Source organism: Halobacillus sp. GSS1 (assembly GCF_017307035.1).
Classification (GTDB): Bacteria; Bacillota; Bacilli; order Bacillales; family Halobacillaceae; genus Halobacillus; species Halobacillus litoralis.
Genome location: NZ_JAFLHE010000011.1, coordinates 1 through 97,422 on the forward strand (window position 1 = coordinate 1; position 97,422 = coordinate 97,422).

Consider the following 97,422-nt stretch of genomic DNA (forward strand, 5'->3'; position numbering starts at 1 on the left):
TATCTTCAATAAAAAAAGAGTGGGGTCTGTTTGATCCCACTCTTTTTTCTAATCTAAGGGTGTATAGTCTACGTTTTTCGTATAGTTATTTCCAGCATTCCATAGAAGGAATTCGTTAATTCCGTTTTCATTTAGAGCACGAATTTGAGCTTCGACTTCTGCTTTTCCATATTGCTTCGTCGGCCCGGAGTAAAGCCATGGTGCTTCAAAATCCTGCAGCCACGGACGGGAGGTCGGCGAATTTTCCAGCGCTCCCAGTACCTCGTTCTCGACTTTAGCATATTCGCTAATTAGACGGTAAGGTTCAGTATCCGGCTTGGAGATTCCAAAATACGGTCCCCAGTGACTCGGGTAAATCATAGAAGATATAACATCAACATTTGATGAGATTTTTGAGAAGTTCTGTCCGATGTTCGGTGCTTCTGTGATGGTTGCTGCATAACCAAAAATATCTACGGAGACATCCACGCCATAGTACTCCAATTCTTTGCTGGCATATTCGACAAAGTCTGTAACGGCCTGGACACGTTTTTGGACATTGTCCATATCCATATCTCCGTACTTCCCTTGGCCGTACTCGAGAACATCGTCTCGGCTTCCAAATCCTTCTGGGAAGCGGACATAGTCGTACTGGATTTCTTCAAAACCCATCTCTGCTGCTATTTTAGCAAGTTCTACGTTGTATTTCCAGACTTCCTCCATGAATGGATTGACGAAGGATTCACCTTTACCATTCTTCCAAACTTGGCCGTTTTTTGTGAAAGATAAATCCGGTCGTTTTTCAGCGAGTAAGCTGTCCTTAAATACAACAACACGAGCAATAGGATAAATTCCTTTTTCCTCGAGTTCTTCTAACATGGCTCGAGGATCGTCAATAAAACCCTCGGCAACATCCGCATAAGGGGAACCCTCTTCAGGCTCGAATGTAATGTTTCCGTTATCCTCTTTAATATCTATAACCATGGCGTTCAGTTCTGTATCTTCAACAAGCTTAGTAAGCTCCGACATCTTCGCTCCACCGGCGGAAGGCCCCGTTACAAAAATACCTCTGACGGCATCTGGGTATTCGAAAGTCAGTCCGGAGTTATATGTGAACCTTGCTGCTGGACTTGGAACGGTCAATTCCTTCAAACCTAATTGTTTTTTCGTAAGCATCGCAACCTCTTTTGTTTCTCCATCTTCCGCATTTACGTTATGTAATGACCCCATCATTCCAAAAAAGAGAATCCCTGCGAAGATTATCATCCATAGTTGTCTTTTCCCCATGTGCATCCTACTCCTATCCTAATTTCTTCTAATCTAATTATAAAAGAGGAAGTCCAAATATAATAGAGCTAACTGACATTTTTTCATAATTTTTCCCTATATCAAGACCATTTCCCTAAACATAGAAAAAAAGGCTCTGTCACTTGGACAGAGCCTTTACACCTATTATTCTCCTGTTCCATGCTCACGTTGGTACTGCTCGAATTCTTTAGTAGTACAAAGAACATAGTGACCAGGACGTACTTCACGGAACTCGGGTTCTTCACTCGTATCATGTTTCGTAGGATCATAAGTGAAACGCTCACGAGAACGTTCATAATCCGGATCAGGTAATGGAATGGCAGATAGTAGAGACTGGGTATAAGGATGAATCGGGTGCTTGTACAATTCATCTGCATCCGCAAGCTCAACCATTTTACCAAAGTACATAACGCCGATTCGATCACTGATATATTTGACCATCGACAAGTCGTGGGCGATGAACAAATAGGTTAATCCTTTTTCGTCTTGAAGCTTTTTCAAGAGGTTAACCACTTGCGCCTGGATGGAAACATCAAGAGCGGAAATCGGCTCATCTGCGATGATAAAGCTTGGATCTACAGCTAGGGCACGTGCGATCCCAATACGTTGACGCTGACCACCACTGAACTCGTGCGGATAACGGTTGGCATGTTCTTTATTCAATCCGACCGTTTCCAACAACTCGTGGACTTTCGCTTTACGAGCTTTGGCATCTTTCGCAAGCCCATGGATGTCCATTCCTTCTGCAATAATATCTTCAACTTTCATACGAGGATTCAAGGATGCATAAGGATCCTGGAAAATCATTTGCATTTCACGGTTGAATTTTTTCAAATCTTCACGAGATTTTTTCCCGTGTACGTTTTCACCGTCGAAAATGACTTCTCCATCTGTCGCATCGTATAAACGAATGATTGTACGTCCGGTTGTAGATTTACCACAACCAGATTCGCCAACCAGCCCGAATGTTTCTCCTTTGTAGATGCTGAAATTCAAACCGTCCACGGCTTTTACTACACTATGACGACCTGTTTTGAAATGTTGTTTTAAATTTTTTATTTCGACTAGTTTTTCTTGACTCATACTCGTTCACCTTCCGAACTGCTGGATGAATTCGCCATACCTTCCATACGCTTTTTCACCGCTGCTGGTGGTTCAACCTTGGGTGCATGCTCATGAAGCAACCATGTAGCTGCGTAGTGTGATTCACTGACTTTGAACATTGGAGGTTCTTGTTCAAAATCAACCTTCATCGCATATTGGTTACGCGCAGCAAACGCATCTCCTTTTGGTGGATCCAGTAAATCTGGTGGTGTACCAGGAATAGCGAAGAGCTCTTCATCTTCACTATCAAGAGAAGGCATAGAACCTAATAGCCCCCATGTATACGGGTGTTGAGGATTGTAGAAAATATCATCTACTGTACCAATTTCGACAATCTTCCCTGCATACATAACCGCTACTCGATCGGCTACATTAGCTACAACACCAAGGTCGTGCGTGATGAAAATCGTCGCAGAATCTGTTTTCTTTTGAATGTCCTTCATAAGCTCCAGAATTTGAGCTTGAATGGTTACATCCAGGGCAGTTGTAGGCTCATCAGCAATCAAAAGTTTCGGGTTACATGCCAGTGCAATGGCAACAACCACACGTTGTCTCATCCCACCCGAGAATTGGTGCGGGTATTGTTTCATACGATTCTCGGCATCTGGGATACCTACAAGCTCGAGTAATTCCATGACACGCTTACGTGCCTGTGGCTTGCTCATTTTCTGGTGTTTAATCAGACCTTCCATGATCTGATTTCCGACTTTCATCGTTGGGTTCAAAGAAGTCATTGGATCTTGGAAGATCATCGACATCTCTTTACCACGAATCTTTTGCATTTGTTTTTCGGTCATTTTTGCAAGGTCACGACCTTCAAAGATGATTTCTCCTTCTTTGATCCGACCCGGCGGCTTTGGAATTAAGTGCATGAGAGCTTTGGTTGTAACAGATTTACCCGAACCAGACTCTCCTACAATCGCTAAGGTTTCACCTTTTTTTACATCAAAATTAACGCCACGTACTGCTTTGACTTCACCACCGTAGGTGTCAAAGGAGACGTGCAGGTTTTTAACATCTAGTAGTTTTTCCATTTCGTACACCTACCTCCTATTCGCGCATCTTCGGATCGAATGCATCACGAAGACCATCAGCTAAGACGTTAAAGGCAATCATGATAAGGGAAATTATAATTGCCGGGAACAATAGAATGTGTGGATAAATTTGCAAGGATTGGAATCCAGCATTAATCAACGTACCAAGAGAAGCCATAGGCGTTGGAAGACCAAGTCCGATAAAGCTTAAGAAGGCTTCAAAGAAAATCGCTGAAGGAATAGAGAACATCGTGTTGATGATAATCAATCCCAACGTATTCGGAATTAAATGCTTTTGTAATATACGTCCATCTTTCGCACCTAACGTTCTAGAAGCAAGAACAAACTCTTGGTTTTTTAATTTCAAGATTTGACCACGGACAATCCGTGCCATTGATATCCATCCCGATATAGCGAGGGCTATGGTAATTGACATAATCCCGGGCTCTAATATCAGAATCATTAGAATGATAAGAACCAAGTTTGGAATACCTACTAGGATTTCAATGAAACGTTGCATATAGTTATCTACACGTCCGCCATAATATGCGGAAATACCGCCATAAGCAACACCAATGACCATATCAATAGCTGCGGCTAAGAATGCGATATAGAGGGATACACGTGTTCCCATCCATGTACGGGTCCATTGGTCACGGCCTAAACCGTCTGTACCAAACCAGAAGTTTTCGTCCATATCTTTTGCACCATAGACATCGTAAGTGGCTCTAACTTCTGCCGGCTCACCATTGGATCCATCGTTCAATACTTCCGTCGTGATAAACTCTTCCTGATTGTTAAAGCGCATTAAAGCTTTCTGTTCTGCATCTTCTAATGTGCCGGCGGATTGGACATCAGAAAGTGTCCCATCCAAGCCAAGCCAACCAAGGCCTTCCACTTTAGGGGGCATTTTCGCACGAGAAAGGTCTTGTTCATACTGTCCATAATCGTTCATATATGGACCAAAGGCAGCCAATAAAGCCAAAACCACTAATACAGCCAGACCAATCATCGCACCTACGTTTTTACGAAGACGAATAAAGGAATCCTGCCAGAAGGAAAGGCTCGGCCGCGAAATCTTTTCACTTTCCGTTTCAGTTGTTTCTACGGGCACAAATAAATCTTTTGATGGTTTGTGATTATCCATTAATGATTACTCTCCTTCCGCCAGTCGAATTCTAGGGTCAATGACTCCATAAAGCAAGTCGATGACCAGGATGATAAAAATGAATAGGAAAGCAAGTAAAAGGGTGGTTCCCATAATGATTGGGTAATCATTCATATTAATCGCCTTAACGAACTGCTCACCAATTCCAGGTACGGCAAAAATGTTTTCAATAACAAGAGTACCAGTCATCAAGCCTATAGCCAGCGGTCCCAACACTGTAATTAATGGAATTAAAGCGTTTCTCAAACCGTGCTTAAATACTACACCAACTTTATTCACACCCTTGGCACGGGCGGTCACGATATAATCTGACCCCATAACCTCAAGCATTTCGGTTCTCATAAAACGGGCAGCAATTGCAATTGGGAAGATGGCCAACGAAACGGTTGGTAATACTGTATATTCCCAGCCTTCCCACAGGGCAACTGGCAGCCAGCCAAACTTAACGCCGATATAAAATTGTAGCAAACCAGCAAATACAAACGATGGAACCGACTGACCTAATACCGCTAGGAATGTCGATGTATAATCCATAATGCCATTATGATAAATGGCGGATACTAAACCTAATAACATCCCAATAATTGTTCCAATAATCATCGCTTGGAATCCAAGCTGCATCGATGGACCAATACGTTCCATAATGATTCCAGTAACTTCACGGTTATCAAACTGGAAGGAAATACCCAAGTCACCTTGAGCTAAGTTGACCATATAGTTGAAATACTGCACTGGAACTGGATCATTCAATCCGTATTTCTCTAACACTACTGCCTGCTGTTCATCTGATAATTTATCTGCAGCACTTAGGGGAGTACCTGGTAAAAACTTCATCAGAAAGAACGTTAAGGTAGCAATCAAAAACATCGTTATAACCATATAAATTAAACGTTGGGTAATATAACGAGCCATTTCAACACCTCCGAATGTGTGTACCTACAAACTTTCTCTTCTTGTTGTAATTGACAGAAATTTTTCTATAATCTGAATAATTTGATGGCAGGGAAAAAGAGAGCATACGCCAACACGTTGGACATATACTCTCTCCCCCTGTAAAGCAAGCCTATATGTGGTTGGAAATTCTTATTTCAATTATTTACCTTCGATATAAGCATACTTGTAAGTGTAGTCAGGTCCCATTGGCTGAGCAATTACACCTTTAACATAAGGCTTCCAAAGCTGAGCAGATGCACGCTGATAAAGCGGAGCAAGAACTGCATCGTCTTGGATTAGCATTTTTTCAGCTTCTAGGAAAGTTTCAAAACGTTCAACAGGCTCTTGAGCAAGCTCATTGTTCGCTTTTTCAATTAGACCATCGTACTCTTCAGAAGAATAACCAGTCTTATTGTTTCCACCATCTGTTACAAACATGTTCAAGAATGTGTTCGGGTCGATATAGTCAGGACCCCAACCAGAGTTCTGGATATCATACTCCATGTTTTCATCACGCTGAAGACGCTCTTTAAATGGTACAGACTGAACTTTAACAGTCAAACCTTCAAGCTGCTCAAGCTGGTCCTTGATGTAAGCATCCAAGTTTTGAGCTACTTCACTGTCGCCACCTAGATATCCAAGTTCAATGGAATCTTGACCAAGCTCTTCTTTAGCTTTAGACCAAAGTTCTTGAGCCTGCTCTACATTTGTTTCAATTAGATCACCGTTAATTTCACGGAAATCCTCATCAGTTTCAGGGTGTTTTGTAAAGTTCTGTGGAACGTGACCAACAGAAGGAAGGGATCCGTTGTTCAAGATAACATCAACCATGGATTGACGGTCGATGACCATTTGAATCGCTTTACGAGCATTAACGTTACCCAATACTTCGTTTTCCTGGTTCATCTTCAAGTAGAACAATACAGGCTCTTCTTCAATTTGGAACTCATCAGAAGTACGGTATTGGTCTACAAATTCTGCAGAAAGACCAGTACGGTCAATTTCACCAGTGTCATAAAGGTTTACAGCCGTAGATGTTTCTTTAACAACTTTAACGTTGATTGTTTCAAGTTTTACATTTTCTGCATCCCAGTAATCCTGGTTCTTTTCAAGCGTCCAGCCTTCACCGTGGTTCCACTCAGTTAGAACGAATGGACCGTTGGAAAGTAGCGCGTCCGCTTCAAGCGCGTAATCTTCACCTTTTTCTTCAACAAATGCTTTGTTCAATGGTAGGAATGTACCGAAAGCAGTTAAAGATTCAAAGTAAGGAACTGGCTTTTCAAGCTCTACAACAAGTGTGTAGTCGCCATCAGCCTTAACACCAAGCTCTTCGACTGGTACTTCACCGTCAACGACAGCTTGGGCATTCTTAATCACGCCACCCATCATGTAAGGGCCGTACTCAGAACCTGTATCAGGATTTACAGCACGTTGCCAAGCGTAAACGAAATCGTTCGCTGTGACAGGATCGCCGTTTGACCAAACAGCGTCTTCACGAAGGTTGAACGTCCATGTAAGACCGTCTTCACTTACTTCGTGGTCTTTAGCAATTCCTGGTTCTGGCTGTGCGTTCTCACCAAGACGATAAAGACCGTCTGTAGTAGAACCTAGCCATTGGAAAGCTACTGCGTCAGTTGCAAGAGATGCGTCCATTGTTGGAATCTCAGCACTATCTACAATGTTAAGTACTTGTTCTCCTGAAGCTTCTCCCTCTTCACCGGAAGTGTCTTCAGTTTCTGTTGTTTCCCCGGAGTCAGCATCGTCTGTGGAATTTGACGTATCGTCTGATCCACCAGAACAAGCTGCGAGGAACATGCTAAGTACTAGTGCAAGTACTAGCAATAACCAATTTGTCTTTTTCATGATTGAAAATGACCTCCCCTAAAAATTTTCTAAAAATTTGTCGTGGCGTTTTGTCCACATATCGAATTATACAAGTTTTCTAACTATTTTGCATTACCTTTTTTTTTGAAAACTCTCAGGATTCCCACCATTATTACGTTTCAGTAACACAAAATGAGACTAAATACCTAGTTTATTTTACAATATTATAGGCATAAACTTATTATTTATAAGCTCATATGCATAAAAAAAGATATGGGATTTTGAAACATTGTTATTTATTACGGTTATCCGTTAAAGCGTTTGTATAGACCATGCAATATTTTACCAAAGTTGAATTTTCTGTTTATTTAATGTATTAACAATTCCTTCATACTTCTTAAACATGCTATAATATAGGTCGAGTTTGTATGAAAGGTGGAAATGATGTGATCATCATAAAAAATAAATGGTTGATGTTCGGGTTAAATTTGGCGATCGTAACGATCCTGTTTATCATACTGGCTCCTGCCTACGATTTGTTTCATTATATTAACCAGCTCTTCTATATCGCTTACTTCTATATCTTCATTGGTATTATCATGTGGGTCGTACGGGGGGGATTCTTTGACGGGATCACATACGGATTCAGACGATTCACTAACCGGATGTCCAAACAAAGAGATTATTTAGACGATTGGGAGGAAAAGCCACTGCCCTCTCAAACCGTGCACCAATCGTTACCCAAGTTTTTCTTATTCCAGGGGACATTGTTAAGCATAAGTTTGCTGGCTTTACTTTTCCTTTACTATTCAGGATAAGTGCTTGCATAGATTGAAGGATTCCGATATAATACTGACTTACAAATATCGCACGAAATGCAATGAAGAAGGATAAGTACGTAGGGTGGATCCTCTACAGAGAGACTGTGGTCGGTGAAAACAGTTGAGGACACCATATGGAATTGGGCCTTTGGAGCTTCAATAGACGTAAATCGGCGTTAACGATTCAAGTTGACTTCTATATTTTTAGAAGTAATTAGGGTGGCACCGCGGATCATTCGTCCCTTCCATAATGGAAGAGATGGATGGTTTTTTTTGTTCAAAAATAAACGTTGAGGTGATGATGATGACAAAAACGATTTTCTCAGGCATTCAACCAAGTGGTACGTTAACACTTGGAAACTACATTGGAGCCATGAAACACTTTACAGATTTGCAGGATGATAACCAATGCTATTTTTGTATTGTCGACGAGCACGCCATTACAGTTCCACAGGATCGGTTGAAATTGAGAGATAACATCCGTTCTCTGGCCGCTCTATACTTAGCCTCAGGAATTGATCCTGAAAAAGCGACCCTTTTCATTCAATCAGAAGTTCCTGCGCACACTCAGCTGGGTTGGATGTTACAATGCGTCAGCTACATTGGTGAGCTCGAGCGAATGACGCAGTTCAAAGATAAATCATCAGGCGGAAAGGAAGCAGTATCTTCCGGACTCCTTACCTATCCTCCATTGATGGCAGCAGACATTCTCCTATATAAGACAGATGTCGTCCCAGTCGGTGATGACCAGAAACAACATTTGGAACTTACAAGAAACTTAGCGCAGCGATTCAACAATAAGTTCAATGACATTTTCACCGTTCCTGAAGTAAGCATTCCCAAAGAAGGTGCCCGCATCATGTCCCTTCAAGAGCCAACGAAGAAAATGAGCAAATCTGATGAAAATCAAAAAGCGTTCATTTCTATGTTGGATGACGAAAAGAAAATTATGAAGAAGATCAAGAGTGCCGTTACTGATTCTGATGGAATCGTGAAATACGATAAAGAAAGCAAACCTGGTGTTTCCAATCTGTTGACCATTGAGTCTGCTTGCAGCGGTGCGAGTATTGAAGAGTTGGAGCAGAAGTATGAAGGAAAAGGATATGGCGATTTCAAAGTAGGGGTCGCAGAGGCGGTCATTGCCGTTCTCAAACCTATCCAGGAACGGTATGAAACATTGATCCATTCCGAAGAATTGGATGAGATCCTAGATGCAGGGGCAGATAAAGCATCCTATGAAGCCAACAAAATGATCCGTAAAGCGAAGAAAGCCATGGGGCTTGGCCGCGTGAAGAAGAAATAACAGACAAAAAGCCAGAATTGAGTTTATCCCTCAATTCTGGCTTTTCATATGTTGAGAGACCCCTTCATTCTCTCCTTGCCATATCGTTTCAAAGAAGGGCTGCCCTTTCACCATCTTTTTGCACAGTTCCTCGTGAGACGTTGACCAGCCATTACAAGTTCCTTCATATAAACGATCCCATGCTTCATCATTTGAGAATTGCTTGATGGTCGGATACTGTGCAGGATTCCATTCCGTCAACCAGTAACGTATTTCCTCAGGGTGGTCAGATTGTTTCAACTGATCCAGCGCCATCATTAAAAGCTGTTTTAATTGTCTCTCTCTCCGCGTCAAGCCAGACATTTTCCTTGGATCTAATGATAAAATATGATGTTCTTTTAATACTCTTTCTTCTATTAAATAGTGCTCGGGTTCTTTTCCTTGAACCATTTCAAATACAAGACGCTCTTGTCGAGGTATTAAACGGCTCTTTTTAACAGGAAGCGTATATCCAATCGTATCAAATACCATTACATCTTTGCCGTTCGTTACGACTGCTGCATATTCAACCGTGTGACGTTCTTGATTCTTCTTCATATACGTTTTGCGGTGGATATCCTGGAGCAGAGATGCTGGTAGATCTTGCAAATCATTTTCAATAAAATTGAAAAGTTCATCACTGATTAAAATCAAAGGAATTTGATCGATCAGTTCAATACCATCCTCTTTGCGCCATTCATGAAAACGACAGACGTTATACCCATTCTCTTCACCTTCAAACCAGTTCACCCACAGATCATGCATGTATAACATTTCGGACCCTCACTTTCACTCGGTGATCTCTTTTGGTTACATTATGACCAATGCTGGCTTTTTTATTCTTTGAATCCATATTTTAGAAAATTAATCTTCCATAAGAATCAAGGCTGTCGTAATGAATATCAAACCGACAGGAAAAAGATAGCATTCCACACGTGTATGAATCAGTAAAAAGAATTCCATCCAACTCAACCCGGCAGGAACGAGATTCAAATACGTGATTGTTACCGTTCCGCCTGCGACAGCAAAACCGAAACCAGTTAAGAGCAGCATCCAGTACCACATAGCTTCATCCCCTCCGGCTCGTCCTCCTATTGCTATCTTATGAAAGCAAATGCTTTGTCATGCGGTGAATTCCTCTTTAAATCCTAGTCTTTACTTCATTGGAAAGAACAGGTACATTTAATAACAGACAGACTTTAATAAACAAGCTTTTTTATGGGTTGAGTTTGAAAGGATGATGACGGTGTCCAAGTCGAGATCCTTGCGGAAACGCAGCAGGAGAAGGCGAAAACGCAAGCTTTTTATTGGTATGTACGCACTTATCTTTTTACTAGTCATCAGTTATTCCGGGTACGAGTACTTGGCAGGTAAGCATCAGGCGATGAGTCAACAGGCTTCCGCTGCTGAAAGTATTGATCAGGTGGAGACGGTCGAAAGTGTGTACAAAGAAGAATTTAACGGAAAAGACAATGGAGACGGGAAAATGACCGTTCTTCTATTAGGGGTTGATCAGAGAGGCTCAGAGATTTCAAGAACGGACACGATCATGGTTGCAGAATATGACCCCGCTGAAAAAGAGGCGAAGGTCGCTTCTTTGATGAGAGACCTTTACGTAGATATCCCCGGACACGGTTACAACAAACTGAATGCCGCCTTCGCTCTAGGCGGACCGGAACTTCTTCGCGAAACTATTGAAGTGAATTTAGGGATTGAAACGGAATACTACTCAATTGTAGACTTTCAAGGGTTTACACAAATTGTGGATACTCTATCACCGGATGGAATGAAAGTGGATGTAGAGAAGAACATGCAGTACCGCTCCGGGGATGGTACGACAGACATCCAAATAGAAGAAGGGCCACAGACCCTGGACGGGAAAGAACTTCTTGGTTATGTGAGGTATCGAAGCGATGCCCGAGGAGATTTTGCCAGAGTAGAGAGACAACAGAAGGTTATACAGTTGATGAAAGAAGAACTTCTCTCCTTCCAAGGCGTTCTGAAAGCTCCGCGTTTGATTGGAAACCTCCAACCATATATTGATACGAACCTCGGTGGTAGTAAAATGGTCCAAGTCGGTAAAGATCTTTTGCTGAACCCTGTGGAGTCAATGGATATGATCAGCATCCCTACAACCGATAACGTATGGGATGAACGTAAGCCTTATCCAATCGGCCTGGTGCTTAACCACGATGAGGAATCTACGAAACAAACACTGCAGCAATTTTTTGAACAAAAATAAAGAAAACCCGATGTCTGGGTGGCAGACATCGGGCTTTTTTTATTCTTCGAACTTTTGGAAAATCAGACTAGCATTGTGACCGCCAAATCCGAGCGAGTTACTCATCACAGTATTAACCTCTTGTTTACGTGCCTCATTCGGAACGTAATCAAGGTCGCACTCCGGATCTGGAGTATCGTAGTTAATCGTCGGAGGCAGTACTCCGTCGTTGATTGCTTTTAATGAAATGACCGCTTCAACCGCTCCTGCAGCACCCAAAAGGTGCCCAGTCATGGATTTCGTTGAAGAAATCGCAAATTTATTCGCATGCTCTTGGAATACGGTCTTCGCAGCATGAGTTTCGAATTTATCATTCAGCTCTGTAGACGTTCCGTGAGCGTTCAAGTAATCGATGTCTTCCGGTTTCATACCCGCATCATCAATCGCTTGTCTCATCGCACGAGCCGCTCCGTCTCCTTCAGGTGCCGGTGAAGTGATATGATAAGCATCTCCTGTAGAACCATAGCCTTTCAACTCGCCATAGATTTTCGCTCCACGTTTTTTCGCAGATTCTAGTGTTTCCATAATGAGAATGCCTGCTCCTTCTCCCATAACGAAACCATCACGGTTTTTATCAAAGGGACGGCTGGCTGTTTGTGGATCTTCATTGAGAGATAATGCACGTGCAGCGGCGAATCCTGCAAATGACATTTTATTCATAGGTGCTTCAGTTCCACCCGCAATCATAATGTCAGCATCTCCGCGTTGTATCACTTTAAATGCGTCACCAATTGAGTTGGCACCAGAAGAACAGGCTGTCACTGTACAGGAGTTAATCCCTTTCGCGCCAAGCGCAATGGATACCTGACCAGCTGCCATGTCCGGAATCATCATAGGGATGAAAAACGGACTGACTCGACGATATCCTTTTTTCTGGAACGTTTCGAATTGAGATTCATACGTGCCCATTCCACCAATTCCAGAACCAATCCATACACCTGTTCTTGGAGCGACATCTTCTGTAATCTCAAGCTTTGCATCTTCCACGGCCATATGAGCAGCGACCATCGCATATTGGACGAACGGGTCCATGCGACGGGCATCTTTACGATCCACATAGTCAGAAGGATCGAAGTCTTTCAGTTCGGCTGCCACATGGACAGGGTAGTCTTCCTTGTTCACTTTTGTGATCTCCCCGACACCGGAGACACCATTTTTAATATTGTTCCACATTTCTTCTACTGAATTACCGACAGGAGTTACCGCTCCCATTCCAGTAATGACAACACGATGTTTATCCATCATTCCATTCCTCCTTGGTTACTTCCCCCATCGAAGGGCAACGGCTCCCCATGTGAGGCCGCCACCAAATCCGACAAGAACCACTAAATCATTATCTTTTATCTTACCTGCCTTCACGTCCTCTGACAAAGCAATTGGAATAGACGCTGAAGAAGTATTTCCATAACGCTTCACCTGTGTGGACATTTTTTCTTCAGGGATTCCTAAGCGTTGTCTGGCTGCTTCCATGATTCTTATATTCGCCTGGTGTGGCACTAAATAGTCAACATCCTGCTCACTCAGGCCAATTTTTTTAACAACATTAACCGAGGATTCAGGCATTTGCCTTACTGCGAACTTGAATACTTCCCGGCCATTCATGGACAATGTGTCTTCAGGTGTCTGATATAAATGAGGTCCACCTGCTCCATCAGCCCCCAGTTCAAACGAAAGTATCCCCTTGTCATCACTTACCGGTCCAATGACAGCAGCTCCGGCTCCATCACCAAAAAGGACGCAAGTATTGCGGTCCGTCCAATCCGTTATCTTCGAGAGTTTCTCAACTCCTACAACTAGAACATTTTTGTAAGCATTCGTTTCAATGAATTGTTTAGCCGTAATGACTCCATACATGAACCCAGCACAGGCGGCACTCAAGTCCATAGCTGCTACCTTTTTAGCACCAAGTCTATGTTGCAGCATGGTAGCAACAGATGGGAATGGCGTATCAGGAGTAACAGTGGCAACGAGGATCATATCAAGTTCCTCTGCTTTCATATCTGCATCTCTTAAAGCTTCTTCCGCTGCACGAAAAGCTAGATCAGAAGTATCCATTTCGTCTGAAGCGATACGACGTTCCTCAATTCCAGTTCGCGTACGAATCCACTCATCACTCGTATCCACCATTTTCTCCAAGTCTTTATTCGTCAGCACTTTTTCCGGCGCATAGTGTCCAATGCCCAAGAATCCTGCATTCATATATTCATCCCCTTAAAGGTAATATCTAATATCAATTCTTATGACTTGGTACTAATTTTAATTCATCTTGGGCCAATCTGCAAGTTTTGTAAAAGTCCATCCATGAACCTGTACTTCTTTTTCATTTCTGTGGTACCTGCCTACAAAATACAGAGGGATCTCTCATAAATTGTAGCAGAGGAGGTGTGCTTGTATGGGCAAAAGAAAATCATCCCCATTTGATGATTTTTGGGGATTTCGTCAGCCAGAAGAAGATGAAGGGAAGAAAGAATCACAGCCAAAACTTAATGATCTCTTCCAAGAAGCTTCAAAAACATGGAAGTCAGTATCACCAATGATTAAACCTATGATGGATAAATTTAAGAAATAAACATCCAACTTCTTTTAAAAATATTGTTCATATAAGTGATCGGACTTGATATGGATTCAAAAAAACCTCTGAAGCTGTTATATGCTTCAGAGGTCTTTTTCAGGGAGCTCTCCCGTTTCTTTATAAGTTTCTACGACTTCCGTCATTCTGCTATGGAAGTCTTCTGGAATACTTGGACTGTATTCCCCCATCTTGATAGCGCCTTCCTGAAAATCGAACGTAAGCATTTCTCCAGGTAAGTCGTCATTCATGTAACGTTCCATTGCTATTTTATATACTTCATCAACCTTTTGTACAGTACTCGTGAGCACCGTATTCTCAGCAACAGCAGATTGATCCTCTACATAACCGATGGCATAATTCCCGTCATTCTGAGCCTGTTCGATGACCGCCACATTAAAAACATCTCCTGCTGGGTAAAAAACATCCGCACCCTCTTCTTTCATGGATTCATAATACATGAGGGCCATCTCCGTATTTTCCCAACTGTTTGTCAGTGAAATGTCCACTTCGGAATTAGGGTTCTGATAAATGACACCTTCATAAAACCCTTCAATTTCTGGCTGCCATTCAAATGCTCCAATGATTCCAACACGATCCGTTTTTGTCATTTCACCAGCTACCATGCCTGCGAAAAATCCCATCGCTTGCGCATCAAAATTGAGACTTGTTACATTTTCTGCTGAGAATTGGCCATTAAAATAGACGAAATCCATTTCCGGATAAACCTCATGCAATTCTCTGAAGTGATTTCCATATAAGCTGCTATGGCCGAAGATGACATCAATGCCCTTAGATGCAAACTCATCGACTGCATCTGCTGTATCTTTATACGTGCGTATGCCCTCTTTAATATAAATATCTACTCCATATTCTTCCTGGATTGATTGCAATCCTTTGTACCCTTGCTGTCCCCATGCTTTGTCATGAATTGTCGTTTCGACAAGCATGCCGACCTTTATATCTTTCTTATAATCCGGAAGACCTTGACATGCGACAAGGAAAAATAATAGAGAGAGGATCATGATGGACTGTAATTTCACATTCAAGCACTCCTAAGTACCTACTTATATCCTCTCCCTATTCTACATTTTTTTCATCACAAAAGTAAATGACCAACATGGAAAGCTCTAGAATTTACGAAGCAGTTGCTCACACCGCCACAAAGCCTCCACTCTTTCGAGGATAGTATCCTTGTCTTCGACTCGCTGCTGTACACGAAGCGGTTGCTGATTGAGGAGCATGCCGAGGAATGCCTCTATGAAATCTCCAACATAGGTCGCCTTGTGCTCCATGATCCATTGCACGAACTCACCTTTTTCCTGTATCCCTGTTTTCTGTATGTCCATCCATTCGCCATAGAGAAGAGGAATTTCAATCCACTCTCTCTCTATTTCTCCCTGCCTCAGCAGCAAGCCGTTATCGACTAAATCCACTTCCCACTCATCATTCGATTGTTGAATGTGATTTTCTTTATCGCTTTGTTGAAAAAAATGTTGAAAATTACTGTTTCTGCCGACATACATATATAAGAGATCACTCTTCGAATCCACGATGGGGTCGATACCGATGACTTCGATTCCTTCTTGAAGAAGACTTGACGTCAAATGATATCCAATCCAATGAAAGCAAGGGTTAATGGTCACCATCATAGGCTATCCTCCTCTACCTCGTCTTCCTACATTTTATTCAATGGAAACCTCAATCATGAAGCGATTTCATATTTCCTTTTCTTGTACTCTCTGATAAGATAAGGATAGATTGTGTAAAAAATGAGGTGAATAATGATGCGGATGATTTGGACAATCATTTGGGCTTTCCTATTGAGCTTCATGTCCGCTTATGTAGTCAGTAACATGGCTGGGAGCAGTTTCTCTTTCTCCCAAGTCATCATTATGACAATTCTTTTCACCCTTGCTGCAGTTGTTCTTGGGGATGGAATCATCAAAGAAGAAGAAGCATAAGCCACACTCAAGCGTTGCTATCCTTCGGGAGGCAACGTTTTTCATTTGGAAAATGATGAAATCCTCCTCTAGCCACAAAGAGAAGGTTCCTATATAATCGGAGAGTGCGTGAACATCATCACAATTGTTCTATCAACACATACGATAAATATAGATATAAAAAGGAATACAGACGGGCAGGAGGAACACGCAATATGGAACAACTATGGTTGATCATTAAATACTTATTTTTGGGGATCTTTCAAGGGTTTACAGAACCCATTCCGATTTCATCCAGTGGTCATTTGGTCATTGCACAGGAATTACTAGGGGTTGAACTGGAAGGACTTACATTTGAAGTCCTTGTGAACTTTGGGTCTCTCGTAGCAGTTTTAATCATCTACCGGGAAGATCTCATTCGATTGATTCAAAATGGATTCGGATACTTATTCAATCGCAGCCAACGCCATCAACAGCAAAAAGATGACTTTGATTTCATTATCTACCTGATCATAGGTACGATTCCCGCCGGGGTGCTTGGCGTTCTTCTAGGAGATGCTATTGAAGTTTTATCTACCGTTCAAACGGTAGGAATTACCCTCATTATTACAGGAATTGCCCTTTGGCTTATTCGTAACTTGAGAGGACGTAAAGGTGACGGACAATTAACGTGGAAAGATGCTTTAATTGTAGGAATTGGACAAGCGGTCGCTCTCATCCCAGGCATCAGCCGCTCAGGAGCGACGATTGTTGCCGCAATGTTTTTAGGCATGAAACAGGAAACGGCGCTCCGTTTTTCCTTTTTATTATTTATCCCAGTCAGTCTGGGAACAATGCTTCTATCCATTGAGGATGTGATTAAACATGCAAGTGATGAAAATGCCTGGTTTGCTTACATCATGGCCTTTGCGGGGTCTGTAGTCGCTTCTTATTTCTCATTAAAGTGGTTCATGGGCATCATGGCCCGTGGAAATTTGAAGTATTTCGCATTCTACTGTTTTATCGTCGGCGGACTTGTGGTGCTATTCTTATAAAGACAAAAAAAAGCCAGTACAACTCTAAGGATTGTACTGGCTTTTTCTATGGCTAAAAGGAGTTACCCACCACTGACCGGAGGAATAAAGGCAATCGTATCTCCCTCTGAGATCGTTGTATCCTCGGGCGCAAATTCTTCATTAATTGCCATCATACAACTAGTCACTCGATCAAGCGAATATTCAGAGCGTACTTTTTCTTTCACTTCTCCTAAAGTCATTCCGGCAGCTGCGAGTCTCACTTCATCCGTTCCAATTGCTTCCTTCAATCCCGCAAAAAATAAGAGTGTATTCATTTGATTTCCTCCTTTAACGGAACTCCCGGCCGCACCTCTTTTTGGTCTCCAATCCACTCTTCACCGTCTTCCCAATGCTCTTTTTTCCAAATTGGAACAATCTCCTTAATTCTCTCTATTGCATAACGACTGGCTTCATAAGAATCGTTCCGATGTGGTGTGGAAACAGCGATCATTACAGCAATATCCGTAATAGCAAGACGTCCAACCCGGTGGGCAATGACTACTTGCGCGCTCGGCCATTGTTCTTCAATTTCTGCTGCGATTTGTTCCAGTTTCTTTTCAGCCATTTCTTTATATGTTTCATACTCTAGATAAAGAGTACGTTTACCTTTCGTGAATTCCCTAACTGTGCCAATAAACGTATTTATAGCACCAGCCTCTCTTCTGATTACCCTTTTTGTCACTTCTTCAACCCCAATAGGTTCAGTTGTAATCCAACAACGTTTCTCCATCATGCCCCCTCCTTCGCTAAACGATAGACTTCAGGTAAGCGCTTTCTCCACTCTCTGAGCGGTATGGCAGGTAAGGATACTTGATTCATCAAACGTTCATCCCAGCAAATGACTAATTGGATATTCGTCACCTGACCAAGCAGAGGCAGGTCTTCTTCCCTTTTTATAATGACAGCCTTAGGAAAGTGTTCCTGCTTGTATCCTTCCACAGCAATTAGATCCGGAGAAAAATGCTGATATATCTCAACAAGTTGTGTCAGTGGGAAATCATCTTCATGTGATAATTCAAGCTGGAACCTGCGAGGGCTGTCCACCCCTGTCATAAAAGCCCCTGATTCATGCAAACGGTAACTATCTGTATCAAGATGCATGACCTTCAGCGGTTCCTCATGACCATGATGCTTAATTGCAGCGACTTTCTCTCCTCGATCCGTGCCATAGGCAATCAAATCTGAAAGTAAAGAGGTCTTTCCACTGTTTTTGTACCCGACAATCTGAAAAACCGGCGTTTCGGCCATTCGTCTTCCCTCCTTGGTAATCACTCGCACATGTTCAATGAAAATGGGCTTGGATGATGTGCACTGGACCGCGAACGGAACAGAAAAGGCAACCGCCGGATCTATTTTCCTTTGTCTATGTAAAAACCCCTACCGTCGTTCACACGGCAGGGGCATAATTTCCATAAATCAATCTGGAATTCCAAGAGCTATCTTCGCATAACGACTCATACGATCTTTGGTCCAAGGTGGATTCCAAACGATGTTGACCTTAATTTCATTCAATTCAGGCAAGTCAGCGAGAGATCGTTTAACATCCTGTTCGATATGACCCGCAAGCGGGCAGCCCATCGCAGTTAGTGTCATCGTTACCGTTGTATCGCCATTGTCATCTATATCGACGCCATAGACCAGACCTAAGTTGACGATATCAATGCCGAGCTCAGGGTCAATGACATTCTCAAGGGCACCCATTGCATTTTCTTCAAGTGCTGTTGTACTCACATTAGTTCCCCCTTCACAATTCTTCAAACTCTATTATAAACAAAAATTCAAAGAGAATAAAATATTCCTACTGGTTACAATACTAACTCCAACCAATTGACCATTTCGAGCACAGCAAAACGACTGACTTTATGATCACGACCGACCTCTCTCAGAAACCGAATGTTTTCAGGATTCTTGTATTGATCGATGGCTTCATTATAAAAATCATAGGAATGCTCAAATGGAACAACTGGATCCGCATCACCATGCCAGAAAAACAATGGACGCCCATAAAGTTTATCCATTTGCTTTGAAAGGTCAATACCTTCAAGTGACTGGTATAGTTCCTCAAGATCTGCTTCTTTCAAAGGAAGTGTGACCCCGGAATTCTCTACATCCTGTATAAGCTTTTGGGCAAATTCAACGGGCTTTGGTGACCCCATCATGACAGCAGAAGCTTGAATCCATGGATACATGGTCAATGCAGCACTCGTCGTAATACCACCCATCGACGTTCCACCCACACCGATGCGCCGATCTTTGATTAGGTCCTGGCGGTCGAGTTCATCTTTTATATCTTGAAGTTCTTTTAAATTTTGATACACGATATCCCAAAACTTGAAGTTCAACTCCTGCTTCGGCAGCTCTTCGTCACGCTCGCCATGATGAGCGCTATCAGGCAGAATGACCCGATACCCCTTCTGTGCAATAAGATAAGCTTGAGGCAAGTTATGCTCTTTTGCGGAAGTAAACCCATGGAAGTAAATGAACACGGGCAATGGCTGGTCTTGTTTCGTCGAATCGACAACAGTTAGAGCGGGTACATTTTTATAAGTATTACGGTAAATCCCAATCATTGTTCCTATTTCCTTTCTGCAAAAACTTTACGTTTTGTTTAAGATGTGTTTATAAATAGTATATATAATATGTATCGTAACACTGCCATCTTTAATTGGAAAGTGTTAGGTTGACACAAGGGAAATTCTTTACAATCCACCGTTCTCCCCGATAAACTATACATACAAATGAGGTGAAGGATTATGGAACGACATCTGATTGCTTTAGATTTAGATGGCACATTATTAACCGATAATAAAGTCATTAGTGAAAAGACAAAGAATACCGTCCTCAAGGCTATGGAACAAGGTCATATTGTCGTCATAGCTACAGGCAGACCACACAGAGCGAGCATCGATTATTATCATGAACTCGGGCTCGAGACACCAATGGTCAATTTCAACGGGGCCCTGATTCACCATCCGAAAGACCACCGTTGGGATGCCATTCATTCACCTTTAGGGATCCGTACCGCTCATAAAATCATACACACCTGTCAGGAACTCGGTGTTAAGAACATTCTTGCTGAAGTGAAAGATGAGGTGTATCTGGATCAATATGATGAGGAAATTATGAGTATTTTTCAAACAAAAAATGATCCCATTACCGTCGGTCGCCTACAGTCAAACTTGAAAGATGATCCGACATCCATTCTCATCCATCCGGAAGAAGAAAAGATCCAAATGCTTCGCAAAGAACTGGACGATCACGCTTCTCTGATCGATCACCGTAAATGGGGCGCTCCTTGGCATGTCATTGAAATCGTGCGGGCAGGTATGAACAAAGCTGTCGGTCTGGATAAGATCGCCCGTTATTTCCACGTCCCGAAGGAACGCATCATCGCTTTCGGAGATGAAGACAATGATTTTGAGATGATTGATTATGCCGGTGTCGGTGTAGCGATGGGAAATGCTATCAATGAACTGAAGGACCTCGCTAACCACGTCACCCATTCAAATGAAGACGACGGAATAGGTGCCTTTCTTGATGACTATTTAAAAATAAACAAACGTGCCATATAAGGTACATTTTTCCTAGCGTAAAAAACAGCCCTCCTGCCATACTAAGCTTGAACGTGAAAGCGTTCAGGCTTTTTTATGACAGGAGGGTCTTGTCATGGAGCAGCAAAAGAAAACCAATCGTAAACAGGATCGCTGGACAGAAGTTCGAAAATTCGACGAGAGCGAGATGGAGCCGAAAAGGCTTTCAGAAGCGGATCGTAAAGAAATCGAATCAGACCAGCATACGGTAGGAGGGTTTTAACCATGGAGAAAAACCTTTTTGAAAACGCACGCGATGCGGTCAACCGTTTCACCCAAAAACGTGGGGGCAAACACGACGCGACTAGCCAACATGATATGGAAGCCGCGAAACAAGCGATTCAGTCTGCCTATAGCCAATGTTCTCAAGAGGAGAAACAACAGCTACAGCAGTTTGAACAAGAAGTGGAAGCTCATCACAACAACTTACGATAACCATCGTAGAGGATCAGGCCGGTCAACGGCCTGATCTTTTTTATTATAAACTCCCATTTCTTGAAGACTCCGTTTCGAGCTTCATGGAAGTGTGAGATTTCAACTTCAAGCCATGTGATGAGGAGGCTCATCGCACTCACGCGGAAAGCGAGTCATTCTCCGCATCCCCATCAACTCAACAAAAGTCTCTAAATTGAGTTTTCAACAATCCTGCCATATTGTTGAAGAACTATGGGTAATAATAGGTGTTTTCGTTTGAGTGTAGTTTATGAGTTATAAACTTGTCTTTACGGGTATATAATGAGTACCCCCTAATGATTTTCTAAATACATCGAAGCGCCCGATTGAGTGCACAATCGGGCGCTTCGATGTATTTATAGACAATTGGTTGCTTTAGACTATCCTCCTCTTTTCCTTATCACCTTCAGACCATTCTGGAGTACCATAAAGAGAGGAGGAATAAACCATGGGTAGTAAAAATAACAAAACCTTCACCGGTTCCTGGATTGTTGCAGCAGGGACAGTTGCTTCAGCCGTAAATGCGTCGATCAATGCCCATACAGGTGACGATGGTGAAGGTCTTGATCTCATAGGGAATACACTGCAGGCCACTGGAAATGGACTCATTGCGGATGAATCAGACTCCACCCTCTCTGCATCAGGAAATATCATTCAAGCAACTGGAAACTCAACCATCATTTACAGTATTCTAGGGAATTTAGATAGAAGAACCAGTCTGAATCTGGTTATAAAAGGGAATTTGTTACAAGCACTGGGAGGGGCTGTTGGGTTTTCAGAAACTTACGAGGCGGAACCTTCTTTGACGAATGTTTACAAATTAAATGGAGATCTCTTACAGGTCGTTGGAAATTCTATTCAGGCGATTGCTGCAGGACGCGAATTGAAAGAAATGGACGCCAGCCATTTTGCTGCACTTGGAAGTTGGATACAGGCGATGGGAGCCATCATTGTAGCCCTTGCTATCACGAAGCAGGAATGGAGTAGAGCATAGAATACATAAAGGCCGGGAGAATTCCCGGCCTTTTACTCGAATCGATAATAAGACTTTTTCAAAGTAAATGCATATAGGACATGCCCAATCAACCAATAGAATATCGCTGTCCCATCTGTCAAAGCAGGAGTCTCTTTAATGGCTAGGATCGTTAGCGGTACATAGGTCGTAGCAGCAATGGCTGTAAGGAGAATGGCAAGCCCCCACCGGTTCCGATTGGTTTCCTTCAACTTACGCATAAAGGCATAACTATACAGGATGCCAATGATCCAGGATATAACCATGTGGAAAAGCCATTCCATCAAAATCGGCCAATCAATGTTACCTATGACCGGGATAAAGTCCACATTCATAAGCAGTGTGTACACTTTCTTCCCCGTTATCTGCTCTACAAACCACATATACAAACCAAGAACAATTCCTGATGTTGTTCCTATAAAGACTCCCCATCGAATCATAAGCATCCTCCAAGGTTTTAGTAGGCTTCCTGTTTCCTAAGTTCCCTTAATAGCATCTCCAAAACCTGCCTGAGCTCTCGATAATCCCCTTCAAGCATACGAAAGTAAAGAGCCCTCATAAAGTGTTTGCTGTTATTGATGATGATATCTTCATTCGGGTCCTGCCAGCTGTCACGGATATAAAGCAGTGTTTCCAGCCACTCTACCCGCTCGGCATGGCTGATCTTACCAAACATTTTCATAACCGCGGTCACCATCCGCTCTTCCTCATCAAAAAGGTACGGATGATCGATAAGAAACTGCTCTCTAATCACTGGCAGCATTTCAAGAATTTCTTCTCTTGTAATTTCTTCACAGGCAGCCACACTGTAGATGGCATCAGCTGCATGGGCCATGGCATGTGCCCATCCTTTATCTTTCACGTACCCGCGGTGATCCTTTTCTTGCTGCATATACTTTTTCAAATGGCCCCATACACGATGGACTTCTTCTTCCTTTAAAAAAGATGAATCTCTGTGTTTTTCCATGATGGGCGAAATTAACAATACAGAAAAACTTCGTTTAAACACGGCATCCTCTTCTTTTTTAGAGGTGCCAATCCGGTAGAATAAATAATTTTTGTTCAAAACCGACTGTAGAATATTCTTTAATTGTTCATTTGTATAATGACCTCGTTCAATAAACTTCGTGAATATGGAATGGATCAAATCATCTCGCAGAACAGGATGGACAGATCCGATTTTTTGTAGCATCATAGTGGTGAGCTCTTGTAAGTTTTGACCTTCAGGCAGCGTGTAATCATTATCCTTGATCGGCTGTAACACTTCAATCAGTCTTGATTCCATCGCACACACCTCCTAAACATTGCTCTCATTGTACCACATATGATGGCTAATCATGTAACTAGGTGGTTCGTAGTTTTGAAGGTTATTATTTTTTGATAGAATAAGAAGAGACGGAATAGAGGAGGATACTTTAATGGCAATTCAAGTACAGGAAACACCCAACCCTAATGCGCGAAAATTCACGACTGAGTCTATGATTTTTCAAGGAGACGGAAGCGTCTCTGTCATGCCTGGTCAAACAAGCGAGCATAAAATTATGAACGATTTGATGGAACTTGACGGTGTCGATAACGTTTTCGGCTTCCAAAACTTCATCACAGTCAATAAACTCCCGCAGGCCGAATGGGATGAGTTGACTCCCAAAGTGATGAGTACACTAGAAGAATACGGCTATTAAAAAAAATCCGCCATGATGGCGGATTTTTTTATTCTTCCGGTTGGAAGTTTTCTAATGGGATGTAATTCACATTGGTCGGACTTCCATCTTGTGCACTTTCTTCAAACAATGTAAGGGTCAGAGTCCCAAACATCGGAAGGTCTTCTTCGGGAATATCAATCTTAAGCTCAAACGCAGACCATGAAGGAGCACCTTCATCGACTTGGAAAGCTGTTGGTTCTATTTGCACATTATGACCGTCTTCTACACTGTATAGGAAGCTTCCTTCAAACACACGCGCCTCCCCATTAACTACATAGGAACCATTTTCTCCTGTGACGGTTAGATCACGAAAAGCTTGGCCATCTCCATCATGGTGAGACGTTGGTGCTTCTTTTTCAGATCCCTCTCCCTTTTCTTCGTCCTCTTCAATGGTAAAGCTTTGAGTCACTTGGAAAGGATTCGCTTCTAAAGGCTGATCATTGATGGTATTCACAAGAAACGTCATGGTTGCCTCATATGTTCCAGGTTTTTCAATCCCCGTCCACGTTTCTTTCACATCAAAGACATCTCCTTGCGCCAACTCTTCTGTCGTCAATGCCTGTGTGAACATTTTGTCAGCAGAGAAGGTGTACGCACTTTCTCCTGCTTCATTCTTCACCTGCACTTCATACTTTTGACTGGAAGTAAATCCAAGCGTAACCGGCTCTTCCCCTGCATTTTCCAAGGAAAAGTTGAAGGTTGCGGTGTCTGCTGTCGTGTCAACCGTTGCGTCCATAGCTATTTGTTCAATCAAACCTTCCATATCCACCTCTGGTTCCTGTTCAGATGGTTCCTCCGTCATTTGATCATCCTTTTCTTCTCCACTTGCTTCATTTTCTGTTTCATTAGCACATGCTGCTAACGACAGCATCAGGGCTCCTAACAAAATGGCCAAAAACTTTTTCATGACCCCACTCCTCTATTCTTTTCTATTTATTACATGAGTCGTTTGTTTATGAAAAAAGTTACACTATTGGTCATCTTTTCTAAAGAAGCCGAAAATACCTGTGGTTTGCACAATGTTCGTGAACGCTTGAGGATCGACCTCCTGAATAATATGCTGTAAATCATAAAGTTCATATCTTGTGATAACCATGACGAGCATATTCTTATCCTGCTGAGTGAAAGCTCCTCTCGCTGGCAATGTAGTAATACCACGCACCATGTGCCCATGGATCGCTTTTTCTAAGTCGGCTGCTTTCGATGTAATGATCATCGCCGTTAATTTCTCGTGACGTGTATGAACAGCATCAATCACCCGTGTAGTCACATACAAAGTCAGCAACGTATAGAGCGCATTCTCCGGTTCATACAATAACCCTGCAATCGCAATAATTGCACTATTAAGTATAAGAAAATAAATGCCGATCGGGCGGTCTTTCATACGGGACAATACCATAGCTACAATATCAAGACCACCGGTGGAAGCACCCCATTTCAAGGTAATTCCAACACCCATTCCGCCGATGACTCCACCAAACACCGCATTCAAAATGATGTCCTCAGATAATTGCTGGACAGGAATCAATTCAAGAAATAGTGTGGTAAAAGCAACTGATATGGCGCTGTAAACGGTAAATCCTCTTCCTACCTTCAACCAACCAAGAATAGCGACTGGAATGTTAAGTAAGAATAGTAGAATACCTGTACTAATCGGTATGCCGGCGAAATCATTTAAAATACTTGTGAGCAACTGGGCAACCCCTGTAAACCCACTCGCATAAACATTTGCTTCAATCAAGAATAAATTCAGCGAAACCGCATTTAACACGGCGCCGAACAGAACAATCAAGATACGTTTTATTTCAACAGTAAACACAAGCGGACCCCCTAGCCTAATTTCATCTATTCATTTTTATCACCGTAGTAGAGTAAAATCAAGATAATTTTGGTAGAATCGTGTAAAGTTTTGTCGGATAGTTTGCAATCAGTATATTTTGACTATCTCATGGTTTGTGCCTAAACTAAAAGTACATCCTAAAAATAGAAGGTGACGCGTATGCATGTACAAGTATTGTGTGATTCTGCAAGTGATTTAAACCAAGAAATATTCCAGCGGCTTACTGTCCATTCGCTTCCTTTAAAAGTCATCATTAACGAAGAAGAATATGAAGACGGAATCGACATCACTCCAAAAGAAGTCTACGAACGGATGCGGAATGGGGAAGCACCTAAAACCGCCCAAGTATCCCCTCAAGCTTTTCGAGAAACGTTTACTACTTTAGCTGAAAAAGGACAGCCTTTCATTTATTTTGCTTTTTCTTCCGAACTATCAGGTACATACCAAACGGCAAAAATGATTGAACAAGAGGTAAAAGAAGAATATGAGAACGCCCAATTTGATGTCATTGATACAAAAGCCGCTTCCCTCGGCTACGGTTTGGTAGTTCTTAGGGCTGCAGAATTAGCGGAAGATGGTGCATCCTACAATGAGGTTCTTGAACTTGGACAATACCATGCGGCTCATATGGAACACATCTTCACCGTCGATGACCTGGAATACTTACAGCGGGGCGGTCGTGTAAGCCGAACGGCTGCATTTGTAGGCGGCTTGCTGAAAATCAAACCTCTCCTACATATGGAGGACGGTAAGCTCATTCCTCTTGAAAAAATCCGCGGGTCAAAAAAGGTATTAAAGCGCATGCTCGAAGTCATGGATGAGCGTGGAGCAGATCTCCAAAACCAACGCATAGCCATCAGCCACGGGGACGACGTTGAGAGAGCCGAGCAGCTCGCAGAAATGATTAAAGAAACCTACGGAACAAAAGAAATTCACATTGATTATGTGGGAGCAACAATTGGAGCCCACGCCGGACCAGGCACCATTGCCCTATTTTTCTTAAATGACACTTATAAATAAACATTCCCAAATAGATGTAACCCTACTCCCTTAATTACGACTAATAACTAAAGGCGCAGGAAAGTCGGGGTGCTCTTTCTTTGGAGCGTTCCTTCTTCTGCCTTGATAAGTCTAATTAGGGGGCTTTTTATGTACAGAAAAGGATTACCATTCTTACTTATTTTCACCCTCGCCATGCTGCTTGCCGCATGCAGCGGAGAAAACAGCACCGAAGAATCCACCAGCGAAAGTAGTTTTGACCGTGCCAATGACTCGATGAACACAGTGACAGAAGATGCATCAAAAAATGGGCTGGCCGATGCACCTGAAGCAGCTGAAAATGTAACCGAGCAAACGGAAGCTCAGCAGGAAAGAATGATGATTTACGAAGCACACATCGACCTTGAAACCAAAGATTTCGATAAGTTCCAGCAAAAGCTCCAGACACAAATGAATGAACATGAAGCTTATATGGTGGAAACGAATGTACAAAAGACCGAACGTGGGAACAGACAAGGTCATATTCGCATTCGGGTACCTCAACCAAATTTTGAAGACTTACTAAGTGGGTTCGAAACGATATCAGATCAAATCAAATCCAGGAATGTCAACAGTAGAGATGTGACAAAGAATTACGTGGACCTTGAATCCAGGTTAAAAGCAAAGGAAAAAATCGAAGCAAGGCTTCTAAGTTTTTTGGAAGAAGCCAGTGCAACGGAAGACTTAGTGGAAATATCCCAGGATCTTGAACGTGTCCAATCAGATATCGAATCTCTTAAAGGGGAGATGAACTACTTAGAAAATCAAAGTGATTTTTCCACCATTACTGTTTCCTTTACTGAAACCAAAGTCCTCGTTGGTGGAGTTGATCAAGGAGACTTGAATACGTGGGAACGGACAAAGCAAGCCTTCTTCAACAGTATCAATGGGATCGTCAACGTCGCTTCCTGGTTGTTCGTAGCAGCCATAGGTTACTCTCCAATCCTTGTACCGGTCATCCTCATTGTCTTGGCTATTTGGATATGGCGTCGAAAGAAAAGAAAAAGCGAATCTAATGAAAAATAATGGAAATAAGACATTCACCAAGAAAATATCTAAAAAAAACAGACCTCGTTAAGGCCTGTTTTTTTATTTATTGTTTATCCGCTTTACGATTCTTCAAGCTGATCACTGTAACCGCTATAACAAATAAAGAGAGTACTCCACCAACGAACCCTATAAACAACCAGTTGTAGCCACTATTTGGCTCAACAATGAAGACATCGGCTGTTTCACGTTCCATTCCTAACCGGTAGGATCCATCACTTTGCTGACGGACGAGACCATCATGAAGCAAGCCCCTCAACTGGTGATCATCCTCCAGTCCTTCCAAGGTCGTTGTTCGGGTTTCTTCCGCATTATTGATGGCAATAATCATGGCATTACCTTCATAGGTGCGTTTGAAAACGGCAAGTCCATCCTCATTATACAATTCGCGGTAGTCTCCTCTTGTGAGGGCTGGAAACTGCTCTCTCATCGAAGTCAGTTTCTCTATCCGTTTTTTCATTTTTTCATCCCCGGCCTTAAAATTCATCATCGGGAGGTTTTGTGGATCTCCCCCATCATCTATCGGGGTTTCTGTTCCATAATACAACACAGGAATGCCCGGTGCCGTAAATGCATGCGTCAAAGCCAGCTGCCACCTGGTGATAGGATTTTGTCCTTCTACAACAGCTTCATGTGTGAAACGGGACACATCGTAAAAGTCCAGCTGGTGCGGCTGTGTATGATTCTCTTCTATTAAAAGATCGTTTAAAGAGTTTCCAGCTTGACTAAAAGCTTCTCTTGTCACAGTTCTAAACAAGTGATCTTCATCGATTGATGAGGTGTACACAATTAGTGGACTATCCTGTAAGGACGTTTCACTTAAATCCGAACCATCCGTGATGACCCTGAAACCATCTACCCCTGTTTCTTCTTTCCAAAATTCCATCGTTTCTTTGAAATAAGCGGCTACACTTTCATCATTCACATCAACCTGAGGCAATTGATTAAACCAGGGGTGCTCGCTTACTACCTCTTCCCCTGTCAGCCACGCGGACCTTGCATCGTTCTCTGTCCACGGATGGTTTTCAGACACAAATCCAATAGGAAGATCAAAAATCACTTTGATATCACGCGCATGAGCCTCTTCCACCACTTGTTTCGCTTCTTCAACAGTCCCGAAATGTTCTTCCACATTGCGGAAGTCTGAAACATGGAAACCGTGGTAGCTATCTTCATCATTCTGCATGATCGGGGAGAGTTGAATCGTAGTAAACCCCAATTCTTTTATGTAATCCAATTGATCGACAATCCCTGATAAATCACCGCCATGGTAAGCGTTTGAGTCTCCCAGATCTACGCCCTCATTGTTGTCCATGTCTCCGTTCATAAATCGATCGACAACAATATAATAAACGCTTTCATCCTGCCATTGCTTCTCTCCGCTTTCTTCAGCTCCTGCCGCCAAAGGCAACCCCAGCAAAAACGGGAGGCATGCCAACAGCATTATTGCTCTTTTCATCTTCCGTGTCCCCCTTACAGATGTCATACCTCATTCTAGAGTAGCCTTTCCTACCTTCCTCCGTCAATCTCCTATCCGATTCTCCAAGAAATTGACACAGTTCTCCCTCTCTCTCAAAAAAAACAGACCTACGAAAGGTCTGAATGGAGCGGATTCAAATCACAAATATATTAACTAAAAGGAAGCTTATATCTTGCAAGGAAAGTGAAGCAAAATGCATACGCTATCCTCTATTATTCATGCAAAAAGCTTGTTATAGAGCGCTTTATGACAAACGTACAATATTACTGACTAATAATATTTCTCTAGAAAGAGATACGTTTGTAAGCTTCCATCATGTTTTGGTTATGTTGATCAGAACCGTCGACATTCCCGCTTTTGAAAACAGGAGGTGCTTCACCACTTTCTGCGATTCTCTCAATCGTTCGCGTCATAAGTTCGTGTAAAATCCCTGTTCCTACTACAGAAGAAACTGGAGAATAAGATCGATCTCCTTTGTGCATAATCGTATCCCCAACTGGAACTTCCATGTCGATAAGATCATCGACGACATCCTCAAGCCTGGAGTTACTGGGGTGACGGGACGGTTGACTTTCTTTATAACCGAGGGAGGTTAAAGCCACGGTGTATAGACCTTTTTCTTTACAATAAATAGCTGTTTCAATAGGAGCAGGATTGCGACCGGAAGTAGAAATAATCAGCACAGCATCTTTTCTCTGCAAGTCTTCTTTTTCCAAATACGGCTGAACTATTCCAGATTTACGTTCATTTTCACTCGCCTGACTCGCTCCTCGATGCAGCATTAATTCTTCAATCCAGATAGGATGCACAGGTACAAGTCCTCCCGCCCGATAAAAAACATCCTGAGCAAGTAAACTGGAATGACCACAACCAAAGGTATGGATAACCCCTCCTGCTTGAATGATACTGGAGAGGTTTTCACCTACTTTCTCAAAGTTATGGAATTGGGAAGAATCAATTTCCAACAATTTCTGGGAAACTTTTGTTAAATAGCTCATCTCGAACTCCTTATCGATCAATATCCGTGATGAATTTATACCGATCGGCACGATAGGTGGATTTAACGACCTCAAAAGGAACACTTTGAGCAAGAAAACTTTTACGTTCAATATGAAGCACCGGGGAATGAGGAGAGATATTCAAGTGTTCCGCTTCTTCCTCATCGGCAGCACGTGCTTCGATGATCTGGCGTGCCTGACTGATGGCCATGCCTAAATCATGCTCTACATAATGATATATGGATCCGTGCACAATATCTTCCGTTAAGTTCGGCAGTAATTCTTGAGGCATAAAAGTGGTTTCGATGGCCATTGGTTTGTCCTCGGCTATCCTTATCCGCTGAATACAGTACACTTTATCCTCTTCTTCCAGATCTAGTTTTTCCCGGATATCTCTTGGTGCTGCAATAACATCAAAGGCCAGCAGCTGACTGCTCGATGACATTCCCCTCTGCTTCATGTCTTCCGTAAAACTCGTTAACCCTTTCAGCGGTTGTTCAAGTTTCTTTTCTGCTACATATGTGCCTTTTCCCTTTTCACGGTAAAGGACACCTGCGTTCACCAAATTAGTCACTGCCTGTCTTACAGTCATACGACTGACTTCAAAACGCTCGGAAAGCTCCCGCTCGGACGGGATCATTTTACCGACCTCAAACTCCTCTTCTTCTATCTTTTGTTTCAAGTACTCTTCAATCTGATAATACAGTGGTAACGGAACGTTTTTCTTTAACAAAGGATTCATCCTTTCCGTTGAACTTTCTTATACGCATCTTCATCTACGAGTAAAGTAATGTCATCATGGCTTTTTAATGAAGAGGCAGGAAACTGCTCATCAAGCTCCCCTTGAATCAGTCGGAGAATGGCCTCCGCTTTTCGTTCACCGGAAGCCAAAAGAACAATTTTACGGCTTTTTAATATGGAACGGATGCCCATGGTAATCGCCTTCGTCGGCACGTATTCCATAGATTCAAAGAAACGGGCATTGGCTTCCCTCGTTGACTCAGTCAGATGTACAATATGCGTCTCACTATCAAACGAAGTGCCAGGTTCGTTAAATCCGATATGTCCATTTTCCCCAATCCCTAGTAGCTGTAAATCAGGGGGGCCAATCCGGTCAATCACATTTTCATAACGCTTGCACTCTTGTTCCAGTTCTTCGGTCTTTCCAAAAGGTATGTGCGTGTGTTCCAGATCAATATTGATAAACTGGAACAAGTGATGATTCATAAAATATCGGTAGCTCTGAGGATGTTCGGGAGCCAGACCTACGTATTCATCTAAATTGATTGTCCTTATATGACGAAAGTCTGCACGGTCCTCTTTATAGCCCTTAATCAATTCTTTGTAGGTACCTAGAGGCGTTCCACCTGTAGCTAAGCCTAGCACAGTATCCGGCTTTTTTGTGATTTGTTCTTCAATCATTCGGGAAGCCGTCTGACTCATTTCCTCATAATTTCTTGCAACAATGACATTCATGATGCTCCCCCCTTCCCATCATAACTAATCACTCCACGACAAATCGTTGTCACTACACAGCCTTCTTCATCTAATAGGACGAGGTCTGCATCTTTCCCTTTGGCAATACTCCCTTTCCGATCATAAACCCCAAGCTCCCGGGCTGCATTAGCGGAAGTCATTTTAACTAATTCATTCAGACCCACTCCAGCAAAGGTGCGCATTTTTCGTGCCGCTTCTTCCAATGTTAGAATACTGCCTGCTAGCGTGCCATCAGAAAGGCGGGCTTCTCCATTTTCCACAGTCACATTTTGTCCCGCAAGATCATAGGTACCAGAAGGTAGACACTTGGCCCTCATCGCATCAGTGATCAGGATTGTTCGATCACTTCCAAGAATCTGATAAGCTAAGCGGACCGCTTCCGGATGGATGTGGATGTGATCGACAATCATCTCCACGAAAAGGTCAGGATTCGTAAAAGCAGCTCCAACTAAGCCAGGTTCCCTATGGTGAAGACCACTCATCTGATTGTATAAATGTGTCACATGGCTCGCGCCTTTTTCAACCGCATCGTTCGCTTCCGCCAAAGAGGCTTCGCTATGTCCCAAGGAACAAATCACACCTTTTCCCCTGACCTTTTCAATAAAAGGAAGAGCACCTTTCAATTCAGGGGCCAAGGTTACGAGTTTGATCTGCTGTTGACTTTCGTTCTGCCATTGCTCGAAAAGGGTGAGGGAAGGTTCCGTAATGTGTTCCAAAGGCTGAGCCCCTGCTTTAGATGGTGAAATAAAAGGCCCTTCGAGGTGAATCCCAAGAACTTCTGCTTGTCCATTCCTCTGCTGTTGTTCCATATATGTCCCCGCATTTGTCACGGCTTGAGAAATTCTTTCTCTGGATTGCGTCATGGTTGTGGCCAGAAAACTCGTCGTCCCTTCCATGGGGAGCTGAACGGCCACCCCATGCAAAGCTTCCTCAGTAGCGTCCATCACGTCATGACCATTGGCCCCATGGATGTGTACGTCTATGAAACCTGGTAGGAGAGTAAGGTTTCTACCATGCCCATCAATGACAGGAGCCCCGTCCTTAACGATGATTTCTTCCTGAATTTCTTCTATTTTCCCCTCACTTACCCTTACACTACCGGAGGGTATGGTCCTATCTTCCGTAACGATGGTTACATTCGTAATGACCAAATCATTCATTCCCTTTGCCTCCTTCCTCTATTTTCATTACCCCTTTTTGGCCTTGTTCCAGGTATCCTTCTTTAAGAAGTTCCACGTTTGCTCCTTCCGCATTCGTGAAAATAAACGGAGTTACGACAGACGGTGCATTCGCTTTGACAAAATCAAGATCCACACGCAGCAACGGCGTTCCCTGTTCCACCTTTTGTCCAGATTCAACAAGTGCTTCGAATCCTTCTCCATTTAGCTTAACGGTATCCAAACCAACGTGAATCAACATTTCCAATCCATTCTCCAGCTCAAGTCCGATAGCATGTTTCGTCGGGAAAACTTGAAGGACTTTCCCGTTCACAGGCGAATGGAAGGTGCCTTCTGAAGGATCAATGGCAAACCCTGGTCCCATCATCCCTTTGGCAAACACTTCATCCGGGACTTCGGAGAGAGGAAGAACGTTTCCATTCAACGGCATTTGAAAATCTTCTTCTTTTACTTTTCTTGACGGAACCTTTTTTGACTCTTTCTCTTCAGGTGGGATTTCCTCATCCGTGACACCTTCAGGAGCACGATATCCATGTTCCATTTGTTTCTTCATTGCATCTGCGACAAACTCGACAGAAGTACCCACAATCACTTGAAGATTCCTTTTACCAAGTTTCATGACTCCGCGTGCCCCTTGACGCTTCAACTCTTTTTCATTGATTTTGTCCCGGTCTCTCATTTCAAGACGAAGTCGAGTGGTACAATAATCCAACGTTTCTATATTTTCAGGACCACCTAACGCGTTTAGATAATGGTAAGCTTTCGCATCGTAATCACTGCTTTCTGTTTCAGTAGCTCCCTCTTCCACTTCCTCGTCTTCTCTCCCTGGTGTTTTCAAATCCAGTTTAACAATAAGGAAGTAGAAAATTACGAAATAGACCGCTCCCATAAACAAGCCGATTAAAATCAGAGTGAACGGATTCTGTGCAATGTTGTAGTTCAGTAAATAATCAATTAATCCTGCTGAAAAACCGAAACCATGTCTGACATCAAACACAAAAGCAAGGATCATAGACACACCGGTCAACAAGGAGTGTACGACATATAAAAGTGGAGAAAGGAACATGAAAGAAAATTCAATTGGTTCGGTAACTCCCGTAATGAAGGAGGTTAAACCAATACTCAAAAACATTCCTCCAACTGCTGCTTTTCTCTCTTTTTTCGCCGCGGCATACATAGCTAGGCATGCAGCCGGCAGGCCGAACATCATGACTGGGAAAAATCCAGCCAGGAAGTAACCAGCGGAAGGGTCCCCATTTAGGAAGCGATTGATCTCTCCGCGCACAACTTCACCGGCCTCTGTTGTAAATGTACCGAAATCAAACCAGATCAAGGCATTCATAACGTGGTGTAAACCGACCGGGATAAGCAGACGGTTCAACACACCATAGACACCTACGCCCAGTTCTCCCCCGTTTAGAATCCAGTTTGCCGTTGAATCAAGGACGGCTTGTGGATACACCCATATATAGCCGAATACAAAGGAAAGGACGACCATAACTGCTGATGTGATGATTGGAACGAATCGCTTCCCACCAAAGAAAGAAAGGAATTCCGGGAATTTCACATCATTGTACTTGTTGTACAACATCCCGGCGATGACACCAGCTATCACACCGGCAAAAACACCCATATCCACATCCTTATTGATCGCCTCTATTCCACCATCAAGGACCAAATAACCGATGGCACCTGCTAAAGCAGCTGCACCATTCCCATCTTTGGCAAAACCCATCGCAATACCGATGGCAAATATAAGAGCCAAATTTCCGAGTATCCCGTTACCAGCTGCTGTAATGAACGGAATATTCAACATATCTTCCATCCCTAACCGTACCAGCAGAGCCGCAGCCGGCAATGTAGCGATTGGGAACATTAATGATTTACCTATTCGTTGTAAAAAACTTAGCATTGTCGCTAACCTCCTTCAAATTGAAAACGTTTTACTGAAATCATCTTACCACCCTGTTTTCTAGTTGTCTATACCAGTGAATGATGTTTGAATATTCTATAAAAAACATAACCAAATATTCTCCTTACCTACATTTTCTACACATTTATACGATTTAACCTTATTAAAGAATATGGCAGGTTTCTTGAAGACTCAGTTTCGAGACTTATGCTGAGTGGATGGGGGCTGCGGGGAATAGCTCGCTTTCCGCGGGAGCGCGGTGAGCCTCCTCGGACTGCGTCCTGTGGGGTCTCACCCTGCACTTTTTTTCCGCAGGAGTCTCGCCATTCCCCTCCGCCCACTTACCCAAAGAAGATACTCGAAACTACTACTTAAAAAACCAGTTTGTATGGTTGAGGGAAGTGGATAATTAGAACACCTCCAAAGTACGAAAAGGCTGATCCAGAGCGCATTTAACCTATACATTTAAATAAGGTTTCAAATCTCGAGTTGTTTCGAGACTCTTATAAGGTAAAGGGGCGGAGGGAAACGGTGAGACTCCTATGGGACGTGTGGGACAGGTGAGACCCCGGAAGGCGTAGCCTGAGGAGGCTCACCGCCCGCCCCATGGAAAGCGAACCTTTTCCCGGAGCCCCTAGAATGACACGAACATCTCGAAACTGAGTCTTCCACAAACGGGAGCAATTCTGGGGTTGGAGGAATTGAAAAAAACCGCCCTGGCTTGGGCGGTTTGGTTAGAAGGTGACTTTGTAGGTTCTGAGCCAGTGGTCAATCTGGCAAAGATGGGCAATTAACTGTGGGCCTGTCATAAGCTGACCGAACCACGGTGTATCAATCGATTTCCCTTCCGAATCCTTAAGTTTCCTCACTTGGTTACGATCAAAAATATCAAAAAGCGGCGCATCCGGATCCGCAAGCGTCTCTTCCATCCACGTACAAACAGCCTTTGTATAATCAGGGTGGAAGGTTTTCGGATATGGATTTTTCTTCCGAAAGAGTACTTTATCCGGCAAAATCCCTCTTAAGGCTTGACGCAGAAGTCCTTTCTCCTGATCATTATGAAACTTCATGCTCCATGGCACATTCCATACATACTCCACGAGACGATGATCGCTGAATGGAACACGCACCTCAAGACTCGCCCCCATACTCATACGGTCCTTCCGCTCAAGTAAGGTCTGCATAAACCAGTTCATATTCAAATATGACATTTGTCTATGTTTCTTACTATCTTCATCCTCACCTGCAAGCAGGGGTGTTTCTGCAATAGTTTCCTGATACCGCTTCAACATGTACCATTCTATATCAATATCCCCTTTTAAATCTTGACGGACGAGCGTAACCCTCTCATTAAGAGAGCGAATCCAAGGAAATCCTTTTCTTTCTTTATCTTCTTTCCTGTAAAACCAAGGATATCCTCCAAAAATTTCGTCCGCGCATTCTCCGGAAAGCGCAACGGTCACATGGTTTTTAATTTCCTCACAAAACCAAAGTAAAGATGAATCCACATCGGCCATCCCGGGCAGATCCCGAAGTTCCACGGCCCGTTTCAAACGTGACACAAGATCCTCTGTTCTCGCTTCCATGACCGTGTGGTTCGTTTGATTTTGCGCACTGACAAGATTAATGAACGCTTCATCCCGGTCTGGTTGGAACGCATTCTTTTTGAAAAATTTCTCTTGATCTTTATAATCGATAGAAAATGTCTGGAGTGCACCTAACTGGTCTTGCTTATATTTTTCAGCAGCCACAGCCGTTATGGCACTTGAATCGACACCTCCTGATAAAAAGGTCCCCAGTTTCACATCTGATACGAGCTGTCTCTGAGAGGCGTCCATAAATAATTCGCGTACGCGGGCAACCGTCTCATCAAAAGAATCTTCGTGAGGAGCGCTTTCTACATTCCAATACCTGTCGACCTTCAATTTTCCATTTTCAAAAACGGCGCGGTGACCAGGACGGATTTCATTAATTTCTTGAAAGATCCCCTCTCCTGGGGTCCTCGACGGTCCCAAAGACAACAGTTCATGAAGACCGTTGCTGTCCACAGCGGATGTAACTTCCGGATGGGCTAATAAAGCTTTCATTTCAGAGGCAAACATTACTCCGCTCCCTCGGTCACTGTAAAAAAGCGGCTTGACCCCCAGACGGTCACGAGCTAGAAAGAGGCGTTCCCGGTGTTTCTCCCAGACACTGAATGCAAAGATCCCATTCAAATAGTCGACACATGATCCTCCCCACTCCATGTAACTAACAAGAACCACTTCCGTATCTGAGTGAGATTGGAACGTCCATCCTTTTGTCTTCAGTTGATCTCTGACATCCTCTGTATTGTAAAGTTCTCCGTTATAGCATAAAATGTATTCTTCATCCCTCGCCTTGCGGATCATCGGCTGTTTACCTCCGGCAGGGTCTACAACTATTAAACGTTGGTGACCGAACGCAGCCGGACCCTCGATCCATTTTTGGTAATCATCCGGTCCGCGGTGCTGCAACGTGTTTGCCATTCGATCCAATATCGAAGCCTTTTCTTCTGTTTTATGGGCTGCATCGATCCATCCAACAATTCCACACATCTAGCCTCACCATCCTTTTTCAATACGAAATGCGCAAGTCACGCTTCAGCGCTGGATTTTCACATAAAAAAACCATCATGACTCACTATATGATGGCAACGTTTTTCTTATGAAACCCTCCTGCACTATTAAAGTAAATGGCAGGATTGTTGAAGACTCAGTTTCGAGACTTTCCAGGGTTCATTGCCGGGTTGAGCGTCAGGGGTGGCTGGGAAGCTACTCGCTTTCCTGTGGGGGAGCGCCGAGCTTCCTCGGACTGAGTCCTGTGGGATCTCGCCTATCTCCTTCTCCCACGGGAGTCTCGCAGCTTCCCAACCACCCCATTCAAAGAGAGGGTAAACGAACCCCTTCACCAAAGTTGGATGGTCTTCCACTATCCCGGTTGTTGTAGGCATAAAACGCTCTGTATCAAGCTTTCAGGGTTCAAGCACCTCGGCTTGGGAGTATTATCCTTATACTCTCATCAAATAGAATAGCTGATTATTCATGAAGTGGTTTCGAGACACTGATATAGCAAAGGGGCGGAGGGGAATGGTGAGACTCCTGCGGGAAAAAAGTGCTTGATGAGACCCCACAGGACGCAGTCCGAGGAGGCTCACCGCGCTCCCGCGGAAAGCGAGCTTTCCCCGCAGCCCCCATCCACTCAACAAAAGTCTCGAAACTGAGTCTTCCACAAACGGGAGCTTTTATGGAAGAGAGAAAAAGTTACATAAATGTGTTGACATATAAATTGAGAATGATTATCATTATAAATGATAATAGTTATCACCGTTACCCCCCAAATAACGGACGAATATCAGACACAGAAACACAGCCCCCTTTTTTCGATATTAAAAAGCTGCATGCGATTAACGCATGCAGCTTTATTTTTATGCTGGCAATATCCCTGCTGGTAAGAAACCAAATCCAAGAATAATCGCGATGATTCCAGCAATAGCAAGCTGAGCCCACCAGATCCCTGTTGGTTTCTTCTTCTTATATTTGACAGCTACCATTTCCATAGAAGCAATGGTCCAAAGACCAACGAGCAGTTTAATCATTACAAGAGGGCCGTATTCGGCATAACTTGCGAAAAGCGAACCACCGGAATAAAGAATAAGCAAGTAAAAAAGACGAAGAATCATGTGAGAAATCTTTGCCGCTTTTTCACTGCCTTTACGGGTGAACATGACTACTAGACCGACAAGTACAAATGCGATGACCCATGAAGTAATATGTAAGTGCGCCATATTTTATTATCCTCCTTTTCATATGAATCTACGGTTATGATACCACGACTCTTCGACATATTCCTATTATTTTGTTACAGACATCATTTTCTAAATTATAAGAAAATAAGAAGCAAACCTGTTATAATGATGAAAGACTGAATTGAAAATGGAGGGATTGCATGTCTGTAATTAGTAGTCAAAACATTATTGATCAAACCCAGGAGTATGGTGCGAAGAACTACCATCCACTTCCAATCGTTATTTCTAAAGCGGAAGGAGTATGGGTGGAGGATCCTGAGGGAAATCGTTATATGGATATGTTAAGCGCTTACTCTGCCGTCAACCAAGGGCACCGTCACCCGAAGATCATTCAGGCGCTGACCGATCAGGCCAATCGTGTAACCCTTACTTCCCGTGCTTTTCATAATGATCAGCTCGGTCCTTGGTACGAGAAGATTTGCAAGCTGACGAATAAAGAGATGGCTCTTCCGATGAACACTGGGGCAGAGGCTGTGGAAACAGCCATTAAAGCAGCAAGGCGCTGGGCCTATGATGTTAAAAAAGTGGAAGAAGACCAAGCGGAAATCATCGCCTGTACAGGGAACTTCCATGGAAGGACGATGACGGCTGTTTCCCTTTCTTCTGAGAAGGAATACAAACGCGGTTTCGGACCAATGCTTCCAGGCATTAAACTGGTGCCATACGGAGATATTGAAGCGCTTAAGGAAGCCATTACAGAAAACACGGCCGGCTTTATGCTCGAGCCAATTCAAGGGGAAGCCGGCATCGTCATGCCACCGGAAGGCTTCCTAAAAGAAGCTTATGAGGTTTGTAAAGAAAACAATGTCCTGTTCATTGCTGATGAGATTCAGGCAGGTCTTGGGCGAAGTGGGAAAATGTTCGCTTGTGACTGGGAAAATGTCAGTCCAGACATGCTCATTCTTGGGAAAGCTCTAGGCGGCGGCGTCTTCCCAATCTCTTGTGTGGTTGCAAACAGGGAAGTCCTTGGTGTCTTCAATCCAGGTTCCCATGGTTCCACGTTCGGTGGTAACCCACTTGGGTGCGCTGTTTCAGTCGCCTCCCTCGAAGTGATTGAAGAAGAAAAACTGGCAGAACGTTCTCTTAAGCTTGGAAATTATATGATGCAGGAACTGAAATCGATCGACAACCCGAAAATTAAAGAGGTACGTGGGAAAGGTCTCTTTATCGGTGTTGAAATGACAGAACCTGCCCGTAAGTATTGCGAAGAATTAAAAGAAAAAGGATTACTATGTAAGGAAACTCATGAAAATGTCATTCGTTTTGCTCCTCCTCTAGTGATTGAGCAGGATGACCTGGACTGGGCCATCAGTCAAATTAAAGCAGTTTTAAGCTAAGCATAAAAAATACGACAGCCCTTTGGGGCTGTCGTATTTTTTATTTAAGAGAAGCGATTTTCTTTTGTTTCCAGGGGGCAAGGATAACCTCCACCTCCCGCTCCTCCCTCTGCTCCCAAAACGCCCCTGTATTTTCTTCAATATAGTACCTTCCAAGACCGATATCCACTTGGTATTGTTGGAGCGAAGGATCAGACCATTGATACTTAGCGGTAAGCACCACTTGATTATCCTCTGTTTCAGGCCACAGGGTAGAAGCTTCTACAAGCTCGTAGATTTTTTCATCATTTTCCTCGAGCAGCAAAAACACTTTTTCTCCTCGGTTCAATGATTCATCGACCGACCATTTCTCTTCTGGTACTCGTTCAATCGCATAGTCCAGTGTTACATAATCCCCGTAAAAAGGATCACGCGGGTCCACGGGTGCCGTCTTTAGAGTAATAGTTTGGCCCCAGATGTCCATGACATAGTAAGAAGCGGACATGAGAAGAAGAAACAAGATTTGCAGAGTAACAAGTCCATAAAACCACGAGCGCTGCTTCATCTCTCTTCTCCTCCTTTATGAATGGTGCGTCGTTTTTTCTCAAGGAAGTAACTGAGTGCAAACAATAAAACCCCGCCGATCAGGAAAAACAACGAACGATCCATGAAATCCCAGGCGAGCTGAAAATAAGCTATAAAAGTAGTCAGGAGAAAAGCGACCGTCCCTTTATTGACCCACCTTGACACTTCCTGCTGATATCCTGAGATCAACCATAGCAGGGAATAAAGAAAGAGAATGAAGAGGGACAACATATCTCCAGATTCAAAGCGGAAAACCGGGACGAACAAAAGCAAGTCAATCCAGTAGTAGTTGGTCGAACTCATCGCAGACCTCACCACAGAAAAGAAGAATAGAATGGCCCAGGCTAAAAAGAAGTAAAGCGAGGACTCCGTTAGTTCACCGACATATTCGTTTCCGAGGAAAAATACCTGCAGAATCAGCATGGTGAAGACAGATACAATACTCAGGGTTTTGAATACATGCACCTTCCCTTTTTCGAGAAGGAAATCCTCCACAACATAAAGCAGTAAGAAAAACGCGATCAACCAATAGTAGGGCATGCCTTCACTAAATACCAGAATGACAGCTTGCAGCATGTAACTCGTTCCAAATGCGGCTAATTGAGTTACTTTCCGTGAACTCAATACGAACCACCCTAAACCAACAATGAACAGAAGGCCCAGCCATATGTGGAAGTGCTGAAAAACAAGACCACTGTAAAGCTGTCCCACCGTCATAATTACAAGTGTTGCGTAAAAAAATGAATCGTCTTTAAAAATCAAAAACAAACCAAAGGCGACGATAGCCCATAAGAAAAATGGAAAAGCACTGTAGGATGTATAGTGATACATTTGACCGGTAAGAAAAATACTGGATCCAAAGATCAGAAGAGCAATCAGGATGAGACTGATCCCGACCCGTTTGGATTTTTTCCTGTACACCCAATCTCCGCACAAATAAAAGACGGTTAGTGAAGTGAGAAGAATCACCATTCTCCCAAGATCCGTCAAATAAGACCAGTTTGATGCAACGAAAGTCAAAAACGCCAGCCCTATGAAAAGAGCCGCAAAAGTGAGCAGCACGGGTTTGTTCTGCTTTTTAGGATAGCGTTCCAGCAATTGATCACGCTGGACTTCACTAATAATCGCATCTTCTACCCATTTTTTGCTTTCTTTAACGAGGTGATCACGATTCAAGACATCTGCCCCCTTCTCTTATGAAACTGCCTCTCTTTTTCTTCTCAATGGCTGCTTTTTCCCATACGTCAACGTCCGCCATAACCATTCTAACGGTCCATAACGGAACTTTTTCAACCACGCCTTGCTTACGAAGACTTGGCCGGTGAATATAACTATAACGATAATCAAACTTCCAATCGGCGGGACGTCACCATATAACCCAAAGCCGACGGAATAAAAAAGGATGAAACTGATTATAGACTGCAGGATGTAATTGGATAAAGACATCCTGCCGACCCATGTTAAAGGATGGACGATACGGGCACCAATTGAGGTCTGGAACAATAGAGTAATAGATAAGACATAAAAGATAGCTGACGCTGAACCACCGATGCTATCCTGAGCCAGCTGAAACCATTCCGGACTTCCGAATAAATGCGGTCCTGCTTTGAAAATGAGGAACAATATACCCGTCAGCACCCATATATTTTTAATGGAATGCAAATGGTCGTTCGGTTTATGAAGCCATCGCTTCCGGCAAAAATACATCCCGAATAAAAACATCGGAATTAAACTTAAAGCGAGAAATGGGAGGTTCCCCCATTGATTGGCATATACCCAGTCGGCTAAGTTTTGCCGCCAGATATCAACGAGCGATCCGCTTCCATAGTTCCCCAGGGATTCTTGGATCGCCGGACGGTTGACGATGCCCTGCATCTGATCCCTGATCATGTACAGCGAAAAAGTCAGTGGCAGCACAAGGAAGGCCAACATTCCGAACGCCCAGTACAGCAACGATTTTTCATGAACATTGAAAAAGGCCAACAGAACAAGTCCGAGGACTCCATAGGAAAGCAGAATATCCCCGTGCCAGATCAGGAAAGCATGAATGAGCCCGAATCCTGTAAGTACAAGGAGACGCCTAAAAATCACACGTTGGTATGGAAGTTGCTTTTCCACAAGACGGTCCTTCATCATCTGGATACCGAATCCGAACATGAAGGAAAACAACGTATAAAAACTGGCTTGGAAGAAAATATCAATGAAATTTTGTACGGTATGACTGAGTGGCGATGGCCAATATTCCGCTGCCCCCCCATACAAAAAATATGGAGCGTTAAATGCAGGTACATTGACCATAAAGATTCCGAGAATCGCAAGCCCCCTGGCTGCATCGACCCAGTCGATCCGTTCAGATTCGCGGAGAGGTGAACCTTTCCTTTTCATATGTATTCCCCCTATGATAGTTATTTTACTTTTCTTACGTCATTTAGACAATGAAGTTTCATAAACTGTAGAAAGGAGTTTTTGTTATGCCCGCAAAAGTCGGAGCCGTTAAAGTGATTTCCCTATCGTCTTCAAGTATTTTTAACATCGGTGACGTCTACAATATGGCTCCGGAAGCGACAGCAAAAACTTTTGCCGGTGGGGGTTCTTTCAATACTGGTGATGGCATCCGAATCCACATTAACCGATCAGATACGTTCATTAACGACTCCGAGCTTATTGATCAACCCATTGTGAATAATGCATAGGAGGTGCGTCTATGAATCTTACTGTCCACCAGTCCATCTATATTCACGTCCTAAGGATCGGCTCCGTAACAAACTCTTCTGTTCTTCAAATCGGAAGCTCCGGGGTCATCCAGTCAAAAGCTGATCTGTATAACACTGGCGGCTATACAGGACCTGGACCCAAAGCACAGCCGAAAGACGGAGAGGTCATCATCCCTGAAGCAGGAGGCGGCACGCTCGTTCCACTTTCCATAACATAGATGTCCCCCTCTCTTCATAAAGTTAGGTTAGGGGGTGAGCGCACTTGAACCAATACAATTCCTGGCAGTCATGGATCCAGCAAATGATGAACCAGATGGAACAACAACAGAAAATGATTGAGCAATTACAAAAAAAAATCGAGCAGATCCAGTCCATTGAACACCCACCAAGGACGGTTATCGAAAAAATCGAATATAAATTTGATCAGCTGAAAATCGAGACGCTCGAAGGAACCCTGCAAATCGGACTGACTCCAAATGGATCCGACCTCTCTGAGATCGGTGACTTATATAGCAACCAAGGGAACCAACTGCCACAAACAGATGATCAGGCGCTGCACTTTTTACAAGAATATATGGTCTCAGACATCCCCGTTTGGATGAATCAGTATTGCCGTGATCATGACATACAAGTGAGTGAGGAGCATAAAGAACGGATGATTGCAGATGTTCGTAAACAGCTGCCACAGCGCATGGAGTATTACCGTAACCAAGAGCCAGAAGCTCCACCTGAAACCCTCTTCCATCAAATCCAAACCGAAATCCAACACTCCATAGCGCAGTACTTCGAGACTCTACAAGGAGATGATGATCGTTGAATCATATTGTACACAACTATGGCCTGCACGTAGGAAATATTCGCGTGACGGGCGTTTCTGGTTCTTCCGTCTTTTTGATTGGAGATAATAAAACCATCCGTCTTCAATCTTTCTTTGATACTCCTCCCGAATCTCTGATTATCGGTCCTTTTGAGAATGTTGAAGAAAATTCAAATGTCGAGTTGGAACCAAATGATTAAGAGGATGGTTTACACTCAGGACGTAGACATTACCTCAGTGCTCATCGGCTCCATCGTTGATATCGGAGATGTTTACCGTGCCGCCCCCTCTTCAAAAGTGCTGGCTGTACAAAAAGAAGGTTTAGAATTCAAAGCTGACATTTATGATTTTGAAGATTTCCCTATCTTTTCCCAAGAGAGCTCCCCTCCGTTATCCCCTGTTCAGATCGACTCTTTTTACTATCAAAACCGCCCGATTGTAGTTGACCACGTACGTGTAATCGGGGTCTCTACCGCTGGGGTATTTCAAATCGGAGGCATAGATCATATTGATGCCATCAATTACACGAAACACTTCCGCATCCTCAAGAATGAAGAACAATAAAGGCCCGTTGTGCATACCTTGTAACTATAATGCTTGAATCGCACCAAAAAGGAGGCGATTGCGATGCCGGCTATTGTCGGACCCATCAGTATCAACAGCGTCGGTGGTGGAGTTGTTAACTTCGGAGATTCTTTTTATTTGTCCCCTAAATCTACAGGCAAAACAAATGCCGGATCGGGAGCTCTAAATACGGGAAACTGGATCATTACAAACAACGGACTCAGCTCGACGAACCCATTTGACCCAGACGTTGCCGATCAAAATATTACAGCAAATGCTTAGATGTACGGAAGCGCCCTTGATTGTCAGGGCGCTTTTGTTTTCCGTTTTTCGTTAAGTCCCTTACGCCTGCGTTAAGACGCTATCCCTTCTTGTTAAGTCACTTCCTACGATATGTTATTCCCATTCGTGTGTTTAGAAAGCCCGGATTCACCTCTCTTTTCATCAAAAAAAGACACCGGACGCGTGTCCGATGTCTTCACTTTCTCTTTCTTCGATTCGATTTTCTTGTCGTTATTTTCTTCTCAGGGTCCTGCTTTTTCACCCAGCGTAAGTATTTCTGCATATCCGGGTGGTCTTTCAAGCGCTCTACACTATGATAAAAAGCGGCCAGTTCTTCGTTTGTGAATAACGCATGAATCTGACGGTGACAGGCACTGCAAAGCATGGCCGTCGGTCCTTCCACGCCTCCGTACTGTTTCGGAATCAAGTGATGCTCTGTCGTCTTGACCGGTGAACGGGAACATAGATCACAGGTCTCTCCCATGTGTATCGACCTCCACCATGAAGGATCCTTCAAAGAAATATAAACAACTCTTGCGGACGGGCTGTTTCCAAATCTTTTCGAGAGCCTTTTGATACAAGCTCAATTGTGTTCGATATCTGTCCGCCAATTTCGGTGCTGCATCTTCTGTTCCGTCCGGAATCGCATCAGATTTATAATCCAGAATCATCCAGCCGTCTTCATACGGAATCATAGCGTCAATAACACCCTGGATGAAGACTTGCTCATCTGTCGATTCTTCCCAGTGCGCATAAACTTCATCAGCAGGCAAAGTCAGACTGAATGGAACTTCACGTTCAATCTGATCCGTTTGCAATACATATGCTCCTATATCAGTCTTGAAAAAATCCGCAATGGCTTGGAAATCAATCACATCCGCCTCTTCGCGCCGGAGCACTTCTTTAAGAACGAGGTGCTCGACGTACTCTTCCACTTCGTCTCTCTTCCATTGCTTTGTAAAAGGCAAGTGTTGCATGACGGTATGCATAGCAGTTCCGCGTTCTGCTGCCGTCAGCTGTTTGTCCTCCTGCATAAAACGTGGACGCTTGATGATCGGTGCACGGTAAGGGACAAGCAGCTGATCGCTTGAGTATTCGTCCTTCGTCTCACGTTGACGTTTAATTTCCGTCACAGTCTGCTTGGCACGGGTATTTGCGGCTTTTTCATGTGGATACACAAAATCGAGACGCTTCACATAAGCTTCATCCGCTGTTTCAGGAACGGCGACCGGTTTCCATTCCTCAACTGCCTGCTGCAGCTGTTCATCCCGTTTTTCTTTCACTTCGTCAAGGACACTAAATTCACTTCCATGAGCAATGCGTACCCGCCACTGAGATTCGTCATAGTGAATTTCTTCAGCGGTCATCACTTCCACATCTCCCCGGAGATCGGACGTGTGCTCGTGACGAATTAACGCAGGACCCACCCAATCGAGGTAAGACTTTGCTTCCAGGCGGTCGTGTGGTGGGAGCACCCAGTCACGGGCATCCACAAAGCTCTGCCATTTCTCCTGTTTCTTTTCAAAAGAAGCGACATTGCCGACCATGACAAGCTTCTCCTTCGCTCTTGTCAACGCTACGTATAAAACTCTCATTTCCTCAGCTAAAAGTTCGCGACGTTTAGCTTCTTTCAACGCGTGATAAGCAAGCGTCGGATACATGAGCCTTTTCTCAGGATTGATGTAGCGGGAGCCGAACCCGTAATCTTTATGCAGTAAGTAGCGATTCTTCAAGTCCATCATATTGAATTGTTTGTCCATGGCTCCTAGAATGACAACTGGAAACTCAAGCCCCTTACTTTTGTGAATCGTCATGATTCGGACAACATCTTCCTGCTCACCGAGGGCACGAGCCGCTCCGAGATCATCTCCGCGTTCTTCCATCCGCTCGATAAACCGAAGAAAGCGGAACAATCCACGGAAGGAGGTAGCTTCATAGGAGCGCGCACGATCGTACAAAGCTCTTAAGTTCGCCTGACGCTGACGCCCTCCCGGCATCCCGCCGACGAAATCATAGTAACCCGTTTCACGGAAAATGTCCCAAATGAGTTCAGACAAAGCCCCTTGGCGCGCCTGTTCCCGAAAGCTTTTCAACAGTTCCAGAAACTCGTCCACTTTCCTCCCCAGATCATCCTTGGCTGCATATGCCTGCATCGCTTCGTAATAGGTCGCCCGCTTCTTCGCGAGACGAATTCGGGCAAGCTCATCTTCATCAAGACCAACAATCGGCGACTTGAGTACAGAGGCGAGCGGGATATCCTGCATCGGGTTATCAATGACCTTGAGCAGGCTGAGCATCACTTTAATTTCAATCGCTTCAAAGTACCCGGTAGAGAGCTCTGCATAAATCGGGATGCCTTGCTGCTTCAGTTCGTCCACGATTGTCGAAGCCCATGTCATCGAACGCATCAGGATGACGATATCCCTGTATTGTAATGGACGCTTTGCACCGGTTTCTTTATCCACGACTTGAAGCGGTTCCCCGCCTTCATACCCGAGCCATTTGCGAATCATTTTTCCATAAGCGCGCGCTTCGAGCTGGGCTTTTTCTAAATCTTTATAAGCCTCATCCTCGTCATTGTCGCTTTCCTGGGATTCCCGGTCGATAAGGAAAAGTTCTGCATCCGCATCATCCGCAGTTAATTCATCATAAATTTTGTTGCTGTAAATGAGCTCCGCTTCCTTTTCATACTCCATTTCACCGACCTCTTCATCAAGCACCTGGCGGAAGATATAATTCGTCGCGTCCAGTACTTGTTTACGACTCCGGAAGTTGCGCGCCAAGTCTATCCGCTCTCCAGCATTTTCTTCATTTCCGTAAAGTTTGTACTTGTTTAAAAATAAGGAAGGTTCGGCATGCCGGAACCTGTAGATGCTCTGTTTCACATCTCCAACCATAAATAAGTGGCCGGCATCTTTCCCTTCTGTCAACAGACGAAGCAACGTTTCCTGTACAAGGTTCGTATCTTGATATTCATCAATCAACACCTCTGAAAACTGCTTTTGGAAACTTTCCGCAACTTGGGAGGGTACAAGATCCACTGGAGTCGCTGTTTCATCGAGTAAAATATGCAGGCAGTAGTGTTCCAGGTCGGAAAAATCCACGATCGCTTTTTCTTTTTTTAACTGCTCATAGCGTCCTTTAAAATCTTTCACAACGACGGCAAGCTGTTCCATGACGGGGTGCAGGTCCTGCATATCCTTCAAATAGCTTTCCAGCGAACGGGAGAACCATTCATCACGGACCTCATTCCAACGTTTTTTATAACGGTCCCGAATCTTTTTCGCCTGTTCTTTTTTATCCACATCACAGTCCATTTTCTTACGGGATAACGTGGCAAACTTCTGCCCTCCCATAAAGCTTTGCATCTCTGACCAGGAATGAGTAAGTGCTCCTTTTGCCTGCTGAATCAATTCAAGATCCGACTCTGCGGTTTCTGCATACGCATAAGGTCCATCCGGTTCTCTAGTAAGGTCCAACACTTGCCTGGCTTCTGTTTCCATGGCTTTCAACTGGCTTTTCACTTCCTGCTTCAGCAGGTTGAGCCATGGCAGGTCCATCTCACTTTCGACCTGTCCTACATTGTACATTTCTACCATTTGATCGATCCAGGTGTCCGGCCACGGATTTTGCGTAGCGAACGTGTACAAATCGAGCACTAATTTCTCTACATCCAAGTCACTTCGGTCGCTTGAAAAGCGTTCAACCACATCAAAAAAGCGCTGCTGTTCTTCGCCTTCTTTTCCGTACCAGTCCTCAAACAGCTCCTCAAGCACCTCCTGCTGAATCAAATCCGATTCAACCGTATCGGCAATCCGAAAGCCAGGGTCAAGATCAAGCAAGTAGGCATAGCGACGCACCACTTCCATACAGAACGAGTGGAGCGTGGAGATGGAAGCGTTTTGCAGCAAGGATAACTGTTTTTTCAAATGATGGGATCCCGGGTTTTCTTCTAACGCTTTCGCAAGTGCCTGTCCTACACGGTTCCTCATCTCTTGTGCCGCGGCATTGGTGAACGTCACTACAAGCAGGGAGTCGATATCGACAGGGTCATCTTTATGAAGGAGTTTTTGAATAATCCGCTCTACCAGTACCGCTGTCTTCCCTGAGCCTGCAGCAGCAGCCACGAGGATATTCGATCCATGAGAATAAATTGCCCTCTCCTGTTCTTTTGTCCAACTGACCATTACGCATCCTCCTTCCCTTTCGTCAGTCTATCCAGAACATCTTCATCCTTTAAGTCCTGAAGTTTCCGGTAATTGTGTTCTTCCAGTGTGGGATCGAACTGACACACAGATCGGTACGAGCAAAATTCGCAGGCGACCTGCTGGTTTTTCTGAAATGGATCCAGATCGACCGCTCCATCCGTAATTCTCGTTCCTGCTTCTGTCATCAACCCACGGATATACTGTTTCAATTGTTCAAAACGTTCCTCATCCGCTGTTTTTGAACTCTTATAAAATCCGCCCTTCGCCTTCAAAGCGGCAGGGACGATTTGACTGTATCCTTTTTCAAGACCTGTATCCATCATCTGAACCACACGTTCATTTTCTAAAAGCAGGCCCTGCATTTTAAATTTCTTGAAAATCTCTTCTTCAATCTGCTCATCTTTAAGAAGCTGTTTCCCTGTAATCATCGGGTTATGCACATGGAAATAGAGTACGCCCCCAGGGGTTGCATTCTTTCCAAGCCATTGCTCAGCGTTCGTCAGTACAACATCTAAATAAGCAAGCATCTGCAGCGACAAACCATAAAAGACATCCACGAGACTCAAGCCTTTGCTGCTTGATTTGTAATCAATGATTCTTAAAAACAGATCTTCTTCCGAAAGAGCTTTATCCACACGGTCGATACGCCCGCGAAGCATGAGTTCATATCCATTCGGCAAATCGAAAGATAATGGCGGAAGTTTCGCATCTCCTCCAGTCCCGAAGCCAAGTTCCAGACCTACAGGAGAAAATTGGCTACTCCTTGCCTGCTCACTGAGAACGAACGCCGCTCGTGCTATGACCTGCTGCAGCTTCTTCTGAATATATTGATAGCGGTTCGAGCTCTTTAAGATTTGATTTTGCAAAATCGGCGCCAGGGAGTTGGTCGCTTTTTCTGCGTAGAGGTCTGTATCCTGACGACCTAATTGAGAAAAGTCACGCCCTTCCGCCTGGACCCATTCCGTAATCTGCTTGAGGGCTTCGTGGAAGAGTTGACCGATATCCGGCGCATCCAACTTGTATGTCCTTCGTTCTTCAAGTCCAAGACTGTGTTGTGCAAAATACTGATACGAACAACGATGGTATGTTTCCAGTCTTGAAACACTCGTTTTCACTTGTTTATCAAACAGCTTCCCTGTCGTTTCTTTGGAAAGAGGCACCGGTTTGTTCTTATAAAAAAGACTTTGTAATACACGATTCGTCAACCCATGGGAAGGCTCGTGCTCAATATACCAATTCAGCAGGTCCCACCAGACCGGCTGCATCATATATCCTTTCAGATAACGTGCAAACTGCGAAGTGAGTGCTGACCTCGTCTTTTGAGGATTCGTAATGAACCGCTCCGCCTCGTACAAATCATCAGGATCCTGCAAAAGTACATGTTCCTTCGTATTCGGAAACAATTCCTCCATACGTTGAATGAGGGTCGCCGGAACCTTAGACTTCCCTTCCTCATTACTGAGGGGATAGCTGATCCACAATTGGTCTGCGGGCATCGTCAAAGCCAAGTACACATAAAAGCGATCATCCAGCAGCTGGCGGTTGCTGCCATCAGCAAGCTGAATACCATTCTCCGCAAGCAATGAACGCTCTTGTTCCGAAATCATGCCGTCACTTGGCGGCTTCATCGGCCACATCCCATCGGTAACGCCGAGAAGGAACGACGCTTTAATGCCCGTCATTCTTGATCGATCGACACTTCCGACGATGACATGGTCCATGCTTGGCGGAACGTGGGCAAACGTTAAAGATTCCAAACCACTGTCGATGGTACTGCGGAAGACTTGGAGCGACATTTTTTCATCACCGGCCATTTCCACCATCTCATCGAGCAGCTGCAGGAAATCATCCCATACCTGTGCCTGTTCACGGCCGCGTTCGATATCCCCTTTTTCATCATAAAATGCACGCCAGGACTCAAGTTGATCCGGTACGCGCAAACCTTCCAGCCATAAGTAGATGACCCGAGCACGGTTTTCAATCGTTTTAGCTGCTCTTAGATTCTCGTCAAATGGCTGCAACGCTTGGCGCACTTGGTTACGGTACGCATTGATCCGCGTTTGTTTAGCTTTCTCTTCATCCGTCTGTGCGGACTGTTCAAATCCACGAAAGCGCTGGTAAACCCATGGCTCATCTGAAAACCATTGACTGCGCGCCCGTATCCCGTACTCAAGCACGTAATTCTCAAGCTCATCTATTGCATCTTCATTCAATGGATGCGTGCGGTCTGTCTCTGGGATGAAACCGGTTTTTAACAAGCGGAAAACAGAATCATAACGGAAGTTCCCCTCTACAACATCCAAGCCAGAGCGAATGAGCTCAATCATCGGATGGTTAAGCATCGTCCTTTTTTCATCGATGAACACCGGGATGTCATAATCATCAAAGAGGGTTTCAATCAAACTATGGTAAACGTCCGGCTCACGCATCAAAATGGCCATATCCTTATAGCGATAGCCTTGATCACGAACGAGATGAAGAATTTCCTGTGCCACCCCTTCGACTTCTGCCCGGGGATGAACCGCTTCTGCAATCTGAATCGGCACTTCTCCTTCAAACGGGGACGCCGGTCGTACATCGTAATACTTTTCTAAATGCATGAATGCCGGCTGATCTTTCATTCGGCCTGACGTGTGGTCAAGCACTTCCACATCTTCCAAACGGGCCCCTGCTTCCTCGGCAACCTTTTTCAGATCAAGATACGTTTGTTTCGTTTCATGGAAAAGATCCAGCTCAGGGTTCTCTTCTCCTGACGGTTCCTCTGTAGTCAAAGTAACATGAACCGTCTTTACCTTTCTCAAAAGAGTTTCAATGACCTGATACTCCTGAGGCGTAAAGCTGTGGAAACCGTCGATGTACACTTCTGCTCCTTCTAAAAAAGAAGCTTCAGGAATTTTGCTGGCAAGAAGCTGGAGCTGATCTTCACTATCTATGTATTGATCTTTCAACGCATCAACAAGACGATCATAAATATAGGTCATATCGTCCAGCTTGTCCCTCAACCCCTGTTCCTGACTCGTAGTGTGAACAAACTGACCAAGCGCGTCCATCTGGGCTTGAAGATCTTCCGGCGTAATGCGGTAACGCTTGAATTCCGTAATCATTCCCTCCAGCTGTTCAATGAATCCCTGCTTCTCCACCGCTTTTTGAAAAACACGCCAATCGGACGTCCGTTCTTCTACGATTTTACGCAGCATCATTTGAACCCCTGTAGATGTGATGAACTTCTTCGTTCCCCCTCCTGTTTCCTGAAGTACTCTCCAGGCGAGTCGTGAAAAACTGAAGACTTGGGCACGAATAGACCCTTCCACTCCTTCTCTTTTCAGGAGGCCATACTCCTGCTGGAAGGTCATCTGATCCGGAACGATGTAAATAATCGCCGGACCTCGTGGGTCATCCTTTAATTTTGCTTCTATTTCATTTAAGCAACGCGTACTTTTTCCTGCTCCTGAACGACCGAGCAAAAACCGCAGCCCCATACCGACCGCTCCTTTCTTTCTCATTCTGTATATATTTTATCATTTTTACACCGTTTATGATGCTCTCCCGCTCTTCCACAATCGCTCCTTTTTCTTGAAGACTCAGTTTCGAGATTTTTGTTGAGTGTATGGGGCTGCGGGGAATGACTCGCTTTCCAGCCACCCCTGACGCCCAATAGCGTAACGAATCCCGAAAATATCTCGATACTGATTCTTCAACAATTCTGCCATATAGTTGAATAACGATAGACATAAAAAAAACCGCCCGGTAAGGACGGTTGCGTTTTAGAACTGTACGCCGAGTTGGTTCATGGGCCAATAGCGTACATCCACTTTTCCTACAACGGTATCAGCAGGTACAAACCCGAAATACCTACTATCCAGACTGTCCCGTCTGTTGTCCCCCATGACGAACAAATGACCTTCTGGGACCGTCTGATGCCCCGTCACCTCTTCCAACGTGAAATCTTCCGTAAAAGGCAGACCGTCATTCGGACGGAGTGAATCGAGGTAACTTTCGTCGACACGTTTACCATTGATGTATAACTGATCATCTCGAACGGCAATCTCGTCCCCGCCGATTCCTATGACGCGCTTCACATAATCCTCTTCTTCATTTGCATGGAAAACGATCACCTGCTGTCTTCCGATATCCTGCCAATCATAAACCGCTTTGTTGACCATTAGTAAATTCCCGTCATAGAGCGTAGGCTCCATCGATTCGCCGTCTACAATGTAGCTTGCGAATAAATAAGAGCGGAACACAAAAGCCAGCAACAGGGCGAGTAATACTGTTCTGATCGCTCTTTTATATTTTTTCATTGTTTGCGCCTCCACGTGGTATGCTACAAACATTTTACCCTCGCGGAGACAAACTTAATCCCCGCTGTACGCTTTCTGTTCCGCCTTTATTTGTATTCTTTTCTCGATATACTTCCCAAGCACCCAGAAAAGCAGAATGCAAACACCGACAACAATCGATTTCACTGGATTCTGCGCAAACGATGCGATGCTTGAACCTACATAGGCGATTGTAAAAATCATGACGGCTTTGCCCAAAAGGACGGCTAGGATGAATTGCTGACGACTGACATTGGATAATCCAGAAACCACATTAATGATCGATGAGGGGGAAAAGGGAAAACACATGAGCAAGAACAATGGACCAAACCCATGCTCCTCCACCCACTTCGTCACTTTCTTCACTTGCTTTTGCTTTGTAATCTTCCTGAATAAACGCTTGTCCCCTAATCGGCGAATAATAAAAAATACACACAACGATCCAAAAACAGCCCCAAGCCATGAATAAAGAAATCCTTTGAACAACCCATACACCACAGCATTGGCCAAAACAAAGGCAACAAGTGGCAAAATCGGCAAAAACGCTTCAATAAGAGGGAATAGGATGCCCGGAATTGGTCCAAACCGTTCCAATCCTTCAAGCTGTCTTATGATGTAATCAAATAGTTGATCATTCTCCGCTAAATGGCGCCATTGGTTAATTTTTTCAAACACTGAATCCATGATGCTGCTCCTTATGTACACTAGTGACCAGTGTATGCTTTTCTCCATTTTATCTGAAATCCCGCTCCATGCCTACCAGTATGTGCGTCCTTATCTAGCTTTTCCCCTTCCTGCCATTTTCAACCTTTTTGTAAAACTATCTTGCATACATTGGACCTTTCCGTGGTATAATACAAACAAGAACACTTGTTCGTATTCGGAGGAGAATGACATGAGGTATCTAAAACAAAAAGAATTGGATCTCGCTTCCCGTTATTTGTTTTTATCTATGGCCATCACTGTTATCAGGCAGGATCGGAAACACATGGAACATGGGAAATTCAAAATCAAGGAGCCGTACATGGAGATGCTCGGAAAAATGGAGCTGGAAGCGCGAAAGGAACGGAGAGAACTAAGAAGACAAATGGATCATATGAAATTGCAGGTCGTTGAATCCGGGAGGAACGATTCATTTACCTCTTTCCTTTTTTTAGCTCATGGATATGAGGAGAAGCGCAACTATTTCAATCCAGCCATTCGAAAAAAAGTGGAAAATATTCTGTTTGAGCTTATGAGAAGGTCTCAGCAATCCGTTCAGCACGATGATCAGCAACCACAGGTGTCGAATGGAAACGGTCTTCAAGAATGACGCGCAAATGAGCGGTGCGTTGAACTTGATTGGCGAACATGCCATCAGAAACGGGAAGGTTGACAGACATCCCGTTCGTGAATTGAACAGTCGTTGTTTTATTAGGCTCTCCACGGTAGGAGCGAATATATTTATGGGCGATCCAGGAACAGTCTTTTCGTTTCGGGGAGATAATCGGGAAGAAATAAATGCCCATCGCTTCTGATATGACAATCGGGGGTTTGTGCGTGTAACCGGTCAGCTGCTTTGTGCCAGCAATCCGACCATCGAGGCTGCTTGCAAAGTAACGGCAGGAACGATCGATAAGACCACTTGGACATTTTGAAATGACAAAGCGCTCATCCGTCTCCATAACTTCCGTAAAAGCTTGTCCACCCTCTGTATTTTTGGCGATAAGAGCAATCGTCTGAGGGTTAATCTCATATTCTTTTCCATGAACAAATGTCATCCACTACAACACCTCTTTCATTTCAAGTGGCGGCAGCTCTACACTCAGGTCGAACCTACCGCTCATCTTCTTTAATTTACCAAATCACTCGACAAAAGTCTAAACATTTTAAAAAATGTTTCATTTCAACGATTCTGCTATACTACAATTACACCTTTTCTTCTTTCTGCCCTTTGTTTCCTCTCTGCTCTTCACCACGACCAAAGTCAGGATTGAGTAATGTGAAGAAATCGAGTTCAGGCTGAACCGGTTGATCTTTCATTTGAAACACCTCTCAAGCAAAATTCATTTTAGGAGGAATACACATGTGGAGTCGAAAAAACAAGAAGTCGAAACTAGAGAAGAAGGATTTATCCATACACGATGTCCGAAAAGCCGTCCACGCCTACGCGGATGCTAAGCCCAGCGATGTCCCTCTAAGTGTAATCATCAAAGAGGACCTCACCCTGGACTATGAACTTTTATCCCCCTACTTAAAAGCTGTGCCCATTCAAAACTTTTACATGTCCCGGGAGACCTATGAGTTGTTTGAAGAACAGGACCGGGATCTTGCATTGGATATCGATCTCGTTCAACATGCCGTCGACCAATATATGAAACAGACACAGGAACTGCCAATCATAGATGATGACCCATACAAACGGGTAAGTTATTATAAGCTTGAAAATCATCATTTGTTACAACAAAGACCAGAACGTGACTTTTATCTTACAAAAGAAGAATTTATGATTACCTACAAAAAGCCTGAATGATCACCGATCCGCCGTCCCTAATGTCATCCCACCATCCACAACGATTTCTGTTCCCGTACAATAGGAACTGTCGTCAGAAGCAAGGAAAGCAATAGCTTTAGCTATTTCCAGGGGCTGCCCGATTCTACCGAGCGGGATAGAATGATAAAATTCCGGTACCCCTTTCCCCTCTGTCGCCATCTCGGTTTCAACTCCCCCTGGGTGAACCATATTGACACGAACTCCGTACGGCCCGAGTTCAATAGCTGCAGCTTTCGACATAGCCACCACAGATGCTTTCGTTGCCGCGTAAGCGGATGCCTGGCTAATCGGAGCAAAAGAAGAAATGGATAAGTTGTTCACGATAGAACCCTTGCCCTGTTCGATCATATAAGGTACAGCTGCCTGCATTCCGTAAAAGACCCCCAGCTGATTTACTTGGATCAATTGCTCGTATTCCTCTGATTTCATCTCTATAAAAGGCTTACGGATTAAAAGACCAGCGTTGTTTACAAGTACATCCAACCGCCCGTACCTACGGACGATCTCAGCTATTGCAGCCGTCCACTCCTCATTCTTCGTTACATCCAACTGTACAGCCAATGCTTCCGAAGATCCTAACGCTGCCACCACCTCTTCAGCAAGGTGGATATTTCGTGCTCCAAACGCCACCGATGCTCCAAGAGACAATAAATATTCCGCAATGGCCCTTCCCTGTCCACGATTCGCACCAGTCACCAAAACCACTTGACCCTTTAATTTTTTCACAACTTTACGCTCCCTTCCATCCATCGTTCCGTTATTTTAAACACAATCAGCAAAGCTCATACTTTCAAATCCAAAGCTCAGCCACATACAAGTTATTTAAGTAAATGGCAGGTTTGTTGAAGACTCAGTTTCGAAACTTTTATTGAGTGGAGGGGGGCTACAGGGAATAGCTCGCTTTCCGCGGGAGCGCGGTGAGACTCCTATGGGACGAGTGGGACAGGTGAGATCCCGGAAGGCATAGCCTGAGGAGGCTCACCGCCCGCCCCATGGAAAGTGTTCAAATGCGGAATCGTCCTGGTAGACACGACTGGCATAAGCAGAACAGCAACGGAATGTGTTTTTCATTCCTTTGCTGTTCTGCTTATGACGCGAGTGTCTGGACGATGGAGCAAGACGAACCTTTTCCCTGAGCCCCTAGAATCACACGAACATCTCTAAACTGAGTCTTCAAGAATAGGGAGCTTATATTTAAAAGGGCAGGCACAAAAAAAGTGCCCATGCTCACGTGAGCATGGGCCAAAAGAGACGACTGGTTAACTTTTGAGTGAGGGAATAAATTGTTGGAAAAGTGCTTTTGAGAGGAAAGACTTTTCCGTGACACTCATCAGTAAACAACGTTACTGACCTATTTATGACAACCAAATCATAAATAGTTATGAGATAAATAAGCATCACCGCTTATCTGTTTCTATTGTAATATATCCTAGGACAACCTTCACCGAAAAAAAGTTGCGGAGGTCCGCAAACTGGTGCGAATTTTCTAGTAAATGACATAGGACAACTCGAAATTCTAGTTATATAGAACGGATAATCCAATCCATCTCTTCTGTGAATGCCCCTTCTTCTTTTTCAAATTGACGACGTAGTGTCTCAAGATCAAGTAGCACTTCATGAGTCTTTTTTCTAATTTCCCTCACTTCTTTATGAGAAGATTGAATTTTATTTTGAACAAACCAATCCACAAGTAAGCCATCAAAGAAATAGTCGGCAATCGTCAAACCGCCAGACATTTGAATACGAATATCATAATGTGTGCCGAGGTCCTCAATCTCATTTGCGAACTTCCGCAAATACCTTTGTGCGGTATGGATGGCGGTATCCGCATCATCCACTCTCGAATGCTTGACTGCTGTAGTCAGCAAGCCACCACCAAGCATATCCAACGCTCCCCAGTTTTCAGCAGATGTCAACGAAACCGTTGCTTCTTCCAATGCCCGCATGGCAGATTGCCCTGCATCAATTGCCTCATTGATTTCAACCAACTCCGCCTGGAGCATCGATCGCTGTTCACTAAGTTCAACCAAACGCCCTCCTTTCTTCTCACCTTTAGCAATAAGGATTTCCTTTCTTCTTTGATACAGCCGGTCATACTCCACTTTTGGGTTTCCATAAGCAGCGATTCTTTCAGACAGGGTTTCTGCTTCTTCCTCCACCTCAAGAGCAGATTGATGAGCTTCTCTCCACTTCAACCGTGCCTCAATTGCCTCCCGCTTTTCTTTTTCCATTTTCTCAAGCTTCTTACCTGTAATCGTAACGAATAAATTTGTAAGACTCATGCTCTCCAGCTTTTCCACATCTTCTTGCTCTTCATTGAGCTTTTCTAGGTAGTGCTGTTCTTTAGCGCGTAGTTCCATATGTTCTTTTTTCAATTGTTCCCTTTCTCTATGTAAACGTTCTTTCTCAAGATATCTTTTTCTTGCTACCATTAGTGATTCATACAATTCTTTCATCATTCATCCCCCTTCTTTTTATTTCTTACGTCTCAAATAAGAAAAAGTTGCAAATTCAACTAGAGTTGGCTTTAATAAAAAATGTTTTCAATTAAAAAGCTCAAAGTCCAGGAGACTTTGAGCTTTAATGGAAGATTGAACTTATTTTGAGTTCGTAAGTTGTTCGCGTAAATTTTTGCGAAGAATTTTCCCTGTTGTGTTTTTAGGAAGCTCAGACATAAATTCGATACGTGAAGGGACCTTATACTTCGCTAAGTGCTCACGGCAATATTCATTTAGTTGTGTTTCTGTCAACGTTGGGTTTTTAGAGACAACGAAGCTTATGACCGTCTCCCCAAGCTCCGGATCTGGTGCTCCTACGACCGCAACTTCTGTGACATCTTCGTGTTGGTACAATACTTCTTCTACTTCTCTTGGATAAACGTTGTATCCTCCGACAAGAATCATATCTTTTTTACGATCGACAATGTAAAAATATCCGTCTTCATCCTGTCGAGCCATGTCCCCTGTATATAACCAACCATCCCTGATTGTGACAGAAGTTTCTTCAGGAAGTTTATAGTATCCCTTCATGACGTTCGGCCCTCTGACAATCAGTTCGCCCACTTCACCGGCAGGGAGCTCTTCACCAAGTTCGTCCACCACTTTATTTTCGACATTTTTAATGTTTTGCCCGATGGACCCTGCTTTTCTTGGTCTGTCCAGGGGATTGAAAGCTGTAACTGGAGAGGCTTCGGATAGTCCATAGCCTTCTGACACACGTACGTTGAACTGTTTTTCGAATGATTCCAATAAAGCGACCGGCAAAGAGGAACCTCCAGAAATGCAAAGGCGCATGTGGCGGAACGTTGGTGCCTGTTCTTTACCTGTCTGTAATAAATAGTTATACATGGTCGGGACGCCGGCAAACACTGTTGCCTGATGTTCTTCTGCCGTTGCAAATACTTCTTGAGGAGAAAATTTAGGTACGATTAGTACGGTTCCACCATTCATGACCGGTGCATTTAAGCAGACCGTCAAGCAGAAAACATGAAACATCGGTAACGTAGCAATCACACGATCCTCCGAGGTGAATTCCAGGTAATCCGCTACATCCGTCGCATTCGAGTATAAGTTCTGGTGTGTGAGCATCGCGCCTTTTGGTTTCCCTGTCGTTCCAGAAGTGTATAGAATAACTCCTACATCCTGATCATCGAGAGAAGGGGTCTCATAATCTAAACGACCCTCACCGACAACTTTTGTAAACGATTTCATTTTTCCATTCAAGGAAGATGTCTGCAAATCCACCCCTGTCCCGGTGTCTGCTACAAAATAGTGGCCGACATCAAGATCATGGTCCATAACTTCAAACTTCTCGATCAATACATCCATCGTGATGACAGCCTTAACGTCTCCATTTTTCAAAATGTAGCTCATTTCATCTACAGTGTACGTAGGATTAATCGGTATGACGGTTGCTCCTGCTCGGAGTGCTCCGTAAAGTCCAATCATGAACAAGGGACTATTTCCGCTCACAAGCGCCAAATGATCCCCTTTTTCATAGCCCAGTTCAGACAACTTAGAAGCGAATTTAGTGACTGTTGCATCAAACTCTTGATAACTTACCCGCTGCCCTTGAAATATGTAGGCATCTTTTGCAGGATAACGCTGAGCCGTGAGCGACAGTTGTTCGCTTAGATTCATGTATGCTCCCCCTCGAAATTATGAATGAATAGTCATTCATTTTAGTAATTTTCAATATAATTATAAAATACTGAAAACTTTTTAGCAACATTTGTCGACCTAAGGCACTAGGATTGTCATATAAAAAAGGAACGGTCCTCATCAATGGACCGTTCCTTTTTTATTAATAGACCATATCAAGAAAGTCTTCTTTGCTGATTTTACCCAGGTAGTGAGAAACATCCACATTACCTAGAGCTTCAGATATCGCCTGGCGTTCATACTTCGCGCCGATTAAAGTTTCTTCAATGTCATTAATGTCTCCAACCCCAAAGAAATCACCAAAAATCTTTGCGTTCTGAATATGTCCTTTGGTTACATCAAGACGAATGTCATAGCTTCCAGCACCCTCAATTCGCTTCGTATGCTGGATATTGAACTTCGGTGATTTGCCGTAATTCCAGTCCCAATTTTTGTAACGTTCTTCAGCCAGCTTATAAATATTGTCCCAATCTACCTTCGTTAATTTATATTGAGGCACATCCTTCACATCTTCGACATCGAAGATATAGCGGAGGATCAAGTTCTTGAACTCTTCCATAGAAATTTTTTCATCCAGAAACTCGGAAATGTTTGCTACTCGACTACGAATCGATTTAATTCCTTTCGACTTGATTTTCTCTGTTTTCACGTTCAAAGCAGAAACAACGTTCTCGATTTCTGAATCTAACATTAATGTGCCGTGACTGAACATGCGGCCCCGGGTAGAAAATTGAGCGTTCCCCGAAATTTTCCGACCATCCTCTGCCACAATATCATTACGCCCTGACAATTCTGCGTTTACACCTAACATTTTCAACGCTTCGGTTACAGGTTTTGTAAACTTAGCGAAATCATGAAAACTGTCCCCATCGTCCTTTGTAATGAAACTGAAGTTCAAGTTTCCGAGATCATGATATACCGCACCTCCGCCAGAAAGACGGCGAACGACATGAATTCCGTTCTCTTCTACATAGCTTGTATTGATTTCTTCCACCGTATTTTGATTTTTACCGATGATGATGGAAGGTTCGTTGATATAGAACAGTAAGTAAGTGTCGTTGATATCAAGATTCTTTAATGCGTATTCTTCAATGGCCAAGTTAATACGAGGATCATTTATTCCCTCATGGTCAATAAAAAGCATGTGTTTCATCCTTTCAGTCCGTATTGTCCATGTACCATTGTAATCGTTTAGAGGCTTGGAGACAATTCATTTACTCCATGTCAGCCCTTCGTCCGCCAGTTGAATGGTTCCACTATAGATATCCTCTGCTTCCTGACGCAATTTCGTCAGCTGCCCAAAGTGTGGCAAATGACTGAGCCATAAGTTTTTCACATTAGCCTCTTCAGCTATAGTAGCGGCTTCAGTACTCGTCATATGCCCTGCTTTCTTGCCGTCCATGTCCTTATAAAAGTTTGTATCTGTAATAAGAAGATCCGCATTACTGGAAAATTCTGCCCACTCTTTAAAATAGCTTGTATCTGCTGTGTAAACCGCCGTGTCCTCCCCATCAGAAATCCGCATACCATAGCAAGGGACGGGATGATTCGTTTTTTGAAATTGTATGGAGAAAGGCCCTACTTCCAACGTTTGGTCAGGATTATAGGCCATTCCTTTCGTATATTGATGGGTTAAGGTTTCAAACTTCCCTTTCTCCTCTTTATGTCCATAGATAGGGAGCGTTTCATTTGTTCCAGCAAGGGTATTCTGAACAAGAAACGCATATTGAAGAGGACCGATATCTGCGATGTGGTCATGATGATAGTGAGAAAGAACGACCGCATCCAAATCCTCTACCTTCTTAAACTGTTGGAGGCGTGACAACACTCCACTTCCACAATCGACAAGCATCGAAAACCCATCTTTTTCAAATAAATACCCAGAAGTAGCACTACCTGCTGCAGGATAAGCTCCCCAATAACCGATAATTGTCACTTTCATTATGATCACTCCTAAAACTTTTGGCCTAATTGCACATTGTTTTATAACAGATTGTTGATTTCTGAATATTGTTATAATACAATGGTTTTACATTAAAAATTAATTGGAGGCGATTTACAGATGATGAGTGTTCTTGAGTTCTTCCGTAACCTTCCGAAAAAGCACTGCTCCAACTGTGGGAATGTGATCCAGGAAAAAGCTGACTGCTACGGCAACATTTGCGACGAATGTGACCACCCGGCCCGCTAAGTCTAGTATTCCACAAAAAACATAACAAAGAACATAAGATTTGGAGCAGCTGTCAAAGGCTGCTATTTTTTTGCCCATTTCTTCCTTCTTCCACAACCCAGTCATTTAGCGAATAACCCAACAAAAAAACTACCCATCCGGCAGACCGTGCTACTGGATGGATAGTTTTTTTCGTTTTGTGGAATTTCTTACAAGCAGCTGATGGGGGTAGACATATCTGTGCGGGGCAAGAGCTCCAGGATGCAGAAGTTGTTGAATTAATACTTCCACCGTTTTATCAGCCATTTGCTTTACGGGTTGTTCAACCGTTGTAACGGAAGGGACCATTAATAAAGATATCATCTGATTATCAAAGCCCACCACGGCCAAGTCCTCCGGGATCACCCAATCAGATGTGGAAGTCGCTTCATAAATCAACCCAGCCGCAACCTCGTCGCTCCCTGTAAACACACCGTCTACATGTGGCAGCTCGTCCTTAATCATATGAAAGACTTTTTGGCCATCACTTACATCGATAGCCCAATCAATCGCTAATTCCTCCTGAAAAGTAAGGCCATATTCACACAAAGCTTCAGTAAAACCTTCTTTTCGTTTTTTAGCCAAGTGACTTTCTGGACCACCACTTACATAGGATATGTTTTTACATCCCTGTTCCAAGAGGTGAAGAGTCGCTTCGTATGACGCTTGCCTGTGATCCATATGAATCATTGGAATGCTGGAATCGTCCATATATTCATTGCAAAAGACAATGGGTCCACAATCTAAAAAGGATTTAACATCTTCCCATTCATTTACAAGAGAAGCCATAATCACACCATCTACTTGCTTCGTCTTTAATAATTGTAAATAATCCATTTCTTTTTTCTTGGAATCATGTGTTTGACAGACGATTACTTGATATCCCCACTCAGAAGCCTTTTCTTCCATCGCCTCTATCAAATTACCGAAAAAAGGGTTCGTCAGGCGCGGCAAAAGAACGGCAATGGTCTCCGTCTTTTGACTTCGAAGACGACGGGCGGAAGAATTCGGGACATACCCAAGGTCGTTCATGGCTTGAATGATTCGCTGTCTTTTTTCATCTGTCACGTAAGGCTGATCATTGATGACCCGGGAGACCGTTGTCCTCGATAATCCAGCCAGTTTCGCTACATCTTCAATCGTAGCCATACTTACTCCCCCTTGATGCTTTCTTGAAAACGTTTCCAATTTTAATCATACTAATCATTCGGTTTTCTTGCAAGCCCTTTCATATATTGGGATAGATTTAACTCCGAACTCCCACATTAGAATAGATAACCAAGATACATATTGACCTTCCACCGTTAATAAAATGAAAATAGGAAAAAATAGGGAGATGATCCACCTGAGAAAAGTTCTGATCATCGCAGATCCTGGTGTGGATGATGCATTTGCCATTATGTATGCCCTTCTGCATCCGGAAATTGACGTTGTTGGGATCGTTGCAGAGTATGGGAACGTCAGTCAGGAAATCGCCTTAAAAAACACCGCATACCTACTGCAATTGGCTGGTAAAACGGATATACCCATTATAAAAGGAGCGGATAAACCTCTGACAGGGACAGATCCTGAGTTTTTCTTTGACATCCATGGAACCCACGGTCTTGGAGAAATCATCCCTTCCATTCAAACACTCGATCATGTTCGCTTTCAAAAAGTTTACGATCTGATCCATACATATGGTGGTGATTTGACCATTATCAATCTATCTCGCTTTACTTCCCTTGCTCTTACTTTTATACAGGCTGAAAGTAACATCCATAAAGCGGGAAACGTCTACGTAATGGGAGGAGCGTTCTTTGTACCCGGTAATCGCACCCCGGTAGCAGAGGCAAATGTGTATGGCGACCCACAAGCTGCTAAACTCGTTGCCGCTCATGGAAAAAATATTACCTTTGTACCTTTAAATGTAAGCAATCGAGCCGTCATCCCTTTGGATACGATAAAGAAAGTAGCGATAGAAAACGAAACGCCTTTCTCAAAAATCATTTTTCCTATCATGGATTACTACAGTACCCAATATGAATCGATCATTCCTGGAATTGATGGGGCTCCCCTTCATGACGTTACACTCTTCTCCTATTTAATGAATCCTGAATATTATAAGGTCGTAGAACGACAGGTGAAAGTAAATACGAATGGTCCTTCTAAAGGGCTAACTTTAGCTGACTTCCGACCTGCTCCAGATTATATTGAGGGCTACCCTATGCACAGCATCATTATTGATTTCGATAAAGAAGCTTTCACCCAGGACTTTGTCAAAATCATGACCAACAGATAAGTTTTTTTCCAACTATAGGGCCGATTGCTGAAGAAGGAATGGATAGAAAAAAAGGAAGCATTCCTGGGAATGCTTCCTTTTTAATGATAGAGAAAATCTATGACATGTTGAACGGCTGCTTCTCCCTGATCGATGCAATCAGGTAAACCGATTCCTCTGTAGGAACCACCTGCAAGGTATACGCCTGGAAGGTCTTTCTCCATTCGTTCCGTAATCTCATCAACTCTCTGTTTATGACCGACCGTATATTGAGGCATCGCGTCATACCATCGGGTGACAATAGAGAATTCAGGTTTGGCCGTAATATTCATCGTTTTGTTCAAATCGTTTAAGACGATTTCTTCAATCTCTTCATCCGTTTTATCAACCACTTCCTGATCAGAAGGTTTCCCAACATAGCATCTCAGGAGAACTTTCCCTTCAGGTGTGGAATGGGGCCATTTTTTATGGGTCCATGTACAAGCGGTAATCCGGAAATCACTGTTTCTTGAGACAACAAAACCGGTCCCGTCGATGTCCTTTTTAATGGCTGAGGCATCGAAGGCCATGGCGACGTTTGCTACAGATGTAGCATTGGTTTCTTTGAATGGCTCTAAGAAGTCATACTGAGACAGCATGCGCTGTACGGCATAATGAGGAGCGGCTAATATAACCGCCTCTGATTCTTTTACAGTTCCATCACTTAATAAAAGATGATAGCCATTGGCTTTCTTCTCAATATGGTCCACCTTCACGCCTTTTTGAACCGTTCCAGGTTCCAACTTTCCTTCGATCGCTTCCACAAGAGAACCAAGTCCGTTTCTTAATGTACGGAACATGCTCGGTTTCTTTTCCCCTTTTTTCGGCGTCTTCATCGGATACGTCTGACGCAATCCTTTAATGAGACTTCCGTACTTCTGTTCCAGATCATAGAAATTCGGAAACGTGGATTGCAGACTTAGACGATCAATATCTCCTGCATAAATACCAGACAATAGCGGTTCAATCAAGTTTTCAACCACTTGATTCCCCAGCCTTCGACGGAAAAACAAGCCGAGTGACTGATCGCCATCTACCGTTTTTTTGGACTTAACCAAGTCTAAAGCAGCTCTCGCTTTTCCTACAGGACTGAATAATCCTGAGAAAAGGAATGGACGGACTCTAGTAGGAATCCCCATAAAAGAACCACTAGGCATTTTATGAAGTTTACCGTTCACCAAAATGTAGGACTGGCCTGTACCGTTCGGGACGAGTTCATCCCCAAGGCCAACTTCCCCCGCAAGACGCCCGGCACTTTCTTTACGGGCGAGAAAAGAGTCCGGTCCTCGTTCAATCGTGAAGCCGTCTTTTTGTACCGTATGGATTTTACCACCTAGATGGTCGCTGGATTCCAATAATTCAACATCCAATGAATAGCCTTTTTCCCGTGCTTCTTTTTGTAAATAGTAGGCGGAGGTTAACCCTGAGATTCCTCCACCTACGACCACGACACGCTTTTTCTCTTCCATAAAAGATCTACTCTTTCACTTTATCCACGACAACATCAGCAAGTGTGTGGATAAACTTCGGGTGAGTGTTTGGCATTTCCGGGCGATAATAATTAGCTCCAACTTTATCACAAACCACTTTACACTCGTAGTCATTATCATAGAGGACTTCCAAGTGATCGGATACAAATCCAACAGGGGCGTACACAAAACTGCGGTATCCCTTTTCATGATAAAGCTCTTCCGTTAAGTCCTGGACGTCTGGGCCGATCCACGGGTCTGGTGTGTTGCCTTCACTCTGCCAGCCGATTTCATATTGTGTAATTCCAGTAGCTTCTGAAATCAATTCCGCTGTTCTTTTCAATTGATCCGGATAAGGGTCTCCCCCTTCCAAAATCTTCATCGGTAGGCTGTGCGCAGAGACAACCAGGCAGGCTTTCTCTTTTTCGTCTTCCGTCATCTTAGCGTATTCCGCTTCTATGACATCCTTCCAATAGTCAATAAAGCCGGGCGCATCATACCAGCTTTCTACCGAACGAATAGAAATACCGTGCTTATCGGCTTCCTCTTTGGCACGACCATTGTAAGATTTCACGCTGTACGTGGAGTAATGAGGAGCAAGCACGATAGAAACAGCTTCTTCGATCCCGTCTTCAGCCATTTGTGCAACCGCATCCTCTACAAACGGTTCAATATGCTTCAGTCCAAGATAGACTTTAAACTCAATCTCGTTCTGCTTTTCATTCAATGCATCCTTCAAAGCTTCCGCCTGATCATCTGTAATACGGGCAAGTGGAGAAATACCACCGATGGCATCATAACGATCACGGAGATCCTGCAGCATCTCATCCGATGGTTTGCGTCCGCGTCGGATGTGAGTGTAATACCTCTCTAAATCTTCTTCTTTGTAAGGAGTCCCATAGGCCATTACTAATAAACCCATTTGTTTTTTTGCCATGTTCCTTCACCTCTTCATCTTTTTTAAAACGCCATTAAGATTTCCTGGAATAATCATGGATGAGTTGAGTCAGCCGCTTCAATGTTTCCGGTTTGATATCCGGTGTTACACCGTGGCCGAGGTTGAAAATGTGGGCTGGGTGTTGTCTTCCCTCATCAATAATCTTCTTTGTTCTTTCCTCAATGGTATCCCAGTCCGCTAAGAGCATCGAAGGATCCAGGTTTCCTTGAAGTGGCTTTGTAATCCCTTCATTTCTTGCTTCTGTGATCGACATACGCCAGTCCAGTCCAAGCACATCAACAGGAAGGTCGTCCCATTCATGAATGAGGTGTCTCGCTCCTACACCGAAAGTAATCAACGGTACGCCTTCCTCTTTCAGTTCAGAGAAAATCCGCTGCATCACTGGTTTAATAAACGTACGATAATCTTCGACATTCAAAGAACCAACCCAGGAGTCGAAAATCTGAATGGCACTGGCTCCTGCTGCGACTTGGGCTTTAACATAAGCCACCACCATGTCTGCCAGTTTGTCCATGAGTGCGAACCATGTCATCGGTTCCCTGTACATAAGCGACTTGGTTTTATTGTAATTTTTTGATGGGCCACCTTCAATCATATAGCTCGCCAGGGTGAAAGGTGCACCACTGAAACCAATCAATGGAACCGTGAGTTGTTCTTTCGTTAATAGACGAATCGTATCCATAACATAAGGCACATCTTCTTCAGGGTCGATGGTCCCAAGCTTTTCAATATCCGCTTTTGTTTTTATTGGATTGTGAATGACCGGTCCGATGCCTTTTTTAATTTCTACGTCCACGCCAATAGCCGGAAGTGGAGACATAATGTCTTTGTAAAGAATCGCTGCATCGACGCCATATTGCTCCACGGGAAGACGTGTCACATAAGCACAAAGCTCAGGGTCATGGGTAATTTCAAATAATGAGTACTTTTCTTTCAGTTTGCGATATTCCGGCTGCGACCGCCCAGCCTGACGCATGAACCAGACAGGGGTATGGTCAGTCTTTTCCCCCCGGAAAGCTTTTAAAATCGTGTCATTTTCAATTTTGTTCATCTTCAGAACTCCTTTTCACGTTCAACATTTATCCGCTTACAACTATAACGATTTATTGTTCTTCTGTATAGAAAAATGAAACATTTGTCATGATTTTGTGCTATTTTTCACAGGTCCCAGCTCAGGGTTACCGTATTGGAAGGCTGCCCCTTCTTCCCTGTCAATGGATCCACGGGAACGACGTAATAACTCGTCTGATCGAAGATACCAAAAGCACTGACCTTAAACTCACTTTTTCCCGTCACTTCTCCGACCTTAACATCTTCTCCGTTTTCTTCTCTGAAAATACGGTAAACAATACGCTCATCGTCAGGGGCAGACCAACGAATCGTTCCTCTTAATGAAGCAAGTCCGGACAAATTTAGCCTTCCGGTTACATCCGTTAAAATGGGAAGGTCTACAGGTTCAGGCAGGCTTTTCACCCCTTCCGGCTGTTCAAAACTTGCAGCTAGTTTTTTTTCCTGATCGATCCTTCTCAATATTTGCTTCATAAGGCGAGTGGGGTAAGCACTACTCCCATCAATTTCTCCTGATTGATCGTAGCCCATCCAAATCGATCCCGCGTATTCAGGCGTGTATCCAGCAAACCACACGTGCTGATCCTGGTGAGTCCCCGTCTTACCTGCTAATGCCTTAGGGTATTCACCTGCCTTCGCTGTCCCTTCCTGTACAGTCGTCTGAAGAATTTCTGTTAAATACCAAGCCGTCTGTGCATTGAATACTTCTGTCTCATCAGAATCTTGTTCGTGGATCACGTTATCGTTTCGATCCAGAATTTTTGAAATGGTATAGCTTTCTTGTCTCTTTCCGTTTTGTGCCAGTGCACCATAAGCTACGGTTATTTGCAGGGGCGTGTAACCATCAGACAATCCACCGAGAGCAATGGATAACCCATCATCTTTTGTCGGCAGCCCAGCTTTCTCTAAATATTCTTTGGCATAGGAGATACCAATTTGATCAAGGAGCCATACGGCTGATACATTCTTCGACTCGATCAAAGCCTGGTACAAGGAGACTTCGCCTTCATATTGGTCATCATAATTATCAGGAGAATAATCATTGGTGCCAAACGTCTGCTTTTCATCAGATAACAGACTGAATGGATCATAATCTCCTGTCATCATAGCGGGACCATAGACGGCAAATGGCTTAATGATGGAGGCAGGAGCCTGTTTCGCACGTACACGGTTGAAGTCACCGTGTTTAAAATCACGTCCACCCACAACCGCAACGAGCGCACCTGTCGAGTGATTCACAAGCGTGAAAGCTCCTTCGATTGACTCCGAGGAACCTGGGACAAACTCACCGTTCTTCATCTCTTCTGCAGCTATCTTCTGGATGCTGGGGTCCATTTCTACAACTATTCGGTAGCCACCACGTTTTAACTCATCCCGGGATATATGGTACTCCTCCGCTGCTTCATGGATGACGAGATCCACATAACTGTTGGACCAGGTTTCACTCGTTTCCTCTCCCTGCTCCACAGCAAGCGTCGAACCTTGCATTTGCTTCATGACTGCTGCATCAATTTTTCCTGTGTCGTACATTCGAGATAATACAACATTCCTCCGCTGTTTGGCGTCATCCGGATTATCAAACGGAGAATAAGTATTCGGTGCCTTAGGCAAGCCTGCAAGCAGAGCACCCTGAGCAACCGTCAATTCTGAAACTGTTTTTTGAAAATAGTGCTGGGAAGCAGCTTCGATGCCATACGTCCCTTCCCCGAAATAAATACGATTCAAATACAATTCTAAAATTTCATCTTTTGAATAGTTGCGCTCCAAGTAAAGAGCCGCCATGACTTCCTTCGTTTTTCTCATCCACGTCTTTTCATTCGAGAGGAAAATGTTTTTGGCCAGCTGCTGAGTAATCGTACTCGCACCTTCCACCTTTTCCATGGCGATGATGTCTTTATAGACCGCTCTCATAATCCCTTTGAAATCAACACCGGAGTGCTCTCTGAAGCGGCTGTCTTCTATGCTTATGAACGCATCCTTGACGTGTTCGGGAACCTCTTGAATGGATACGTTCTTTCGGTTTTTCGTGTAGATCCGTTCAATGACCTCGCCTTCGGCTGTCTCCACCGTGGTCATCTCATCAAGAATTAGATCCTCTTCGTTTACGACAAAACGCCCTCCGAATAATATGATCAGATAACCAATTCCTATGATCATTATAAAAGCAAGGACGAAAAGGGCCGGCCACTTCAATCGTCCGGACCAGGAAGGTAAGCGTTTCTTCAAATCATTGATGTTCAAATTACGTGCATCCTTTCTGTTCTATCCTTCAAACTTGCCACCAAGGAACCCTGCTTGCTAAACTGAAGATACCGCAGGAAAGGAGACATCGGCTATGAAAGTATCGATGACCAATGGTACATTGAATTACTTATCCAAACTGAGTCAACAACACCCTGAAACATCCCTGTTTTTCATGCAGGATCAAGACAAAACGGTTGCCTATTATGAAGGGGAAGATACGTCCATATTTGAAGAAGGACGCAACTATGAAACCGTTGATCATGTCGGTACGATGCAATCTACGGGTTATGTTGTGATGAACAACATCCCTGTCAGTGACGAAGGACGCCCCGTTTTTGAGGACCGCTTCAAAAAAAGAGCGGGAAATGTAGAAAATCGTGAAGGCTTTCAAGCCATCCGAATCCTTCGCCCTTTAAAAGGCAATACGTACGTTGTCCTTACTCAATGGCGCAGTGAACAAGATTTCGAAGACTGGAAGAACTCCAAGTCTTTTGATGATGCTCACAAAAAGTCGGGTCCTCAGCACCAGAAGAAGCCATCGTTTATTGATGGCGATGCCTACATTACAAAATATCAAATGATTGAACTTGAAAAGTAGCATAGGAAAAGTGAGCGGAAAAACCGCTCACTTTTTTATTCCTCTTTTTGTTCGGGTTCGCTGTCCATGACTTCCTGCTGGAAGAAATCATCCAATCCGCGAACCGATTGTTCACCTGTAATTCTTGCCTGTTCTTCACCGTTTTCAAAATGGATAAGTGTTGGCGTTCCTTCAATCCCGTACTTATCCCATTCATCTTCGAATTCCTTCAAGTTCATTTTTTTCACATCGAGGTCATATTCATTCACAATCGGCATCATTCTTGGGGTTGTACGTTGACAATACACACAAGTAGGGCTGTAAAAGTAAACCGTTGTCGTTTCCCCTGACTCAATTTCTTCTTCAAGTTCATCCGGCTGGATCTGGTTTTGATAGTTTGGGTCATCCAACTGATCAATGGTTGCCTGATCCAAGTTTTCTTTTCCGTACGGGTTATCTGCGGTTTTTTCTGAGTTTTGATAATTCACAACAAATACGAGAACTACAACAAGCACTACAAGAGCACTTGCAAAAATGATCATACCTTTTTTCATGCGTCATTCCTTCCTTTCTTTACAACAACAAATAAATGAACAATAAAAATGATGATAAAAGCGGTGCCTGCTAAAAATGGAATCGTCACAAATCCGAAGACATTGATGTATTGACCATTACAAGGAACGAGGCCACATGTATCTGCTGCTGAAAGCGACGGAATCTTCTGCAGCATGTAATGGTAGATAGAAACGAAGATACCCACTCCGCTCATAATGATCCCCGGAAAAGCTACATCCCATTTCTTTTTCCATAAAGCTGTACCATAAATGAACACCAGCGGGTACATCAGTATTCTCTGATACCAGCACAACTCGCAGGGCGCATAGCCAAGTACCTCTGAGAAAAACAGACTCCCGACAGTAGCAACAAGTGATGTTGCCCATAGCAGGAACAGCGCTGTTTCCATACTTTTTTTCATGATTTTATATCCTTTCTACCTCTCTCTCATGCCATTATACTAGGTATTCTCTCGAAAACAAAGTAGTTTCATAGTCCGCCATACCATTGTCATTTTCATATTTAAAAGGGGTGGTTTAAAAAAGAAAAAAACCGCCTGTAAGCGGTCTTCCTTCACCCTTTAAGCAATCCATTCCGGTGGGCATAAACAGCAGCCTGGGTGCGGTCCTGAACCTCCAGTTTACTTAGAATGTTACTGACATGGGTTTTCACAGTTTTAACTCCGATATAGAGCGCATCACTGATTTCCTGGTTCGTCATCCCTTCCCCCACGCATTTCAACACTTCAAGTTCACGTTTTGTAAGCTCTTCATGCAGTTTTCGGTCTTGACGGAAACGGGTCATCATTTTTGTAGCGACTTTCGGCTCAATCACATTTTGACCGAGAGCAGCTTTACGTATGGCATCAGCTATTTCATCAGCTGAAGATGTTTTCAGCATATAACTGAACGCACCTGCTTCAAGCGCAGGAAAAACCTTCTCATCATCGTAATAACTCGTCAAAATGATAATTTTACAGGTTTCCGTTTTCATGATTTCTTCTGTCGCTTCAATTCCCGTCCCGTTTTCCATAATTAAATCCATCAGAACAACATCCGGTTTTTTATCTTTAACGAGTGCTGCCCCTTCATACCCACTGCTTGCTTCTCCCACAATGTCCAAATCCTCTTCCGTACTTAAATAAGCAATAACACCTTTACGCACGACATCGTGATCATCTATGACTACGACACGAATCATTCCTTCTCCCCCTTATCATTTACTTTTACTGGAACACGAACATCAATATGCGTCCCTTCCCCTTTTCTGGAACGTAAGGAGTAAGTACCACCAATTTCTTCACACCGTTCCCGCATCGTTTTCAATCCATAGGAGGCCTTGTTGGCTTTCTTATCCTCTGTATCAAAACCGACACCGTTATCGGCGATATGTAGGAAGATCTCCTTTTGGTCATGAGTGGCTTCCACCTTCACCTCAGAGGCATTGGCATGTCTTAATATATTGGAGAGAGCTTCTTGTACGACCCTGAACAACTGCTCTTCTACGGTTGTCGGCAGATCTCCTAAATCTTCCATATCGACATCAAAATCGATCTGACATTTCTGCCGCAGTTCCTCAATTAAAGTTTTAATCCCCTCCGCAAGTGGTTCCCCTGATAAATGAACGGGCCTTAAGTGAAGAAGCAGCGCCCTCATCTCTGTTTGTGCCTGAAGAGCCATTTGAGTGATTTCCTGAAGCTGTTCTTTTGCTTTGTCCGGGCGGCGATCGAATATCTTTTCTGTCGCCTGTGCCATCATTGTCAGAGCGAATAACTGCTGACTCACAGCATCATGTAAATCACGGGCAAGTCGCTGCCGCTCTTCAATCGTTGCTGCTTTATGAGCCGTGCGTGCCAGCTCACTTTTTTCATCGGCAAGCTTTACGAGCGAATCCTTCTGCTGCTCCAATTTCTCACCAAGAACATTCAATTCATCCCCTACAGCGGCAATCTCATCATTTTCATTAAAATATATCCTTTTACTGAAGTTCCCCCGCGAAAGCTGTGTGATCATCATCGATATGTAATCCAGTCGGTGTTTAACATCCCCGCTGGACCGAAAGCCCGCATAAAGAGACATAATAAACCCAAGCACCACATAAAGCAGAATAAACATTAAAATCGCACCTGCACTCAACCAATCCGGCTGAAACCACACATACATTGACAATAAGATACTGAGCAGGATAAACGTATTTAAAATAAGTCCATAAAGATGTGATCGGATATACATGTAACGTATACTATTCAAGTGCTTTAACATGCTCCCCCGCCTTTCACACCTGATCGATTCGAATCGAACCGACCTTAAGATCGACACCAATGGTTAACCGGCGAGTAGCCATCGAATAATCATCGGTTTCATATTCCACACTTCTATGCATTCCATCAGCTTTCTGGCCCCCGACACGGATATCCCCCGTCTTCACCTTCGCTTCTACTCGATAAGGAACATGCTTAGGAATCAGCATTTTAACGTCTCCCACCCAGCCACGGACGACGATCGGCGTATCTCCATCCGGAATGAAAGCACGTGTAAAATCAAATCGGTAGTCACCAACTCCGTTCCATAAATCCATGGGTTCCACCTTCCAGTTCTCCTCATTGAAAGAATGGTCTCCAATCATCATATGCTTGGACTTCAGTTTGTTTGAAGAAGAACCATTAGAATCATATTCAATTCTCACTTTAGATTTGTTTTTACCTAAAAAGATACTGAATCCAAAGTATATGAAAAGAAGAGGCCAAAGCTGCCATACATCACCAAAAGAGAATTCAAAGATCCCCAGTCGATCCAATAATAAGAGTGTACTGAAGATGGTGAGGAATGAACCGATAATCCAACTCCCGCCCTTTTTCAATATCGCGTCCAGCCAAGTTTTCAGACCAATCACTAATAAAATGATCGGATAAATATTGGCCCACGTCCATCTCATTTCCAGGGAAATAATATTCAAATTCGACAAGAGAAGAACAAAGCCAAATGCAACTAATAATAGTGCGATGATAATTTGAGAAATTTTATTATTCATAATGCTCACCCTTTTTTAACCTTCCGTAAATTACATTCGACAGAAGTCTAGAATTCCCTTTTCTTTCATAAATGGTTCAAAGTAAATATCTAAACTTCTTAATCGAATGTATAGTCTAACCTTACATGTAACCTCGGTCCTGTAAAACAACCCTGAGAATGGAGTTTTCTCCGCCTCTGGTCGGAGGGATGTTTAAACCGAAGAGTGATGGGAATATCTAAAGTAGAGCAATTAAGAAAGGATGTTGTTGTATGGATCAAAAATTGCAAAATTTAATCGATGGACTCAATGAAGACTTGGCTCATGAGTATGCAGCTTCTATTATGTACACGAATAATGCAGCTGTTGTTACAGGGCTCTACCGTTCTGTCCTCAAGCCATTTTTCGAGAGTGAAGTGACTGATGAACAAGGACACGCTCTTTATTTAGCTGAAAAAATCAGCACGCTGGGCGGTACTCCGACGACAACACCTGCGGAAGTCAAACAGATGACTGAAGTGAGACCAATGTTAGAAGAAGCACGAGAAGCGGAGCGTCAGACGATTAAGCGGTATGAGGAGCGTAAAGCACAAGCAGAGGAACTTGGCCTAACCGAATTATCCGTGAAACTTGATGATATGATTGCAGACGAGACCGGTCATATGGAAGAAATCGGTCGTTTACTACAAGATTCCCGTTTACAAGATTAACTTTTTTAACCCCCTGTCCAAAACAGGGGGTTTTTCTTTTTCCCGGAATAGCACACATTTGAGAATATTCTGAATGTATATTACAATTTATAAAAATAGTTGCCAAACTTCACTAAGATGGCAAGGAGGAAAAGACAATGTGGGAGAACATCTTTCAAGCGATTGATGAACAATACGGGAAAATGGTTGAAACTCGCCGTCATTTGCACCAATATCCAGAAGTATCATTCAAGGAAGAGAAGACGGCACAGTTTATTGCCGATACATATGAGGAGTTGGGAATTCCGTATGAAAGTAACATTGGAGGAAATGGAGTTCTAGCCAGGCTTGAAGGTGGGCTACCGGGGAAGACGGTCGCGCTGAGAGCAGATTTTGATGCCCTTCCTATTCAGGAGGAAAATGACGTACCTTATAAATCCAAAAATGAAGGGGCCATGCATGCGTGTGGTCATGATGGACATACCGCAGCTCTTTTAGGGCTCGCCGAAGCTCTTCTACCCTTTAAAGAAGAACTTCCAGGAACAATCGTTTTCCTTCATCAGCACGCTGAAGAGTATGCGCCTGGGGGAGCAAAACCAATTGTCGAATCAGGAGTTCTTACGGATGTAGATGCTGTGTTCGGCACTCATTTATGGGTGAATGCTCCAACAGGAGTCATCCAAACGTCTAAAGGACCTTTTATGGCCGGAGCAGATCGATTCGAAATCAAAGTTCAAGGCAAAGGTGGACATGGGGCCCAGCCACATCAAACAAAAGACGCGATCGTCATCGCCTCTCAAATGGTTTCTTCCTTGCAGCAAATCGTCAGCCGTCGGATAGATCCATTGAGAACAGCTGTCCTAACAGTGGGAACGTTTGAATCAGGGACCACATTTAATGTCATTGCGGATTCAGCAACCTTAACCGGTACAGTGAGAACTTTTGATCCTGAAGTTCAAAACTTGATCATTGAAGAAATGGAAAAAGTTATAAAAGGAACATGTGATGCAAACGGCGCCACCTACGAGTTTATTTATGAAAAAGGATACCCTCCCGTTGTCAATCACCCCGAAGAAGCGGACTTAGTTTTACAACACGCCCACAAGGCGGACCCGTCTTTACGTACAGAAGAAATCGAACCGGTCATGGCTGGAGAAGATTTCGCTTATTACTTATTAGATAAGCCTGGCACCTTTTATTTTACAGGCGCTCAAATTCCAGATCATTACTACCCACACCACCACCCGAAATTTGATTTCGATGAAAAAGCACTGCCCCACGCAGCTAAAACATTATTCCAATCATTTATTAGTTATCAAGAACGTTAAAGTAAGCGGAGGCGGCTGGTTTGAATGGTCGTCTCCCCTAATTGTTCAAGAAGTCTCCCATTAGCCACATACCCTACGATAGCACCGAATCCCGGAAGAAGTTGCAGAAGCTTCACAAGATCCAGGGTATCCCTATACTCTATTTGTAAGGCCTTCCAGTCCACGTTCTTCTCTTTCATTTCTAAATCGTTCCATTCTAAAACTTTACGTTTCACTTCCCCGCGGACCTTGTCACTGGAAAAAGCGAGCATAAACACATGAAGCAAGTAGACCCTCTCTTCATACGAATGGACATTCCATCCATAAACCTGAGCTGCATCAAATAAAAACTTCATCTTTATGCTTAATAATAGTGGGAAATCAGCTACTCCCAGCCAAAAACCTCCAAAACCCGTCCCAGCACCTTCCACGGATGCTGTTTTCTTATATGTTTTAACTAATTCACGGACTTGCCTCTCCCGTTCTTCAAAACTCCAATCCGGATGGACTTTTACTGGGCGGATGTACTCCGATGTTGTTAATGCAGCCTCTATCATAGCACGCACACTATCTGTCACCACACCGTGGACACGATCAGGAATCTTTTCATTTATCCTGGACTGCACTTGTTTAGAGCTCCTCTGGATAATAGACGATCGTTTATCCAAGGATTTACTCCAACGCAAGGCTTCCTGTTTAGCTTTTTCTTCATAATTCAAATTGAGCACCTCCGAATATTTCAATTACAATGAAGTATGGATGAAATTAGATATAAAACAGGGAAGACTGCTTAAGTAGTCTTCCCTGTTACGTCAATTTCTTTTTCACATAGTTTTGTATAAAAAGATAACTGAAGATACTTCCACCTACCCATACGAGTACAAGACCTATAAGGTTCCATTGAATGATAAACAATAGACCGAATAAGAACGTTTGAAACAACATGATCTGCTGTAACCACTGCAGAATTGCTCTTTCTTTCCATTCTTTCTTAACTGGATATAGATCCAGCCAGGCAATCGTACGGTGGTGATTCCACAATGTCATCATTTGAAAAGCACTCAAGTAGAGAAATAGAATGGCAAACGCTACCTTAACCCATAGATTGGATACAAACCAAATGGCGAGTGCACCAATCACTATTAGCCGGATGTACATACCTAAATAATCGCTGCTTCGTATAAAAGTGATTTTATACAAATAGGAAAAGGTCTGGTTTTGCCGGTAAGGAACCCGATCCACAATCGCTCGTACAAGAGTGTTGCGCTTTTTCACTGTATTTTTTAAATGAGGAACATCCACAAACATATTGGCAATTCTGTAAAAGGCCCTCATTCTCTGCTGATCTTTTTCTACAAGTAAATCCCAGGCGAGTCCAGCTTTTTGTCTGGAGAGAGAGTAGGTGTAAAGGACGACACCTACAAGCAGTACCGTCACGATACTCGCATAAATCCACTCTCCCTGAGCGAGAAAATAAAAAATGGTAATGTTCAATAATACTTTTATGACCTGGTCCATGAATCGTATCCTGGGGCTTCTCTCTTTCAACATCCACCAGTTTGACATCATGTTCCAAACTTTAATGACAAGAACTACACCGATCATCATTAAATAATGCCGGGTACCAAGGTCTGGATAGGAGGCAAAATACAAAGGACCCAGGGCTGCCGATACAAGCAAAATGAGATAAAGCTGAACAACGTAACTGTAATATAAACAGCGTCTGAAGTAATCACCCAATTGATACTCACCTGGAAGCAGGAAAACCAAGTCCGGCTCTTTGAGAAGTGTACGAACCGGGCTGTAGCCTGTGATGAATCCAAACGCGAGCGCCACAATCCATACGGTAGGAAAATCCGCCGGCAGGTCTTGCAGCCATTGCCGATAGTAATAAGCGAGAGCTGAAATAAAGAACAACAAGGCAAAACCAATGTGTTCATTAAAAATATACCTTAAGTAACGGCCGGTCTCTTTTGTGTGTTCAGAGAAACGCTTTTTCCAGAACTCTTTCGCATTAATCATATTGTTCTTCCTTTGTCAGCTGCACGTAGATATCATCAAGAGATGCTCCAGGCTGATTGAATGACGTGCGCAGCTCTTCCAGTGTCCCTTTAGCTCTAATCTCGCCTTCATGGAGGATGATAAAACGATCACAATACCTCTCTGCTGTAGCGAGAATATGAGTGGACATCAGAATTCCTGCACCTTTTTCTTTCATCTCCTCCATCAACTGCAGGTAGGATTGTATGCCGAGAGGATCCAAGCCAACAAAAGGTTCATCGACGATATAGAGGTCAGGTTCAATTAGAAAGGCACACATGATCATGACCTTCTGACGCATCCCTTTAGAGAAGTGCACAGGGAACCATTTAAGCTTTTTCTCCATACGAAATTCTTTGAGAAGCGGCTGCAGCCTTTGTTTGAATACATCTTCTGGTACATTGTAGGCCATAGCCGTCAAATGCAAGTGTTCATACAGTGTCAATTCATCATATAAGATCGGCATCTCAGGGATATAACCGAGCTGCTGCCGATACTCTTCAGGGTTTTCTTCGAATGATGTTCCATTGATTGATACTTTTCCTCTTTTCGCCTGCATCATTCCAATGATGTGTTTGATGGTCGTACTTTTCCCCGCACCATTCAAACCGATGAGGCCGACGATTTCATTCGGGTGGACATCGAAAGATATGCCATGCAGTACATTTTTATGGGTGTATCCTCCATGGAGGTCTTTAATATGTAATAAAGGTTCCATCTTATCCCTCACTTCATTAATTTTCCTGCACAAATTTTATCATACTTTACCATCCGTTACACTTTTCACTCACCGTCTTCATCGAGTTTTCTCTCTTTGATATGGTACAATGCTATCAAATAGAAAGGAGTGTTTGCATATGGCAGATGAATGCATCTTCTGCAAAATCATTGATGGGGGAATTCCTTCAGCGAAAGTGTATGAAGACGATGAGGTGTACGCTTTTCTTGATATCAGTCAAGTAACCAAAGGCCACACACTGGTTATTCCTAAACAGCATTGCCAGGACATTTACAACACACACCCAGAAACAGCTGAAAAACTCTTCGCAAGAGTTCCGAAAATCGCAAATGCAATTAAAGAAACCTATGCTCCTATTGGTTTAAACGTCTTAAACAACAATGAGGAAGCAGCGGGCCAATCCGTATTCCACCTACATATCCACCTGATCCCGAGATATGGTGAAGGGGATGGATTCGGTGCAAAGTGGGAAGTCCACTCCGATGATTATTCCAAAGAAGAACTACAGACCATCGCTGGTGAGATCAACCATCATATCTCTGGTTAAATGGATTGATTTCTTTAAGAGAAAACTGCTATAATACTACCATACATTCGCAAACGGTCATGAGGACACGGTTGGAGTGTAAATTCAGATGAGTTTAGAATAGTTGAGGAGAGATGTTTAAATGAATATTCGTGTTTTAGTCATGTTATCTTTATTTGTAGGAATTGGTGCTGTTCTGCATGCTGTCGCACCCCCATTCTTTTTCGGGATGCGGCCGGATATGATGCTCGCCATGATGTTTCTTGGAATTTTATTGTTCCCGAAACCATCTTACGTCCTATTATTATCTTTAGCGACAGGCTTCATCTCAGCCATGACAACCACCGTTCCAGGCGGCCAACTGGCCAATATCATCGATAAGCCTTTCACAGCATTTGCTTTCTTCGGGCTTGTCCTATTGACTAAAAAAATATCACATCAAAAATTCGTACAGCCTGCTTTAGCAGCCATTGGTACGATGATCAGTGGCTCCATCTTCTTAGGTGTTGTCTTATATATCATCGGCCTTATGGAAGCGAGCTTCGGCCTTATGTTTGCTACAGTTGTTCTACCCGCAGCAGCATTCAACGTGCTTTTCGTAGCCATCATGTACCCGATTGCTCAAAAGATTTTAAAAAGAACAAACCTTGCTAAAGCCGCTCAACCAGCCTCTTAAAGAGGGTATACAGAATGAACCTTGACTTACACCAAAGGCACTACATCAAATGTAGTGCCTTTGCTTTACCTTCTCATCCTAAGAATATTTTTTTATGTTTTTAAGGTTTCATTCATACATATTAAGAGAAAATATAAAATAGAGAGTGATTGAAAGGAGACTGACAGATATGCCGAATGGAAAATCATTAGCGCTGGGTTTCTTAGTCGGGGGCGTCGTTGGAGCAGCTTATACGTTACTGAACACCCCTTCTTCCGGTCGTGATTTTAGAGAAAATGCCAAACTGAAAAGTGAGAATTTGAAAAATACGGTTCTCAGCTTAAAAGAAGAAGGAATGCAATTGAAAGATCAGATCGCTCAGACTTCTAAAGAAGGCGCAGAGCTGATCAAAGAGCTTTCTGAAGATGTGAAAACATCCATTGAAAGCTGGAAGCGCACGGTTGAACCACACCAAAAAAATATTCAAAAGTATTTAGAACAAATTGAAGCAAGCTTGAAAGAACTGGAAGAAAAAGCAAAAGCTGAGCAAGCAGATCACACGACTCAACCCAGTCATGATGTTATCAACCACCAATAACCAATCCCTCCCGCCTCGAGCGGGATTTTTTATGTTTGTCCTTTTCCCCTATCTATATTCACCCCCATGTCGTTCTATTCCGTTATTAAAGTATATGGCAGGATTGTGGAAGACTCAGTTTCGAGATGTTTTTTGAGTGGATAGGGGCTACGGTCACTTTCCACGGGAGCGCGATGAGCCTCCTCAGGCTGACGCCTTGTGGAGTCTCACCTAGCACTTTTTTCCCGCAGGAGTCTCGCCATTCCTCTCCGCCCACTAACCAAAGAAGACACTCGAAACCACTACTTAAAAAATTAGCTCGTATGGTTATGAGAAGTGAATGATATAAACGCTACCCCATTGACGTTTAGCAAACGCAAATGCTTGATACAACGCACTATATACCCGTCTAGGGGAAAAGAATTGGAACCTTACTTATGAATACAGGTGTTCTAATCATCCACTTCCTTCAACCATTCAAGCTGACCCTTTTAGAAGTGGTTTTGAGACACTTATAAGGTCAAGGGGCGGAGGGAAACGGTGAGACTCCTATGGGACGTGTGGGACAGGTGAGACCCCGGAAGGCGTAGCCTGAGGAGGCTCATCGCCCGCCCCATGGAAAGCGAACCTTTTCCCGAAGCCCCTAGAACCACACAATCGTCTCGAAACCGAGTCTTCAAGAAAAGGGAGCATATATATAATAAGTTGCGAAATTTATCCGAGCGCAAAATAAAAACGTGTAGAGGGTTATCCTCTACACGCTTTTACGAGTTGATTATTCAGCTGCTTCTAAATCTTCAATAGAATCGACATCCATATATTCAGGAACAACTAGACCGATCTTGGCACCTTCAAGGTTCGCTCCAAGGTCTTCTAGATTGTCTTTGTTTTGCTCATACTGATCACCGTGTGTTCCTGGCAACCAAGCAGCCACCATGCCATCTGCTTCACCAGCGGCAACAGATTCCCACATCGGGCCATTATCCAGCGGTGTAATCGTAACATCAAAGCCTTGTTCCTTCATAACTTCTGCAACGACGTTTGTTGAAGCGATCTCAGAATCCCAGTTTACAAGAACAAGTTCGACTTCAGTACCGTCCACTTCTTCTGTACCTTCTGTCCAAGTATCTACTTTGTCTTGATTATTGGAAATCCAGTTTTTTGCTGCTTCTTCCGGGCTTGCTCCGTCAGTGATTTCAAGCATGACTTCTTCCATGTCCGCAGCTGTCCAGTTGAACTGGTCTAAGATTTTATAAGCGTTTGGTTTCTCATCTTTAAGTCCTTTACGAACCATCGTTTTAATCTGTTCTTCACCACCAAAAACTTCCTTTGGATCTTCAAGGTATTTCAAATCATACTTAGCGAATTTCCAGTGTGGCGTCCAACCAGTCACAACAATTGGCTCTTCGTTCTCAATAGCTTCACCTAGAGCTGTTGCCATTGCTCCGGAAGAAGATGTAGCAACTTCCCAACCATTCAGGTTTTCGTATTCTTCTGTTGCTTCTTCTGCAGAACTTACAACACCTGCGCCTGCTTCAATTCCGGTGATTTCATAGTCCATTTCTTCTCCGTAATTCATTTCAGAAGAGGCTTCATCACCATTAGAATCTCCTGATGTGTCTGTACCTTCCTCATCTGATGATCCACAACCTGCAGCTACAAGTGTTAAAGATAGTCCGGCAACCATGCCGAAACGTTTCCAGTTAAACATGTAAAATTCTCCCCTTTTAATAATTTTATATAGATAAAAGGTCTAAGAACCCTTTTCTAACAGTAATTAGTCACCACGTTGGGTGTTCAAGTTTTGTGTGAAACGATCAATGATGATCGCAAGTATAACGATTCCGAGACCTGCTACGAAACCAGTTCCTACTTCAGCACGCTGCAGCCCGGTTATAACCGTCTGCCCAAGTCCCTTTGCACCAATCATGGATGCAATAACAACCATGGATAATGCAAGCATGACCGTTTGGTTAATCCCAGCCATAATCGTCTTTTTAGCCATTGGCAATTGAACTTTAAATAGTTTTTGTGTTCCTGTTGTACCGAATGCATCGGAAGCCTCAATCAACTCATGGGACACCTGTCGAATTCCAAGGTTCGTAAAACGAACGGTCGGTGGTGTGGCGAAAATGACAGAAGCAAACACCCCTGGCACCATACCGATACTAAAGAAAGCCACCGCCGGAATCAGATAGACGAATGCAGGCATCGTCTGCATGAAGTCAAGGACAGGTGTAAGAATTTTCTCAGCCATTTTGCTTTTTGCCATCCAAATCCCAAATGGAACTCCTATAATAACGGAAATTAAACTGGCGAAAATAACAAGTGTAAATGTGTTCATCAACTCTTCCCATAGCTCCTGGTTAGCAATAAACCACAGGCCGATGACTGAAAAAGCCGTTAAGCCCAACTTCTTCCCCGAAGCGAAGAAGGCTAGAACACCTACAACAATAATGAACAGCCAAATGGGAATACCCATTAACCAATCTTCAGCAACAATTTCAATGAAGTCACCAAAATCTTCTTTAATAAAATCAAACAAGAATTCAAATGTATCTGTCGTCCACTCTGTGGCTGTATCAATCCATTCAGCTACAGGCAGTTTAGGAATCAATTCCATTTAAATTCACCTCACTTCCAGCTAAAGCCGCCAGTACGGCTCCTCTTACAATTACCCCTTTTAATTTTCCTTCTTCAATAACAGCTACAGGTACCGGGGAATCATGAATAATATCGAAAATCTCCTGCATTGGTGTTTGAGGCTCAACTTTCGGCACATCAGTGCGGAGAATACCCTTCAAGTTATCTGCCTCCTGTTTTACAGCAGCAGAAACATCATCAGCCGTTACATAGCCATGAAGGTTCCTTTTTGCATCCGTTACATAGATGCTGGAAAGACCTTCTTTACGCATCCGTTCAAGAGCCGTACGTGGACCGTGTTTTTGAATATCCACTGTTTCTGGTCGCTTCATAATGTTCTCAGCCGTCAAAACTTTGGAACGATCCACATCTTCAACGAACTTCTCAACGTAATCATTGGCTGGGTTGACCAGAATCTCCTCCGGTGTACCAATTTGAACAATGCGTCCATCCTTCATGAGGGCGATTCGGTCACCAATTCTCAATGCTTCATCGAGATCATGGGTAATGAACAAGATCGTTTTTTTCATGGATTCCTGCAGCTCTAATAATTCGTCCTGCATTTCTTTACGAATCAGTGGGTCCAAGGCAGAAAAGGCTTCATCCATTAATAGAACTTCCGGATCGTTGGCAAGGGCACGAGCAAGTCCAACACGCTGCTGCATCCCTCCGGAAAGTTGTCCAGGAAATTGGTGAATGTATCCACCCAACCCTACCATTTCCAAAGATTTCTTAGCTTTTTCCTTCCGCTCGTTCTTATCAATCCCCTGGACTTCAAGGCCGAACTCCGCGTTTTCCAGTACTGTACGATGTGGGAAAAGGCCAAAGCGTTGAAATACCATACTCAACTTCTCCCGTCGGACTTCTCGCAAATCTTTGCTGTCCATCTTCGCCAGATCCTGGCCATCAATATAAACACTACCTTCTGTTGGTTCGATCAAACGGTTGATCAACCGGACAAGTGTCGATTTACCACTACCTGACAGCCCCATGATGACGAAGATTTCTCCTTCTTCTACATCAAAGGACGCGCGGTTAACACCGACAGTATTGCCGGTTTTTTCGAGGATTTCGTCTTTTGATAAACCCTCATCTAAGTACTTAGTAGCCTTTTTGGCATTCTTACCGAAGATTTTCGATAAATTTTCTACTTGAATGATCGGCACGTCTCTCACCTCTTCTGTTTTTATTTATTATGGTACGTTTTGTCATTATTATTTCCGTACTCAATCAGGCACCTTACATAATGTAACCTATTTGTAATAGAAAGTTCAAACGATAAATACTTTTAATCAAGTACAAAAATTACGTACAGTTAAAACTGTACAAAGTTTAAAGGGGCATTTACGCATTTTTTCTTTTAAATGCTTTACATTAAAGCCCTTTCAGTAGTTTTTATAAAAATGGCAATTATAGTAATGTGGTACATAGATTTTTTCGAAGGAGGATCTTATGGTAGTAAAAGACCACCATTTTCTTGAAGACATGCATACGAAAGTCACACATGAATTTTCTAAAACATTGGAAATGTTTGGGCTCACTCCTGCTGATGCTAGATTATTCGTAGCTCTCTATCTGGAACAGGGTCCAATGACATTAGATGAAATGAGCGAGGCTTTGGGTAAAAGTAAAACTTCTATGAGTACAGGGGTTAGAGGTTTATTGGATCAAGGGCTCGTCGAACGAGTGTGGAAAAAAGGCTTCCGTAAGGACCTCTATCAAGCGAATGAAAACCTATATCGCAACTTCATGTCTTCCTATATAAAAAAGTGGCAGACAGCTGCAAATGGACAAATAAATACGTTTGAAAGTATGGAAGTTGAGTTAAAAGAAAGAATTCAGGAGTATGTCAATCAAGAAGAAATGGAACAGGCGGATCAACTTTACCGGCGTATGGAAGATATGGTCCGTTTTCACGAAAAGATTGCTGAAGCATTCAAAGTGATAGACCCTAACGAAAACCCCTCTGAATAACCCTTCTATTCAAACATGCGAAGATGTTTTTCCCGTCTCCGCATGTTAATTATTTTTTTAGCACATTATATCTTGATAATTTACAAAAATTTTATATGATTATAAGTGGGAAACTCTTTAAACCTAAAAGCTTTTTGCAGATAGAATAGTTTCAAAAAATACCTTAAGAGGGTGAGGTAAAATGAAGGAAAAAATCTCAAAAAGAGAAGCCATATTCTATAGTCATAAAATGGCTCAACTTTCTAAAGCACTTTGGAAGGCCATTGAAAAAGACTGGCAGGAATGGATCAAGCCATTCCAATTAAACATCAACGAACATCACATTCTGTGGATTGCTTACCATTTGAAAGGGGCAAGCATTTCCGAGATTTCCAAGTATGGTGTCATGCATGTTTCAACCGCCTTCAATTTCTCAAAGAAAATGGAAGAGCGCGGACTCCTTCAGTTTTCTAAGCGTGAAAACGACAAAAGAAACACCTATGTAGAATTAACAGATGCAGGGATTGAACTTCTTGAAGCAACGCTGAATGAGTATAATCCAGAAGATAATTCTGTACTGAGAGGCGTTATGCCAATGACAGAAATGTATGGAAAGCTTCCTGAGTTCCTAGATTTATCTGCTTTGATCAAGGAGATCTATGGAGACGAATATATAGAAATCCTGGAACGCTCACTGGAAAACATTGAAGAGGAAGCGTTAGTTCAACAACCCACGGATATTGAGGATTATAAGAAGAAATCAAGATCCTCGTAACAAATAGGAATTTAAACAAATAGAACCCATTCCAATAAACCTATATTGGAATGGGTTCTATTTATGGTGCAGACGAATGAGTTGTTTCGTCAATTCCGGGTAAATCCCCTGCTGATCAAGCGCTTCTAAAGTCTGTTCTATGGGTAGCTTGTAACAAAGCATTCCGGCAAAGTGAACCATCAAATTATTATGATGTATCAAACCGTTGTCAACATCCTCTTCGTAACGCTCCTGCAGCGTTTTTAACAACTGCAGCGTTTCCATATATTCAATTTTTGTTAAGCATTTGTCAATGACTAATTTCGTAAATGGATATTTTTTCATCTCTTCAACTTCTAATAATAAATTCAAGTGGAATTCAAAGGTTTCACATCGATATACCTTCTCCAAAATACTCCCTCCACAACCTGCTGTCACCCTTGTCATACCAAGGTTTAAAAGTTCTTACACCAAAAGAGTAAAAAGCAAATATTTTTTTTACATAAAACCTATTGCTTTTTCTCTCCAAACATACTATTATTCGTCTTGTGCCAAACAAACGAAACATAAAACGTACTACTATCATATCGATATTCATAATAAATTCACAGTATTTTTTGTTGTAAGGGAGGGATTCTTATGATGAACTGCTGGAAAACAGTAAACATCAATAAAGAATTCGGTCTGAACCGTGTTTACCTGATGTCTTTTCTTACAGGACTACTTTCATTCCTGATTTTATACCTGCCGTATTCAATGATTCACGGTACGCATGAAATGAATGATCACGGTTTTCTACCGTTGTTGGTTATTTTGTTTTTCTTACCAGCTATGCATCGCCTGATGCATATGCTGCCTTTAATGCTCAGCTATAAGCGGTTACGGGTAAAGTTCAAATTCAGAAAGCGATTTGTACCGACTTTCACCTATCAGTGTAAGACTCGACTATCAAAGAAGACATCAATCATGATGGCTCTTGCACCAACATTTTTGATTACAGTTCCTGCACTCGTCATGGGATATGTCTTCCCTCATTATTTTGCGTATCTTGTACTCTTTGCATCTGTGAATATCGGATTATCTTTTTCTGACTTTCTCTATTTAAATTATTTCGCTAAAGCACCGAAAAAGTGTTTGATCGAAAATGCCAAAGAAGGCTATGATATCTTAATTCATCAGCCAAAAGCATAAAAAAACAACGTTCAACCTTATGAACGTTGTTTTTTTATGTCTTCTTAAAGTATATGGCAGGTTTCTTGAAGACTCAGTTTCGAGACTTATGAAGAGTGGATGGGGCTGCGGGGAATAGCTCGCTTTCCGCGGGAGCGCGATGAGCCTCCTCGGACTGCGTCCTGTGGGGTCTCGCCATTCTCCTCCGCCCCTTAACCAAGTATGGTTCCCGAAACCACTTCTTAAAAAATCAGCTCTTATGGTTATGGAAGTGAATGATATAAACTCTACCCCATTGACGTTTAGAATACGCAAATGCTTGATACAACGAACTATATGCCCGCTTGGAGGAGAAGAATTAAAGCCTTACTAATGGAATTCAAGCTGCCCTTTTTGAAGTGGTTTCGAGACACTTATAAGGTAAAGGGGCGGAGGGAAACGGTGAGACTCCTATGGGACGAGTGGGACAGGTGAGACCCCGGAAGGCGTAGCCCGAGGAGGCTCATCGCCCGCCCCATGGAAAGCGATCCTTTTCCCGGAGCCCCTAAACCACACAATCGTCTCGAAACTGAGTATTCAACTAAAGGGAGCTTTAGTTGAAGTCGAAATTTGTCTTTTCGTTTCTGAATCAGACTTTTTTGTTCCAAGCGGGAAATCGGACCTGCTTTTTTCTGTTCAATCCTCCCAAACTTTGATAGAGTAGTTTCATAGGGAATAAAGGAGGTACCAACATGGCATTTGGATTCAGCTTGTACGCGCTCGTCATTTTATTCGTGTTTAACTCACTCACACATTCCTTATGCACTAAGACGAAAATGTCGAACGAAAAACAAACGCGGGTATTCCGCACGATCAACGTACTGATTACAATATTATTGATTTCTTCATATGTGGAAGTGCTTAATACACTTTAAGAACAGGCCGGAGATGGCCTGTTTTTTCTATGTCTTGTTTGATTTTCTATATTTTCACAACACAGTATAGAACACGGCCTATATAATGTGTTATATTAACTCATAGGCTGTGAGCAAATCTCTACGTCACGAAATTTCACAATAAGTTTTAGGAGTGTCAGGATTATGAAAAAAATAGCCATCACCGCTGCATTAGCAGCAAGCGTATTCACCTTGTCAGCTTGTTCATCAAATGCAGATGAATCAGAAGCTGTTGTTGAAACCAATGGTGGAGAAGTAACGAAAGAAGAATTTTATCAGGAATTGAAGTCTCAGTATGGTGAGCAAGTGCTTCAGACTCTTGTCATGAAAGAAGTTCTTGCAAATAATTACGAGGTTTCCGATGAAGAAGTAAACAAGGAACTAGACACAATTAAAGAACAATACGGCGATAATTTTGAAAACATTCTTCAGCAAAATGGCTTTGCCGATGAAGAAGCTTTCAAAGAAACCATCCGTATGAGTTTATTGCAGGAAAAAGCCGCTTCTGAAGGAATTGAAATTTCAGCAGAAGAAATGAAAAATTATTATGATCGTATGAAAACAGAGGTCCAAGCGAGTCATATCCTAGTCTCTGATGAAGAAACAGCGAAAGAAGTTAAAGAAAAAATCGATAATGGGGAAGACTTCGGAGAGTTAGCTGCTGAATATTCTTCTGATGGATCTGCTCAGCAGGGTGGTAAGCTTGGCTGGTTCGGACCTGGAGAAATGGTTGCTGAATTTGAAGATAAAGCCTATGAATTAGAGCCGGGTGAAATCAGTGAACCTGTGCAGTCTCAATTTGGGTACCATATCATTAAAGTGACGGACAAGCGTGACAAAGAAGATATCAAGCCTTATGAAGAAATGAAAGATGAAATCAAACGTACATTGACGAGTCAGAAAGTCGATCAGGCTGAGCTTCAGAAGAAGATGGACGAGCTTATGCAGAACTCTGAAATTGATGTGAAGCTGGAAGAGTTTGAAGGTCTCTTTGATAAAGAGGAAGCTCCAGTAGAAGAAGGAACAAATCCAGAGGGAAATAACTCTGAAGAAAGTTCTTCTGAAGAAGAAAATACAGAAGAATAACAAAGACCAAAAGCCAGGTGAATCACTCACCTGGCTTTTATTCTGACATCATGGCATCTCTTTTTCCGCGCCGCTCTTTCTCCTTTTCAATCCGCTTCAAATACACTTGACCTTCGCGTTCGATATACTCCTGTTCAAGGTTGTGCTCCGCTCTCATGGCGCGGATGGCCATATACCCACTTATGAATATAAAGACAATGCACAGAAAAACCCAAATCGGAAGACCGAATAACATAAATTCATCCTCCCTGCTCCTTTTGTCTCTAGTCTATGAGCGATTGAAAGCAAATATGATACAGGCTCCCTTCCCTTCTTTATGAATAGAAGAAAAAATCCGATGGGTCCAGCTGAAAAGCTGGACCCATCGGATTCTTTTACTTTTTATCTTTTTGATCAATTTTCGGAACATATTGAAAGATTTCCCCGGATTCTACCACATGAATGAATCTCATAAGCCATCGATAATAATTTTGAGCATATTCCAACCGATCGATATCCTCTGTTATTTTTGCTTGAAGATCTTCGTCTGTGGTGTTCTCTTGCAGTTCTTGGAGCTCCTGGATGGCTTCATCCGCTTCTTCAATATTCGTCTCTGTATGATGCCTCCAGCGGCTGCCAAACAAGGAAGTGAATGATTTATACCAATCTTCTTCTGACTTGTAAAGGTCTTTACGAACCCCTTTTTTAAAGGAAGGTTCGACCATCTTCATATCTGATAAAGCACGGACGCCTGTTGACATACTCGTCTTACTCATCTCCAAAGCTTCCCGCATGTCATCCAATGTCATGGGATCCTGTGAAAAGTACAGCACTCCATACAAGCGACCAATGGACGGGGTTACCCCATAAAGGCTCATATTCTTTGCTATAACCTGGATAAATTGTTCAATCGTTTCTTCGTATTTGTTCCAATCTTTATTGTTCGTTTCTGGCAATGGAAACCCTCCATTTGCTTATTCCTCAGTAATCTTAAAACATTTTATCATTAAAGTCCTTACATTGCGACCTTAATATCGATTTTAACTCAATCTCAGGACTTGAGGAGAATGAAACGCTTCTTCCAAATCTTCTCGCCATGTAAAAAGAACGACTTGGTGCTTTTTAGATAATTGCTCGAAAAGTTGAATCATCAGGTTTAATCTCTTTTGGTCAAAATGAACAAAGGCATCATCTACGAGAAACGGCAGTGACAAATCATCCGCCATTGTTTCCCCGAGAGCCAAGCGGAAAGAAACATACAATTGATCCTTTGTGCCTCGTGAAAGTTCCATTGGAAAATAAGTGAACCCCCGCTTGCTAATAACCTTAATGCGATCATCATCAGGGGAAATTTTCACATCCACATAATTTCCGTCCGTCAGTCTATGAAAATAGTTCGTAGCTTTCCTTAGAATAAGTGGCAAGTATTTTTCTTTGTACGCATGTTTCGTCTTCTCCAATGCCTTCCAGGCCAGTTGATAAGCGGCCCATTCTTCTGACTGTTTTTGAAGTTCCGCTTTTTCTTTGTGCAGTTTGTGGGTAATGTTTGAGCGTTCATCTGAGTGCTCAAGCTGCTGGATGGCACTCTGGTTATCTGCCATAGCCTGCTGAGTCTTTTTCTGTTCAGCTTCAATCTTTTGTTTTTCGCTTTGAAGTCGTTCGAGACGGGCCGAAAGTGCAGCTTTTTCTGGCACCTCCGTCCACACAAGGTAATCCTGCTGCTCTCTTTCCGACAACATGCGCTGCAGCTGACGTTCTAAATCCTGGAGCTGCTTTTCCTGCTCCTCTTGTTTTTCCCTCTGCTTCGCCCTTGTGTAAAAGTCTTCTTCCTTCTCCACCCTGACTTCTTTGAAAAGTTCCTGTTGCTGATCCACATAAGTAGAAAGCTTCACATTAATATTTTTCACACGTTTATACAAGGCTTCCAACTGCTCTTCTGCCTGGATGATTTTCTGTCTGTTATGACGCTTCTCCTGGACCCACTCTTTCAAACGATTCCACTGGTGTTCCATATTCTCTTCGTAGAATTCCCACTTTTCTCTTCTACAAAACGCTTCCAGATTTTTTTTGATATGGTTGATTACGGAAGACTGCTTCTCTTTGTCCTGAAGCAGCCGTTTCTGCGTGCGTTTTTTTTCTTTCAATTGTGACAAAAGATGATAGAGCTTTTCCCAGTGCTCCACGTCTAAATAAGCTAGGAAAGGATAGAGATTTCTTTGTTCGTCGAGAGTGCTTTCCAACCTTCTTTTTCGTTGTTGCAGATGGTGAGTCTTCTCCTGCAGCCGAATCTCTTCCTGGTTCAACTGCTTCCACTGCTCGCGGAGATGATGATACTCATTTTTTTGAGCATCATATTTCTGAAGCTGTGCCCTCGCTTGTTCCATTTCTTCAACCGGAATGGATGTCTTCATATTTTGCCTGGAGGTTTCCACTATCTTTTTGTGATAGCTGTAACTGTACAAGGCAAGAAGAGCGGCTATGGCCAAACACACGATAAATAGCACCATTCCTTCCAGGAACCCGCCAATCCCCAATGAAAATACGGCTAATACTCCCCCTAACAAGCGTCTATTCCTTAAGTCTGTTATGTCTTGGTCAGACGCTGCTGCCGTCTGATAGCTCCTCTGCAACTTTTCTTCATATTCTTTGGCTGTTTCCTCACCAATCCTCTCGTTCTCTATCAAATGTTTACGTTCCTCTATCTTTTCAAACTCCCGATTGATGTCAGCGGATTGTTCCTGGATATATGCTTCCTCACGTTCCACTTCATCTTTTTCCTTCTTCAAAGCCCGCCATGTTTCTTCAATATAAAAAGGCAGCGGATATTCCTCTAGATCATCTATATCCAATGGCACATCAATATGACTTTTATCTTCCTCTACCTGTTCATCAATACGACTGATCTGTTGTAAAAGGCGCTCAAGCTCAGAGACAGCTTGTTCATACTTTGGATATCCTGTTTCCAGGAGCTTTTCTCCTTCTTCTTCTCGAGATGGATCGCCTCCGTCTTCCAAGTGTTGAATAGAGGCTTCAAGTTCCTCTATATTTGTTTCCAATAGCTTTTGTTCCGATTGAAGAGGCAACAGGACTTCCTTCACTTGTTGATAACGCTCCACCCCGGCTTCAGGAAATGAAATTCTGTTTTGCTTCTCTACTTCATCCTTTATTAAATGGTAATCAACAATTATAGATCTCACTTTCAGGACTTGTTCTGTTATGTAGATTTGATTGATGGTTTCCTGCCAGTTCTCCCCAAGTGTTCGTATGCGTTCATTCAATGTATCTTTTGTTTGTTGAAGCCGTATATAGTTTTCTTCTTCCTCATCCAATATTTTTTTCTTCTGCTGCAACTCTTCAACCACTCGAAGCTGCTCATTAATGAGCGGCTTCTTTCCGTTCGGCTTGAAACGTTCATCCATTTGTTTTTGAAGCCATTTTTCTGTCTGATAAATTTGATCAGATCCAGTTAACCCGATATTCAAAAGGGCCTCTCCTAGCTCATGACCTGATAAATTCTTTAATTCCATCAAGTCCTCCGCATTAAAACTATAGGTGGATTCAAATACCCTGCGTTCCATTCCATCCAGCAAGTTCCGAAGCCATGATTCATCCTTTTCCTCCCCCGTCTCCAAACGGCAGATCGCTTTTCCGTTCTCATGTTCGTGTTTTCTCTCAATCGTCACTCTTCCATATTGTTCAGTTGAAAGAACAAGACGCCCACCCATGCTTCCACCGGTTTTAGGTACGAAAGACAACCGTTGCTTTGGAGGCAGCCCAAATAACATAAACAAGATAAATTCATAGAGCGTCGACTTTCCTGCTTCATTTTCCCCTATGATAAGATGAGGAGGTGGATCAGTTAAATCCAAAGAATAATCCTTCCACTTGCCAAATCCGAATATGAATAAATGGATGATCTTCAAATTGTCCTCCTCCTCTCATGGTTAATCATCCGTTCCAACAGAAGTGTTTTCGTTTGTTCGATCACATCTGACGTTTCTTCACCTTTAATCGGGTGTATATACTTGGAAGCTTTTCGATGGTTGAACAAAGGAGAAAGCCACTCTTCTATTTCTTCTTCATTTAATTCAGAAATAGTCCGCAATAGTTCACCAGTAAAATGAGAACCCCCCATTAACTCCTCTTCATCCCATGTTGCGCGACCTTCGATCTTGATTTCCTCAATCCAGACCCAATCATCTGAACCAAAGTCTTCATTCTCATTAACGACTTCCACCCATTCTTGGATATCCTCTATAGAGCCTGCATATCCCACCAACGTGATTGTCAACATGACAGGAGAACCGCCAGCGACTTCTCCTTTCGCTCTCTCCAACACTCTCTCCAATTCTTCAGATGGTGTATTCTCAAGATCATCCACCGTGGTGGAGACATATGTAATGCTCTGCAGGGGAACAAAATGATAATTCCATTCTCCAGAAATGTGTTCGACAAGGTAACACCCTTTTTCTCCCGATTCCTTTCGTGATCTCCCCTGGATATTCCCAGGGTACAGGGCGGGTGGATCCGTCGATAGAACTGACCGTTTGTGGATGTGCCCCAAGGCCCAATAGTCCAGTTCCTGCCTCCTCAACTCCTGCAATGAAAAAGGTGCGTATACATCATGGTCTGTATTCGTATCCAGACTGCCGTGAAGCATTCCAATGTGATAGTCCGCCCCCTCTTCCTTGGTAAAGAACGGGACTTTGCGATCTCGAACTTCTCTTGTCTCATAGCTGAATCCATAAATATGAGCCAGTACCTCCCCATTCTTCTCAAAAGAGTGATGGGCAACATTCTGACTTTGAAAAATATGTACATTGTCGGGCATTTTAATGGGTAATGTTTTCCCCTCTATATAGTCGTGGTTACCATAACTGATATAAACATGAATATCCATTTCTTGAAGACGTTCAAACCCACGTCTAAGATGAACCTGAGCTTTAATACTCCGAATTTCCTCATTGTATAAGTCACCAGCAATCAATAGAAAATCCACCTTATTTTCTATACAAGCATGAATTAAACGGTCGAACGCTTCGAACGTACTTTGTCGCAGCCTTTCTAACAATTCACCCGGTAAGTATCCCTTTGTTTTAAAAAGGCTGTCGATATGTAAATCTGCGCTGTGAATGAATCGAATCGATGACTCCAACATGATCAGCCTCCTATTCTATGATTACTTTCATTTTAACAGAGCCAAAAACCGAATGCACGTTCTCATACTATAAGAAACAAAAGGACAGGTTTCTTCTGTGATCCATCCATCTCATGAGTTTTTAGCATATGTACAGTCAAAACAAAAAACCCCTTAACAAAGGGGTTTTTCACTACTTCTCTTTTTTAGAGAGCTGTAAAGCCGTTTTTAAATCTTTTAAGGAAGTGGACTTCCCATACATCAGTACACCGCCACGGTAGACCCGTGCGCCAATCAACGCAAGCACAAGGATGGATCCGACGAGGATACCGATTGATAAAGCGACTTCCCAAATCGGTATTTCCAACATCCCTACACGTAAAAACATGATCAGTGGTGTAAAGAACGGGAAATAAGAACTGACCGTGATGAAAGTGGAATCAGGGATGCCAAGGCCGAACATCGCAATGAGGAAACCAGCTACAACCAGCATAATCATAGGTGCCAATAATTGCTGCGCATCCTCCAGGCGACTGACGAGAGACCCCAAAGTCGCCGCTAAGGTAGCATAAAGCAAATAGCCAAGAATGAAGAAAACCACGGCATAAATGATTGTACCAGGATTGATGTCGTCAAAGCCGAAGAAACTAAGCATTGAACCATCTCCAAGTGTTTTGCTCTGTTGGATGCCCAAGTACCCTGCCAATATAAGGATAGCGAATTGCGTCAATCCTAACAAAGCAATGCCGAAAATTTTCGCAAACATCTGAGAAACTGGCGATACACTGGAAACTAAAATTTCCATGACGCGACTGGATTTTTCTGTGGCTACCTCCGTAGAGATCATCTGCCCATACATGATCACAGAGAAGTAAAGGAAAAAGAGCATTACGTACACAAGTCCGCGTGTCTGGTTGAGTTCTTCTGCCGTTTTTGCACTCTCTTCCAACGCTACGAGCTCAAAGCTTACAGGAGCATTCATTTGTTGAATAATGGCAGGATCGACATCAGCCTGCTTCGTCACATACTGAACTTTCAGTTGTTGAAGCGCCTGGCGGACTGGATCGCTTTCTCCTGTGTTCGCGATTTTATTCGCATAATAAGTCGCTTCAGGCAGCCCCTCTTCTCCTTGTTCCACTTCAACAGCAGATTGAAAGTCCCCTTCTTCTACCGCTGCTTGAGCTTCCTCAAGGGTTCCCTCATATTCTTCAAGGCTGAGATTGTCATTCATCGACACGACCTGATTTAGTGATTGGAACCATTCTTCATTGTCCGTCAGAACAGCCACTTTCTTTTCTTCATCCACGTCACTGAATGTCTCGATGATGGATTGAAGATTAGATAAAGCAAAAATAAGTGCTACAGTAATAATTGTCGTAATTAGAAAGGATTTCGATTTCACACGGTTTTTATAGGTCTGAGCAACCATAATAAAGAACTTATTCATAAGAAGCACCCACCTTTTCGATAAAGATATCATTCAAAGTCGGCTCTTCTAGATCAAATTTGCGTACAAATCCTTTTCCTTGCAGTTCTTCAAAAATACGCTGAGCAATTTCCTCACTCTCAATCTGGATTTCACAGCCATCTCCCAATGGCTTATATTTTGTTACTCCAGGGACCCTTTCCAAATAAGCAAGGTCAAAATCTGCGATGACTTTCACATTCTTTTTCCCGAATGATTTTTTAATCTCTTTCAACTTTCCATGAACCACCGGTGAGCCGTGATGGAGAATACAAAGACTTTCACACAATTCCTCTACATGCTCCATCCGGTGTGAGGAGAACACAATCGATGTTCCATCTTCTTTCAAATCAATGACTGCTTTTTTCAACATTTCCACATTAACGGGGTCAAGACCAGAAAAAGGCTCATCCAATATCAACAATTTTGGTTTATGTAACACAGCTGAGATGAACTGGATTTTCTGCTGATTTCCTTTTGATAATTCTTCAACTTTCTTATTTTTATATTCTGGTACCTTAAACCGATCAAGCCAATGCCCAATCTGTTGAACGGCCTCTGACTTTTTCATCCCTCTTAATTTCGCTAAATAAACCAGTTGTTCCTGGACCTTCAGCTTGGGATAAAGTCCTCTTTCCTCCGGTAAATAGCCGATTAAATGACTCTGATCATAGCCAATATCTCCACCATTCCAGGATATTTCACCTCTGGTTTGATCTAATAAACCGAGAACCATGCGAAAGGTAGTGGTTTTACCCGCTCCGTTCGCACCTAGAAAACCAAAGATCTGTTTTTCCGGAATTTCCAATGACAAGTCATCAACGGCTGTAAAAGACCCGAACCTTTTCGTCACTTTCTCCAATCGTAGCGTCATCATTTCTCCCCCTTTTCTCCTTATGTACGTAATTTATAACTCAATGGTTTCATTCATCCTTATCCGTTCTTAAAAAAACTTTTATTAAAGAAT

General features: G+C 43.2%; 101 protein-coding genes and 1 other annotated feature. Of the genes, 35 read left to right on the plus strand and 66 right to left on the minus strand.

The window, feature by feature from the left end:
* Positions 1–48: 48 nt before the first annotated feature.
* From J0K78_RS15935 to J0K78_RS15960, 6 genes are all read right to left on the minus strand, one after another.
* Positions 49–1,266 carry a putative glycoside hydrolase gene (locus J0K78_RS15935; protein WP_206947929.1) on the minus strand — a complete coding sequence of 406 codons (1,218 nt, stop codon included), beginning with the start codon at positions 1,264–1,266 and terminating at the stop codon, positions 49–51.
* Between the two features lie 165 nt (positions 1,267–1,431).
* Positions 1,432–2,370, minus strand: coding sequence for an ABC transporter ATP-binding protein (locus J0K78_RS15940; protein ID WP_206947930.1), 939 nt, complete (start codon positions 2,368–2,370; stop codon positions 1,432–1,434).
* Complete coding sequence (locus J0K78_RS15945) at positions 2,367–3,425, minus strand: ABC transporter ATP-binding protein (RefSeq protein ID WP_206947931.1); 1,059 nt, start codon at positions 3,423–3,425, stop codon at positions 2,367–2,369. Before J0K78_RS15945 ends, J0K78_RS15940 begins: the two co-directional genes overlap by 4 nt.
* Positions 3,426–3,441: 16 nt before the next feature.
* Entirely contained in the window at positions 3,442–4,572 is a 1,131-nt protein-coding gene (opp3C, locus tag J0K78_RS15950; protein WP_206947932.1) for an oligopeptide ABC transporter permease, read from the minus strand.
* 6 nt (positions 4,573–4,578) lie between these two features.
* Entirely contained in the window at positions 4,579–5,505 is a 927-nt protein-coding gene (opp3b, locus tag J0K78_RS15955; protein ID WP_206947933.1) for an oligopeptide ABC transporter permease, read from the minus strand.
* A 180-nt stretch (positions 5,506–5,685) separates the two neighbouring features.
* Positions 5,686–7,389, minus strand: coding sequence for a peptide ABC transporter substrate-binding protein (locus tag J0K78_RS15960; protein WP_206947934.1), 1,704 nt, complete (start codon positions 7,387–7,389; stop codon positions 5,686–5,688).
* Between the two features lie 407 nt (positions 7,390–7,796).
* On the opposite strand from J0K78_RS15960, the gene J0K78_RS15965 reads away from it, so the two are divergent.
* Positions 7,797–8,168 carry a DUF3899 domain-containing protein gene (locus J0K78_RS15965; RefSeq protein WP_206947935.1) on the plus strand — a complete coding sequence of 124 codons (372 nt, stop codon included), beginning with the start codon at positions 7,797–7,799 and terminating at the stop codon, positions 8,166–8,168.
* A gap of 53 nt (positions 8,169–8,221) precedes the next feature.
* Positions 8,222–8,418, plus strand: a binding site (T-box leader).
* A gap of 57 nt (positions 8,419–8,475) precedes the next feature.
* Complete coding sequence (gene trpS, locus J0K78_RS15970; RefSeq protein WP_206947936.1) at positions 8,476–9,474, plus strand: tryptophan--tRNA ligase; 999 nt, start codon at positions 8,476–8,478, stop codon at positions 9,472–9,474.
* Between the two features lie 30 nt (positions 9,475–9,504).
* On the opposite strand, the gene J0K78_RS15975 is transcribed toward trpS, so the two are convergent.
* Positions 9,505–10,266, minus strand: a complete 762-nt coding sequence (locus J0K78_RS15975) for a YjbA family protein (RefSeq protein ID WP_206947937.1) — start codon at positions 10,264–10,266, stop codon at positions 9,505–9,507.
* Between the two features lie 90 nt (positions 10,267–10,356).
* Entirely contained in the window at positions 10,357–10,557 is a 201-nt protein-coding gene (locus tag J0K78_RS15980; protein WP_206947938.1) for a YuzI family membrane protein, read from the minus strand.
* A gap of 181 nt (positions 10,558–10,738) precedes the next feature.
* Between J0K78_RS15980 and J0K78_RS15985 the strand changes: the two genes are divergently transcribed.
* Positions 10,739–11,734: an LCP family protein gene (locus J0K78_RS15985; protein ID WP_370551157.1), complete on the plus strand. Its 996-nt coding sequence runs from the start codon at positions 10,739–10,741 to the stop codon at positions 11,732–11,734.
* A 39-nt stretch (positions 11,735–11,773) separates the two neighbouring features.
* Here the strand turns inward: J0K78_RS15985 and fabF are convergent, their stop codons facing one another.
* Positions 11,774–13,015 (minus strand): beta-ketoacyl-ACP synthase II, encoded by a 1,242-nt coding sequence (fabF, locus tag J0K78_RS15990; RefSeq protein WP_206947939.1) that lies wholly within the window; start codon positions 13,013–13,015, stop codon positions 11,774–11,776.
* An 18-nt stretch (positions 13,016–13,033) separates the two neighbouring features.
* Positions 13,034–13,972, minus strand: a complete 939-nt coding sequence (locus J0K78_RS15995; RefSeq protein WP_206947940.1) for a beta-ketoacyl-ACP synthase III — start codon at positions 13,970–13,972, stop codon at positions 13,034–13,036.
* A gap of 193 nt (positions 13,973–14,165) precedes the next feature.
* Here J0K78_RS15995 and J0K78_RS16000 point away from each other — a divergent pair, with 193 nt between their 5' ends.
* Positions 14,166–14,342 (plus strand): hypothetical protein, encoded by a 177-nt coding sequence (locus tag J0K78_RS16000; RefSeq protein WP_160911993.1) that lies wholly within the window; start codon positions 14,166–14,168, stop codon positions 14,340–14,342.
* A gap of 86 nt (positions 14,343–14,428) precedes the next feature.
* Here the strand turns inward: J0K78_RS16000 and J0K78_RS16005 are convergent, their stop codons facing one another.
* Together J0K78_RS16005 and J0K78_RS16010 are read right to left on the minus strand one after the other, a co-directional pair.
* A complete protein-coding gene (locus J0K78_RS16005; RefSeq protein WP_370551158.1) occupies positions 14,429–15,385 on the minus strand; it encodes a BMP family ABC transporter substrate-binding protein in 957 nt (318 codons plus the stop codon).
* An 87-nt stretch (positions 15,386–15,472) separates the two neighbouring features.
* The gene (locus tag J0K78_RS16010; protein ID WP_206947941.1) at positions 15,473–15,994 is read right to left on the minus strand and encodes a hypothetical protein; all 522 of its coding nucleotides are present in this window, start codon (positions 15,992–15,994) and stop codon (positions 15,473–15,475) included.
* 132 nt (positions 15,995–16,126) lie between these two features.
* On the opposite strand from J0K78_RS16010, the gene J0K78_RS16015 reads away from it, so the two are divergent.
* Together J0K78_RS16015 and J0K78_RS16020 are read left to right on the plus strand one after the other, a co-directional pair.
* The gene (locus tag J0K78_RS16015) at positions 16,127–16,306 is read left to right on the plus strand and encodes a YjzD family protein (RefSeq protein WP_237417443.1); all 180 of its coding nucleotides are present in this window, start codon (positions 16,127–16,129) and stop codon (positions 16,304–16,306) included.
* 194 nt (positions 16,307–16,500) lie between these two features.
* The gene (locus J0K78_RS16020) at positions 16,501–17,319 is read left to right on the plus strand and encodes an undecaprenyl-diphosphate phosphatase (protein WP_206947942.1); all 819 of its coding nucleotides are present in this window, start codon (positions 16,501–16,503) and stop codon (positions 17,317–17,319) included.
* Between the two features lie 62 nt (positions 17,320–17,381).
* Here the strand turns inward: J0K78_RS16020 and moaD are convergent, their stop codons facing one another.
* The 5 genes from moaD to J0K78_RS16045 form a co-directional block, all read right to left on the minus strand.
* Positions 17,382–17,615, minus strand: a complete 234-nt coding sequence (gene moaD, locus J0K78_RS16025) for a molybdopterin converting factor subunit 1 (RefSeq protein ID WP_206947943.1) — start codon at positions 17,613–17,615, stop codon at positions 17,382–17,384.
* A complete protein-coding gene (locus tag J0K78_RS16030) occupies positions 17,612–18,073 on the minus strand; it encodes a molybdenum cofactor biosynthesis protein MoaE (protein WP_206947944.1) in 462 nt (153 codons plus the stop codon). The genes moaD and J0K78_RS16030 overlap by 4 nt, the downstream gene beginning before the upstream one ends.
* Positions 18,070–18,588, minus strand: coding sequence for a molybdopterin-guanine dinucleotide biosynthesis protein B (gene mobB, locus J0K78_RS16035; RefSeq protein WP_206947945.1), 519 nt, complete (start codon positions 18,586–18,588; stop codon positions 18,070–18,072). The genes J0K78_RS16030 and mobB overlap by 4 nt, the downstream gene beginning before the upstream one ends.
* A gap of 168 nt (positions 18,589–18,756) precedes the next feature.
* Positions 18,757–19,041 (minus strand): metal-sulfur cluster assembly factor, encoded by a 285-nt coding sequence (locus tag J0K78_RS16040; protein ID WP_089654274.1) that lies wholly within the window; start codon positions 19,039–19,041, stop codon positions 18,757–18,759.
* 104 nt (positions 19,042–19,145) lie between these two features.
* The gene (locus tag J0K78_RS16045) at positions 19,146–19,910 is read right to left on the minus strand and encodes an alpha/beta fold hydrolase (RefSeq protein ID WP_206947946.1); all 765 of its coding nucleotides are present in this window, start codon (positions 19,908–19,910) and stop codon (positions 19,146–19,148) included.
* 183 nt (positions 19,911–20,093) lie between these two features.
* Here J0K78_RS16045 and J0K78_RS16050 point away from each other — a divergent pair, with 183 nt between their 5' ends.
* The 4 genes from J0K78_RS16050 to J0K78_RS16065 all read left to right on the plus strand — a co-directional run bounded on the left by J0K78_RS16050 (position 20,094) and on the right by J0K78_RS16065 (position 22,377).
* Complete coding sequence (locus J0K78_RS16050) at positions 20,094–20,912, plus strand: Cof-type HAD-IIB family hydrolase (protein ID WP_206947947.1); 819 nt, start codon at positions 20,094–20,096, stop codon at positions 20,910–20,912.
* Positions 20,913–21,006: 94 nt separating this feature from the next.
* Positions 21,007–21,153 (plus strand): hypothetical protein, encoded by a 147-nt coding sequence (locus J0K78_RS16055; RefSeq protein WP_202412394.1) that lies wholly within the window; start codon positions 21,007–21,009, stop codon positions 21,151–21,153.
* A 2-nt stretch (positions 21,154–21,155) separates the two neighbouring features.
* Positions 21,156–21,365: a DUF3813 domain-containing protein gene (locus tag J0K78_RS16060; RefSeq protein ID WP_089654266.1), complete on the plus strand. Its 210-nt coding sequence runs from the start codon at positions 21,156–21,158 to the stop codon at positions 21,363–21,365.
* A 466-nt stretch (positions 21,366–21,831) separates the two neighbouring features.
* Positions 21,832–22,377 (plus strand): DUF6944 family repetitive protein, encoded by a 546-nt coding sequence (locus J0K78_RS16065; RefSeq protein ID WP_206947948.1) that lies wholly within the window; start codon positions 21,832–21,834, stop codon positions 22,375–22,377.
* 32 nt (positions 22,378–22,409) lie between these two features.
* On the opposite strand, the gene J0K78_RS16070 is transcribed toward J0K78_RS16065, so the two are convergent.
* Entirely contained in the window at positions 22,410–22,835 is a 426-nt protein-coding gene (locus J0K78_RS16070; protein ID WP_206947949.1) for a hypothetical protein, read from the minus strand.
* A gap of 17 nt (positions 22,836–22,852) precedes the next feature.
* Positions 22,853–23,680, minus strand: a complete 828-nt coding sequence (locus J0K78_RS16075) for a DUF2785 domain-containing protein (RefSeq protein ID WP_206947950.1) — start codon at positions 23,678–23,680, stop codon at positions 22,853–22,855.
* A 133-nt stretch (positions 23,681–23,813) separates the two neighbouring features.
* Between J0K78_RS16075 and J0K78_RS16080 the strand changes: the two genes are divergently transcribed.
* Positions 23,814–24,077, plus strand: coding sequence for a NifU N-terminal domain-containing protein (locus tag J0K78_RS16080; protein WP_160911972.1), 264 nt, complete (start codon positions 23,814–23,816; stop codon positions 24,075–24,077).
* 28 nt (positions 24,078–24,105) lie between these two features.
* Here J0K78_RS16080 and J0K78_RS16085 read toward each other — a convergent pair whose 3' ends face one another.
* Positions 24,106–25,005, minus strand: coding sequence for a BsuPI-related putative proteinase inhibitor (locus J0K78_RS16085; protein ID WP_206947951.1), 900 nt, complete (start codon positions 25,003–25,005; stop codon positions 24,106–24,108).
* 63 nt (positions 25,006–25,068) lie between these two features.
* Positions 25,069–25,917, minus strand: coding sequence for a YitT family protein (locus J0K78_RS16090; RefSeq protein WP_206947952.1), 849 nt, complete (start codon positions 25,915–25,917; stop codon positions 25,069–25,071).
* Positions 25,918–26,097: 180 nt separating this feature from the next.
* Between J0K78_RS16090 and J0K78_RS16095 the strand changes: the two genes are divergently transcribed.
* Together J0K78_RS16095 and J0K78_RS16100 are read left to right on the plus strand one after the other, a co-directional pair.
* Positions 26,098–26,958 carry a DegV family protein gene (locus tag J0K78_RS16095; protein WP_206947953.1) on the plus strand — a complete coding sequence of 287 codons (861 nt, stop codon included), beginning with the start codon at positions 26,098–26,100 and terminating at the stop codon, positions 26,956–26,958.
* A gap of 129 nt (positions 26,959–27,087) precedes the next feature.
* Positions 27,088–28,002, plus strand: coding sequence for a DUF4349 domain-containing protein (locus J0K78_RS16100; RefSeq protein WP_206947954.1), 915 nt, complete (start codon positions 27,088–27,090; stop codon positions 28,000–28,002).
* A gap of 67 nt (positions 28,003–28,069) precedes the next feature.
* On the opposite strand, the gene J0K78_RS16105 is transcribed toward J0K78_RS16100, so the two are convergent.
* From J0K78_RS16105 to J0K78_RS16140, 8 genes are all read right to left on the minus strand, one after another.
* Positions 28,070–29,482: an alpha-amylase family glycosyl hydrolase gene (locus J0K78_RS16105; protein WP_206947955.1), complete on the minus strand. Its 1,413-nt coding sequence runs from the start codon at positions 29,480–29,482 to the stop codon at positions 28,070–28,072.
* A gap of 305 nt (positions 29,483–29,787) precedes the next feature.
* Positions 29,788–30,501, minus strand: a complete 714-nt coding sequence (locus tag J0K78_RS16110; RefSeq protein WP_206947956.1) for an SIS domain-containing protein — start codon at positions 30,499–30,501, stop codon at positions 29,788–29,790.
* Between the two features lie 10 nt (positions 30,502–30,511).
* Positions 30,512–31,234, minus strand: coding sequence for a phosphonate metabolism transcriptional regulator PhnF (phnF, locus tag J0K78_RS16115; protein ID WP_206947957.1), 723 nt, complete (start codon positions 31,232–31,234; stop codon positions 30,512–30,514).
* Positions 31,235–31,239: 5 nt separating this feature from the next.
* Entirely contained in the window at positions 31,240–31,977 is a 738-nt protein-coding gene (nagB, locus tag J0K78_RS16120; protein WP_206947958.1) for a glucosamine-6-phosphate deaminase, read from the minus strand.
* The gene (nagA, locus tag J0K78_RS16125; RefSeq protein WP_206947959.1) at positions 31,974–33,158 is read right to left on the minus strand and encodes an N-acetylglucosamine-6-phosphate deacetylase; all 1,185 of its coding nucleotides are present in this window, start codon (positions 33,156–33,158) and stop codon (positions 31,974–31,976) included. The genes nagB and nagA overlap by 4 nt, the downstream gene beginning before the upstream one ends.
* Entirely contained in the window at positions 33,151–35,088 is a 1,938-nt protein-coding gene (gene nagE / locus J0K78_RS16130) for an N-acetylglucosamine-specific PTS transporter subunit IIBC (protein ID WP_206947960.1), read from the minus strand. Before nagE ends, nagA begins: the two co-directional genes overlap by 8 nt.
* Positions 35,089–35,822: 734 nt before the next feature.
* Positions 35,823–37,664 carry an asparagine synthase (glutamine-hydrolyzing) gene (gene asnB / locus J0K78_RS16135; protein ID WP_206947961.1) on the minus strand — a complete coding sequence of 614 codons (1,842 nt, stop codon included), beginning with the start codon at positions 37,662–37,664 and terminating at the stop codon, positions 35,823–35,825.
* 869 nt (positions 37,665–38,533) lie between these two features.
* The gene (locus J0K78_RS16140) at positions 38,534–38,893 is read right to left on the minus strand and encodes a YisL family protein (protein WP_206947962.1); all 360 of its coding nucleotides are present in this window, start codon (positions 38,891–38,893) and stop codon (positions 38,534–38,536) included.
* A gap of 161 nt (positions 38,894–39,054) precedes the next feature.
* Here J0K78_RS16140 and J0K78_RS16145 point away from each other — a divergent pair, with 161 nt between their 5' ends.
* The gene (locus tag J0K78_RS16145) at positions 39,055–40,251 is read left to right on the plus strand and encodes an ornithine--oxo-acid transaminase (protein WP_206947963.1); all 1,197 of its coding nucleotides are present in this window, start codon (positions 39,055–39,057) and stop codon (positions 40,249–40,251) included.
* A 40-nt stretch (positions 40,252–40,291) separates the two neighbouring features.
* Here J0K78_RS16145 and J0K78_RS16150 read toward each other — a convergent pair whose 3' ends face one another.
* From J0K78_RS16150 to J0K78_RS16160, 3 genes are read right to left on the minus strand one after another with little or no spacing between them, the layout of a single operon-like run.
* A complete protein-coding gene (locus J0K78_RS16150) occupies positions 40,292–40,795 on the minus strand; it encodes a GDYXXLXY domain-containing protein (protein ID WP_160911945.1) in 504 nt (167 codons plus the stop codon).
* A complete protein-coding gene (locus J0K78_RS16155; protein WP_206947964.1) occupies positions 40,792–41,991 on the minus strand; it encodes a DUF2157 domain-containing protein in 1,200 nt (399 codons plus the stop codon). The genes J0K78_RS16150 and J0K78_RS16155 overlap by 4 nt, the downstream gene beginning before the upstream one ends.
* An 18-nt stretch (positions 41,992–42,009) precedes the next feature.
* Positions 42,010–43,200, minus strand: a complete 1,191-nt coding sequence (locus J0K78_RS16160) for a DUF418 domain-containing protein (RefSeq protein WP_206947965.1) — start codon at positions 43,198–43,200, stop codon at positions 42,010–42,012.
* 86 nt (positions 43,201–43,286) lie between these two features.
* On the opposite strand from J0K78_RS16160, the gene J0K78_RS16165 reads away from it, so the two are divergent.
* From J0K78_RS16165 to J0K78_RS16190, 6 genes are all read left to right on the plus strand, one after another.
* Positions 43,287–43,508, plus strand: coding sequence for a spore germination protein (locus J0K78_RS16165; RefSeq protein WP_206947966.1), 222 nt, complete (start codon positions 43,287–43,289; stop codon positions 43,506–43,508).
* An 11-nt stretch (positions 43,509–43,519) separates the two neighbouring features.
* Positions 43,520–43,747 carry a spore germination protein GerPB gene (locus tag J0K78_RS16170; protein WP_206947967.1) on the plus strand — a complete coding sequence of 76 codons (228 nt, stop codon included), beginning with the start codon at positions 43,520–43,522 and terminating at the stop codon, positions 43,745–43,747.
* Positions 43,748–43,791: 44 nt separating this feature from the next.
* On the plus strand, positions 43,792–44,346 hold the full coding sequence (gene gerPC / locus J0K78_RS16175; protein ID WP_160911936.1) for a spore germination protein GerPC: 555 nt from the start codon (positions 43,792–43,794) through the stop codon (positions 44,344–44,346).
* Complete coding sequence (locus J0K78_RS16180) at positions 44,343–44,546, plus strand: spore gernimation protein GerPD (RefSeq protein WP_160911934.1); 204 nt, start codon at positions 44,343–44,345, stop codon at positions 44,544–44,546. The genes gerPC and J0K78_RS16180 overlap by 4 nt, the downstream gene beginning before the upstream one ends.
* On the plus strand, positions 44,539–44,910 hold the full coding sequence (locus tag J0K78_RS16185) for a spore germination protein GerPE (RefSeq protein WP_206947968.1): 372 nt from the start codon (positions 44,539–44,541) through the stop codon (positions 44,908–44,910). Before J0K78_RS16180 ends, J0K78_RS16185 begins: the two co-directional genes overlap by 8 nt.
* Before the next feature lie 63 nt (positions 44,911–44,973).
* Entirely contained in the window at positions 44,974–45,192 is a 219-nt protein-coding gene (locus J0K78_RS16190) for a spore germination protein (protein ID WP_160911930.1), read from the plus strand.
* 196 nt (positions 45,193–45,388) lie between these two features.
* Here J0K78_RS16190 and J0K78_RS16195 read toward each other — a convergent pair whose 3' ends face one another.
* The 5 genes from J0K78_RS16195 to J0K78_RS16215 form a co-directional block, all read right to left on the minus strand.
* Positions 45,389–45,676: an HNH endonuclease gene (locus J0K78_RS16195; RefSeq protein WP_146814212.1), complete on the minus strand. Its 288-nt coding sequence runs from the start codon at positions 45,674–45,676 to the stop codon at positions 45,389–45,391.
* Positions 45,660–49,379: a helicase-exonuclease AddAB subunit AddA gene (addA, locus tag J0K78_RS16200; protein WP_206947969.1), complete on the minus strand. Its 3,720-nt coding sequence runs from the start codon at positions 49,377–49,379 to the stop codon at positions 45,660–45,662. The genes J0K78_RS16195 and addA overlap by 17 nt, the downstream gene beginning before the upstream one ends.
* Positions 49,379–52,879: a helicase-exonuclease AddAB subunit AddB gene (gene addB / locus J0K78_RS16205; RefSeq protein ID WP_206947970.1), complete on the minus strand. Its 3,501-nt coding sequence runs from the start codon at positions 52,877–52,879 to the stop codon at positions 49,379–49,381. Before addB ends, addA begins: the two co-directional genes overlap by 1 nt.
* Positions 52,880–53,164: 285 nt before the next feature.
* Positions 53,165–53,701 carry a signal peptidase I gene (gene lepB, locus J0K78_RS16210; RefSeq protein ID WP_160911924.1) on the minus strand — a complete coding sequence of 179 codons (537 nt, stop codon included), beginning with the start codon at positions 53,699–53,701 and terminating at the stop codon, positions 53,165–53,167.
* A 54-nt stretch (positions 53,702–53,755) separates the two neighbouring features.
* On the minus strand, positions 53,756–54,403 hold the full coding sequence (locus tag J0K78_RS16215) for a TVP38/TMEM64 family protein (RefSeq protein WP_160911922.1): 648 nt from the start codon (positions 54,401–54,403) through the stop codon (positions 53,756–53,758).
* A gap of 211 nt (positions 54,404–54,614) precedes the next feature.
* Between J0K78_RS16215 and J0K78_RS16220 the strand changes: the two genes are divergently transcribed.
* Positions 54,615–55,031 carry a YhjD family protein gene (locus J0K78_RS16220; RefSeq protein ID WP_160911920.1) on the plus strand — a complete coding sequence of 139 codons (417 nt, stop codon included), beginning with the start codon at positions 54,615–54,617 and terminating at the stop codon, positions 55,029–55,031.
* Here J0K78_RS16220 and J0K78_RS16225 read toward each other — a convergent pair.
* The gene (locus J0K78_RS16225) at positions 54,952–55,479 is read right to left on the minus strand and encodes a competence protein ComK (protein WP_206947971.1); all 528 of its coding nucleotides are present in this window, start codon (positions 55,477–55,479) and stop codon (positions 54,952–54,954) included. The two genes, J0K78_RS16220 and J0K78_RS16225, sit on opposite strands and share 80 nt — an antisense overlap.
* A gap of 305 nt (positions 55,480–55,784) precedes the next feature.
* Here J0K78_RS16225 and J0K78_RS16230 point away from each other — a divergent pair, with 305 nt between their 5' ends.
* On the plus strand, positions 55,785–56,231 hold the full coding sequence (locus tag J0K78_RS16230) for a DUF3939 domain-containing protein (RefSeq protein ID WP_206947972.1): 447 nt from the start codon (positions 55,785–55,787) through the stop codon (positions 56,229–56,231).
* Here J0K78_RS16230 and J0K78_RS16235 read toward each other — a convergent pair whose 3' ends face one another.
* From J0K78_RS16235 to J0K78_RS16255, 5 genes are all read right to left on the minus strand, one after another.
* Positions 56,232–56,978, minus strand: coding sequence for an SDR family NAD(P)-dependent oxidoreductase (locus J0K78_RS16235; protein WP_370551160.1), 747 nt, complete (start codon positions 56,976–56,978; stop codon positions 56,232–56,234).
* Between the two features lie 794 nt (positions 56,979–57,772).
* Entirely contained in the window at positions 57,773–58,708 is a 936-nt protein-coding gene (locus J0K78_RS16240) for a hypothetical protein (RefSeq protein WP_206947974.1), read from the minus strand.
* A gap of 141 nt (positions 58,709–58,849) precedes the next feature.
* Entirely contained in the window at positions 58,850–60,391 is a 1,542-nt protein-coding gene (locus tag J0K78_RS16245) for a fatty acid--CoA ligase family protein (RefSeq protein WP_206947975.1), read from the minus strand.
* Between the two features lie 163 nt (positions 60,392–60,554).
* Positions 60,555–61,556 (minus strand): lipoate--protein ligase, encoded by a 1,002-nt coding sequence (gene lplA / locus J0K78_RS16250; RefSeq protein WP_206947976.1) that lies wholly within the window; start codon positions 61,554–61,556, stop codon positions 60,555–60,557.
* A 66-nt stretch (positions 61,557–61,622) separates the two neighbouring features.
* Entirely contained in the window at positions 61,623–62,354 is a 732-nt protein-coding gene (locus J0K78_RS16255; protein WP_206947977.1) for an MBL fold metallo-hydrolase, read from the minus strand.
* A 120-nt stretch (positions 62,355–62,474) separates the two neighbouring features.
* On the opposite strand from J0K78_RS16255, the gene yhfH reads away from it, so the two are divergent.
* A complete protein-coding gene (gene yhfH / locus J0K78_RS16260) occupies positions 62,475–62,603 on the plus strand; it encodes a protein YhfH (protein ID WP_074735206.1) in 129 nt (42 codons plus the stop codon).
* Positions 62,604–62,753: 150 nt separating this feature from the next.
* Here the strand turns inward: yhfH and J0K78_RS16265 are convergent, their stop codons facing one another.
* On the minus strand, positions 62,754–63,770 hold the full coding sequence (locus tag J0K78_RS16265; RefSeq protein ID WP_160916998.1) for a LacI family DNA-binding transcriptional regulator: 1,017 nt from the start codon (positions 63,768–63,770) through the stop codon (positions 62,754–62,756).
* Positions 63,771–63,957: 187 nt separating this feature from the next.
* On the opposite strand from J0K78_RS16265, the gene J0K78_RS16270 reads away from it, so the two are divergent.
* Positions 63,958–64,902 carry a nucleoside hydrolase gene (locus J0K78_RS16270; protein WP_206947978.1) on the plus strand — a complete coding sequence of 315 codons (945 nt, stop codon included), beginning with the start codon at positions 63,958–63,960 and terminating at the stop codon, positions 64,900–64,902.
* Between the two features lie 80 nt (positions 64,903–64,982).
* On the opposite strand, the gene hemY is transcribed toward J0K78_RS16270, so the two are convergent.
* The 4 genes from hemY to J0K78_RS16290 form a co-directional block, all read right to left on the minus strand.
* Entirely contained in the window at positions 64,983–66,389 is a 1,407-nt protein-coding gene (gene hemY / locus J0K78_RS16275; RefSeq protein WP_206947979.1) for a protoporphyrinogen oxidase, read from the minus strand.
* A gap of 7 nt (positions 66,390–66,396) precedes the next feature.
* Entirely contained in the window at positions 66,397–67,326 is a 930-nt protein-coding gene (gene hemH / locus J0K78_RS16280) for a ferrochelatase (protein ID WP_206947980.1), read from the minus strand.
* 34 nt (positions 67,327–67,360) lie between these two features.
* The gene (gene hemE / locus J0K78_RS16285) at positions 67,361–68,398 is read right to left on the minus strand and encodes a uroporphyrinogen decarboxylase (protein ID WP_206947981.1); all 1,038 of its coding nucleotides are present in this window, start codon (positions 68,396–68,398) and stop codon (positions 67,361–67,363) included.
* A gap of 107 nt (positions 68,399–68,505) precedes the next feature.
* Positions 68,506–70,656, minus strand: a complete 2,151-nt coding sequence (locus tag J0K78_RS16290) for a transglycosylase domain-containing protein (RefSeq protein ID WP_242517925.1) — start codon at positions 70,654–70,656, stop codon at positions 68,506–68,508.
* A gap of 94 nt (positions 70,657–70,750) precedes the next feature.
* Between J0K78_RS16290 and J0K78_RS16295 the strand changes: the two genes are divergently transcribed.
* Complete coding sequence (locus J0K78_RS16295) at positions 70,751–71,257, plus strand: antibiotic biosynthesis monooxygenase family protein (RefSeq protein WP_206947982.1); 507 nt, start codon at positions 70,751–70,753, stop codon at positions 71,255–71,257.
* A 35-nt stretch (positions 71,258–71,292) separates the two neighbouring features.
* Here J0K78_RS16295 and J0K78_RS16300 read toward each other — a convergent pair whose 3' ends face one another.
* From J0K78_RS16300 to liaF, 5 genes are all read right to left on the minus strand, one after another.
* Complete coding sequence (locus J0K78_RS16300) at positions 71,293–71,790, minus strand: thioredoxin family protein (protein WP_206947983.1); 498 nt, start codon at positions 71,788–71,790, stop codon at positions 71,293–71,295.
* Positions 71,787–72,212, minus strand: a complete 426-nt coding sequence (locus J0K78_RS16305) for a disulfide oxidoreductase (RefSeq protein ID WP_206947984.1) — start codon at positions 72,210–72,212, stop codon at positions 71,787–71,789. Before J0K78_RS16305 ends, J0K78_RS16300 begins: the two co-directional genes overlap by 4 nt.
* A 152-nt stretch (positions 72,213–72,364) precedes the next feature.
* Positions 72,365–72,991, minus strand: coding sequence for a response regulator (locus J0K78_RS16310; RefSeq protein ID WP_206947985.1), 627 nt, complete (start codon positions 72,989–72,991; stop codon positions 72,365–72,367).
* Positions 72,988–74,052, minus strand: a complete 1,065-nt coding sequence (locus J0K78_RS16315; protein WP_206947986.1) for a sensor histidine kinase — start codon at positions 74,050–74,052, stop codon at positions 72,988–72,990. Before J0K78_RS16315 ends, J0K78_RS16310 begins: the two co-directional genes overlap by 4 nt.
* 13 nt (positions 74,053–74,065) lie before the next feature.
* On the minus strand, positions 74,066–74,821 hold the full coding sequence (gene liaF, locus J0K78_RS16320) for a cell wall-active antibiotics response protein LiaF (RefSeq protein WP_160916978.1): 756 nt from the start codon (positions 74,819–74,821) through the stop codon (positions 74,066–74,068).
* A gap of 251 nt (positions 74,822–75,072) precedes the next feature.
* Here liaF and J0K78_RS16325 point away from each other — a divergent pair, with 251 nt between their 5' ends.
* Both J0K78_RS16325 and J0K78_RS16330 read left to right on the plus strand, forming a co-directional pair.
* Positions 75,073–75,510, plus strand: coding sequence for a ferritin-like domain-containing protein (locus J0K78_RS16325; RefSeq protein ID WP_160916976.1), 438 nt, complete (start codon positions 75,073–75,075; stop codon positions 75,508–75,510).
* Between the two features lie 137 nt (positions 75,511–75,647).
* Entirely contained in the window at positions 75,648–76,817 is a 1,170-nt protein-coding gene (locus J0K78_RS16330; RefSeq protein WP_206947987.1) for a M20 metallopeptidase family protein, read from the plus strand.
* Here the strand turns inward: J0K78_RS16330 and J0K78_RS16335 are convergent.
* From J0K78_RS16335 to J0K78_RS16345, 3 genes are all read right to left on the minus strand, one after another.
* Positions 76,814–77,524 carry an EcsC family protein gene (locus tag J0K78_RS16335; protein ID WP_370551161.1) on the minus strand — a complete coding sequence of 237 codons (711 nt, stop codon included), beginning with the start codon at positions 77,522–77,524 and terminating at the stop codon, positions 76,814–76,816. The genes J0K78_RS16330 and J0K78_RS16335 overlap by 4 nt on opposite strands.
* A gap of 79 nt (positions 77,525–77,603) precedes the next feature.
* A complete protein-coding gene (locus J0K78_RS16340) occupies positions 77,604–78,818 on the minus strand; it encodes an ABC transporter permease (protein ID WP_206947989.1) in 1,215 nt (404 codons plus the stop codon).
* Positions 78,811–79,554: an ABC transporter ATP-binding protein gene (locus J0K78_RS16345; protein ID WP_206947990.1), complete on the minus strand. Its 744-nt coding sequence runs from the start codon at positions 79,552–79,554 to the stop codon at positions 78,811–78,813. The genes J0K78_RS16340 and J0K78_RS16345 overlap by 8 nt, the downstream gene beginning before the upstream one ends.
* Positions 79,555–79,693: 139 nt before the next feature.
* Between J0K78_RS16345 and J0K78_RS16350 the strand changes: the two genes are divergently transcribed.
* From J0K78_RS16350 to J0K78_RS16360, 3 genes are all read left to right on the plus strand, one after another.
* Complete coding sequence (locus J0K78_RS16350; protein WP_206947991.1) at positions 79,694–80,122, plus strand: HIT family protein; 429 nt, start codon at positions 79,694–79,696, stop codon at positions 80,120–80,122.
* A gap of 121 nt (positions 80,123–80,243) precedes the next feature.
* On the plus strand, positions 80,244–80,777 hold the full coding sequence (locus J0K78_RS16355) for a tryptophan transporter (RefSeq protein WP_160916965.1): 534 nt from the start codon (positions 80,244–80,246) through the stop codon (positions 80,775–80,777).
* A gap of 169 nt (positions 80,778–80,946) precedes the next feature.
* Complete coding sequence (locus tag J0K78_RS16360) at positions 80,947–81,354, plus strand: YtxH domain-containing protein (RefSeq protein ID WP_160916963.1); 408 nt, start codon at positions 80,947–80,949, stop codon at positions 81,352–81,354.
* A gap of 754 nt (positions 81,355–82,108) precedes the next feature.
* On the opposite strand, the gene J0K78_RS16365 is transcribed toward J0K78_RS16360, so the two are convergent.
* The 3 genes from J0K78_RS16365 to proV all read right to left on the minus strand — a co-directional run bounded on the left by J0K78_RS16365 (position 82,109) and on the right by proV (position 85,142).
* Positions 82,109–83,044: a glycine betaine ABC transporter substrate-binding protein gene (locus J0K78_RS16365; protein WP_206947992.1), complete on the minus strand. Its 936-nt coding sequence runs from the start codon at positions 83,042–83,044 to the stop codon at positions 82,109–82,111.
* 66 nt (positions 83,045–83,110) lie between these two features.
* Complete coding sequence (locus J0K78_RS16370; RefSeq protein ID WP_206947993.1) at positions 83,111–83,956, minus strand: ABC transporter permease; 846 nt, start codon at positions 83,954–83,956, stop codon at positions 83,111–83,113.
* On the minus strand, positions 83,940–85,142 hold the full coding sequence (gene proV / locus J0K78_RS16375) for a glycine betaine/L-proline ABC transporter ATP-binding protein ProV (RefSeq protein WP_160916957.1): 1,203 nt from the start codon (positions 85,140–85,142) through the stop codon (positions 83,940–83,942). Before proV ends, J0K78_RS16370 begins: the two co-directional genes overlap by 17 nt.
* A gap of 286 nt (positions 85,143–85,428) precedes the next feature.
* On the opposite strand from proV, the gene J0K78_RS16380 reads away from it, so the two are divergent.
* Entirely contained in the window at positions 85,429–85,950 is a 522-nt protein-coding gene (locus tag J0K78_RS16380) for a GbsR/MarR family transcriptional regulator (RefSeq protein ID WP_206947994.1), read from the plus strand.
* A 181-nt stretch (positions 85,951–86,131) separates the two neighbouring features.
* A complete protein-coding gene (locus J0K78_RS16385) occupies positions 86,132–86,704 on the plus strand; it encodes an HTH-type transcriptional regulator Hpr (protein WP_160916954.1) in 573 nt (190 codons plus the stop codon).
* Positions 86,705–86,761: 57 nt separating this feature from the next.
* On the opposite strand, the gene J0K78_RS16390 is transcribed toward J0K78_RS16385, so the two are convergent.
* On the minus strand, positions 86,762–87,094 hold the full coding sequence (locus J0K78_RS16390) for a DUF1878 family protein (RefSeq protein WP_206947995.1): 333 nt from the start codon (positions 87,092–87,094) through the stop codon (positions 86,762–86,764).
* Between the two features lie 228 nt (positions 87,095–87,322).
* On the opposite strand from J0K78_RS16390, the gene J0K78_RS16395 reads away from it, so the two are divergent.
* From J0K78_RS16395 to J0K78_RS16405, 3 genes are all read left to right on the plus strand, one after another.
* Positions 87,323–87,874, plus strand: coding sequence for a DUF3267 domain-containing protein (locus J0K78_RS16395; protein ID WP_160916950.1), 552 nt, complete (start codon positions 87,323–87,325; stop codon positions 87,872–87,874).
* A gap of 710 nt (positions 87,875–88,584) precedes the next feature.
* On the plus strand, positions 88,585–88,767 hold the full coding sequence (locus J0K78_RS16400) for a hypothetical protein (protein WP_035510066.1): 183 nt from the start codon (positions 88,585–88,587) through the stop codon (positions 88,765–88,767).
* A 165-nt stretch (positions 88,768–88,932) separates the two neighbouring features.
* A complete protein-coding gene (locus tag J0K78_RS16405) occupies positions 88,933–89,874 on the plus strand; it encodes a peptidylprolyl isomerase (RefSeq protein ID WP_206947996.1) in 942 nt (313 codons plus the stop codon).
* Positions 89,875–89,911: 37 nt separating this feature from the next.
* Here J0K78_RS16405 and J0K78_RS16410 read toward each other — a convergent pair whose 3' ends face one another.
* From J0K78_RS16410 to J0K78_RS16435, 6 genes are all read right to left on the minus strand, one after another.
* Complete coding sequence (locus J0K78_RS16410) at positions 89,912–90,109, minus strand: sporulation YhaL family protein (RefSeq protein WP_146814291.1); 198 nt, start codon at positions 90,107–90,109, stop codon at positions 89,912–89,914.
* Between the two features lie 139 nt (positions 90,110–90,248).
* Positions 90,249–90,809: a GbsR/MarR family transcriptional regulator gene (locus J0K78_RS16415; protein WP_206947997.1), complete on the minus strand. Its 561-nt coding sequence runs from the start codon at positions 90,807–90,809 to the stop codon at positions 90,249–90,251.
* An 84-nt stretch (positions 90,810–90,893) separates the two neighbouring features.
* The gene (locus J0K78_RS16420; RefSeq protein ID WP_206947998.1) at positions 90,894–93,776 is read right to left on the minus strand and encodes an ATP-binding protein; all 2,883 of its coding nucleotides are present in this window, start codon (positions 93,774–93,776) and stop codon (positions 90,894–90,896) included.
* Positions 93,773–95,011, minus strand: a complete 1,239-nt coding sequence (locus tag J0K78_RS16425; RefSeq protein ID WP_206947999.1) for a metallophosphoesterase family protein — start codon at positions 95,009–95,011, stop codon at positions 93,773–93,775. Before J0K78_RS16425 ends, J0K78_RS16420 begins: the two co-directional genes overlap by 4 nt.
* 172 nt (positions 95,012–95,183) lie before the next feature.
* Entirely contained in the window at positions 95,184–96,437 is a 1,254-nt protein-coding gene (locus tag J0K78_RS16430; protein ID WP_206948000.1) for an ABC transporter permease, read from the minus strand.
* A complete protein-coding gene (locus J0K78_RS16435) occupies positions 96,430–97,329 on the minus strand; it encodes an ABC transporter ATP-binding protein (protein ID WP_206948001.1) in 900 nt (299 codons plus the stop codon). Before J0K78_RS16435 ends, J0K78_RS16430 begins: the two co-directional genes overlap by 8 nt.
* Positions 97,330–97,422: the final 93 nt, after the last annotated feature.

What these genes read in the sequence shown, in the direction of transcription:
- J0K78_RS16230 (WP_206947972.1), top strand. Translation starts at nt 55,785, where the DNA reads ATGTGGAGTCGAAAAAACAAGAAGTCGAAACTAGAGAAGAAGGATTTA.
- addB (WP_206947970.1), bottom strand. Translation starts at nt 52,879, where the DNA reads ATGGGGCTGCGGTTTTTGCTCGGTCGTTCAGGAGCAGGAAAAAGTACG.
- J0K78_RS16325 (WP_160916976.1), top strand. Translation starts at nt 75,073, where the DNA reads ATGGATCAAAAATTGCAAAATTTAATCGATGGACTCAATGAAGACTTG.
- J0K78_RS16395 (WP_160916950.1), top strand. Translation starts at nt 87,323, where the DNA reads ATGATGAACTGCTGGAAAACAGTAAACATCAATAAAGAATTCGGTCTG.
- J0K78_RS16300 (WP_206947983.1), bottom strand. Translation starts at nt 71,790, where the DNA reads ATGAAAAAAGGTATGATCATTTTTGCAAGTGCTCTTGTAGTGCTTGTT.
- J0K78_RS16170 (WP_206947967.1), top strand. Translation starts at nt 43,520, where the DNA reads ATGAATCTTACTGTCCACCAGTCCATCTATATTCACGTCCTAAGGATC.
- J0K78_RS16185 (WP_206947968.1), top strand. Translation starts at nt 44,539, where the DNA reads ATGATTAAGAGGATGGTTTACACTCAGGACGTAGACATTACCTCAGTG.
- J0K78_RS16165 (WP_206947966.1), top strand. Translation starts at nt 43,287, where the DNA reads ATGCCCGCAAAAGTCGGAGCCGTTAAAGTGATTTCCCTATCGTCTTCA.
- J0K78_RS15975 (WP_206947937.1), bottom strand. Translation starts at nt 10,266, where the DNA reads ATGTTATACATGCATGATCTGTGGGTGAACTGGTTTGAAGGTGAAGAG.
- nagE (WP_206947960.1), bottom strand. Translation starts at nt 35,088, where the DNA reads ATGCTAAGTTTTTTACAACGAATAGGTAAATCATTAATGTTCCCAATC.
- J0K78_RS16315 (WP_206947986.1), bottom strand. Translation starts at nt 74,052, where the DNA reads ATGTTAAAGCACTTGAATAGTATACGTTACATGTATATCCGATCACAT.
- J0K78_RS16360 (WP_160916963.1), top strand. Translation starts at nt 80,947, where the DNA reads ATGCCGAATGGAAAATCATTAGCGCTGGGTTTCTTAGTCGGGGGCGTC.
- J0K78_RS16065 (WP_206947948.1), top strand. Translation starts at nt 21,832, where the DNA reads ATGGGTAGTAAAAATAACAAAACCTTCACCGGTTCCTGGATTGTTGCA.
- J0K78_RS16380 (WP_206947994.1), top strand. Translation starts at nt 85,429, where the DNA reads ATGGTAGTAAAAGACCACCATTTTCTTGAAGACATGCATACGAAAGTC.
- J0K78_RS16010 (WP_206947941.1), bottom strand. Translation starts at nt 15,994, where the DNA reads ATGATGGTGACCATTAACCCTTGCTTTCATTGGATTGGATATCATTTG.
- J0K78_RS16055 (WP_202412394.1), top strand. Translation starts at nt 21,007, where the DNA reads ATGGAGCAGCAAAAGAAAACCAATCGTAAACAGGATCGCTGGACAGAA.
- liaF (WP_160916978.1), bottom strand. Translation starts at nt 74,821, where the DNA reads ATGAATAATAAAATTTCTCAAATTATCATCGCACTATTATTAGTTGCA.
- J0K78_RS16330 (WP_206947987.1), top strand. Translation starts at nt 75,648, where the DNA reads ATGTGGGAGAACATCTTTCAAGCGATTGATGAACAATACGGGAAAATG.
- opp3C (WP_206947932.1), bottom strand. Translation starts at nt 4,572, where the DNA reads ATGGATAATCACAAACCATCAAAAGATTTATTTGTGCCCGTAGAAACA.
- asnB (WP_206947961.1), bottom strand. Translation starts at nt 37,664, where the DNA reads ATGTGTGGAATTGTTGGATGGATCGATGCAGCCCATAAAACAGAAGAA.
- J0K78_RS16310 (WP_206947985.1), bottom strand. Translation starts at nt 72,991, where the DNA reads ATGATTCGTGTCGTAGTCATAGATGATCACGATGTCGTGCGTAAAGGT.
- J0K78_RS16160 (WP_206947965.1), bottom strand. Translation starts at nt 43,200, where the DNA reads ATGAAAAGGAAAGGTTCACCTCTCCGCGAATCTGAACGGATCGACTGG.
- nagB (WP_206947958.1), bottom strand. Translation starts at nt 31,977, where the DNA reads ATGAATGTCATTGTTGCAAGAAATTATGAGGAAATGAGTCAGACGGCT.
- J0K78_RS16305 (WP_206947984.1), bottom strand. Translation starts at nt 72,212, where the DNA reads ATGAAAAAAAGTATGGAAACAGCGCTGTTCCTGCTATGGGCAACATCA.
- J0K78_RS16240 (WP_206947974.1), bottom strand. Translation starts at nt 58,708, where the DNA reads ATGAAAGAATTGTATGAATCACTAATGGTAGCAAGAAAAAGATATCTT.
- J0K78_RS16105 (WP_206947955.1), bottom strand. Translation starts at nt 29,482, where the DNA reads ATGAAAAGAGCAATAATGCTGTTGGCATGCCTCCCGTTTTTGCTGGGG.
- J0K78_RS16365 (WP_206947992.1), bottom strand. Translation starts at nt 83,044, where the DNA reads ATGTTTAACTGGAAACGTTTCGGCATGGTTGCCGGACTATCTTTAACA.
- hemH (WP_206947980.1), bottom strand. Translation starts at nt 67,326, where the DNA reads ATGGCAAAAAAACAAATGGGTTTATTAGTAATGGCCTATGGGACTCCT.
- hemE (WP_206947981.1), bottom strand. Translation starts at nt 68,398, where the DNA reads ATGAACAAAATTGAAAATGACACGATTTTAAAAGCTTTCCGGGGGGAA.
- J0K78_RS16045 (WP_206947946.1), bottom strand. Translation starts at nt 19,910, where the DNA reads ATGATTGGGATTTACCGTAATACTTATAAAAATGTACCCGCTCTAACT.
- J0K78_RS16400 (WP_035510066.1), top strand. Translation starts at nt 88,585, where the DNA reads ATGGCATTTGGATTCAGCTTGTACGCGCTCGTCATTTTATTCGTGTTT.
- moaD (WP_206947943.1), bottom strand. Translation starts at nt 17,615, where the DNA reads ATGAATACACTCTTATTTTTTGCGGGATTGAAGGAAGCAATTGGAACG.
- J0K78_RS16000 (WP_160911993.1), top strand. Translation starts at nt 14,166, where the DNA reads ATGGGCAAAAGAAAATCATCCCCATTTGATGATTTTTGGGGATTTCGT.
- J0K78_RS16080 (WP_160911972.1), top strand. Translation starts at nt 23,814, where the DNA reads ATGGCAATTCAAGTACAGGAAACACCCAACCCTAATGCGCGAAAATTC.
- J0K78_RS16140 (WP_206947962.1), bottom strand. Translation starts at nt 38,893, where the DNA reads ATGGCGCACTTACATATTACTTCATGGGTCATCGCATTTGTACTTGTC.
- J0K78_RS15980 (WP_206947938.1), bottom strand. Translation starts at nt 10,557, where the DNA reads ATGTGGTACTGGATGCTGCTCTTAACTGGTTTCGGTTTTGCTGTCGCA.
- trpS (WP_206947936.1), top strand. Translation starts at nt 8,476, where the DNA reads ATGACAAAAACGATTTTCTCAGGCATTCAACCAAGTGGTACGTTAACA.
- J0K78_RS16255 (WP_206947977.1), bottom strand. Translation starts at nt 62,354, where the DNA reads ATGAAAGTGACAATTATCGGTTATTGGGGAGCTTATCCTGCAGCAGGT.
- J0K78_RS16075 (WP_206947950.1), bottom strand. Translation starts at nt 23,680, where the DNA reads ATGGAATCAAGACTGATTGAAGTGTTACAGCCGATCAAGGATAATGAT.
- J0K78_RS16350 (WP_206947991.1), top strand. Translation starts at nt 79,694, where the DNA reads ATGGCAGATGAATGCATCTTCTGCAAAATCATTGATGGGGGAATTCCT.
- J0K78_RS16015 (WP_237417443.1), top strand. Translation starts at nt 16,127, where the DNA reads ATGATGCGGATGATTTGGACAATCATTTGGGCTTTCCTATTGAGCTTC.
- J0K78_RS16195 (WP_146814212.1), bottom strand. Translation starts at nt 45,676, where the DNA reads ATGGGAGAGACCTGTGATCTATGTTCCCGTTCACCGGTCAAGACGACA.
- J0K78_RS16150 (WP_160911945.1), bottom strand. Translation starts at nt 40,795, where the DNA reads ATGAAGCAGCGCTCGTGGTTTTATGGACTTGTTACTCTGCAAATCTTG.
- J0K78_RS16270 (WP_206947978.1), top strand. Translation starts at nt 63,958, where the DNA reads ATGATCCACCTGAGAAAAGTTCTGATCATCGCAGATCCTGGTGTGGAT.
- J0K78_RS16385 (WP_160916954.1), top strand. Translation starts at nt 86,132, where the DNA reads ATGAAGGAAAAAATCTCAAAAAGAGAAGCCATATTCTATAGTCATAAA.
- hemY (WP_206947979.1), bottom strand. Translation starts at nt 66,389, where the DNA reads ATGGAAGAGAAAAAGCGTGTCGTGGTCGTAGGTGGAGGAATCTCAGGG.
- J0K78_RS16345 (WP_206947990.1), bottom strand. Translation starts at nt 79,554, where the DNA reads ATGGAACCTTTATTACATATTAAAGACCTCCATGGAGGATACACCCAT.
- J0K78_RS16220 (WP_160911920.1), top strand. Translation starts at nt 54,615, where the DNA reads ATGAGGTATCTAAAACAAAAAGAATTGGATCTCGCTTCCCGTTATTTG.
- fabF (WP_206947939.1), bottom strand. Translation starts at nt 13,015, where the DNA reads ATGGATAAACATCGTGTTGTCATTACTGGAATGGGAGCGGTAACTCCT.
- mobB (WP_206947945.1), bottom strand. Translation starts at nt 18,588, where the DNA reads ATGGCCGAAACGCCGGTTTTTCAGATTGTCGGGTACAAAAACAGTGGA.
- J0K78_RS15960 (WP_206947934.1), bottom strand. Translation starts at nt 7,389, where the DNA reads ATGAAAAAGACAAATTGGTTATTGCTAGTACTTGCACTAGTACTTAGC.
- J0K78_RS16245 (WP_206947975.1), bottom strand. Translation starts at nt 60,391, where the DNA reads ATGAATCTAAGCGAACAACTGTCGCTCACGGCTCAGCGTTATCCTGCA.
- J0K78_RS15995 (WP_206947940.1), bottom strand. Translation starts at nt 13,972, where the DNA reads ATGAATGCAGGATTCTTGGGCATTGGACACTATGCGCCGGAAAAAGTG.
- J0K78_RS15935 (WP_206947929.1), bottom strand. Translation starts at nt 1,266, where the DNA reads ATGGGGAAAAGACAACTATGGATGATAATCTTCGCAGGGATTCTCTTT.
- J0K78_RS16215 (WP_160911922.1), bottom strand. Translation starts at nt 54,403, where the DNA reads ATGGATTCAGTGTTTGAAAAAATTAACCAATGGCGCCATTTAGCGGAG.
- J0K78_RS16110 (WP_206947956.1), bottom strand. Translation starts at nt 30,501, where the DNA reads ATGAGCTATTTAACAAAAGTTTCCCAGAAATTGTTGGAAATTGATTCT.
- J0K78_RS16295 (WP_206947982.1), top strand. Translation starts at nt 70,751, where the DNA reads ATGAAAGTATCGATGACCAATGGTACATTGAATTACTTATCCAAACTG.
- J0K78_RS16190 (WP_160911930.1), top strand. Translation starts at nt 44,974, where the DNA reads ATGCCGGCTATTGTCGGACCCATCAGTATCAACAGCGTCGGTGGTGGA.
- lplA (WP_206947976.1), bottom strand. Translation starts at nt 61,556, where the DNA reads ATGCTTTTTATTGACCATGAGGGAATAAATGATCCTCGTATTAACTTG.
- J0K78_RS16410 (WP_146814291.1), bottom strand. Translation starts at nt 90,109, where the DNA reads ATGTTATTCGGTCTTCCGATTTGGGTTTTTCTGTGCATTGTCTTTATA.
- J0K78_RS16050 (WP_206947947.1), top strand. Translation starts at nt 20,094, where the DNA reads ATGGAACGACATCTGATTGCTTTAGATTTAGATGGCACATTATTAACC.
- J0K78_RS16425 (WP_206947999.1), bottom strand. Translation starts at nt 95,011, where the DNA reads ATGTTGGAGTCATCGATTCGATTCATTCACAGCGCAGATTTACATATC.
- J0K78_RS16040 (WP_089654274.1), bottom strand. Translation starts at nt 19,041, where the DNA reads ATGGGTGCCCTTGAGAATGTCATTGACCCTGAGCTCGGCATTGATATC.
- J0K78_RS16225 (WP_206947971.1), bottom strand. Translation starts at nt 55,479, where the DNA reads ATGACATTTGTTCATGGAAAAGAATATGAGATTAACCCTCAGACGATT.
- J0K78_RS16370 (WP_206947993.1), bottom strand. Translation starts at nt 83,956, where the DNA reads ATGGAATTGATTCCTAAACTGCCTGTAGCTGAATGGATTGATACAGCC.
- addA (WP_206947969.1), bottom strand. Translation starts at nt 49,379, where the DNA reads ATGGTCAGTTGGACAAAAGAACAGGAGAGGGCAATTTATTCTCATGGA.
- J0K78_RS16355 (WP_160916965.1), top strand. Translation starts at nt 80,244, where the DNA reads ATGAATATTCGTGTTTTAGTCATGTTATCTTTATTTGTAGGAATTGGT.
- J0K78_RS15940 (WP_206947930.1), bottom strand. Translation starts at nt 2,370, where the DNA reads ATGAGTCAAGAAAAACTAGTCGAAATAAAAAATTTAAAACAACATTTC.
- J0K78_RS16145 (WP_206947963.1), top strand. Translation starts at nt 39,055, where the DNA reads ATGTCTGTAATTAGTAGTCAAAACATTATTGATCAAACCCAGGAGTAT.
- J0K78_RS16060 (WP_089654266.1), top strand. Translation starts at nt 21,156, where the DNA reads ATGGAGAAAAACCTTTTTGAAAACGCACGCGATGCGGTCAACCGTTTC.
- J0K78_RS16020 (WP_206947942.1), top strand. Translation starts at nt 16,501, where the DNA reads ATGGAACAACTATGGTTGATCATTAAATACTTATTTTTGGGGATCTTT.
- J0K78_RS16405 (WP_206947996.1), top strand. Translation starts at nt 88,933, where the DNA reads ATGAAAAAAATAGCCATCACCGCTGCATTAGCAGCAAGCGTATTCACC.
- yhfH (WP_074735206.1), top strand. Translation starts at nt 62,475, where the DNA reads ATGATGAGTGTTCTTGAGTTCTTCCGTAACCTTCCGAAAAAGCACTGC.
- nagA (WP_206947959.1), bottom strand. Translation starts at nt 33,158, where the DNA reads ATGAATGATTTGGTCATTACGAATGTAACCATCGTTACGGAAGATAGG.
- J0K78_RS16435 (WP_206948001.1), bottom strand. Translation starts at nt 97,329, where the DNA reads ATGACGCTACGATTGGAGAAAGTGACGAAAAGGTTCGGGTCTTTTACA.
- J0K78_RS16430 (WP_206948000.1), bottom strand. Translation starts at nt 96,437, where the DNA reads ATGAATAAGTTCTTTATTATGGTTGCTCAGACCTATAAAAACCGTGTG.
- J0K78_RS16085 (WP_206947951.1), bottom strand. Translation starts at nt 25,005, where the DNA reads ATGAAAAAGTTTTTGGCCATTTTGTTAGGAGCCCTGATGCTGTCGTTA.
- opp3b (WP_206947933.1), bottom strand. Translation starts at nt 5,505, where the DNA reads ATGGCTCGTTATATTACCCAACGTTTAATTTATATGGTTATAACGATG.
- J0K78_RS16070 (WP_206947949.1), bottom strand. Translation starts at nt 22,835, where the DNA reads ATGATTCGATGGGGAGTCTTTATAGGAACAACATCAGGAATTGTTCTT.
- J0K78_RS16265 (WP_160916998.1), bottom strand. Translation starts at nt 63,770, where the DNA reads ATGGCTACGATTGAAGATGTAGCGAAACTGGCTGGATTATCGAGGACA.
- J0K78_RS16340 (WP_206947989.1), bottom strand. Translation starts at nt 78,818, where the DNA reads ATGATTAATGCGAAAGAGTTCTGGAAAAAGCGTTTCTCTGAACACACA.
- J0K78_RS16095 (WP_206947953.1), top strand. Translation starts at nt 26,098, where the DNA reads ATGCATGTACAAGTATTGTGTGATTCTGCAAGTGATTTAAACCAAGAA.
- J0K78_RS16030 (WP_206947944.1), bottom strand. Translation starts at nt 18,073, where the DNA reads ATGATGGAGAAACGTTGTTGGATTACAACTGAACCTATTGGGGTTGAA.
- lepB (WP_160911924.1), bottom strand. Translation starts at nt 53,701, where the DNA reads ATGAAAAAATATAAAAGAGCGATCAGAACAGTATTACTCGCCCTGTTG.
- J0K78_RS16100 (WP_206947954.1), top strand. Translation starts at nt 27,088, where the DNA reads ATGTACAGAAAAGGATTACCATTCTTACTTATTTTCACCCTCGCCATG.
- J0K78_RS15945 (WP_206947931.1), bottom strand. Translation starts at nt 3,425, where the DNA reads ATGGAAAAACTACTAGATGTTAAAAACCTGCACGTCTCCTTTGACACC.